The following is a 115,343-nucleotide window of genomic DNA, read 5'->3' as shown; positions in this document are numbered from 1 at the left end:
ACCCCTTGTCGAGGTCGGCGATGATGTCCTCGACGTTCTCGAGTCCCACCGAGAGCCGGACGAGGCCCGGCTCGACGCCGGTGGAGACCTGCTCGACCTCGGTGAGCTGGGAGTGGGTGGTGCTGGCCGGGTGGATGGCCAGGCTGCGCACGTCGCCGATGTTGGCGACGTGGCTGTGCAGCTCGAGCGCCTCGACGAACTTCTGGCCGGCCTCCTTGCCGCCGGCGATCACGAAGGCCGGCACCGAGCCGTAGCCCCTGCCGCCGGTGTAGCGGGTGGCCAGCTCGTGCCAGGGGGAGCTCGCCAGCCCGGCGTACTGCACCGACTCGACCTGGGCGTGTCCGGCGAGGTGGTCGGCGACGGCCCGGGCGTTGGCGTTGTGCCGCTCCATCCGCAGGCTCAGCGTCTCGAGGCCCTGGAGGAACAGGAACGAGTTGAACGGCGTGATGGCCGCCCCCATGTCGCGCAGCAGCTGCACCCGTGCCTTGATGACGTAGGACCCGGGTCCGAGCGCCGGCCAGTAGGTGAGGCCGTGGTAGCTCGGGTCGGGCTCGGTGAACATCGGGAACTTGTCGTTCGCGGAGAAGTCGAAGCTCCCCCCGTCGACGATGACCCCGCCGATCGACGTGCCGTGGCCGCCGATGAACTTCGTGGCGGAGTGCACGACGATGTCGGCGCCCCACTCCAGCGGGCGGATCAGCCACGGGGAGGCGACGGTGTTGTCGACGATGAGCGGCACCCCGACCTCGTGGGCCACGCCGGCGACGCCCTCGATGTCGAGGACGTCGTTGCGGGGGTTGCCGATGGTCTCGCCGTAGAAGGCCTTCGTGTTGGGCTGGACGGCCTTGCGCCAGGCATCGAGGTCGTCCGGGTCGTCGAGGAAGGTGACGTCGATGCCGAACTTGGGCAGCGTGTAGTGCAGGAGGTTGTAGGTGCCGCCGTACAGGGCGGCAGAGGCCACGACGTGGCTGCCCGCCTCGGCGAGGTTCATGATGGCCATGGTCTCGGCCGCCTGGCCCGAGGCCACCGCCAGTGCGCCGGGGATGCCGACGGCGGTCTGGGTCGCCCCCTCGAGGCTGGCGATCCGCGCCTCGAAGACCCCCTGCGTGGGGTTCATGATGCGGGTGTAGATGTTGCCCATCTCCGCCAGCGCGAAGAGGTTGGCGGCGTGGGTCGTGTCACGGAACTGGTACGAGGTCGTCTGGTAGATCGGTACCGCCCGCGCGCCCGTGGTGGGGTCGGGCTCCTGCCCGGCGTGGATCTGACGGGTGTCGAAGCCCCACTGGTCGCTCATCGGTTCTCCTCACTGGTCACGACGACGGTCGTGTGACGGCGGTCGCCGAGCCTAGGGCGCCGAATCCCGACCTGCCAAGTCGACTTTAGGGCCGGAGGGGGCGCCGCCGCTCCCGGGGGTCGGCCACCATCGGGGGCGTGTAGCCGGCGTCGGCCCATGTGAAGTTCGTGGCCGGCGGCACGATCTCGTCGATCCGGTCGAGCACATCGGCGGTGAGCTGCACGTCGGCGGCCCCCAGCTGGCTGCTGAGCTGCTCCATCGTGCGGGGCCCGATGATGGCCGAGGTCACGGCCGGGTTCCCGATGACCCAGGCCACGGCGAGGTGCACGAGCGAGAGGCCGGCCTCCTCGGCGAGGTCGGCCAGCGCGTCGGCGGCGTCGAGCTTGGCCTGGTTGCCGGGCACCGAGAGGTCGTAGCGGTCGGGCACACGGCTGGCCCGACGGCTCTCGGGGTCGACACCGCCCTTGCGCCAGCGACCGGAGAGCCATCCTCCGGCGAGGGGGCTCCACGGGATGACCCCCATCCCGTGGCGCCGGCAGGTCGGCAGCACGTCGGCCTCGATGCCCCGCACGAGGATCGAGTAGGGCGGCTGCTCGCAGACGAAGCGCTCCAGGTTGCGGCGCTCGGCGGCCCACTGGGCCTCGACGATCTCCGACGCCGGGAAGGTCGAGCTGCCGATGTAGCGCACCTTGCCCTGGCGGACGAGGTCGGTGAGGGCGCCCAGCGTCTCCTCGACGTCGAGGCGCGGGTCGGGGCGGTGGACCTGGTACAGGTCGATGTGGTCGGTGCCGAGCCTGCGCAACGAGCTCTCGACCTCCTTCATGATCCAGTACCGCGAGGCCCCGCTGCGGTTCGGCCCCTCCCCCATCGGCGCGTAGAACTTGGTGGCCAGCACCACCTCGTCGCGTCGACCGGCGATGGCCCGACCGACGATCTCCTCGCTCTCGCCGGCCGAGTACACGTCGGCGGTGTCGATGAAGTTGATGCCGGCATCGAGGGCCGCGTGGACGACGGCGATCGAGTCGTCGTGGTCGGGGTTGCCCCACGCCCCGAACATCATGGCGCCCAGGCAGAGCGGGCTGACCTCCAGGCCGGTTCGGCCGAGCCTCCGGTAGTGCACGTTCGTTCCCCCTCGTCGACGACCGGGCCACCGTACCGGCGGCGGGGTCGGCCGGCTCAGGCCGGCGTCTGGCCGTCGAGGAGGGGGACGGTGCCCGTGGCCGGGTCGAAGTGGCGCAACCATGTGACCAGCCACTCGGGGTCGACGAGGTCGTCGGGGTGGTGGCCGGGCATGGCCGAGACGACCATGTCGGGCAGCGTGACGAAGGCGATGCTGAACGCCGCGACCACCAGGCGGCACCACGCCACCGGCGACCGCCAGCGCCCGGAGCCGAACATGAGCGTGAGCACCGACAGGACCGTGAACCACGCCAGGATGGCGAAGGTCAGCGTGGTGGCGACGGCGTAGCGCAGCCGGGACCCGTCGACGGCCTGGTACACGTCGAAGGCCACGCTCTTGTGCTCGACCTCCTCGGCGAGGTGCCACAGGAACAGCGCGCCGACCTGGGGATCGGCGCCGCCGAAGAGGGTCTCGTGGTGGCGCTCGGACCACCGGGCGATGGAGAAGGCGATCGTCTCCGACCCGGCGGCGAAGGCCAGGTTGAAGCGCGGGCTGCGGGTGCGGGCCAGCCAGGCGTAGGTCCGGGCCATCCACCCCTCCAGGCGTCGGATGCCCGGGGCCCGAGCCGCGATGAGGTCGTTGAAGCGGCGGTGCTGGGCGTGGTGGCGGGCCTCCTGGTGGCAGAACGCTCGGGTCGTGGCGGCCAGCTCCGGGTCCAGATCGGGAACGGCGGCGCGCACGGTGGCCACGAAGTACGGCTCGGCGTAGGGCATGAGCAGCGACACGGCGTCCATGGCGTAGGACAGCTCGGGCCTCGTGGGGTTCCAGCCCGGCTCGAGATCGGCAGGGAGGTCGAACCGCACGCGCCGTTCGACGAGGAGCGGCGCACTGGACACCTCACCTTCGTCGGCAGGTCCGGGCCCCTTCTGAACCGATGGTGGGCGACGGTCGCGCCTCACCCCTAGCGTGAGGCAGGTGGGCACGTGGGCGGAGGACGTGGTCGAGCGGTCCGACGCCGCGTTGCGCCGCGTCGCCGATCCGAGCCGGGCACCGCAGATGCAGGCCTACATGAAGGACGTCGCCCCGTTCCTCGGGGTGGCGGCGGGACCCCGGCGCATCGCCCTGCGGCACGCCTGGGAGGGACTCGCGGACCCGACCAGCGACGAGCTCGGTGACGCGTCGCTCGGCCTGATGGCGCTCCCCGAACGGGAGCTGCACCACGCCGCCTGCGACCTGATCGACCACTACCGGCGCCGCGCCGACGACCAGTTCTGCGACCGGTACGTCGAGGAGCTGCTGACGACGAAGCCGTGGTGGGACACCGTCGACGGCCTGGTGCACGCCGCCGTCAGCCCGTTGTGCCGTCGGTACCCACTCGACCCGCTCGTCGACCGCTGGTCGGGTTCCGGTGACCGCTGGCTGATCCGTGCCGCCATCGGCCACCAGCGGGGCTGGAAGCAGGACACCGACGTCGCCCGCGTGCTGGCGCTCTGCGGGGAGCACTGGTCCGACCGGGAGTTCTTCGTGGCCAAGGCCATCGGTTGGGCGCTCCGGGACCTCTGCCGGATCGACCCGGAGGCGGTGCGGGCATTCCTCGCCGACCACCCGATCCGCAACGCCGTCGCCGAACGCGAGGCCTGGCGAGGGCTGCAGCGGGCTGGGGGCTGAAGGACCTCAGGCGGCGAGGGTGAGGGCTGCGGCCCGGCGGCGGGCCATCGCCGCGGTGGCCTGCTCCTCGTCGATCGACTCGGCCGAGAGGGACAAGTGCCATCGGTGCCCGGCGTGCACGCCGGTCCGGTGCAGAGGATCGAGCTCGGACTCCCCCTGCAGGGCGTCGGCGTCGACGGGATCGGGCAGGAGCTCGTCGAGTCCGGGCAGGCGCAGGGGCAATGGAGGTGGGCGCCGTCGTCGGGGCGGTGTACTGGTGAGCGTCTCGCCATCGGGGCGACCGAAGGTCAACGTGCCGTCGCGGGCGGCGGTGACCGACCAGCCGTCACGGTGCACCACCCCGTGGTGCGAGGCGCACAACCCGGCCAAGTTGGCCAGCGCCGTGGGGCCACCGGCCGACCAGTGCTCGACGTGGTGGGCGTCGACCCACTCGGCCTTGGCGTCGCAACCGGGGAACCGGCAGCCCTGGTCGCGCACGAGCAGGGCGTCGCGCAGGGGCGCGTCGGCGAGGCGGACGGCCCGGCCGTGGTCGAGGACCCGCCCTTCGGCGGTGAGCAACCGTTCGATCGTGGTGCCCGTGCCGAAGATCTCGCGCACCGCAGCGGCGGGGAGGCGGTGGCCGTCGAAGGTCGTGGCGGCGCCGGTGGCCTCGGCCAACGCGTGGCGCAGCAGCCCTTCCTCGACCACCGACGTCGGGCGCAGGGCGCAGAACAGCTCCAGGTCGGCGGCGGTGTGGATGCCGAGGCCTCGCAGCATCGCCGCGTAGAGGTCGGGAAGGTCCATGACGGCCAGCAGGTGGGGGTGCTGGCGCCCGGGCCGATCGCCCTTCGCGGCGTAGTGGTCGAGGGTGAACCGGGCCATGCGGCGCAGGCTCTCGGCCCGCCGCTCGGCGGCGGTGCGGAACTCGCCCGGCGCGTCGGGCCGCTCGACCACCCGCAACGCCGTCTCCAGCAGTTCGGCGGTGAGCGCGTCGAGGTCGCCGTCGAGCACCCCACGACCGGCGAGCGTCCGCGAGAGGTGCACGTACGCGTCGACCTCGGGTGGCCCATCGAGCTCAGCGGGATCGGGGGCGGCCACCGCCTCGGCCCGCAGCACCCACTCGCGGAGCGCGCTCCGGGTGTCGGCCACGCCGAGGCCCACCAGGTGGGGCGAGACCTCGGCGTCGTGCTCGGCGTAGAGGCCGACCAGCGTGCGGGGCACCACAGCGGTGACGACCTCGATCTGGGCGCCGGTCAGCGCACCACCGAACCAGAGGTCGGCGAGCGTCGGCCACTGGCGGAGGCGCTCGACCCGCACCACGAGACGCTTGGCGTCGCGATCGGTGAGGGCGGCGTTGGCCTTCAACCACCCGACCGGGGAGCGCCACCCCTCGACGTCGTGGGTGCCGGCGGCGAGGAACCGCACCAACGACTCGCACAGCCGGGCCTCGAGCCGATCCCGTGCGACGAGCAGATGACGGACCGACTCGCCGTCGCCCCGCGGGTCCACGGTCTCGATGCCCTCCATCACCCGCCCGACGATCCCCGGAACCATGCCCGAACCCTATCGAACATGTGCGCGGAATGCAACGAGAAATATCAGAAAATCATTGAGCTTCTCGTTCCGAGTTCGCCCGACCACCCACCGCGCCGGACGCCGGGACGGGGCCGACGCCCGGCGCCGGCGTCCGCTCAGCCCTGGGCACCGCCGGACGTCTCGGCCACACTCTTCCGGCCGGCGGAGATCCACGGCATCATCGCCCGGAGCTCCTTGCCGGTCGTCTCGATCGGGTGGGCGGCGCCCGCCTCACGGAGGGCGTTGAAGTTCGCCCGGCCGGACTCGGACTCGGCCACCCACTCGTCGGCGAACTTCCCGGAGGTGATCTCCTCGAGGATCCGCTTCATCTCGGCCTTGGTCTCGGCGGTGATCACCCGGGGACCGCGGGTGACGTCGCCGTACTCGGCGGTGTCGGAGATGGAGTAGCGCATCCCGGCGATGCCCTCTTCGTACATGAGGTCGACGATGAGCTTCACCTCGTGGAGGCATTCGAAGTAGGCCATCTCGGGCTGGTACCCGGCCTCGGTGAGCGTCTCGAACCCGGCCTGGACGAGGGCGGTGAGCCCGCCGCAGAGCACGGCCTGCTCGCCGAAGAGGTCGGTCTCGGTCTCCTCGGTGAAGGTGGTCTCGATGACGCCGGCCCGGGTGCCGCCGATGGCGTCGGCATAGGCGAGCGCGAGGTCGCGGGCGTGGCCGGTGGCGTCCTGCTCGACGGCGATGAGGCAGGGCACGCCGCCGCCCTCGGTGTACGTCCGTCGCACCAGGTGGCCCGGGCCCTTGGGGGCGGCCATGGCCACGTCGACCCCCGCCGGCGGCACGATGCGCCCGAAGCGGATGTTGAACCCGTGGGCGAAGAACAGGGCGTCGCCCTCGGAGAGATTGGGGGCGATCTCGGCGTCGTACACGGCCTTCTGCTCGGTGTCGGGCAGGAGGATCATGATGACGTCGGCCCACGCGGCGGCCTCGCCGATGGGCAGCACCTTCAGGCCCTCGGCCTCGGCCTTGGCCTTCGACGACGAACCCTCGCGCAGGCCGACGACGACGTCGACACCGGACTCCTTGAGGTTGAGGGCGTGGGCGTGGCCCTGCGAGCCGTACCCGATCACCGCCACCTTGCGGTCGGCGATGAAGGAACGGTCGGCATCGGCTTCGTAGTACACGGTGGCCACGGGGACTCCAGTCGGGGTGTTCGTCGTCGGTGGGAGAGCGGGTCGAGCGGGAACTCGAACCGGGAGAGGTTAGGACGCGTCGTCGACGGCGGAAAGCTGCGCCGAACGCCGTTCGATGCGGGGCAGCGCCACCCGGCCGGTGCGCTGCATGGCCACCACGCCGTAGTTGGCGATGAGCTCGGCGAAGTCGTCGAGCTTCTGCGGGGCCCCTTCGAGCACCAGGGTGAGCTCGTCGAAGCCCACGCCCACCACGCGTCCCTCGAACACCCCGGCCAGCTCGATGACCTGCCCGCGGGCCTCGGGCGGGGCCGACACGGTGACGAGGAGGAGCTCGCGCTCGACGGCGTCGCCGGGCGCCAGGTCGTCGATCCGGACGACGTTGATGAGCTTGTCGAGCTGCTTGACGATCTGTTCGAGCGGGGCCCGCTCGACGTCGACGACGACGGTGATGCGGCTGAAGCGCTCGTCGTCGGTGGGGGCGACGGCGAGGGAGTGGATGTTGTAGCCGCGGCGGGCGAACAACCCCGCGACGCGGGCCAGCACACCGGGCTTGTCCTCGACGAGGACCGACAGGATGTGCTGACGGCGGGTGGTGGGCATCGTCATGCCTCCGGGCCGATCTGGATGTCGGAGTTGGACGCCCCGGAGGCCACCATCGGGAAGACCTTCTCCCGGGCGTCGGTGCGGAAGTCGATGACGACGGGCCGGTCGTCGATGCTGTTGGCCTTCTCGATGGCGGGCAGCACCTCTTCCGGCGACTCGACCCGCATGCCGACGCAGCCCATGGCCTCGGCCCACATCTTGTAGTCGGGCAGGTCGGGCGAGAGGTACACCTCGCTGTAGCGCTCCTCGTAGAACATCTCCTGCCACTGGCGCACCATGCCCAGGTAGGCGTTGTTGAGGATGGCGATCTTCACCGGGATGCGCTCGGCGGCCGCCGTGACGAGCTCCTGGGCGGTCATCTGGAAGCACCCGTCCCCGTCGACGGCCCACACCATCTTGTCGGGGCGGCCGACCTTGGCGCCGATGGCGGCGGGCACGGCGAAGCCCATGGTGCCGAGGCCACCGGAGTTCACCCAGGTGTAGGGGTGGTTGAACGTCCAGTACTGCGAGGTCCACATCTGGTGCTGGCCGACGCCGGAAGCGACGATGCAGTCGTCGGGGGTGTTGTCGCGCAGCTGCTCGAGCACGTACTGGGGCTTCAGCAGCTCGCCCGGCTCGGACTGGGTGTAGGTCAGCGGGTAGCGCTCCTGCCACCCGCTGATCGTCGACTTCCACTCCGAGCGGTCGGGCTGGTTGGCGGGGGCGCCGAGGTCGCGAAGGGCGGTGATGAGCTCCTCGATGACGAGCCGGGCGTCACCGGTGATGCCGACGTCGGGCCGGCGCACCTTGCCCAGCTCGGCGGGGTCGATGTCGACGTGGATGATCTTGGCGTGGGGGGCGAAGGCGTCGATCTTGCCGGTGACGCGGTCGTCGAAGCGCGACCCGAGGGCCACCAACAGGTCGGACTCCTGCATGGCGGTGACGGCCGTGTAGTTGCCGTGCATGCCCGGCATGCCGAGGCAGAGCGGGTGGTCGTCGGGGATCGCCCCCCGACCCATCAGGGTGGTGACGACGGGGAGATCGAGGAGCTCGGCCAGGGCGGTGAGAGCCTCGGCGCCGCGGGCCTTGAGGATGCCGCCACCGGCGTACAGGACCGGTCGCTGCGCCTGACCGATGAGCTCGGCGGCCGCCCGGACGAGGGCGGGGTCGCCCTCGAGGCGGGGCGAGTAGCCGGGGAGGTCGACCGACTCCGGCCAGTACCAGTCCATCGCCGAGTTCGGGTTGGTCGGATCGACGATGTCCTTCGGGATGTCGATCAGCACCGGGCCGGGACGCCCGGTGGTGGCGATGTGGAACGCCTCCCGGACCGCCCGGGGGATGTCCTCGGCCCGGGTCACCAGCTCGTTGTGCTTGGTGATCGAGCGCGTCATGCCGACCGTGTCGACCTCCTGGAAGGCGTCGGTGCCGATGGCCCTCGTGCCCACCTGGCCGGTGATCACGACGAGGGGCACCGAGTCCATGTAGGCGTCGGCCAGGGGGGTGACGATGTTGGTGGCCGCCGGACCCGAGGTCACCATGGCCACTCCGGGGCGGCCGGTGACCTGGGCGTAGCCCTCGGCCATGTGCCCGGCGCCCTGCTCGTGGCGCACGAGGATGTGACGGATCGGCGAGTCGATGATCGGGTCGTACACCGGCAGGATGGCCCCGCCGGGCAGGCCGAAGATCACGTCGACGCCCTCCATCTCGAGGGACTTGATGAGGGCGGCGCCGCCGTTGGTGTTCATGGTGTGGTCCTCTGGGAGCTGAGCGGTTCGTGGGGGACGGGGACGGGCCGACGGTGGGCCCCGGGGGCGAAAACGGGACCGACCTCCCACAGGCGGGAGGTCGGGGAGCGCACGCGGCGAGGAGGGCCGGCGAGCGCTAGCGGAGTACTACGAGCGAGGAGACGGTGGTGTCCGTGGGCCTCATAGGCCAACAAGTGTGCCCCCGGCGAGGCGCGGATGGCAACTCGTGGCCCACGAGGGACACGGATGCCCGTCAGCGACGGAAGAGGTCGAGCAACCAGCGCAGGAGCGTGACCAGCTTCGCCAGCGGGCTGGGACGCTCGACGACGTAGGGGCAGGCCACCGTCGCCGAGTTCCCCGCCAGATCGGTGCCCTCGAGCGTGACCGTCCGGGACCCCACCGTCGACGTGTCGGCCGGGGTGCTGACGGTGGGCGACGTCGGACCCGAGCCGGTGTCGGTGACCGTGCCGGTGACCAGCGCCGGCGTCTGCCCGACGGTGAACCGGGGGGTGGCCCCGCAGGTCACGGTGGGAGCGGTGCGATCGACGAGGGCGGGCCCCGATGGATCGCGGATCACCCCCGGGGCGGGATCGTCGTCGCCGAAGGCGTCGTCGGTGAGCGTGAGCACCACCGGGTTGGCGGCCACGTCGGCGGCGAGGGAGGTGGCGTCGACCCATGCGCCGCCCACGAACTTGAGCCAGGCGTTGGGCGTGGCGCCCGCCGCGCTCCGGTAGACCTGCACCGTGACGCTGCCACCGGGGGCCACACCGCTGACGGTGAAGTCCACGAGACCGAAGGGCACCGTCGCTCCGGGGGGCAGCGGCGTGCCGAGCGTGGCCGGGTCGACGGCGGCGACACCCTGCAACGTGAGGCCGGCCGGCACGGCCACGGTGACGTAGCCCCCGCCGACGGCCGCGGGGAGCGAGGACACCTCGGGCTGCGCAGAGTCGAGGATGCCGTCGAGGTTCCCGTCGCCACCGTTGGGCCCGGCGTCCTCGACGGCCGCGGGTACGCCGTCGGCGTCGTCGGGAGGCGCCACCGCGCAGCCCGCCGCGCCCGGGGTGGCGAGCGGGGCGAGCAGGAACGAGCACGCCGCCGTCTCCCCCGCCCCGACCGTGACGGTGACGGACTGGCTGCGCAAGGGATAGCCCGCGGCGAAACCCCCACCGAGGGCGGCGAGGGAGTAGGTGCCGGCCGGTCGGCCGGTGAGATCGAAGGCGCCCGCCGTGCTCGGCACGACGGAGAAGCCCGGGCAGAACCCGAGGGGCGGGGTGAACACCGACGCATCGGTGGCGCCCGGGCACAGGATCACCCCGTCGTCGATGCCGCCGGCCAACGGGAGCCCGTCGGCCCTGGAGTAGACCCCGGTGATGCGGGCGGCGGCCGGAAGGGTGAGGTCGAGGACGGACGCGACGCCTTCGGCGATGGTGACCTGACCGGCCGGGCTCAACGGCGACCCGGGCCCGGCGCCGACGGCGACCGACCGCAGGCCCGGCTCGAGCGACGGGAACGAGTACGCGCCCCCGGTCACGGTCTGGGCGCTCGTCACCGAGAGCGCGGTGGAGCCGGAGAGTTGGACCACGGCTCCGTCGACGGCGTTGCCGTTGGCGTCGCGCACCGTGCCCGAGAGCGAACCGGCGGCGCGAAGGCGCAGGGACCCGACCGGGGTCGCGGTGCCGGCGACCACCACCGCGGGTGCGACGACGGAGGGGTACACGGTCGGCACGGGCTCGAACCCGCCGGGCGATGCCACGACGGTCACCGGACCAGGGGCGACCGCAGTGGTCTCGAAGGTGCCGTCCGAGCCGGAGAAGGCGGTCGCGCACGCACCGGCGGCGACGCACGCACTCACCACCGCGCCGGCGCGGCCCGAGCCGCCCGGGTCGGTCACGGTGCCGGAGATCCGGCCGCCCAGCGGCAACGTGACGTCGCGTGCGTTGGCACCCGACACGAGCACGACGGGACCGAGGACCGTGGAGTAGAAGTCGACGCTCGACGAGGCGGCGACGCGCAGCTCGTAGGCCCCCGGCGCCACACCGGTGAAGCCGTAGCTCCCGGCGTTGATCGCGGAGGTCTCGCAGTCCGCGCCCTGGCAGAGCTGGACGAACACCGAGTCGGTGGGGCGACCGCCGCTGTCCACGGTGCCGGAGAGGTCCGCATCCCCGGGTGTCAGGGCACCCGCGCCGAGCGGGAGGGCGGCCACGGCGAACGACGAGACGACCGCCGCCACCAGGGCCCGACGCCAACCATGCATGGACGACCTCATCGTGCACCCCTCTCGCCCTACCCGGATCGCTCCTGACCTCACGTTCGTCGGTCGGTCTACCAGACGGTCGATGGGCCGATCGGCCCTTCTCGCACCGGGCCACGATGTCCCGACCCCGGACCGTGCCGGCCCCGTGATCGCCGCCCCGCCCGCGCCCACGGCCACCGTGGCTCCTCGGCCGGTACGTCGCTCGTGCCGGACGCCCGGAAGGGCCGTCAGCCGGTGAAGCGTGGGGTGACGGCTGCCGAGCGGGCGGCCGCCGAACGCACCGCCGGCGAGGTGGCGCTCGCATCGACCGACGCCATCGCGGTCGAGGTCGACGTGGGAATGGGCGCCTCGAGCGGTACCGACGTGGTCGACGTGGTCGACGTGGTCGCGTCGGGTCCGCAGTCGGCGGGCTGATCGGCGGGGTCGTAGGTGATCACCACCGCGCCGTCGCCCTCGTTGAACCCGGTCTCGAACACCGTGCCGGCCGGACCGAAGCTCGAGCCACCGCCACCGCCGCCACCCGTGCCGTAGGAATCGGTGGCCGCGCCACCACCGCCGCCGCCGAAGTACCCGCCGCCACCGCCACCGCCACCGGCGACCCAGAGACCCTCGCCCTTGAGCTGCGGCACGCCCGACCCGCCCCCGCCGTCGCCACCCTGGAGCGCAAGGCCGGGCGTGGCGGTGACGTCGCCGGCGACGTCGGCGCCGGCGGCGCCGCCGACCGTGTCGGTGCCGCCGCCTCCTCCGGCGGTCAGGCCTCTCGGACTGCCGGGGCCGCCGGCGGAGCCGGTCAGACCGCCGTCGCCGCCGAACGCCTGGTCGGGGTCACCCGGACCGCCGAAGGCACCGACCCCTCCGCCCCCACCCGCGACGACCAGCGGCGAGGCCCCGGCCAGGATGCCCGAGAAGCCACCACCACCCCCGCCACCCTCTGGACGGATCACGTCGAAGGTGGCGGTGATGCCGCCGTTCCCGCCGCCGCCGAAGCCACCGGCTCCCGGAACGTCCCGAAAGGGAGCACGACCGCGACCACCGACCACGACGCCCGTCAGGGCGCCCGGTGTGACCGCCAGCGGAGCCACGACGCGAGCGCCGAGCCCAGCCAGGGCGGTCAGGTCCGGGCCCAGCGGAGGCCGTTCGCCGCGCCCCCCGGAGGCGCCCCAGGCCTCGACGGTGACGGCGCAGATCCCCGCCGGAACGGTCCACTCGACGGCGCCGGGCTCGGTGAACGACACGACCACCTCGGTCGTCCCCTCGCCCCCGGCGACCATCGGAACGCCCAGGACGGAGGCGACAGCCAGAACGCCCGCGATGAGCCCAGCTCTCATGATCCGTGACATGCCTCGTGCCCTTCCGGCCGTGTGGCTCCGGCAAAAAGTACCAACAGCGGAGGCGGGAGGCGGGGGCGCCTACCTGGGCAGGGTGATGGCGCCGCGCTCGGCGCCCTGGGCCAGGCTGGCGTACTTGGCCAGCACACCGCTGGTGTAGCGGGGCTCGGGCAGCTTCCACTCGGCCCGACGACGGTCGAGCTCGGCGTCGTCGACCACCAGGTCGATGGTGTGGGTGACGGTGTCGATGACGATGCGGTCGCCGTCACGCACCAGGGCGATGGGACCGCCGTCGACGGCCTCGGGCGCCACGTGGCCGATGCAGAAGCCACGCGTGCCCCCGGAGAAGCGACCGTCGGTGACGAGGGCCGTGTCGCCACCCCGACCGGCTCCCTTCACCGCACTGGTGACGGCGAGCATCTCGCGCATCCCCGGCCCCCCCTTCGGACCCTCGTAGCGGATCACGATGACGTCACCGGGCTCGATGCCGCCCGCCAGGACGACGTCCATGGCGTCGGCCTCACCGTCGAACACACGGGCCACGCCCTCGAAGCGGTCGAAGTCGATACCCGCCACCTTCACGACGGAGCCCTTCGGGGCCAGGGAACCGGTCAGGACGGCGATCCCGCCGACGGCGTGGATGGGATCGGACACCGGGTGGACCACCGCGCCGTCCGGTCGAGGCGGAGCGATGTCGGCCAGGTTCTCGGCCATCGTCCGGCCGGTGACGGTGAGGCAGTCGCCGTGGAGCACGCCCGCCTCGAGGAGCTCGGCCATGACGGTCGGGATCCCGCCGATGCGGTCGACGTCGACCATGTGGTACGCCCCGTTGGGCTTCGTGTCGGCGATGTGGGGCACCCGTGCCGCCACCTTGTTGAAGTCGTCGAGGTGCAGGTCCACGTGGGCCTCGGCGGCGATGGCCAGCAGGTGCAGCACGGCGTTGGTGGAACCTCCGAGGGCCATGAGGACGGCGATGGCGTTCTCGAAGGCCTGCTTCGTGAGGATCTGGCGGGGACGGATGTTGCTGCGCAGGAGCTCCATGACCGCGGCGCCGGAGGCCTTGGCGAAGTCCTCTCGGCGCCGGTCGACCGCCGCCGGCGATGCCGACCCGGGCAGCGACATGCCGAGGGCCTCCCCGATGGCCGCCATGGTGTTGGCCGTGAACATCCCGGCGCAGCTCCCCTCGGTGGGGCAGGCGTTGCGCTCGATGGCGTCGAGCTCCGCCCGGTCGATCGTCCCGGCCGCTTCGGCCCCGACGGCCTCGAACACCGACACGATGTCGAGCACCTGGCCGTTGTGGTTCCCCGGCAGGATCGACCCGCCGTAGACGAAGACCGAAGGCAGGTTGAGGCGGGCCGACGCCATGAGCATCCCCGGAAGGCTCTTGTCGCACCCCGCGAAGCTGACCAGCGCGTCGAGGCGCTCGGCGTGCATCACCGTCTCCACCGAGTCGGCGATGACCTCCCGGCTCACGAGCGAAGCGCGCATCCCCTCGTGGCCCATGGAGATGCCGTCGGAGATGGCGATGGTGACGAACTCGATGGGGAACCCTCCCCCGTCGCGCACACCCTCCTTGGCCGACTGCGCGAGCCGGGCCAGCGGCATGTTGCAGGGCGTGACCTCGTTCCACGAGGTGCAGACACCCACCTGTGACTTGTCGAAGTCGTCGTCACCCATGCCGATGGCCCGCAGCATCGCCCGGGCCGGGGCGCGCTCGACGCCGGAGGTGACCTCGTGGGAACGGGGCTTCATGGGGTCGGTCATGGCGCAAGGTTAGGCTCGCCGCGCATGGGCCGATCGCCGGGTTCCGGCCAGCCGAGCGACCGGTCCGACGTGGTCGTGGACGCCACCGCCGTGAGCCGGCGCTACGGCTCGGTCACCGCGCTCGACGGAGCGACGTTCCGCATCGGTCCGGGGATCACGGGCCTCCTCGGCGCGAACGGGGCCGGCAAGACGACACTCCTCGGCCTGCTCCTCGGCCTGCACCGCCCCGACGACGGACGGCTGCGAGTGCTCGGCCTCGACCCGTTCACCGCCGGTCCGGAGGTCCGCAGCCGGGTCGGCTACTCCCCCGAGCACCACCTCCTCCCCCCCGACACGCGGGCCCACGACCTCGTCCGCCACCTCGCCGAGATCCACGGCCTGCCCCGGCGTGAGGCGACGGCCCGGGCCAGCGACGCGCTCTGGCAGGTGGGCCTCGGGGAGGAGCGCTACCGCCCGGTCGGGACCATGTCGACCGGCCAACGCCAACGGGTCAAGCTCGCCCAGGCCATCGCCCACGACCCCGCGCTCGTGCTCCTCGACGAGCCCACCGACGGCCTCGACCCCGTCCAACGCGACGAGATGCTCTCGCTCATCCGCCGGGTCGGCACCGAGTTCGGCATCCACGTCGTCATCTCGTCGCACCTGCTCGACGAGGTGGAGCGCACCTGCGACGCCGCCGTGATCCTGCGCGAGGGCGCCGTGGTGGCCGCCGGCCCGCTCAGCGAGCTCACCGGGGCGGGGGCCGGACTGGTCGTCGAGGTCGACGACCGACCCGACGCGGTGGCCGCCATCCTGCGCGACCTCGGTCTCGACGTCACCCACGACGGGCTGCGCCTGCTCGTCGCAGCGAGAACCGCCGACGGCGACGGGGACGCCGGGGTCGACCCCCGCGACGCCGTCCGCGACGCCGTCGTCGAGGCCGGGGTGGGCGTTCGCCGCCTCGGCGACCGAACCGTGAGCCTGGAGGACGTGTTCCTCGAGGTGGGCGCGTGACCGTGCCGAGCGGACCCGCTCCCCCCGACGCCCGCATCCTGGACCGGGGCTACCGCGCCTACGCCGGGCCCCGCCTCGGCGTCGGCGGGGCGATGCGGTCGCTGGTCCTGCACTCCGTCCAGCGGGCCCTCGGGCTCAAACGGCCGTTCTGGCAGAAGATCCTCCCCGCCCTGGCCGTCCTGATCGCCTACGTGCCCGCCGTGGTGTTCATCGGGCTGGCCGTCTTCCTGAGCGACACGCTGCTCGAGGACACCGACCTGCTCCCCACCTACGCCGACTACTACGGCTTCATCTCGGCCGCCATCGTGGTGTTCACCGCCTTCGTGGCCCCCGAGCTGCTCTGCACGGATCGGCGCACCGGGATGCTCGGGTTGTACCTCGCGTCGCCCCTCACCCGTGACACCTACCTCCTGGCCAAGGCCGTCGCCACGGTCGCCCTCCTGGCGCTCGTCACGCTCGGCCCGCCGCTGCTCCTCCTGATCGGCCTCACCATCGTCGGCCAGGGTCCCGACGGTCCGCTCGACCTGCTCGTCCTCCTCGGCCGGATGGTGGTCGGGGGTCTGGCGGTGGCGGTGCTCCCCGCTTCGCTGTCCCTCGCCGTGTCGGCCACGACCTCGCGCAAGGCCGCCGCGTCGGCCGCCATCATCCTGATCCTCCTGGCCAGCAGCACCGTGAGCGGTGCCCTGGTCGAGGGCGCCGACGCCTCGCCCTACTTCTTCCTGCTCGACCTGCTCGGCCTGCCCTTCGAGCTGGTGCAACGCATCTACGACTCCCCCGTCGGCGTGGATGCGGCGTTCACCCTCACCGACGGGACGATCGTGGCCGCCTACCTGGCCTGGACCGCCGGGTTCTCCCTGTTCACCTGGCTCCGGTACCGCCGTCTCACGGTGACGCGATGACCGGGCTCCCCCCTCCCCCCGCGGCCCACCCACCGCGACCGGACCTGCCGTTGCCGCCGATGACCGTGCCACCCGACGCACGAGTCGTGGTGCGCAGGGTGACGAAGTGGTTCGGCGACGTCGTCGCCGTGTCCGACGTCTCGTTCGCCATCGGTCCGGGGGTCACCGCACTCCTCGGCCCCAACGGCGCAGGGAAGTCGACCATGCTGCGGCTGCTGTGCGGGCTCACCCCGCCGTCACAGGGCAGCGTCGAGATCCTCGGGGGGAACCCGCGGGACGACATCTCCCTCACCCGACGCCTCGGCCTCGTGCCGCAACAGGAGACGCTGTTCGAGGACCTGTCGGCCCTCGGGTTCGTCCGCCTGGCGGCGGTGCTGCAGGGTCTCGACGATCCCGACGTCGCGGCTCGGGCCGCCCTCGCGGTGGTGGAGCTCGACCCCGACGAACCCCGTCCCATCGCCGGCTTCTCCAAGGGGATGCGCCAGCGGGCCAAGGTCGCCCAGGCCATCGTCCACGACCCCGAGGTCGTCGTCCTCGACGAGCCGCTGACCGGCCTCGACCCCCGCCAGCGCCTGCACCTCATCGCGCTGTTCCAGCGCCTCGGGACCGAGGGGCGGACGGTCATCGTCTCGAGCCACGTCCTCGACGAGGTCGAGCGGTTCGGGAGCCGGGTCCTCGTGCTGGCCCAGGGCCGCCTGGCCGCGGAGGGCGACTACCGCGGGATCCGCGACCTCATGGACGATCGACCGCACCGGGTCCGCATCCGGGCCGACCGGGCCCGGACGCTCGCCACCGGGCTGCTCGACCGGGGGGTCGTGGTGGCGGTGCGGATGCTCGACGAGGACGCCGTCGTGGTCGACACCGTCGACGCCGCCGGCTTGCGCAGAGCCGTGGTGGTGGTGGCCGCCGAGCTCGACATCAGGTTGCACGAGGTGTCGCCCCTCGACGACGACCTCGAGAGCGTGTTCCGCTACCTGGTCGGGTCGTGACGATGCCCCTGCTCGCTCCCGACCGCCTCCCTCTCTACCGGCTCCTGTTGCGCAGCCAGGTCACCCGGGCCCGGGTGATCTCGCTGCTGGCCATCGGGGTCGTCGGCATCGTGGTGGGCTTCGCCATCGGTGCCTCGGGCAGTCTCGACGAGGCCCAGGCCGGGGCTCGCTTCGTCAACGGGTTCGGTCTCTCCCTGCTCGTCCCGGTCACCGCGCTCGTGTTCGCGTCGGCCGCCCTCGGCGATCCGACCGAGGACGGCACGCTCGTCTACCTCTGGCTGCGCCCCGTCCGCCGGTCCCGGATCGTCGTGGCGGCGGCGGCGTCGTCGTTCACGATCGCCTGGCCCCTGGTCGTCGGCCCCCTCGCCGTCACGGCGGCCGCGACCGGTGGTGGCGGCGACCTCGTGGTCGCCACGGTCGTGGCGGCGACGCTGGCGCTGGTGGCCTACACCGGGTTGTTCTGCGCGCTCGGCCTGCGAGTGAAGCGGGCGTTGGTGTGGGGGCTGCTCTACATCTTCATCTGGGAGGGCTTCATCGCCACCGCCAACGACACCGCCGCCCGGCTGGCGGTGCGCAGCTACAGCCGGTCGATCCTCACCGAGCTCGCCGACGTGAGCCTCCGCCAGGCCGCCATCGCCTCGCCGTACCGGTGGATCGTCCCGTTCCTGGTCGCCGCGGCGGCCCTGACCTACGCCACGCGACGGCTGCAGCGCCAGGACGTGGCGTGAGCGGGACGGGTCCAGTCGACGTGCGGTGAGGGACCTCGACCGCCAGATCCTGCGCCTCGCCGTCCCGGCGCTCGGGGCGCTCGTCGCCGAGCCGCTCTACATCCTCGCCGACACCGCCGTCGTGGGCCGGGCCCTGGGTACCGACTCGCTGGCCGGCCTGGCGGTGGCGAGCAGCGTCCTCCTGCTCGGCTACTCGTTGTTCGTCTTCCTCGCGTACGGGACCACGGCGGCCGTGGCCCGCCTCATGGGGGCCGGCGACGAGCGCGAGGCGGCCCACCAGGCGGTCCAGGGACTGTGGCTGGCGTTGGCCCTGGGGATCGTCGTCGCGGCGATCACCGCCGTCCTCGCCCAGCCCCTGCTGCGGATGCTCGGTGCGGAGGGCACCGTCCTGACCGAGGCCACCGTCTACCTGCGCATCAGCCTCCTCGGCGTGCCGGCGATGATGATCGTCCTCGCCGGCACCGGCTACCTCAGGGGGCTCCAGGACACCCGCACCCCCCTGCTCGTCGCGGTGGGCTCCTCGGTGCTGAACCTCCTCCTGGGCGTCTGGTGGATCGTCGGCCTCGACTTCGGGATCGGTGCGTCGGCGGCATCGACGGTGGTGGCCCAGTGGGCTTCCGCCGCGGTGTACGTCGGCTGGGTCGTCGTGGCCGTCCGTCGCCACACCGTCCCGCTCGCCCCCCGACCCCGGACCCTCTCCCGTCTGGCGGTGGTGGGCAGGGACCTCTTCCTGCGCACGGCGGCGTTGCGGCTGTCATTCCTCCTCGCCGTCGCCGTGGCCACCCGCATCGGCACCGAGGACGTCGCCGCGCACCAGGTCGCCTTCGAGATCTGGAACCTGCTGGCCCTCACGCTCGACGCCCTGGCCATCGCCGGCCAGTCGATGATCGGGCACCACCTGGGGGCCGGCTCGGCCCCCGACGCCCGAACGGTGGGCCGACGCCTGCTCGAGCTCGGCGTCGCCGCCGGTGCACTGCTCGGCTTGGTCGTGCTCGCCGCGCGCCCCTGGTTGCCGTCGCTCTTCACGACCGACGAGTCGGTGGCGACCCTCGCCGGGTTCGTGCTGCTGTTCGTCGCCGCCATGCAGCCCGTCAACGGCGCGGTGTTCGTGCTCGACGGCCTGCTGATCGGCGCCGGCGACATGGGCTTCCTCGGTCGAGCGATGTGGATCGCGCTGGCCGTGTTCGCCCCGCTGGCCATCGCGGTCGCCGTCCTCGGACTGGGCCTGGGGTGGCTGTGGGCCGCACTGACCGTCTTCATGATCGCCCGGCTCGTCGTGCTCGCCCTCCGGTGGCGCACCGACCGCTGGGCCGTCACCGGCGCCGTCCGCTGAGCCCGGTGGGCCTCAGCCCGCGTTGAACCCGCTGTCCGGGCACTCCCGGTCGAGATAGGCCTCGATCTCGGCCTGGGCCGCCTTGACCTCGGGGGTCTCCATCGCCGCGGCGGCCTCCTCCATCGCCTGCTGGTTCGCGGGATCGAGGATGTTGCCGCCGGCGGCGGTCATGGCGTTGCCGAACTCGGCGATGGCCTCGCCCACCACCTGGAAGTCGTCACGGATCTCGGCGGGGAGCTTCGCCTCGAGGTCCTCGAGCTCGCTGTTCATCTGCTCGAGGTCACTGGCGCTCGCCCCGAAGGCGCCGCCGAGCATCCCCAGGCTGAGGCTGGCGTACGCGAGCCCGATCTCGATGCACTCCTCGGCGCCGTCGGGGAGGACGCCGGGGGCGAGGTCGTCGATGGACCCGAAGTCGGTGGTGTCGTCGGTCTCTGTGGTGGTGCCGTCGGTGGTGGTGCCGCCGTCGGTCGTCGACGGGGCCTGGGACACCACCTCGGGGGCGTCACCGCCGCCGCACGCCGCGACGCCCACCACCAGCACCACAGCCAGGACCACCGCCTGCACCCGCACCCGCACGTCGTCCATGACCACTCCCCTGGCTCGCCGATCAGGTGCTCATGCTACGCAGCCCGCCCGCCGCCGGTAAGGGCCCATCGGCTCATCGCCGCGGAGCGGCTCGCACCCGACCCCGGCACGGCTCGACCAGGACCTCGTCGACGGGCAGCGCCGCCACATCGGCCTCGAGGCGTGCCAGGGCCACCTCGAGCGACCTGAGGTCGGGCGGCCATCCGCCGAGCGCCACGCGTTCCCGTTTCGCGGTGATGATGGTGGCGTGGCGCTCGACGACGCGGTCGAGCTCACCGACCAGCGCTCCGATCTCGACCGGGAGCGACGCCCGGGCCTCCTCGGCGACGGCGTCGAGCTCGTCGAGGAGCGCCCGGTCGGCCCCCTCTGCCTCGAGGCGAGGGCGTTCGATCACTGCGCCGACCGCCACCATGGCCGCCTCGCACCCGGCATCGTCGAGCACCGCTCCGGCGGCGGAGCGGTCGGGTGGGGTGGGGACCGCCTGCGTGTCGGCCCGCACCAGCTCGTCGGCGCCGCCGGTGCATCCGGCGATCGCGACGAGCAGCACGACCACCATCGCCGAACGCGCCGCCACCGTCGGACGCGGGCCTTCCCGCCGCACTGGTCCCATCTCGCTCCCGCCGTCCCTCGTCGTCACCGAGGACCCCGGGGGGTCGAGACCGCCGACGGTAGCGACCACGGCAGGCGTTGTCACCCCCGGCGGGCTCATCCGAGAGTTGTGACCGCCGTTGATGTTCAGGTCAGGAGGTGCCCACCCGGCGCTGCTCGAGCAGTGCAGTGACGATCTTGCCGTCGGCCTGACCCTTCGTCGCCTTCATCACTTTGCCGACGAAGAAACCCTGGAGCTTCCCCCTGCGCTTGTCGTCGCCCTCGCAGTAGCCCACCCACTCCTCGGGGCTCGCCGTCACGATCTCGTCGAGGACGGCCTCGAGGTCGGCGGTGTCCATCGCCTCGAAGCCCCTCGCCTTGGCGATCGCCTCGGGGTGCTCACCGGTGGTGACCATCTCGGCGAGCACGGCCTTGGCCTGCGTGGCGGTGAGCTTGCCGTCGATCTCCAGACCGACCAGCGCGGCGAGGTGAGCCCCGTCGAGGCCCTCGGCCCCCTCGACGGCCAGGTTGTGCTCGACGTGGGTCAGCACTCGCCCGGGATCGCCACCGGCGTCGATGGCCGTCGCGGCCAGCGCGTCGAGGTCCCTGCTGACGGCGATCGCCGCGGCCGTCGGGCTCACGCCTGCCACCTCGGCGAGGCGGGCCCGGCGCTGCGCCGGCAGCACGGGCAGGGCGGCGTCCACCGCCGCCACCCAGGCGGCCCCCGGATCGAGAGGCACCAGATCGGGCTCCTGGAAGTAGCGGTAGTCCTCGGCCTCCTCCTTGGACCGGCCCGGCCGGGTGCGTCCGGCCCCCTCGTCCCAGTGACGGGTCTCCTGGTGCACCCGGTCGCCCGCCTCCAACAGATCGACCTGGCGGCGAGCCTCGTACTCGATCGCCCGACCGAGGGAGCGCAGGGAGTTCAGGTTCTTGATCTCGCAACGCGTGCCGAGCGCCGAGTCGCCGACCGTGCGAACCGACACGTTGGCGTCGACGCGCAGCGAACCCTCCTCCATCTTGGCGTCCGAGGCGCCGGTGGCCAGCAGGATCGCCCTGAGCTCGTCGATGTAGGCCTTGGCCTGCTCGGGGTGGCGGATGTGGGGCCGGCCCACGATCTCGACGAGGGGCACGCCGGCCCGGTTGTAGTCGACGAGGGAGTAGTCGGCGCCGTGGATCCGTCCGCTGCCCCCGGCGTGGGTGTTCTTGCCGGTGTCCTCCTCGATGTGGGCGCGCTCGATGCCCACCCGCGTGCCGTCGGGGAGGTCGAGCCAGCCGTCGACGTTGATGGGCCGGTCGTACTGGCTGACCTGGTAGTCCTTCGGCATGTCCGGGTAGAAGTAGTTCTTCCGGGCGAACACCGACGGTTCGACCGTGCAGTGCAGGGCGCGACCGAGGCGCATGGCCAGCTCGACGACCTGACGGTTGAGCACCGGCAGCGAACCGGGCAGGCCGAGGCACACCGGGCAGACGTTGGTGTTGGGCTCGGACCCGAAGTGGTTGGGGCAGCTGCAGAAGAGCTTCGTCCGGGTGGCGAGCTCGCAGTGCACCTCGAGGCCCACGACGATCTCCCACTCGGCGCCGGTGGCCGAACTGGTGATACGGAAGTGCTCGCCCTCCACCGGCGTGCGACTGAGGTCCTCGGTGCTCATCGGGTCGCCTCCGTCAGCGCAGGAGCGGCCGCCTCGACGACCGCCGCGGCCCGGAACATGGTCGCCTCGCCGAGCGCCGGTGCGAGGAGCTGGACACCGACGGGCAGTCCGTCGTCGCCGGTGCCGAACGGCACGCTGATCGCCGGGTGCCCGGCCAGGTTGCTCGAGATCGTGCACACGTCGTTCAGGTACATCGAGAGGGGGTCGTCGGTCTTGTCGCCGAAGCGGAAGGCCGTCGTGGGGGACGTGGGCGCGAGGAGCAGGTCGAAGCGCTCGTAGGCGGCTGCGAAGTCGCGGAGGATGAGGGTGCGCACCTTGAGGGCCTTGCCGTAGTAGGCGTCGTAGTAGCCCGCCGACAGGGCGTAGGTGCCGAGCATGATGCGGCGCTTCACCTCGTCGCCGAACCCGGCGGTGCGGGTGGCCTCGTTCATCTCGGCGGTGGTCGGGGCGTCGACGCGCAGGCCGAAGCGCACCCCGTCGTAGCGGGCCAGGTTGCTCGAGGCCTCCGCCGGGGCGATGAGGTAGTACGCCGACAGCCCGTAGCCGGCGGCGGGCACGGCGACCTCGCCGATCTCGGCGCCGGCGTCACGCAGCGCGTCGGCGGCCTCGTGGACCCGCCGCAGGACGTCGGGGGCGATGCCGTCGCCGGTCAGCTCGGCGACGAGGCCGATCCGCAGACCGGCGACCCCCCCCTCGAGCCCCTCGCCGAGGCCGACGATCGGGCGGTCGATGGAGGTCGAGTCGCGGGGGTCGTGCCCGCCGACCACCTCGAGCACGAGCGCCGAGTCGGCCACCGTCGTGGAGAACGGGCCGATCTGGTCGAGCGACGAGGCGAAGGCCATCAGCCCGTAGCGGCTGACCAGGCCGTAGGTGGGCTTCACCCCCACCACCCCGCAGAGGGCGGCGGGCTGGCGGATCGACCCGCCGGTGTCCGAACCGATCGAGACGGGGGCGAAGCCGGCCGCCACGGCGGCTGCCGATCCCCCCGAGGATCCCCCCGGGACCCGGCTGGGGTCGCGGGGGTTGCGGGTGGGCCCGAAGGCGGAGTTCTCGGTCGACGAACCCATGGCGAACTCGTCGAGGTTGGTCTTGCCGACCGCGACCGCACCGGCTGCGGCCAGTCTGGTGACCACGGTGGCGTCGTATGGAGGGCACCACCCGTCGAGGATCCGGCTCGAGCAGGTGGTGGGGATGCCCCGGGTGCAGAGGTTGTCCTTCAGGGCCACCGGCACCCCGGCGAGGGGGCCGGGGTCCTCCCCGGCGACCACCCGCGCGTCGACGGCCGCGGCCGCAGCTCGTGCCTCGTCGACCGTCACGAGGTTGAAGGCGTGGATCTCGCCCTCGCGGGCGTCGATCGACGCCAGGTGGGCGTCGAGGACCTCCCGCGCCGACAGCTCACCGGTTCGGACGGCGGAGGCGATGGCGACCGCGGTGGTGGGGACGCCGGTCACGGCTCCTCGCCCAGGATGGCCGGCACCCGGAAGCGCCCGTCCTCCACGGCGGGGGCCTGGGCGAGCACCTCGTCACGGTCGAGGCACGGCCCCACCTCGTCGGGGCGCAACACGTTCACGAGCTCGATCGGATGGGCGGTCGGCTCCACGTCGTCGAGGTCGAGAGCCGCCACGTCCTCGGCATGGTCGAGCACGGCCCCGAGCTGCTCGGTGTAGAGGTCGAGCTCGGTCTCGCCGAGGGTGAGGCGGGCGAGGCGGGCCACGTGGGCCACGTCCTCGCGTGTGAGGCGGTTCGACATAGACCGCCATGCTAGGTGGGGCGTCGGGCCGCCCCGATAGGGTCGGCGTCGTTCGTCGTGGTTCGAGGAGGGTCCGGTGTCCGAGCAGTACGAGTTCCTCAGCCCGGAGTGGCTCGAGGCGGTGCGTCGCATCCGTGACGAGATGCCCCAACCGGCCGGTGAGCCGCCGCTCACGATGAAGATGAACGTGGTGGTGATCGAGACGCCCTTCGACGGCGGGGACATGAAGGGCCACGTCGACACCTCCAACGGCGAGCTGCTCGTGGAGGAGGGCCACCTCGAGGGCCCGGACCTCACCGTGACCGTCGAGTACGCCACCGCGAAGTCGATCTTCGTCGACCAGGACCTGAACGTCGCCATGCAGGCGTTCATGGCCGGGCGCATCAAGGTGCAGGGGGACATCACGAAGTTGATGGCGCTGCAGGCCCAGTCGATCACCCCCGACCCCGACGCCATCGCCATCGCCCAGGCGGTGAAGGACCTCACCGCCTCCTGAGGGACTCCTCCGGGGCACCTCGCCGGTTGGCCGAGCAGCGGCGGCGGCCCGCCGACCCCCACGTTCGGCCCGGCGCGCCTCAGGCCGTCGCGACCGCCGTCGGTGCCCGGGACGAGCGGCGGGAGCTGCGCACCATCGCCGCAGCCGCCGCCGCGGCCAGCGCCGCCGCCGTGCCCACGTGGTACGCGATGCCGTACGAGGCGTCCCCGCGGGAGGCCACGAACGCCACCTGCACGGTGAGCAGGATCTGCATGCCGGCCACGACGCCGATCTGGCTCATCGTCTGCGCCGCCGCGCTGGCCACCCCGAGATCCCTCTGGTCGACCGCGTTGGCGATGCTGGCGATCATCGAGGGGGCCGCAGCACCCATGCCGACCCCGGACAGGATCAACGACAGCTCGATCCAGAGCAGGCTGCTGTCGGCGGTGATCGCCGCGAGCCCCATGGTGGAGGCGGCGAGGCACAGGGAGCCCGCCACACCGATGGTCCGCTCACCCAGCTTCACGGCCAGATAGCCGGCCACCGGACCGGCGATGGAGAACGCCAGCGGGCGGGCGATCGACACCAGACCGGTCTTGGTGGTGCTGTAGCCCAACACCTCGGTGAGCAGCAACGGCGTGAGGATGAAGCCGCCCATGTAGGCGAAGTTGGCGAAGAACTGGTTGACCATCGGGAACGTGAAGTTGCGCTGGCGGAACCACCGCATCGGCAGCAGCGGATGGGCCGTGCGGTTCTCGACGCGTACGAACCAGGCCAGCAGCAGCGGACCCACCAGGAAGCCCCCGACGACCAGCGGGCTCGACCATCCCATCTCGGGCCCGCGGTTGAGGGCCACGAGGAGAGACCCCACACCGGTGGCGAGCAGCGCCGAGCCGGCCACGTCGAACGGCACTCGGGGCCCACGCGGCGCGAAGGGGAGCACCAGGAACCCGACCACCAGCGCCGCGAGGGCGATCGGGGTCTGGATCACGAAGATCCACCGCCAGCCGTAGGCGTCGACCAACGGCCCTCCGATCACCACACCCAGCACCGGCGCTCCCGCCCCGACGAGCGACCAGTACCCCAGGGCCTGCGCCCGGCGCTCGGGCGGGAAGCTCCGGTTGATCATCGACAACGCCGAGGGGCCGGCGGCGGCACCGAACACCGCGCCGAGGAACCGGAACCCGATGAGCGAGGCCGCGTCCCACGCCACCACCGCCGCCGCCGAGAAGACGGTGACGCCGACCAGGCTCCAGAGGTAGACGCGTCGCGCCCCGAGGCGGTCCGACAGCTTCCCCGCGATCGGGCCGAGGACCGCCATGGCCAGACTGGGGGCGACGATGGCCCAGGTCAGCACGCTCGTGGAGCTGCCGAGATCGCGGGCGATGTCCGCGAGGGAGACGGCGAGCACGGTGATCGTGAAGCTGGCCGTGAAGACGCCGAGCAGGGCGGCGGCGAGGACGATCCACGGACCGCGCGGGCTGGCCGAGAGCCGTCCCTCCACCCGTCGGCGCAGGAGGAGGCTCCACGGCACCACCACGACCTCGTCGACACCGGGAGGCTCGATGCCGACCTCGAGCTCGTCGGCATCGCGGTACTCGCCCACCGCGGTCACCGGATCCCCTGCTCCTCCGCCGTCCGAGCCCGCCGGCGGGCGCGGCGGTCGGGGATCGGTCGGGGCCACGGCGCTCAGGGTACCGGCACGGCCCGCACGCTCCGGAGGGGCCCGGCGGGCGCTCAGCCGGTGATGAGGGTGACCGCCGTGCCCTTGCGGACCGACTGGCCGGTGGCGGGATTCGTCGCGGTGACGGTGTTCAGCGGTGACCCCTGGATGCCGCTGACCGACAGACCCAGGTCCTGCAGCGTCGTGGTGGCCTCGGTCACCGACCGTCCGATGATCGAGGCCGGGATGGCGACGGTCTCGGGCCCGATGGAGACGACCAGCGTGACGGTGCTGTCGCGGGGCACCGTGGCGCCCTCACCGGGGTTGGTGTCCATCACGGTGCCGACGGGCACCGTGTCGGAGAAGGCGTCCTGCCGCTCGGCCCGGAGACCGACGGCCCGCAGCGCGGTGGTGGCCGCCTCGAGGTCCGATCCGATGAGGCCCGCGGGGATCTGGCGGGGCGTGGGTCCGTCGCTCACGACGAGGCCGACCGGCGAGCCCTTGGGCAACTCAACAGGCGTACCCGGGGCCAGGCTGAGCACCGCGTCCTTCGGCCAGTTCTCGTCGTAGACGGCCTTCACCTCGCCGACGGCGAGTCCGACGGCGGCGAGCTCGTCGGTGACCTGGTCGAGCGGCTTGCCCCCGAGATCGGTGGGAACGGTGACCGGCGGCGGGCCGAGCGACACGGTCAGGCGGACGATGGAGCCTTCGTCGAGGGTGACGCCGGCGCCCGGGTCCTGGGCGAGCACGATGCCCGCCTCGACCGTCTCGTCGAACACGTCCGTGCGCTCGACGACCATCTCGTCGGCGGCCAGCTCGGCCTCGGCGGCGGCGACCGGCCCGCCCACGAAGTCGGCCACGACGTGGGTGGGTGTTCGCGTGAGGTACCAGACGCCGGCACCGGCGCCGGCGACCAGCACCACCGCCAGGAGCACCCACAGCGCGACCCGTCCACGGCGCCGGCCCTTCGACGGCGGCTCGCCCCCGTCGAGGACCTCGGCGGGGATCGGGTCGGCGCCGAGCGCCTCGGCGGACGCCCCGACCGCCAACAGCCGGGCGTTCTGCTTCTCCTCCCTGCGGCGGCGTCGGCGCTCGGTCCGGGTGAGCGGTTCGGGGTCGTCGCCGAGGGAGGCCCGGTCGATCCGGACGGTCTCGGGCTGGATCGCCTCGTCGACGGCGGCGGCACCGCCGACGATGGTGAGGCCGTTCGTGGTGGTGCCGGGGGGCGCCCCCATGATCTCCGGCTCGAGCTCGGCGCGGAGGCGACGCTCGGCCACGTAGAGCGTCGTCGGTTCCCGGGGCTCGAACTGGTCCGGGTCGATCATCGCCGTGCCGGCGAGCGGCAGGGCGGCCACCGGGCCGAGGTCGCCGGCGGCCATCAGGAGGGTGGCGAACGTGGCGGCGTCGGGGCGGTCGGCGGGATCGGGGCGGCCGGCGGCCTCGAGGGCGGGGGCCAACGGCCCGACCGCTTCGGGGACCGGGAGGGGGCGGTCGACCCGGGCCATGAGCGTGCCCAACGTGGTGTCGGCGGTGAAGGGCACCTCGCCGGTGATCGCCTCGACCAGGACGAGCGCCAGCGAGTACACGTCGCTGCGGCCGTCGAGCGGGCGCCCCTGGGCCTGCTCGGGTGACGCGTAGCGGGCCGTGCCGAGGATGGCGCCCATGGGCTCGGTCCAGGCCGCCTCGGCGAGCGCCCGGGCCAACCCGAAATCGGCGATGCGGAGCCGGCCGTCCTCGTCGAAGAGCAGGTTGGCGGGCTTGATGTCGCGGTGGACGAAGCCGCGCCGGTGGGCGTAATCGAGGCCCCGCGCCGCCTCGAGCCCGACGAGGTGGGCCTGCCCGGTGTCGAGCCGAGCGCCACCGTCGAGCAGGGCGCGCAACGAACCTCCGCCGAGGAGCTCGGTCACCAGGTAGGGCACGTCGCCCTGTCCCCAGTCGTGCACGGCCATGACGTGGGGATGGTTGAGGGCGGCGGCGGCCTGGGCCTCGGCCTGGAAGCGCTTGAGGAAGGCGGCGTCGTCGGCGAGCGCCGCGTGGAGGACCTTCACCGCCACGCGGCGCCGAAGCACCACGTCGTCGGCCATGTAGACGGTGGCCGAGGCACCGGTGCCGATGGGGCCGAGCAGCCGGTAGCGGCCACCGAGCACCTGACCGACTCGGTCGCTCACCCGGGAGATTGCCACGCGTGGAGGATAGTGGTTACACGCGTGTGATTCGGCGACCCCTCGCGCCTCCCGGATCCGCCCGAGTGGGCGGTCACGCGCCGGGGCCGGGCACACTGATCCGATGACCGACGCCGCCCCCCCGGCCCCCGAGGCCTCGCCCGACCGCCCGACCCGACGCCTCCAGCCTCGCCACGCCGGCTACGCAGTGCTCGTGGCCATCGTGGTCGTCGCCGTCTACCTGCTGGTGCAGCTGGCCGGCGATCCGTCGACGAACCTCGCCGGCGGCTCCATCGAACGGCTGATCCCGGCCCCGGACTCGAAGATCCTCCAACAGGACCAGATCGGGATCGACCTCGCTCCGGGCTACGAGGCCGAGCTCGCCGTCAACGGCACGCCGCTCCCCCTCGACGAGGTGCTGGCCGTCCCCCAGCTGAGCCAGGTGTTCTTCCAGCCCGGACCGGGCAAGGCCATCGAGTTCTGGCCGGCGGGGCGGAACTGCATCGTGGCCACCTTCTGGCGCACCGAGACCGGTCCTGCGCAGTCGTCGAACACCTCGTGGTGCTTCTCCGTGGTCTGAGATCGGTCGCCTGCGCCCCGCCGACCAGCGCCACGTTTCGGGACGCGGCGTTCAGGACGCCGCGACGAGCTCCACGCGCTCGATCCGGCGCACGACCATCCACCCGGTGCTGTTGCACGCGGGACAGCGGATCTCGGCCTCGGTGTCGCACACCGGACAGGGCTCGACGACGGTGTGGTCGAAGGTGGGAAGAGCGGGGGCGGACGGCATGGTCACCTCGAGGTCGGTGGCTGCGACCGGGCCATCATACGGAAATAGATATCAGGAAGTCAAGTTCTTGTTTTGGAGCCCTTCGTCGTCGAGGAGTCGGCGCAGCGCCGCGAACGCCGGGCCGTGGTCGTCCTCGACGAGGATCGCCCGCATGCCGAGCGCCTCGGCCGCCCTGACGTTGCCCGGCGCGTCGTCGAGGAACACCGCTTCGTGCGGCGCCAGCCCGAGCTGGTCGAGGGTCGCACGAAAGATGGCCGGATCGGGCTTGCGCATCCCGACCGCGGAGGAGTCGACCACGACCTCGAAGAGGTCCTCGACGGGGATCATCGCGCGCCAGCCGTCGGCGAACTCGGCCACGTTGTTGGTGATCAGCGCCGTGCGATACCCCTCGGCGCGCAGCGCGAGGGTCAGGTCCACGACGTCGCTGCGGGCCCCTCCTTCGCCCCCCATCGCCGAGAAGAGCTCGAACAGGTCGAGCTCGAGGCCCTCCTCGGCGGCGATCGCCTTGATCTGCTCGGCGGCCGCAGCGATGGCCAGCTCGCCCCGTTCGACCCGGTGCCACGGATGGTCGGTGTCCTGGTCGTACGGGCCGAACACGATGCGCAGCCCCACCGCGGCATCGAGGCCCCGCTCCTCGTGCCAGCTCCGCAGACCGGTGAAGGGCGACGCGGTGTACACGCCCCCGAAGTCGAGGACCACGGCCTTGATCGTCACCTTCGCACTCCCTCGCCGGCGACCCTCGTCGCCACGCCCGACGTTCTAGTCGGTCGCCGCGTCCGGCTCGCCACCGGTGGGTGACGGGACGGCGCCCGTGGCCAGCAGCCGTACGAAGCCGTCCTCGTCGAGGACCGGGATCCCGAGCTCCTCGGCCTTGGCCAGCTTTGAGGCGCCGGGGTCGTCGCCCACCACCACTGCGGTCGTCCGCTTCGACACCGAGCCGGGCGACTTCCCACCTCGGGCCTTGACGGCCGCTTCGGCCTCGTCGCGGGTGAAGCCCGAGAGGGTGCCGGTCACGACCACCGACGACCCGACGAGGGTCTGCTCGACCTCCGCGGGGGCCGGACCCTCGAGGTTGACGCCCGCGGCACGCAGCTTCTCGACGACGCCCCGGTTGGGCTCGTCGTCGAACCACTCGCGGACCGCCTCCGCGATGACCGGACCGACCCCTTCGACGGCGGCCAGCTCCTCGGTCGACGCCGCGCCGATCCGATCGAGGTGGCCGAAGTGGACGGCCAGGGCCTGGGCGCCGGCCGGGCCGAGGTGGCGGATGTTCAGCCCGACGAGGAGGTTCGCCAGCGGGCGCTGCGTGGATGTCCGGACGGCCCCGAGGAGGTTGTCGATCGACTGGTCGCCGAAGCCCTCGATCCCCGAGAGCCGATCGGCGTCGAGGGTGTAGAGATCGGCGACGTCGGCGACCAGCCCGAGCTGGAGGAAGAGCCGCACCCGCTGCTCGCCCAGCCCCTCGATGTCCATCGCCCCCCGGGACGCGAAGTGCTCGATGGTGCCGGCGACGCGGGCCGGGCACGAGATGTTGACGCACCGGGTGTCGGCCTCGTCGTCGGGCCGCACCAGGGGCTGGCCGCACACCGGGCACTCGGTGGGGAAGACCCACGGCTCGAGGCCTTCCGGTCGCTCGGCCAGCACCGGACCGACGACCTCGGGGATGACATCCCCCGCCTTGCGCACGATCACGGTGTCGCCGGGGCGCACGTCCTTGGCCGCCACCTGGTCCTGGTTGTGGAGTGTCGCCATGCCCACCGTCGACCCGCCCACCACCACCGGCTCGAGCTCGGCGAACGGCGTGGCCCGTCCCGTGCGCCCGATCGACACCATGATGCGGCGCAGCTTCGTGGTGCGCTCCTCGGGCGGGTACTTGAAGGCGATCGCCCAGCGCGGCGCCCTCGACGTGGAGCCGAGCTCGCGCTGGAGGGCGAGCTCGTCGACCTTCACCACCAACCCGTCGATCTCGTAGTCGAGGTCGTGGCGGTGCTCCTGCCAGTGCCGGGCTTGGGCGTACACCTCGTCGAGGGTGGCGAGCACGCGGACCTCGGGGTTGACCGGGAAGCCGAGAGCACGGAGCCAGTCGAGCGACTCGTGGTGGCTCGCGAGCTCGGGACCGCCCACGACCTCGCCGAGCTGGTAGCTCCAGAACGCCAGGGACCGGGAGGCGGTGACGGTGGGGTCCTTCTGGCGGAGCGACCCCGCGGCGGTGTTGCGGGGGTTGGCGTAGGTGCGCTCGCCGGCGGCGAGCTGTGCGGCGTTCAGCGCCTCGAACACCGAGACCGGCATGTAGATCTCGCCGCGCACCTCGAGCACCTCCGGCCCGCCGTCGGGCAGGACCGGAGGGATGACGGCGATGGTGCGGACGTTGGCGGTGACGTCCTCGCCGGTGCGGCCGTCGCCCCGGGTGGCGGCCTGGACGAAGCGGCCCTGCTCGTAGCGCAACGAGATGGCCAGGCCGTCGATCTTCAGCTCGGTGACCAGCCCCGCGGCCCGGGTGGTCTCGCCGAGGTCGGCCAACCGCCGCTCCAGCCGTCCGCCCCAGGACCGGAGCTCCTCGGCCGAGAAGGCGTTGTCGAGGCTCATCATCGGTGCCCGGTGCTCGACGGCCGCGAAGGTGGCGCTCGGGGCTGCGCCGACGGTACGGGTCGGGGAGTCGGGCGTGACGAGGTCGGGGAAGCGCTCCTCGAGGCCGGCCAGCTCGCGAACCAGCGCGTCGTAGTCGGCGTCGGGGATCTCGGGCGCGTCGTGGACGTGGTAGCGCTCGTCGTGGTGCCGTATCGCGGCGCGGAGCTCCTCGACCCGGCCGGCGGGATCGGCCTCGTTCACGCCGCGCAGACTACCGACGGGGGGCGACGGTCGATCCGGACCCGCCCGCGTCAGGAGCCGACCGACGCCGTGCTCCCCCCGACCTGGGCCGCCAGGCGGCGGGCGACCCCTGTCGTGAGCGTCATCACGTTCTCGGCCTGCGTGATCCCGTGGTGGGGCAGGCCGCACACCGGCGTCACCATCGCATTCGTGCGCAGGAGGGCGGGGTCGCAGCCCGCATCGGCGAGGGCCCCGAGCTCCTCGGTGAGGCGCCGCCACAGGCGGTCGACGGTCGGCCCGACCGGGCCGTCGACCGGCACGGCCCCCCAAGCCAGCCAGCCGCCCGTGTCGAGGAAGTCCCCGACCAGCCCGGCGTGGCGCTCGACCCCGGCACCGACCGGCAGCGAGAGGATGCGCGGCCCCGAGGCCAGCGCCAGTCGCCAGTCGGCCGGGGCGCAGCAGTGCAGGCCGGTGATGGCCATCGGTTCGAGGGCGGCGAGCGCACCCGAGACCAGGTCGACGCCGTCGTTGGGACCCACCGGGAACCCGGGCTCCGTCAGTCCGGCCAGCGCCGGCTCGTCGACGAACGCGACGAGCTGGGCCTGCGGCACGCGCCGCAGCACGAGATCCACCAGGGCCCGTGCCCGGGCCCGGACCGCCCGGCCCGCGATCCGGAAGGCCAGCTCGTCGTCGATCCCGGCGGCGTGGAGGGCGACCCCCAGCGTCACCGGCCCGGTCAGCGAGACCTTGATCGGCCCGGTGCGGTCGGCGATGGCGGTGAGGAAGGCGCGCTGACCGAGGTAGGCGTCGGTGTCGAAGGACGGGTCGAGCGGTGCGTCGGGATCCAGGCGGGCATGGTCGAGGTGGAGGCTGCCGTCGGCGGCCACCGTGATCCCGGCGATGCCGGTCGCCGCCCGGGCCACCATCCCCTCGCGGGGCGACCGGCCCGGGAGCGCGGGCGCCGACGGCAGCGCCGGCGAGTGGCGCAGCACGAACTCGACCGCCTCGCCGGGATCGTGGTGGGGAAGACAGCCGATCCCGGTGGCCAGCCCGGTGGGCAGCCGCACGGTGGGGTCGGGCGCGACGCTCACGGCCGGCGCCGCCCGGTCGGGGACGCCCGCCGGGCGCGCCCCACGACGGGACGCACCGTCGGGTCGTGCTCGGCCATCGACCATCCCTCCTCGGCGGCCCCCCGGCACGCCGCTGGCCGCGGGCGAACCCGCGACATCGACATGGAATAGCCACCGGGCACCCGCATCGGCAAATCTCGACGCCGATGAGCCGCTTCGCCTCTCTCTCCCGCCGTTGGGGGTTCGCGCTCGTGTGGGTGACGCTCCCCTTCGCCGCCGGGCCCTCCTTCGCCGAGGCGCTCGACCCGCGGAGCCGCCCCGTGCAGCTCGTGGCCAGCATCGGCCTCTGGGCGCTGTGGGCCCTCACCCTCGCCGCCGGGCTGGTGCCCCGGCCCGTGTCGTTGACCACCATCCGGATCGTCGCCCCGGCCGCCGTCCTCGGCGCCATGTGGGCGGCCGTCGCCGGCCCCGACGGCGTGGCGCTGACGGCGTCGCTCGCCCTGGCGGTGACCAGCCTCGCTGCGGTCGTGTCGATGTTCGCCCCTGTCGGCGACGAGTTCGTGAACGGCTCGTCCTACGGCGACGAGCGGCGAATGCTCCTGCGACCCCCCGGGGTCGTGATCCTCGGTCCCATGGAGTCGGTGTGGTTGCTCGTCGTGACGGGGGCCGTCGCGGGGCCGCTGCTGTTGGCGGCCGAGCAGTGGATCGCCGGGGGGATCGTCCTCGTCGTCGGCTGGGCCGTGGCCGCCGTCGGGGCCCGGAACCTCCACCAGCTGGTCCTGCGCTGGATCGTCTTCGTCCCCGCCGGCTTCGTGCTCGTCGACCGCACCGTCCTGCACGACGCCTTCCTGGTGCAGCGCTCGCACCTGCGCTCGCTCGCCCCGGCACCCGCCGACACCGCGTCGAGGGACCTCACCGCCGGCGCGCTCGGTCTCGCCCTCGAAGCGGTCTTCGTCGAGTCCGAGACCATCGTCCCGGCCGGCACCCGACGCCTGCGCGGCGAACCCGACCCGATCACGGTCGAGGGCGTCGCCGGTGTCCTGTTCACCCCGAGTCGTCCGGGCGCCGTCCTGGCCGAGGCCGCCCGGCGACGGCTCCCGGGCACCTGAACTGTTGAGTGTTCAGCTCGCCGCGGCGAGCTGAACACTCAACAGTTCGAGGAAGACGCGCTGTCGGCGGCGATACCGCCGCCGACAGCGATGCCGCCGCCGAGGACGACGTCGCCGTCGTAGAGCACGACGCTCTGACCCGGCGCCACCCGGGGGACCGGATCGACCCACGACACCTGCACGCCACCCACGCCCGCGTCGGATCCGAGCGGTTCCACCGAGGCCACGGGCGCCGGGTGGCCGTGGGCGCTGAGCTGTGCAGTCAGCCGCAGGAGCCTCCCGTGGACGACGTCGCGTCGAGCCGCCTCGTCGACCCAGGACATCGCCGCGACCGTGACCCCCGGCGAGAGCAGGTCCGCGGCCGTGCCCACGACGACGGTGCGCGCCGACACGTCGACAGCCAGGGCGTAGCGCGGGGAACCGTCGCCCGCCGGTCCGAGACCCCGACGCTGGCCCACCGTCACGAGCTCGACGGCGTCGACGTGCCCCACGTCCGCTCCGTCCGCGTCGACCAGTCGCCCCGGACCGACGTCGATCCGCGAGCCCAGGAACGTGCGGCGTCCGCCGCCGGCGCGCGTGATGAAGCAGACGTCCTGGCTCTCGCGCTTGTGCGCGGTGCGCAGGCCGAGGGCCTCAGCCCGGTCGCGGACCTCCGCCTTCGTCATCGCGCCGATCGGGAGCACCAGGCGCTCGAGCTGCTCGGCCCGCAGCATGTGCAGCACGTAGCTCTGGTCCTTGGCCCCGTCGACCGCCCGGGCCAGGCGGGGGCGACCACCGGGGCCGGTCGCGGCCACCCGGGCGTGGTGGCCGGTGGCGAGGGCGTCGAAGCCCAGCGCGCCGGCTCGGTGCAGGAGCCGGTCGAACTTCAGGTGGCGGTTGCACTCGATGCACGGGTTCGGGGTGACCCCCGAGGCGTGGTCGCGGACGTACGGGTCGACGACGAGACGGTCGAAGTCGTCGGCGAAGTTGAACACCAGGTGCTCGACCCCCAACTGGTCGGCCACCCGGCGGGCGTCGTCCACGTCGCTGACCGAGCAGCACCCCGAGTCGCTCTCGCCGCCCCACAGCTTGAGCGTGACCCCGACGACCTCGTGGCCCTCGTCGCGCAGGATCGCCGCGGCCAGCGACGAATCGACCCCACCGGACATCGCGACCAGGACCTGCACGACCTCGACCCCCGTCCCTAGAGCGCGAAGCGGCGGAGCTGCTCCACCGCGGCGGGGACGGCGGCGAGGGCGTGGTCGACGTCGGCCTCGGTGCTCGACCACCCGAGCGACAGGCGGAGCGCGCCGCCGGCCGCCCGCGGCTCGACACCCATGGCGGCGAGGACGTGGGACGGCTGGGCCGCGCCACTCGAGCACGACGACGCCGCCGACGCGAACACGCCGGCCCGCTCGAGGAGGAAGATCAGCGACTCGCTCTCCACACCGCCGATGCACACGTGGGCGATGCCGGGCGCGCGCCCGGAGCGATCGGGCGCGCCGTCCGACGTGGGCACACCGGTCTCCACCACGTCCGGGACGCTCGCCAGCAGGCCCTCGACCAGGCGATCGCGGAGCTCGGCGAGCCGGTCGACCTCGGCGGTGCGGTCGGCGACGGTGGCACGGGCGGCCACGCCGGCCGCCACGATCCCCGCGACGTCGGGGGTACCCGGCCGGTGGCCACGTTCCTGGCCGCCACCCACCTGCCGGGCGGTGAGCTCGACCCCGGGGCGCACGACCAGCACGCCGATGCCCTTCGGCCCACCGAACTTGTGGGCGGACACGGTGACGAGGTCGGCCACCGACGCCACCGCGGCCACGTCGAGGGCGCAGAAGCCCTGGACGGCGTCGGTGTGCAGGAGCGCGTCGGGGGCGTGGCGCCGGACGACCTCGGCCACCTCGGGGAGGGGCTGGACGGTGCCGACCTCGTTGTTGACCGCCATCACCGACACGAGGCGAACCGCCGGCCCGGTGCCGGCCCGGTGGCGGGCGGCGGCTGCGTCGAGCTCCTCGGCGAGGGCGGCCAGGTCGACGGTCCCGGTCCGGTCGACGTCCACCGTGCGCCCCCCCAGGGCGGCGACGGCGTCGAGCACGGCGTGGTGCTCGATCGCCGAGCACACGGCCAGCCCGTCGGGCCCCACCTCCCCGCTGCGGCGGCGGGCGCCGAACACGGCGAGGTTGTCGGACTCGGTGCCACCGCTGGTGAAGACCACCTCGCCGGGCGTGCAGCCGAGCGCGGCGGCGAACTGGTCACGGGCGTCGTCGAGGGCGCGATTGGCGTCGCGGGCCATGCGGTGCGCGCCGGAGGGGTTGGCGTAGCGCTCCGTGAGGAACGGCAGCATCGCCTCGACCGCCTCGGGTCGCATCGGCGTGGTCGCCGCATGGTCGAGGTACGTCACGGGCGGGTCGGCGGAGGAGCGCGAGGCGTCGGCGGACATGGCCCTTCCAGGCTAGGGGGGAGCCGAGCGCGGACGGCCACGACGGAGATCCCCGGCCGGGTCGGCAGGGCGGTCAGACTGTCCGCCGTGCACGACCCCGCTCGCTACGGCGACGCCTTCGCCGACGTCTACGACGAGTGGTACGGCGCGCTGTTCGACACCGATGCCGCGGTCGAGGCGCTCGCCGCGCTCGCCGGCGCCGGCCCCGTGGTGGAGCTCGGCGTGGGAACGGGTCGCCTCGCCGTCCCCCTGGCCGCCCGGGGCCTCACGGTCATCGGCGTCGACGCCTCGGCGGCCATGCTCGAGCGCCTCGCCGCGAAGCCCGGCGGCGGGCGGGTCCACCCACTGCTGGCGGACATGTCCGACCTCTTCGGCGAGACCGCACCGGCGGCACGCGACGCCCGTCTCGGCCCCGACGCCGTCGGCGCCTTCCGCCTCGTGTTCGCCGCCTACAACACGTTCTTCAACCTCGACAGCGAGGAGGCCCAGCGGCGCTGCCTCGACCAGTGCGCCCGGCTCCTCGCACCCGGGGGCGGCCTGGCCATCGAGGCCTTCGTCCCCGCCGACGGCGACGTGCCCCGCACCTCCCTCGACGTGCGATCGGTCACCGCGGACGGCGTGGTCCTGACGGCCACCGAGCACACCGCCGACACGCAGACCATCACCGGCCAGCACGTCGAGATCACCGCCGCCGGTGTCCGGCTGCGCCCGTGGAGCGTCCGCTACCTCACGCCCGCCCAGCTCGACGCGTTGGCCGGCGAGGCCGGGCTCGCCCGGGCCGAACGGTGGGGTGGCTGGGACGGACGGCCCTTCGACGAGGACAGCGACACCCACGTCACCGTGTACCGACCGGCGGCGACGTGAGCCAACTGCGGCTCAACCCTCTCACCGACCGGTGGGTGGCGATCGCCGTCGAACGCGCCGCTCGTCCGGGCGACTTCGCGCCCCGGTCACAGCCCTTCGGGGCCGAGACCCGCCCGTGCCCGTTCTGCCCCGGCCACGAGGAGGAGACCCCGCCGGCGCTGGAGACCTACGCCCGCGACGGCCGCTGGTTGGTGCGGGTGGTCCCCAACCTGTACCCGGCGTTCGAGGGCCGTGAGCCCTTCACGGTCACCGACCTCGGGCCGCTCTTCGCCCAGGCCCCGGCCACGGGGATCCACGAGGTGCTGGTGTTCTCGCCGGACCACGACGCCAGCTGGGCCGATCTCGACGACAGGCAGGTCGGCCTCACCATGGCCGCGGTGCGTGACCGGATGGAGGAGCACGCCCACCAGGCCGGGGTCCGCTACACCCAGGTCATCGTCAACCACGGCCGGGAGGCGGGCGCCTCGCTGGAGCACCCCCACGGGCAGCTGCTCGGCATCCCCTTCGTCCCTGAGGAGCTGGCCGCCGAGAGTCGCGGGTTCGCTTCTCACGACCACCGCCACGGGGCGTGCGTGCTGTGCGCAACCGTGACCGCCGAGCTCGACGCCGGGGTACGGGTGGTGGGCTTCGACGACCGGGTCGTCGTCCTGTGCCCGTACTGGAGCGCCACGCCCTACGAGCTGCTGGTGATCCCCCGCACCCACGAGACCCACCTCGCGGAGGCTGCACCGGGCGACCTCGTCGCCGTCGGCCGTGCCCTCCGCGACGCGCTCGCGACGCTCACCGCGCTGGTCGGCGACGTCGCGTACAACCTCGTCGCCCACTCGGCCCCCCATCACGCCGACGGGCCCTTCCACTGGCACGTGCACGCCCTTCCCCGCCTCACCAGCGTCGCCGGCTTCGAGGCGGGGACCGGTGTGCTGATCAACATCGTCGCCCCCGAGCAGGCCGCCACCCAGCTCCGCGGAGCCGCAGCCTCCCGACCGCCGGAGGACGCACCCGACTCCGTACGCTGAACCCATGTCGGGCATCCGTGTGAGCACCGTGATCGACGCCGCTCCGAGCGACGTGTGGGCGGTCGTGAAGGACGTCGGCCACCACGTCGAGTGGATGGAGGACGCGGTCGCCATCCGCTTCACGTCGGCGAGCACATCGGGAGTGGGCACGACGTTCGACTGCGACACGAAGGTGGGCCCGTTCCGGCTCACCGACCGCATGGAGATCACCCGGTGGGAACCCCGCCGGGCCATGGGGGTGCGCCACGTCGGCATGGTGACCGGGACCGGGGTCTTCACCCTCAAGCGGGCCCGGGGCGGGCGCACCCGCTTCACCTGGACCGAGAGGTTGACCTTCCCCTGGTGGATGGGGGGGCCGTTCGGCGCCGCGGTCGGCGGCGAGGTGCTGCGGCTCATCTGGAAGAAGAACCTGCGCAACCTGAAGCGGATCGTCGAAGGGGCCTGACCCCGATCGGCCGGCCCGCCGGGCGCTCAGAGGTCGAGCAACGGGCTGGCCCACTGTCCGGCGGCCCACAGGCACCCGGCGTAGAGGACCACCGTGATGGCCACCGTGACCGCGGCACCCACCCACGGCGCGGCGGTCGCCCGGTCGAGAGCGAAGACGACGGCGCCGATCACCACACCACCGACGAGCCCGCCGACGTGGCCGCCGACGCTGATGCCCGGCACGAGGAACGTGAGCATCAGGTTGACCACGACCAGGCCCCCGATGCCGTTGCGCCACACGTTGATCCCCTCGCGCCGCTGCGCGACCACGGCCGCCCCCATCAGGCCGAACACCGCGCCCGAGGCACCGATGGTCGGGGAGTTCGGCGAGACCAGCAGCACCCCGAAGCTTCCGGCGACGAGGCAGGCCATGTACAGCGTGGCGAAGCGCAGTCGCCCGAGCATCGGCTCGAGCATCTGACCGAGGAGCCACAGCAGCAGCATGTTCATGCCGAGGTGGAAGAGCCCGGCGTGCAGGAACCCGCCGGTGACGACCCGGTACCAGTCGCCCTGGTCGACGAGGGGCCCGAAGAGCGCGCCGTCGGTGTAGACCCGACCGCCGGCCGACATGAACGAGCGCCCGACGACGGACATGGCCACGAAGGCGGCGACGTTGATGCCGATGAGCACCATGGTGACGACCGGTCGGCTGGGCCCGAGGTCGCGCATGCGGATCGATCGCGACCGCTTGGCCCCCTCGTGGGTGCACTCCGGGCAGTGGAACCCCACCGACGCCTGGTTCATGCAGCTCGGGCAGATCGGACGCCCACAGCGCTGGCACGAGACCCCGGCCCGACGGTCGTCGTGGCGGTAGCAGGTCGTGATCGGGGTCGGGGCGGTCACGGCCCGACGCTACCGAGACGGCGCCGGATCGCGACCGCGCGACCCCGAGGGGGACCGGGCCGGCGACCTGCTCAGCGACCGGTGAAAGCCGCCTGTCCCGGGCCGTGCTCGAGGAACGACGCCACACCGACGGCCGCGTCCTCGGTGCCGAACGCCTCGACGAACGCGGCCTGCTCGAGACGTAGGCCCTCGGCCAACGACGTGTCGAGTCCCGCGTCGATCACCCGCTTGGCGATGGCCTGCACGGCGAGCGGACCTCGGGCGTAGGTGGCGGCGAGGTCGAGCGCCCGTCCGAGGACGTCCTCGGACGCCACCACCTCGTCGACGAGGCCGATGGCGAGCGCCTCGTCGGCACGGACCTGACGTCCGGACAGGACCAGGTCCTTGGCGCGGGCCGACCCGAGCAGGCGGGCCAGGCGCTGGGTGCCGCCCCCACCGGGGATGATGCCGAGGAGGATCTCGGGCTGGCCGAGCTTGGCCCGCTCGGACGCGATCCGGAAGTCGCAGGCCAGCGCCAGCTCGCACCCGCCGCCGAGGGCCGGACCGGCGATGGCGGCGATGGTCACCCGCGGGATGGCGGCGATCGCCTCCAGGGTCTCGAGCCAACGGGCGCCGATCCGGCGGGCCTCGTCGGGTCCGCCGAACTCGGCGATGTCGGCCCCGGCGGCGAAGATCCGATCGCTCCCGGTGAGGACGATCGCACCAGGCGGGTCCACCGTCATGTCCCCGGCCACCTCGAGGAGGCGCCCGAGCACGGCGGTCGAGATCGAGTTGACCTTGCCGTTGCGGAGCTGCACCAGCGCGACCCCGTCGTCGCGTCGCTCGACGGACACCAGTTCCTCGGACATGGCGTGCGACAGTACCCGGCGGTGACCGGTCGCCGAGCGGGCGCCGGGACCCGTAGCAGACTCCTTGATGAGCCCCGGGCACCCGGCTCGGGGTCGGACGTTCGCCGGGAGGCCACCATGTTGAAGGAGTTCAAGGAGTTCATCCTGAGGGGCAACGTCATGGACCTCGCCGTCGCCGTGATCATCGGCGCCGCGTTCGGGGCCGTGGTGAGCGCCTTCGCCAACGGCATCCTCATGAACCTCGTCGCTGCGCTGTTCGGCCAGCCGAACTTCGACAGCCTGACGTTCTCGCTCGGCAAGGGCCAGATCCAGTACGGCCTCTTCCTCACCGCCCTGGTCAACTTCCTGATCATCGCCGCGGCGATGTTCCTGGTGATCAAGGCGGCCAACGCGGCGATGGCCTACCGGAAGGGCCGCGAGGCCGAGGCTGAGGAGGCCGAGGCCACCGAGCTCGAGTTGTTGACCCAGATCCGCGACGCGCTGGTGGCCCGCAACGGCGACTGAGCCGGCTCAGCGGATGACGGCCTGGGCCTGCTGGACGACGACGGGGAGGGCCAGCTCGGTGGTGAGCGTGCCGAGCGGCCCGCCCGCGCCGGTGCTGGCCGCCCACTCGACGGCGTGGGTGACCGTCACGCGGACGGTGTAGACGCCGCCGGGAGCGCCCCGGCTGGCGCGGATGAAGAGGTGGGTGCAGTCGCTCGACTGCACCCCCAGGTCCAGCGCGGGGTCGAAGGGGACCCCGGGGCCGCACTCGACGACGGTGCCGTCGCCCATGTCCCACGTGGCCCGCACGGGCCGGGCGGTGACCGTGGAGGCGACCGCCCCGATCGCGGCCGTGGCCGACGCCGGGGCCCAGGGGCCCTCGAGCCAGAGCCAGGTCGGCAGGCCGACCAGCTGGGGGCCGGGCGGGTTCAGGGCCGGGCGGGGCGCGGGCAGCACCAACCGACGCCGGGCCTCCTCGCGGGCCCGCTCGGCGGCCGCCACCCCGGCGAGGGGATCACCCGGGTCGAACACCACAAGCCGCGCGTCGACGACCTCACCACCGGCGTCGGTGCAGGTGAAGAGGTAGAGCCGCCCGCCGCGGGGGTCGGCGGGCGCGTCCCCGACGACCGGGATCGGGGCACCGTCGAGCCACTCGTGGTACCGGCACGTCCAGATCCGCCCGCCCGTCGACGTGCCCCACGACGCCACGACCCCCGAGCCGCCGACCACCACCACCGCCTCGGGACTCCCCCCGACGATCCCCGCCCCAGGGCCCAGCGACCCCCCTTGCAGCGCGGTGAGCGGCCCCGGATGGAGGTTCGCCCCGACGACGCCCAGGCAGACTGCGAGCGAGGCGAGCGATCGACGGATCATGGGGCGCACCCTCCCGTTCCGAACTCCTGGACGGGCTGGGTGCTGCGCTCGATCCTCCAACCGTCCTCCGTTCGACGGGCAACGGCCTCCACGGGGCCCGAGGCCACCTGATCGTTCAGGGTGCGGCCGTTGACCCGATCGAAGACGATCGCGTCGTCGACGACGCACGCGTCGATGGTGGCGACGTCACCCGAGACGGTGACGACGAGGTCGAAGACCCCCGAGACGGAGGGTTGGGGTAGGCGGAGCGAACGTCCGGTCTCCGCGAAGTTCTGGAGTCCGGCCCGGAACCCGTCGAGCGCCGCGCCGGTGGCGATCGCCGGGATCACGGGCGAGGACGGGTCCGCCGGGTTCCCTGCATCGATCGCGACCATCCAGAACCGGCGGTAGAGCTCGGCGACCTGGTCCTCGTCGGACAGGGGCGGCGGGCTCGTCGTGGTCGTGGCCGGCGCGCTCGTCGGGGGCGCAGCGGTCGAGACGGCCTCGTCGGCCATCGGCGGCAGGGGGGCCGTCGACCCTGTGCCACAGGCGGCCGCCACGAGGCCGGCCGCGACGATCACGACGCCGACCGAGACCGGCCCACCTCCCCGCCGTCGCGACCGCCCCGACCGCCACCGACCGGACGTCTCGGTCGCGCCCCCTCGACGGGCGCGTCGACGCGCGTGATCACCCATTGTTCTCCTCGCCTTCCCGCTCGTGGATCAGGAGCCGCCGCGCCCGAACCGCCGGGGCCGACCGTAGACAACGACCGACCCTCCGACAAGGGCACCGCAGCCGCGACCCACGAATCGGTCCGTTCGGCCCAGCCCCGCACCACGGCGCGCGGTCGGCGCGGCCGGATCAGAGGTCGTCGAGCAGCCGATCGGCCGCCGACCACGGGTCGAGGCGGTGGGCGATCACGTCGTCGAGCAGCTCCACGAACGACGCGCCGGACCCGAGCTCGGTGGCCCGGGCCATGAGCCGGGCGGCGAGGATGCGGTGCAGCTCCGCGGTGAGGCGTTGCCCCCGACGCGCCTGGCGCGCCCCCGACGCGGCGGCCCACTCCTGGTGGCGGCGGACCGTCGCCCAGAGCTCCGCCGCTCCTTGGCCGACCGTCGCCACCGTCTCCACGATCGGAGGCCGCCACCCCGGCGCCGCGCCGGCCCGCCCACCGTCGGTCAACGAGAGCATCGACTCGAGATCGCGGCGGGTGTCGGCGGCACCGGGACGGTCGGCCTTGTTGATCACGAAGACGTCGGCGATCTCCAGGAGGCCGGCCTTGTTGGCCTGCACGGCGTCACCCCACCCCGGGTTCACCACGACGACGGTCGTGTCGGCCTCGCCGGCCACCTCGACCTCCACCTGGCCGACCCCGACGGTCTCGAGCACGATCCACGGCCAACCGGCGGCGTCGAGCACCCGGATCGCCTCGGGCGCGGCCAGCGACAGCCCACCCAGGTGCCCACGGGTCGCCATCGACCGGATGTACACGCCCGGATCGAGGGCGTGGGCGTCCATCCGCACCCGGTCACCGAGGATCGCCCCACCGGTGAACGGCGATGACGGATCGACGGCCAGGACCGCCACCCGCTCCCCCGCGGCCCGTGCCTCGGCCAGCAGCGCGGCGGTCAGCGTCGACTTCCCGGCACCCGGGGAACCGGTGAGCCCGATGGTGGTCGCCGCACCGCCCTCGGCGTGCACGACCCGGCCGACGGCGTGGGCGGACTCACCACCTTGTTCGACCATGGAGAGCAGCCGGGCCAACGATCCCCGGTTCCCCGACCGGGCGCTGGCCAGCAGCACGGCGGGCTCGTCGGTCCGGGAGGTGGTCACGGCCGGAGCCTAGGAGTGGGCGGCCGAGGCCCGGTGCACCCGGTCGACCTACAGCGTGACGGCGGTCTCGCCGATCTCGTGGGCCGTCTCGCCGGAGTTCACCACCTCGGTCACCCCGGGCACCCGGTCCTTGAGGATCCGCTCGAGCCCCGCCTTCAGGGTCACGGTGGAGGCGGGGCAGGTGACGCAGGCGCCGATCAGCTCGACGGTCACGACACCGGTGGCCTCGTCGACCTCGTGGAGGATGACGTCGCCGTTGTCGGCCTGGATGGCCGGACGGATGACCGTGATGACCTTCTCGACCTGCTCGCGCACGAGCGCAGTCTAGGGACGCCCGCCGACCGAGCCACCCCGCCGGCCACCCGGGTCGGCCGTCAGCCCCGTTCCACCTCGGCACCGATGCCGCGCAACTTGGCGACGAAGTGCTCGTAGCCGCGATCGATGTGGTCGGCACCGGCCACGATCGTCTCCCCCTCGGCGCGCAGGCCCGCGACGACGAGCGCCGCCCCGGCGCGGATGTCGGGCGCCCGGACCGGGGCGCCCGACAGCTCGGGCACCCCCCGGACGACGGCGTGGTGGCCCTCCGTCCGGATGTCGGCACCCATCCGCACCAGCTCGTCGACGTAGCGGAAGCGCCCCGCGAAGAGGTTCTCGGTGACGATCCCGACCCCGTCGGAGGTGGCGAGCACGGCCACGAGGAGCGGCTTGTAGTCGGTGGCCACCCCCGGGTAGGGCAGCGTGGCGACGTCGACGGCCCGGAGCCGGTCGGGGGCCGACGCGCTCAGACCGCCGTCCGTCGGCTCGATCCGCATCCCCATCTCGGCGAGCTTGGCGATCAGCATGTCCATGTGATCGGCCCGGGCACCGGCGAGCGTGATCTCGCCACCGGCGACCCCGACGGCGGCGAGGAACGTGGCGGCCTCGATCCGGTCCGGGACCACGGTGTGGTCGGCGGCGTGCAGCGCGTCGACGCCGTCGATCCGGATCGTCGAGGTCCCGGCACCCTCGATCCGGGCTCCCATGGCCACGAGGAACGTCGCGAGGTCGGCGATCTCGGGCTCGCGCGCCGCGTTGTCGATGACGGTGGTCCCTTCGGCGAGGACCGCGGCCATGAGCGCGTTCTCGGTGGCCCCCACGCTCGGGAACTCGAGGAGCAGACGGGTGCCGACCAGGCACTCGGCCCGGGCCTCGATGTAGCCGTGCGCCGACTCGAAGGTGGCCCCGAGCTGCTCCAGGGCCCGGACGTGCATGTCGATCGGACGGGGGCCGAAGTCGTCCCCGCCCGGCATCGCCACCCGGGCCCGCCCGAAGCGCGCCACCAGCGGCCCCATGACCACGATCGAGGCCCGCATCGCCTCGACCAGCTCGTAGGGGGCCTCGGGAACCAGCCCGGGCCGGTGCTCGATGACCAGCTCGTCGGCGCCCGAACGCCCTGCGTCCATCCCCATCGAGCGCAGCAGGTCGACCATGCAGTCGACGTCGCTGATGGCCGGCACGTTGCGCAGCACGTAGCGGCCCTCGGCCAGCGTCGTGGCCGCCATGAGCTTCAGCACGGAGTTCTTGGCGCCCCCGATGGGCACGGTCCCCGACAGCGGTCCGCTGCGATGCACGATGATGCGGTCCACGACGGCCCAGTATGGCCGTCTCCCGTCCCCGCCTCGCTGCCGGCCCCGCCGGCGCCGCGGTCGGGAGCCACCGAGCCAGAGTGGAGAGCGAAGCCCGTGACCGTCGTGGTGAACCGCTTCCCGGTCGACCCCGACGGCGTGGCGGACTGGCAACAGCCCCGCGGCGACGTGGTGGACGAGGTGCTCGACCACGTCGACGAGGACGGGACCCGGCACTTCACGCTCGGCACCGGGCCGTTCCACGAGTGGGAGCGCTCGGTGGCCGTGGAGGCCGACAGCGACCGCGTCGGCCGCGGGCCGACGGTCGTGGAGACCGTGCGCTACCGCCTCGCCGTCCCCGTCTGGGGGGCGGCGTTCTCCTGGGCGCTGCGGGGACGCCTCCGGCGAGGGGCGACGCCCCCGGGTTCGCCGCCCTGGTGGGCGCCCCCCGAGGTGCTCGATGCCCGGGCCTCGACGGTGCTGGCCATCCTCGGTGTGCTCGCCCTGGTGGCGGGCTACCTCGGCACCGTGATCACCCAGACCATCACCTACGCCGCTGCGCAGTTCGACGCCACGACGGTCCAGCAGGGCACGCTCCTCGCCGGGGTCCGCATCGGCGTGCTGCTCTCCCTCGTCATCGTGTCGATCGCCGACCGTCGCGGTCGCCGCGTGGTGCTCCTCGCCGCCGTCATCGGCGGGTGCGTGGTCACCGCCACCGGTGCCGTCGCCCCCGGGATGGTGTGGCTCGGGACGACCCAGACCGTCGCCCGGGCCCTCTCGACGGTGGCCGCGATCCTCATCGCCGTGATCGCCGTCGAGGAGATGCCCTCGGGAGCGAGGGCCTTCGCCGTCTCGGTGCTGGCGATGGCCGCGGCGCTCGGCGCGGGGATCTGCGTGGGGAACCTCGTGTACGTCGACGTCAGCCCGGGGGCCTGGCGAGGCATCTACCTGGTGCCGCTGCTCGCCCTGGTTCCCGTCGTGCGGGTGGGACGACTGCTGCCCGAGACCCGGCGGTTCGAGCTCCACCACATCGGACCCCGCCCGGCCGCGCCGGGCGACGCCTCCGCCGTCACCCATCCTCCGGTGCCGGCGACGCCGGGCTTCGACTGGTCGCGCTTCGCGCTCCTCGCCGTCGCCGGGTTCTGCTGGAGCCTCTTCATCGCCCCCGCCTCGCAGTTCCTGAACGAGTACCTGCGCACCGAGCGCGACTTCTCCGGGATCCAGATCACGTTGTTCGTGCTGCTCACCAACACCCCCGGCGGCATCGGCGTCGTCGCCGGCGGCCGGGTCGCCGAACGCCGCGGTCGACGGCTCATCGGGATCATCGGCGTCACCGGGGGTGTGGCGTTCACCGTCCTCACCTACCTGGTCTGGGGGTGGCCCCTGTGGGCGGCGTCGGTGCTCGGCTCGGTGGTGGGGGCGATGGCCATCCCCGCGCTGGGCGTCTACGGCCCGGAGCTCTTCCCGACCTCCCAACGCGGGCGGGCCAACGGTGGCCTCCAGGTCGTCGCCGTCGCCGGGAGCAGCGTCGGCCTGCTCGCCGCCGGGTGGCTGGCCGACGCCATGGGATCCCTCGGTCCGGCCATCGCCCTGCTCGCCCTCGGGCCGCTGGTCCTCGTCGTCCTCGTCGCGACGCTCTACCCGGAGACGGCCCATCGCGAGCTCGAGGACATCAATCCGGGCGATCGTCTCTGACGTCGTGGCCCGGCCCGCACCGGCCCCGCGCGCGCCCCGGAGCGTCCGTTCCGGCCGGTAGCGTTCACCCCCATGCGCATCCGTGTCACCGCCCTCGCCGTGGCGACGGCCCTCGTGCTCGCCGCCTGCGGCGGGTCGAGCGCCAGCACCGCTCCGGTCACGACGACCGCCGCCTCGACCCCGACGACGGTCGCCACCACCACCACGCTCCCGCCGGGGTGTGGGGTCCCGACGACCGAGGCCCAGAGCTTCACCGCCACCGCCGCGAACCCCGGCGAGCTCCCGATCTACGACAGCCCGGGCGCCCCCGAGCCCACCCGGACCATGACCAACCCGCGGCTCATCAACGACGACCCGAACGCGGCTGTCGACCTCGTCTTCCTCGTCAAGGACGCCCCCGTCGCCGAGGACTGCGAGTGGGTCGAGGTGTACCTGCCCATGCGTCCCAACGGCTCCTCCGGCTGGGTGCGGCGAGCCGACGTGACCCTCCTCTCGAACCCCTACCGCATCAAGGCGGACCTCGGGAACTTCCAGCTCACCGTCCTCAAGGACGGAGAGGTGATGAAGGAGATCCCCATCGCGGTGGCCGCCGACAACACGCCCACCCCGGGCGGGCTCTACTACATCACCGAGCTCGTCCAGACCCCGGACCCGGGCGGCGTCTACGGACCCTACGCCTACGGGCTCTCGGGGTTCTCCGAGGTCCACCAGACCTTCAACGGCGGTCCCGGCCAGCTGGGCATCCACGGCACCAACCAACCCCAGTTCATCGGCCAGCAGGTCAGCAACGGGTGCATCCGGATGAGCAACGCCGACATCACCGAGCTGTCGAAGATCCTCCCGCTCGGCGTGCCCGTCGAGGTGATCGCCTGAAGCGGTTGGCGGTCCCCGCCCTCCTCGTGGCCGGGCTGGCGCTCGGCGCCTGCACCAGCTCGGGCGACGACGCCGCGCCCGCCACCACGCTCACCGGGCCGGCGGCCACCATCGCCGCCGCCGCCGAGCTGCTCCCCCCCATCGCTGCCGACCAGGAGCTGCCCCCCCAGGACCTCTCGTCGATCCGCGAGGTCTACGACGAGGCGTTGGCCACGATGGGGCTCACCCTGACGCGGGGGGCCCTGATCGACCTCAGCGGAGGGCGCTACGAGCCCTCGCCCGACGGGCGCCACCTCGCCCTCTACGTCGAACCGATCGCCGGTCGCACCGCCGAGGAGTACGCCGAGGCGGCGTGGACGCTGTCGGCGCTGGTGACGCCCGACGTGTTCGCCCGATGGTCGGGGCTCGACTCCTACGACATCTGCCAGGAACCGCTACCCGAGGTCGACCCGTCGCCCGAGCCCAGCCCGGTGACCCAGCTCAACCTCACGCGTGAGGCGGCGTCGCGGGTCGACTGGACGAACGGCGACCTGACCAGCCTGCTCGTGGCGGCTCGCCAGAGCGACGACCTGCGCATGTACGTCAACCGGGAGATGCGCGAGACGGCGACCTACTCGGCTGCCAACGACGAGGCGAGGGCGCTCACCGGGGCCGGCCCCGTGCTCACCACCCCCCCGGGCTGACCGACCTCCTCCCCTGCGCCAGGCGCGTCGCGACGCCGGTCAGGGCCAGTCGACCGCGATCCGCGTCCGGTCGGCCGGGTCGACGCGCACCGGGAGCTCGCGGCCGGCGGTCATGAGCACCAGGTGCTGGTACGGCACCACCACGGTCGCCGCCAAACGGTACGGCTCGGCGCCGGGGAGGCGGATCTCGAGGTCGAGGACGCTCACGGGCTGGAAGCCGACCATCCCGGCCGTCGCCCGGTGACCGTGGAGGACGGCCACCCCGGGTGTGCCCCCGACGAGGTCGTCCCCGCTGCCCTCGGCGGCCTGCTGCTGTTGGGTGCGAGCCCACTCGGCCTGGTCGGCCGCGTTGCGGAGGTCGTCCGGGAGTTGCCCGAGCTTGCCGGTGAACGTCGTCGGACGGCCCGACGCCGCGGCGAGGTCGTCGCTCTGCTTCTTCAGCCGGTTCATGTCGTCGAAGATGCCCACCCTGACCCCTTGCCCCTCGGGCCGACCGTCCTTAGCCTGGCCGCGTCGACGGTCGGCGAACCGAGGGGGAGTCTCATGGGGTTGTTCAAGAAGGTCAAGGACGGGATGGACCAGGCCGAAGCGGGGCTCGGGCAGGCCGCGGCGGCTCAGCAGTTCGCCCAGCAGCACGCCACCCAGGCCCCGGCCGAGGGCCAGATCGGCATCGCCGGGCTGCCCGTCGACCCTGCGGCGATGGGCGGACCGTCCTCGGCGCCGCTCGACGCCGACGACCCGATGCTCCAGCCCGTCAACGGCATCGGCATCGCCGAGTACGCCGCCGTGGCCAAGATCGCCCAGGAGCGCGGCGTGACCACCGAGGAGGGCATGGCCGAGATCGCCGGGGAGCAGGGCTTCGACCCGGCGACGTTCGCCGCCGCGGTGAAGGAGTGGGTGAGCCGGATGGGCCAGTCGATGGTCGTCGGCCAGGAGTTCCGCAAGCACATGGGCTACTGAGGAGCCCACCCCACCGGCGCCGCGGGCTCAGGCCCACGCGCCCAGCCAGTCGGCCACGACAGCCACGATCGCCTCGTCGGCGTTGCGCGGGTCGTGGCCCCCGGGGAGCCACGCGAAGGTGACCGGACCGGGCACGGCCGCGGCGGCGGCCTCGAGCTCGTCCGGCGAACCGAACGGGTCCTTCTCCCCGCTCACGAACAGGCACGGGAGGTGGAGGCCCCCGAAGTGCTCCACGCGGAGCTTGTCGGGCTTGCCCGGCGGGTGGAGCGGGTAGCTCAACAGCACCAGCCCCGCCGCCGGCAGGCCCTCGGCGACCGCCATCGAGCACATGCGTCCACCGAAGGACCGACCGCCGAGGACGAGCCGGGCGGGATCGACGCCGGCGTCGCCGACGGCACGGGCGGCCTCCTCCACGACCGCCGCCACCGCCACCGGCGCGCGGTCGGGGGCCTTGCGCCCGGCCTTGCGGTACGGGAAGTCCATCCGTCGGACGGGGAGCGGCACCAGGCCCTCCTCGAGGGCGACGAGGGTGTGGTGATCGCGATCCGCGCCCGCGCCGGGGGCCAGCAGCATGGCCCCGGGCGCCACCCCCGGGGTCACGGGCTCACCGCCTCGGCGGCGGCGCGGCGCTCGGCGTCGACCCGCAGCTCCCCCTTCGCGACCTTGCCCCCCGACGAGCGGGGGAGCTCGTCGACCACGACGAGCCGTTCGGGCCACCACTCCCGCGACACACCCCGCCGGCGCAGGTGATCGGTGATCCCGTCGAGCTCGACGGCGTGCCCGGGCCGTACCTCCACGTACGCGCACACCCGCTCGCCGAACACCGGGTCCGGCCAGGCCACCACCGCGACCATCGCCACCGCCGGGTGGGTCCCGATCTCGGCCTCCACCGCCGGTGCACTGATGTTCTTGCCGCCGCGGATCACGAAGTCCGAGGTGCGCCCCACCACGGTGAGCACGCCCTCCGGGTCGATCTCCACGATGTCGCCCATCAGCATCCACCCGTCGTCGGTGAACAGCGCGGCGTTCGCCTCGTCGTCCGCCCAGTACCCGAGGCACGTGACGGGCCCCCGACACCCCGGTCGCCCCGGTCGGCCCGATCCGGTGATGTCGGAGCCGTCGTCGGGGTCGAAGAGCCGGACGTGCATCTCGTCGATGATCCGCCCGGCGGTGCGCAGACGAACGTCACGATCGTCGGCGACGGTCGTGCCGCTCAGCGCACCGGTCTCGTTGGAGCCGTAGAACTGCAACACCGCGGCGCCGGTCTCGCGCTCGAACTCGGCGGCCCGCTCGAAGGGCACGGCCTCGCCACCGGTGAACATCGACCGCAACGAGGAGAGGTCGCGGGGACGCTCGGCCTGGGCGTTGAGCAGCATGATGAACTGCGTGCTGACGCAGCACAGCACGGTGACCCGCTCCCGCTCGACGAGATCGAGGGCGAGGTCGGCGTCGAAGCGCTCCATCACGACCGTCGGGCTGGCCAGCAGCGTCGGCGTGAAGTGGGAGGTCCAGAGCCCGAACCCGAACGGCGCCGGGAGGAGGCTCATGAACACCTCGTCGTCCCCGAAGCCGCCGGCGCGCACGGCCAGGCGGTGGTAGGCGATCCACCGGTTCTGGGTGTGCATCACGCACTTCGGCAGACCGGTCGTCCCCGAGGTCGAGTTGAGCAGGAACAGCTCGTCGGGGCCGAGCTCGAGACCCGGGTCGAGCACGCCGACGGGGCCGGGACGTCCGTCGACGAGGACCTGATCGCCGACCACACACGGCTCGTCGGGGATCACCACGAGGTGCTCGACGCGGTGGCCGAGCGCAGCGACGGCGTCGACCAGGTCGTCGGCGGGACGCCCCCGCAGGGCGGCCGTCGTCACCAGCGCCCGCGCCCCGGAACGGGCCGCCAGGTGAGCCACCTCGGCGTCGCCGGCCCGGGTGCCGATCCCCATGGCCACGAGCCCGGCGCGGGGAAGGGCGTGCAGCGCCACGTGGACCAGGTCGGTGTCGGGGAGGACGACGGCGACCCGGTCGCCGCGGTCGAGACCGAGTCCGGCCAGCACCTCGGCCAGCACCGTCACGGACCGCTCGAGCTCACCCCACGAGACGGAGCGGTCGACGGTGACGAACGCCCGGTCGTGCGGCCGACCGACGGCGTTGGCGGCCAACGCGTCCCCGAGGGTGGCGTCGCCCCACCACCCCGAGGCACGGTGCTCGGCCACCACCGCGGGAGCGGCCCGGGGCACGTCGCCGAGGCGGGGACGATCGAGCGAGGGCATCGTCGCGCACCGTACCGGACGGGTCGGTGGGGCGACGCCGGGCACGAGGACGGCCGGGCACTCGGCGTGGCGATCAGCGACCGGTGAGGATGCGCCGCGCCTCGGCGAGGTCGGCGATGCGCTGGGCCGCGCCGTCGTTCTCCGCGCCGTGGTCGGGATGGGCCTCGCGCAGCAGTGCCCGGTAGCGACGGATCACGTCGCCCACCGGCGGCGCCGCCACGGCGGTGGCGATGCCTCCTGCCTCGAAGCCCATGACGCTCATCGCCCACGCCGTGGGGTTCTCCACCGCGGCGCGACCGAACGACACCCCCCGCTTCCCGCCCGCGACGACGGCGATGAAGTCGTCGCCGACGGGTCCGACCCACTTGGTGGCCCGACGCAGCGACGCCATCACACTCGGGAGGACGTGGGCGTCGAGCGTCCCGGCGGCGTAGATCGCGCCGAGCACCTGTTGCTCCGGTGCGCCGCTGTCGCCGAAGTCGAACCAGAGCCGCTCGCCGTCGCCCATGAGGCGGTGGCGCACGGACGACAGGCCGACCGTGTCGACCTGCAACCGGTGGCGCAACCGCGGCTGCGGGATCGGCCGACCCTGCTCCAGCTCGAGGGTGAGGCGCTTGATGTCGGGGATGTGGTCGGGATCGATGCCCGGCACGTGCTCGGCCACCACCCCGGCCAGGAGCACGCCACCGAACCCGGGCGCCGGCTCGCACGGGAGATCCATCTCGCCCAGCGCCACTCGACGGGTGGGCGCGTGGGGACGCGAGCAGTAGATCTCGAAGTCGGCCAGGACCACCACGGGCCCGAGGCTACCGGCGCTCAGACGAGCGGCCTCAGCCGGGCCCGGAGCTCGTCGGCGAGCTCTTCGACCCGCTCGTCGCCGACGTCACCGTCGCTGCCCGGTTCAGCGGTGAGCGCCGCGGCGAGCCCCGTCGCCGCCCGGACCAGGTCGTCCCAGACGACGGGGTCGAAGCCGAAGGGCAGGCGCATCGACGCCATCGTCGCCGAGAGGTCGACGAGGGCGAGCACGCCCTCCGGGTCCGAGGCCCGGCGTCGGAGCCGATCGGCGGCGAGGAACACGCCCCCGAGGAGCTCCTGGGCGTCGACGTCGTCGTCGAGCCCGTCCCACTCGGGATCGTCCTCGCCCTCGTCGGCGGCGGGGAAGAGCGACGGATCGGCCACCGCGCCGGACTCGACGGCATCGATGAGCTCGTCGACCACGAACTGCGCGCCGGCCGGAACCACGATCGTCGCGCCCTGCCACACGTGGGCGATCCCCTCACCGACGACGAGCCGATCGAGCAGCTCGCGGTCCTCGACCGACCACTCGTCGAGGGCGAACTCCGTTCGGTCCTCGCCGACCTCGGCGGCGTCGCGCCGTTCGGTCCCGTCGCCCCGTCCGTCGGCGGGATCGTCGTGGTCGGCGGGATCGTCGCGGTCGTCGTCCATCGCCGCAGTCTCGCGTCGGCGTGACGGCCGGCGCCGACCAGGGGCCGGAACGGATCGGCCCCGCCGGCCCAGAAGTAGTCTGGAGGAATGACTGACGAGCGAGAGACGCCGGACCGCAACGTCGCCCTCGACCTGGTGAGGGTCACGGAGGCCGCGGCGCTCGCCGCCGCCCGCTGGATGGGGCGGGGCGACAAGGAGGGCGCCGACGGTGCGGCGGTCGACGCCATGCGCCTGGTGCTCGGGACCGTGCCGATGGACGGTGTCGTCGTCATCGGCGAAGGCGAGAAGGACGAGGCCCCGATGCTCTACAACGGCGAGCGGATCGGCGACGGATCGCCGCCGTCGGTCGACATCGCCGTCGACCCCATCGACGGAACGACGCTGACGGCCAAGGGCCGCGGCAACGCGCTGGCCGTCATCGCCCTCTCCGAGCAGGGCACGATGTTCGACCCCGGACCGTGCGTCTACATGGAGAAGATCGCCGTCGGGCCCAGCCTCGTCGGGGTGGTCGACATCTCACTCAGCCCCTCCGAGAACCTCCGGGCGGTGGCGCGCACCAAACGGGTCGACGTCTCCGAGGTCACCGTCGTGATCCTCGAACGCGATCGCCACGACGACCTGATCGCCGAGGTCCGTGACGCGGGCGCGCGGATCCGGCTCATCCCCGACGGCGACGTCGCCGGGGCCATCTCCACCGCATGGCTCGACTCGGGCGCCGACATCCTGTTCGGCATCGGCGGCACGCCCGAGGGCGTCATCGCCGCCGCCGCCCTCAAGTGCATGGGCGGCGAGCTCCAAGGTCGGCTGTGGCCGCGTGACGACACCGAGCGCGCCGCCGCCGTCGCCGCCGGCTACGACCTCGACCGGGTCCTCGGTACCGACGACCTCGTGGCCGGCGACAACTGCTTCTTCGCGGCCACGGGGATCACCGACGGGGAGCTGTTGAAGGGCGTCCACGTCGACGCCCGGGGCGCGACCACCCAGTCCCTCGTGATGCGGTCGAAGTCCGGGACGGTCCGCCTCGTCAACGCGGTGCACCAGCTCGACAAGCTGCGGTTCCACGGCGCGCTGCTCTGACGAGGCGGACCCGGGACCCTCAGCCGATGATCGACCGGAGCATCCCGACGGCCCGGCGACGAACCGTCCGGGGGACCGGCGCGATCGCTGCGGTCGCCACCCGGTAGCCGACACCGGGGACCACCAGCGCCTGACCCCGCTGGGCGCCGTCGACGGCGTCACGGGCCACGTCCTCGGGCGTCATCCAGACGAAGCCGGGGAGCCCGTCGGCTCCGGAGCCCTCCGGGAGGTGCCCGGCGAACTCCGTGCGGGTGAACCCGACGAGGGCCGCCGACACCGAGACCCCGGTCCCCCGGGTCTCCTCGTGGAGGGACTCGCTGAAGCTGGCCACGAAGGCCTTCGTGGCCGCGTAGGTGGCCATGGTCGGCATGGGGACGAGGCTGGCGATCGAGGCGATGTTGAGCACCGAGCCCCTCCCCCGCTCGAGCATGCCCGGGAGCGCGGCCCGGGTGAGCTGCTGGAGGGCCACGACGTTCACCGCCACCATGCGCTCCTCGGCCTCGGGATCGAGCTCGGCGAAGGGGCCGGAGGTGCCGAACCCGGCGTTGTTGACGAGGAGGTCGACCGGTACGTCGGTGGCGGCGAGTCGCTCGGCGACGGCGGCGCGGCCCGCGGCGTCGGCGAGGTCCGCCGCCACCACGTCCACCTTCGTGCCGTGGGCGGCGGCGAGCTCGTCGGCGAGACGGGCGAGAGGATCGGCTCTTCGGGCGGTCACGACCAGCGTGGGCACCCGCCGTGCGGCGAGCTCGCGGGCGACCGCTTCACCGATGCCGCTCGACGCCCCGGTCACGAGAGCGACGCTCCAGGGTTGGTCCATGAGGGGAACCTAGGCCAGGTGACCGCGCCCCGTGCCGGGACGCGGTCAGGTGGAGGTGAGCGCGAGCGCTCCGCCGACGAGGGGCAGGGCCAGCACCAGGTACCAGAGGCCGGCCAGTGCCGAGGCCAGCGACAGGAGGAGGAAGGTGGGGCTGACGAGGGTGAGCGCCGCGCCGTAGCCCGGCAGGTCGCGGCGGGCGGCGAGCATGAGCCGACCGGCGCGCCAGGCATCCCCCGGCCGAACGCGGGTGGGGCCGCCCCGGAGCTGCGCCGCCCGGGCGACCTCGACGAGATCCGTGCCGTGCCGCCGGGCCAACTCGGGCACCGACCCGATGCGCCCCGGGAGCTCGACCACCTCGCGCAGCGCGGAGCCGAAGAGCCAGAGCACCATCACCGGTGCCGCGACGACGCCCGCGACGACGAGCCCGGCCAGCGCGTCGACGAGGGAGGAGGGCCGGACGACGAGCCCGATGGCGGCGACGACGACGACCGCGGCGAGCGCCACCGCCACGGTGTAGATGCGCACGACTCGGACCGCCCCCACCGCGATCGGCAACAGCCTGCCCAGGACCACGTAGGCGCGATCGGCCCTCACACGGGCGGCGTCACCGCCGGTGACGTCGGATCGCATCGGTGCGCCGGACATGGAGAGCACCGTACCCAGCCCGGGGCCGATCGAGTCGTCGCGCTAGCGACGTCCGGCCGGGAAGGTCTGCTGGCTGCGTCGGGTCACGCCGGCGAGCGCCTCGGCGTCGGCCACCGCGGCGTGCAGGTCGCGGTCCACGGCCACCTTCTCGGTCTCGAGCGCGAGCTCGAGCGCGTCGCGCTGTCCGGTCAGCTCCGCATCGGTGGCCGTGGCGGCCGCGTCGATCCGGTCGTCCACCCGCACCCTGGCCACCTCCGCCTGGGCGCGGGCCCAGTGGTACTTGAACATGCCGACGTCGAAGTTGCCGTTGGCGATCCGGTCGGACGCGAGCACCTGGCCGCTGGGCACCTTGAGGTCCCGGACGATGCCGACCCAGCTGAGGGCCTTCAGGATGTACCAGGTGACGTCGAGCTCCCACCAGAAGAAGCCGTTGCGGGCCGACGCCTGGTAGTGGTGGTGGTTGTTGTGCCATCCCTCGCCGAGGGTGAGCACCGAGATGAACCAGTTGTTGCGGCTGGTGTCGTCGGTGACGAACCGGCGACGTCCCATCACGTGGGCGAGGCTGTTCACCAGGAACGTCGAGTGCCAGAGCACCACCGTGCCGAGCATGAAGGAGAAGAAGAGCCCGGACCAGCCGGCGACGAGCGTGCAGGTGATGGCGAGCAGCCAGGGGAACAGCCCGTTCCACTTGTCGACGAAGCGCAGCTCGGGGTACTTGGCGAAGTCGCGGATCCGCTCGTGGGGGATGTCGTCGTAGCGGTCGCACAGTATCCAGCCCACGTGGCTCCACCAGAAGCCCCGCAACGGCGAGTGGATGTCGAGCTCGGTGTCGCTGTAACGGTGGTGGTTGCGGTGGTGCCCCGCCCACCACAGCGGCCCCTTCTGCGCCGAGGTGGCCCCCCCGACGGCGAGGACGAGCTGGAAGGCCCGACTGGTGCGGTAGGTGCGGTGGGCGAAGTACCGGTGGTAGCCGCCGGTGATGAAGAACATGCGACCCCAGACCACCACGACGAAGAGCACCAGCGCCTCGGGGGTGACCCCGAACCAGACGGTGCCGGCGACGGCGAGGACGTGGACGAGCAGGAACGGGATCGACGAGCGCCAGTTGACGTGCTCCTCGGGGGTGCGCTCGAACGGTGCGGTGACCTTGGGCAGGACGGTGGCGCCCTGGGCCGGGTCGTCGATCAGCGAGAGGGGGGGAGACTCCACACGATGCCTTTCTGGGCGATACCTCTCTGGGAGATGCCCTTCTGGACCTGCGTCGGGATGATCGAAACGTAGCCTACCTACCGGTCGGTAGGGAGCGGTGGTCGGGCCCCGCGAAACGAAACAGTCCCGAACGAATACCGCCCGCCGATCCGTACCCCGCGGTCGCTCCGTACCATCCACCGAGGCCCGCAACGACACGTGCGGGCCCGACCACCGTCACCGGAGATCCCGTTGGACCACGCCCCACGACCCTCGCCGTGGCTGCCCCGCCTCGCCGGAGCGGTCGCCGCCGCGGTGTCGCTCGCAGTCGCCGAGATCGTCACCGGCCTGACCGGCGCCGAGTCGCTCGTCGCCTCGGTGGGCACGCAGGTCGTCGACCGGGCCTCCGGCGGCATCGTCAAAGCCGCCATCGAGGCCTTCGGGACCAACGACAAGGCCGTGCTCCTGACCAGCATCGTCGTCGTCGTCCTCGCCGTCGGCGCCGTGGTGGGTGGCGCGTCCGTCCGCCGGCCCTGGATCGCCGCCGCCGCGTTCGCCGCCGCCGGCCTCCTCGGTGCCCTGGCCGGAATGGCCGACCCCGGGTCGTCGGGGGGTGGCGCGCTCGCGGCGGCCACCGTGGCGGCGGTCGCCGGATGGGCGACCCTGCGCCTGCTCCTCGGCGTGCTGACATCGGGCGGCCCGCTCCCGATGGCGACGACGGCCGCGACGGTCCGGCGACCCGCGGCCGGTCCCCCGGTCGGCGGCGACGACGGAACCGTCGTCGAGGTCCCGGGAAGGGCGAGCGGCGACCGCCGCGCCTTCTTCGCATGGACGGGCGCCGCGGCCGCGTTCGCAGGGCTCACGGCGATCGGGACCCGGTCCTGGGCGGGGTCCTCGAGCGCCGAGCTGGCCCGCTCGACCGTGACGCTGCCCCCCGTGACGCCACCGCCCTCGGCCGCCCCGACGACCGTCGGCCCTGCGGCCGCGCCCGCGGCCGGCTCCCTCTCCGTGGAGGGCCTCACCCCCCTGATCACCCCCAACGACCGCTTCTACCGCATCGACACCGCCCTGGTCGTGCCCCAGGTCGACCCGTCGGGGTGGGCGCTCGAGATCAAGGGCGACGACGTCGACCCGTACCGCCTCACCTTCGACGAGCTCCTCGCCCTGCCGATGGTCGAGGCCCCCGTGACCATCGCCTGCGTCAGCAACGAGGTCGGCGGGGACCTGGTGGGGACGGCGGTCTGGCAAGGGGTCCCTCTGACGACGATCCTCGAGCGCGCCGGGCTTCGGCCCGGCGCCGTCCCCGAGGGCGCCGCGCAACTCGTCGGGCGCTCGGTCGACGGGTTCACGGTGGGCTTCCCGACCGAGGTCGCCCTCGACGGCCGCCAGGCGATGGTGGCCGTGGGCATGAACGGCGAGCCGCTCCCCGTCCGCCACGGTTTCCCGGCGCGCCTCGTGGTGGCGGGCCTCTATGGCTATGTCTCGGCCACCAAGTGGCTGACGACCATCGAGCTCACCGGATGGGACGACTTCGACGCGTACTGGATCCCCAGGGGCTGGGCCAAGGAGGCCCCCGTGAAGACCCAGTCGCGCATCGACGTCCCCCGGCCCGGCGGCGACCCGCCGGCCGGCCCCGTGGCCCTGGCCGGCGTGGCGTGGGCCCCCACCCGCGGCATCCGCAGGGTCGAGGTCCAGATCGACGACGGCGCCTGGATCGAGGCCGAGCTCGGCCCGGGCGGGAACGACGACGTCTGGCGGCAGTGGGTCCACGTCTGGGACGCCGCGCCCGGACGGCACACCGTCAGGGTGCGGGCCACCGACGGCACCGGCGAGACCCAGCCCGGTGAGCGCAGCCGCGTCGATCCCGACGGCGCCACCGGGTGGCACACCCGCACCGTGAACGTGTCGGCCTGAGCCCTGGCGCCGTCAGCCCGGCGCGGCGCTCGCCCGCCGAAGCCGGTCGATGACGGCCACACCGATCCCGACGTCGGGAGGCGGCACGCAGACCAGGACCTGGACACCCAGCCGGTCGGCCTGGCGCATCCGTCCGTAGAGGAGCCGGGCGTACTCCTCCGGAGCACCGGCGGGCTCGAGCACGACGACCTCGGCGGGGACGCCGTCGACGGCGCGAGGGGCCAGCAGCCCGACGATGGGCGGACGACCCCCTGGCCCCGTCCCGGCGAGGTGCTCGGTGAGCACGGCCACGACCGCATCGACATCGGCGAGCACGACCCGGGCGCGAGGCGCATAGTGGGCGGGCAGCATCCCCGGAGCGCGGGCCTCCACGGTCCCGACGCGCGCCGCCGCCGCCCGCTCCGGCTCACGCCCGAGCACGTCGCCCAGGCGTTCACCGCTCACACCGCCGGGACGGAGCACGAGCGGCTCATCACCGGTGAGATCGACGATCGTCGACTCCACGCCGACCGCGCACGGGCCGCCGTCGAGCACCAGGTCGACACCGTCCCCGAGCTCGGCGACCACGTCTGCCGCCGTCGTGGGGCTCACCCGCCCGAACCGGTTGGCCGAGGGCGCGGCCACGCCGCCACCGAACTCCTCCAGCAGGAGCCGCGCCACCGGGTGGTCGGGCACCCGCAACCCGACCGTGGGTCGCCCGCCGGTCACGGCGTCGACCACCTTCGGGCTCCGCCACAACAGGAGGGTGAGAGGCCCCGGCCAGAACGCGTCGGCCAGCAGGCGCGCCGCCGGCGGCACGTGCTCCGCGTAGGCGTCGAGGAGGTCGGCGTCGCCGAGGTGGACGATGAGGGGGTGGTCCACCGGACGACCCTTCACCTCGTAGATGCGGGCGACCGCGGCGGGGGCCGCCGCGTCCGCTCCCAGCCCGTAGACGGTCTCGGTGGGGAACGCGACCAAGCCGCCGGCCCGCAGAGCCGACGCCGCCCGGGCCACACCCTCGAGGCCCGCCACCACCTCCGGCCCGGTCGGCTCCGACGACGTCATCGGCGGATCCTACCGAGCCTCCGGCACCGGTTCCCCCGGCGGGCGACCTCGACCGCGTCGCCGCTCAGCCGACGAAGCGACCCACCGAGACACGACCGATGAAGGCGTAGGCGGTCAGCGTTCCGGCCACGACGATCGCCACCCACGCGATGATCCGCAACCACCGCGGCAACCGGCCGAGCATCGCCGCGTAGGCGGGGTAGAGGACCCAGTCGGCCATCGCGAACCGGTTGAAGCTGGCCAGGACGCTCGACGCGAACGGCAGTGCGATCATGGCCACCCCGAGCATCCACGCCTCCATCGGGAAGCGGTGACGAGCGGTGCGCCCCTCTCGACCGAGCCGACCGGCCACCGCCAGGTAGACGAGCCCCACGAGCACGATCCCGACCGCCCAGAGGTCGAAGGCGCGGGCCACCAGCGCCGGGACCATCACCGTGCGCCGGTCGGGCGTCAGGTTGTCGATGCCCTGGAGCACCGAGTTCCACGGCGCCGACACCGTGCGACCCCAGTCGTCCTGCACGCCGAGGAAGGCGAACGCATCGCCGAGCTGGACCTGCATGGTCACGAGCACGGCGCCGAGGCCCACCAGACCCGCCCCGGCGTAGACGACCGCCCAGCGGTCGACGCGACGGGTCCGGATCACGCGGGCGAGGATCAGCACCGCGGGGACGAGGATGCCGACCGACCGTGTGGTCGCCACGCCGAGCAGGAGGGCTGCGGCCAGGCCCCGCCGACCCCGACGGTCCGCCCAGACGGCTCCGGCCCCGAGGGCGATGAACAGGGCCTCGGAGTAGAACATCCAGAGGAACAGCGACGAGGGGAAGACGGCCAGCAGCACCACCGCCCGTCGGGCCGCCACCTCGTGCACCCACTCCCGGGTGACCCCCCACACGGCGACGAAGGCCCCGAGCGCGGTGATCGACGCCACCGCGTGGGCGGTGACGGCGTCCGAGCCGGTGAGCCACCAGATCGGCGTGCCCAGCCATGCCACACCCGGGAAGAAGGCGTGCGACGGCATGAAGGGTCGCGGGTCCCAGTACCCGTGGTGGAGGATGCGCAGGTAGTGCGCCCCGTCGTAGGAGTAGGCGGACTCGACCCCCTTGCCGCCGAGCCAGAGGGTGACGGCCAGTGACGCCAGACGCCAGAGGGCCCACACCGCGACGGGGAAACACAGGCCGGGCAGCATCGGCGTGGAGCGCAGGCGGCTCCAGATGCTCGTTGCCTCGGGCGACGGACGCGACGGCGACGCCGGCCGGGTCTCCTCGTCCTCCGCAAAGAGCGCCGGGGGGGCGGCGTCGTCGGGAAGCGTCGTGGTCACGGAGCCCCGATGTTATGCCGCCCCCGCGGCACGGTCGTCGACGGCCACCGACCGGACCCCGGACCCGATCTGGCCGGCGGCGCCCCGCCGTGCGAGGGTGGACGGGTGCCCGTGCTCGCGACGACGGTCGACTGGCCGGTGGTGGCCGCCGGCGTGGTGGTGGTCACCGCCGTGGCCCTCTGGGGGCTGTTCCGCCGGGGCTCGATCGCCGACCGCGCCCGGACGGACTACGACGACACCGACGCGGACGACGGCCCGGCCTGATCCGGCGCGGGCGGCGTCCGCCCGGTGACGGTGGTGTAGAGGACACGGGCCATGGAACGTCGCAGGTCGTCCCGCGGGGCACCCCACTGCTCCAGGCCTTCGTGGTGGGCGGCCACGTGGGCGAGCATCGAGATCACGACCCCGGCCTCGGCTCGCGGGTCGGGTCGGTCGCCGTCCTCGTGCGCGAGGAGCTCCACCAGCGCCTCGGAGGGCTCGCGGAGGAACCGCGTGCGCAGGTCACGGAACCGCCGGTCCCCCTCGTCGGTGGCCAGGTCGACGACCCGCAGCACCGCCCGGTGGCGGTCCCACACCCCGAGGAACCCGTCGGCCACCCCCAACGCCGAGTCCCACGCCGACGGACCCCGCCACGGCCGGTCACGGACGAGGTCGGCCAACTCGGGCCCGCACGTCGAGGCCATCTCCTCGGCCAGGGCCAACACCGCTTCCTCGACGTCGCCGAAGTACTGGTAGAAGGCGGCCGGCGACATCTCGGCGGCGCGGGCGATGTCGACGACCCGGACCTCCCGGTAGGTCGCGGTGTCGAGGAGTTCGGCCGTGCTCTCCAACAGGCGTTGGCGGGTGCGCTGCCCGCGACGACCGACCGACCGGGCCGCCGGTGGGGTGGGGTCCCCGGCGCCGGAGGCATCGGGGCGGGCGACGCTGGGCACGAGGCGAGGGTAGCGAGCGAACGGCGCACCGACCCTCGCCGGCGCTGTGCCGGCGGGCGGGAGCTACCCCCAGGCGTCCAGCACCTCGTCGGTGGTGACCACCGTGGCGACCAGCGCGTAGGAGTTGGCGAGGAGGGCCCGGGCGTAGTCGTCGGGCACTCCGGCGACGGCGTCACGGGGCACCACCACCTGGTACCCGGCGTTGACCAGCCCGATGGACAGGCCCATCAGCGCGACGTTGAGCGAGACGCCGACGACGACGACCGTGCGTACCCCGAGGTTGCGCAGGATGGGGTCGAGGTCGGTGCCGCCGACGGGGTCGAGGCCGTGGTAGCGGCCGAGAACCAGGTCGTCGGGCGACAACCCGAACTCCGGGATCGGCAGTGCCGCCTCGCTACCCGGGAGCATCGGTGGCGAGACCTTGTTCATCGCCACGAACATGCGACCGTTGGTGTTGGCGCCCCGGTTGTCGAGCCGCCGCCAGAAGACGGCGTGGAGGACCTGCACCCCCGCCGTGCGGGCGCCGTGCACGAGGCGGCTCCCGTTGGGGACGACCGTGTCACGGGCGGCCGCGGCGAGCTCGGGGAGGGCCGAGTCCGGGCCGAGCACCCCGTTCTGGCACTCGGAGGTCACCACCGCCGTGGTGGTGGGGGCGAGCAGGGCGCTGAGGTCGACCGCCATCAGGCCGCGGCGCGGATGCGGGGCAGGACCTTGTCGACGTAGAGCTCGAGGCTGGCCCAACCGTGCTCGGGTGCGGTGCCGCCCACCATCGGCATCAGGACCAGACCACCGAAGGGCCCCAGCTCCTCGGCGAAGGCCACCGCTTCGTCCGGGGTGAGCACCTTGTAGACGTGGCCGGCACGCAGCGCCTCGATCGTGTCGGCGTCGGTGCTGACCGCGGAGCGGATGTCAGGGGTCTGCCAGGACTTGTAGACCATGGCGTCGTGGAGCATGTGGGGGCCCACCTCGGCCCACGTGCGCTCCGGGTCCTCGCTGATGAACAGGCAGCCCGTGGTCTCGGCCGCGGGCATGAGGCACATGCCCGGTGTCGTACCGAGGCGTTCGCACTCGGCCTGGTAGTGCTCGGCCAACGCGGGGTCGTTGGCGGCCAGCTGGGCGCTGAGCCCGAAGCGGGCGGCGCGCTCGACGGCGGCCTTGCCAGAACCACCGACGAAGAACATGGGGTGGGGCTCGGTGAACGGTGGCGGCGTGACCTGCACCGTCTCCCCCCGGAGCTCGAAGGGCTCCCCGGTCCAGGCCTTGAGCATCGTGTCGAGGGCCTCGTCGAGGAGCTTGCCCCGCCGCTTCCACTCCTTGCCGAGCAGGTGGTACTCGATCGGCCGGTACCCGAGCCCGGTGGTGAAGGTGATGCGCCCCTTCGACAGGTGGTCGAGGGCGGCGATGTCCTCAGCCAGGCGGACCGGGTCGTGCTCGGGGACGAGCAGCGCCTGGATGCTCATCATGATGCTCTTCGTGCGACCGGCGATGGCGGCGGCCATGATCAGCGGGGACGACATGTAGTTGTCCGGGCTGGCGTGGTGCTCGGACAGCACGCAGATCTCGAACCCGTTGGCATCGGCGTACTCGGCCATGTCGAGGGCGGCGGCGTACATCCCCTGGATCTCGGTCCGGGACCGGCCCGGGGCCCGCATGTCGAAGCGCAGGATGGACATGGCCATGGGTGTCTCCCCCTCGTGGTCGGAGCGCCCGTTCTACCGCACCCGCCCCGGGCGTGGTGCACCGGACGCCCCGCCCCGGCGAAGCCACCGATCGGTTACCGGTTCCGGACCGATCGCGATAGACAGACACGATCCGTCCGGTGCGTGCAGGCGCATGCGCCCTCCCGCCAGGAGTTCCCCATGCCCGAAGCCGTGATCGTCGCCACCGCCCGCAGCGCCATCGGTCGGGCCAACAAGGGCTCGCTGACCAAGGTGCGCCCCGACGACCTCGCCGCGACCATCATGCGCGCCGCCCTCGACAAGGTGCCGGCGCTCGACCCCTCCACCGTCGAGGACGTGATCCTCGGGTGCGCCCAGCCGGCCGGCATGCAGGGCTACAACATGGCTCGCGTCGTGTCGGACCTCGCCGGCATGGGCCACGTCCCGGGCGTCACGGTGAACCGCTACTGCTCGTCGTCGCTGCAGTCGATCCGCATGGCGGCCCACGCCATCAAGGCCGGCGAGGGCGATGTCTTCATGGCGGCGGGCGTCGAGACGGTGAGCCAGTTCGGGTCGGGCATGGCCGACGGCCTCCCCGGCACGCACAACGAGCGGATGGCCGCCGCGGAGGCGCGCACCGCCGAGCGGTCCCAGGGCGGGGCACCGACCTGGACGCCCTTCGACGGTGGCATCGCCGACTACTACCTGGGCATGGGTCAGACCGCCGAGAACGTCGCCCAGTACGAGGGCGTGTCCCGCGAGGACCAGGACGAGTTCGCGGCCCTCTCCCAGCAACGGGCCACCGCGGCCCTCGAGCGGGGCTTCTTCGAACGGGAGATCACCCCGGTCGAGACCGTCGACGCCGACGGCAACCCGGTGACGGTGACCCGCGACGACGGCATCCGGGCCGGCACCACCAAGGAGAAGCTCGCCGAGCTGAAGCCGGTCTTCCGCCCCGACGGGACCGTGACGGCCGGCAACGCCTGCCCCCTGAACGACGGGGCGGCCGCCGTGATCGTGATGAGCGACGCCCGGGCCCGCGAGCTGGGCCTCACGCCGCTGGCCCGCGTGATCTCGTCGGGGGTGAGCGCCCTCGACCCGGAGATCATGGGGCTCGGCCCGATCGAGGCGTGCCGCCAGGCCATGGCCCGCGCCGGGATGACCATCGACGACATCGACCTGGTGGAGATCAACGAGGCGTTCGCGGCCCAGGTCGTGCCGTCGGCCCGCCACCTCGGCATCAGCTACGACAAGCTCAACGTCAACGGCGGCGCCATCGCCCTCGGCCACCCGTTCGGGATGACCGGCGCCCGCATCATGACGACGCTGCTGAACGGGCTCGAGGACACGGGCGGCACCATCGGCATGGAGTCGATGTGCGTCGGTGGCGGCCAGGGCATGGCGATGATCGTGGAGCGCCTGGCCTGAGCGCCGTCAGGTGAAGATGATCTCGCCTCCGGCGGCGATCTCGTAGAACTCGCCGACGGTGATGATGCCGCCGAGATCGTCGAAGAAGTCCTCCCTCGACATGCCGAAGAGGTCCACCGACGCCAGGCAGGCGTACATGCCGGCACCGGTGTCGGAGATGAGTTCGATGAACTCGGGCACCGACGGGATGTCGAACTGCTCCATCTTCTTGTTGAGCATGTGGGTGGCGATACCCGACATGCCGGGGAGCCCACCGAGCAGGGTGTTCATGTGCATGCCCGGGTTACCCACCGTGGCGATCTTGATGTGCTCCATGCGCTTCTTGTGGATGGCGTCCAGGCCGAAGAAGGTGAAGAACAGATTGGCCTCGATCCCCTCGGCGCGGGCCCCGTTGGCCATGATGAGCCCGGGATAGATCCCGTCGAGGGACCCCTTGGAGATGATGATCGAGACCTTCTCGATGGTGTCGGACACGGTGACTCCTTGTTCGTGCCGCGAGGCGGCGGGGGGACGGGCGATCTCGGTGGGTCAGATGCAGCCGCGCGGCTTGGGGATGCCGGCGATCTTGGCGGCCACCTTGGCGGGCCCCTTCGGGAAGAGCTGGTAGAGCTCCTTGACGCTGACCCCGGAGGTCTTCCCGAGCATCCGCACGGTCGGCCCCGTGCCCTTCTCGAAGTACTCCTTGCGCATGAAGTCGATGACCTGCCAGTGCCGGTCGGTCAGGTCGTCGATGCCTTCGTCCCGGGCGATCTCGACGGCGATGTCGCGGTCCCACTGGTCGGGCTGCTCGAAGAAGCCCTCATCGTTCACTTCGACGTCACGGCCGGCGAGCGTGCGGGTCGTCATGGTGGTGCTCCTTGGGTGCGGGGTCCGGGGACCCGGGTCAACGGTCGCTGAGAGCCTTGCCGGAGGTCGGCATGTCGGGGCCGATCCCGGGGATGTCGCGCCCCGGCAGGAGTGCGTGCCAGTAGAACCACTGGAACATCAGCTTGCCGAGGTGGTTGAGGCGGGAGTCCTTGAGCAGCGGGGCGCCCACGGCGCTCGGGAAGTGACCGCCGACCGGCTCGGTGTCGTAGTTGAAGTCGATGAGCATGGCCTTGTGGAAGCCGGTCTCGATGAAGCAGTTGGCGTGGCCGTCGTAGGAGGCGTCGAGCGGTTCGCCGGCGAGGAAGCGGATGATGTTGTCGACCATCACCTCGCCCTCGAAGTGGGTCACGGAGCCCGCCTTCGACGCGGGGACGTCGGTGGCGTCGCCGATCGCGAAGATGTTGGGCTTCACCTTGGACTGCAGCGTGCGGGGATCGGTCGGCACGAAGCCCAACGCGTCCCCCAGTTCCGGCGAGCGCTCGACGTAGTCCGCCCCGCCGTGGACGGGGATCATGACGGCGAGGTCGAAGGGCACCTCCCGCTCGTCCCACGCCACCAGGCGACCCCCGACCCCGTCCACCTCGCCGGTGTTGAACTCGGTGACGAGGTGGACGCCCTTCTCCTCCAGCATCCCCGAGAGCGCCGCCGACGCAGTGGGCTTGGTGAACGCCCCGTCGAGCGGGGTCACGTAGGTGAGCTCCACGTCCTGGCGGATGCCACGCTCGCGGAGGTACCAGTCGGCGAGGAAGCAGAACTCGAGGGGCGCCACCGGGCACTTGATGGGCATGTCGACGACGTTCACCACGAGACGGCCGCCCTCGAAGCTCTCGAGGGCGCCGTGCAACGCGGTGGCGCCGGGAAGGTCGTAGAAGGTGAAGACCCGCTCGTTCCACCCCGGGCCGGTCAGCCCCTCGGTCTCCTCGGGGACGAGGCGGGCGCCGGTGGCCACGAGCAACAGGTCGTAGTCGAGCACTGCGCCGTCGACGAGGTGGACCCGATCGGCCTCGACGTCGACCCGTTCGACGGCGGTCCGGCGGAACTCGACGCTCTTGTGGAGCTGGCGGTGCCGGGGTCGCACGATGTGGTCGGGATCGGCCAGGCCGAAGGGCACGAAGAGCAGTCCGGGCTGGTAGACGTGGTCGTCGTCCTGGTCGACGACGGTGATCGTGGCGTCACGCCCGTAGTGGCGGCGCAGGCGGTTGGCGGTGAGCGTCCCTCCCGTCCCACCGCCGAGGATCACGATGTGCGGGCCCATGGGCTGCCTTTCCGGTCGTGGACACCTCCATGATGGGGCATCCCGTCCGATCCGCGCCAGGGCCGGAGGTCATACCCCTGGAGGTATGGTCCCACGGTCCCGGAGCGCACGCGGGGAAGGCCCGGCCGGAGCCGGGCCTTCCCCGTCGGTCACCACGTGCCGGCGGTGGAGGTGAGGAGAATCGAACTCCCGACCTCTACGTTGCGAACGTAGCGCTCTAGCCAACTGAGCTACACCCCCGCAGGGGTCGTCACGATACCCGACGCCGGAGCGGGCTCGGTCAACCCGGTGTCGCCGCGCACACCCTGGGCCGAACGACCCAACGACGCATCGCGGTCGCAAACGCGCTCAAGGTGAAACTCCCAGGGGCCGACAACCACCTCATGTCACTCCAGGAAACGATGAACGAGACCACTCGGGTGACGGCGCCTCGTCGCCGGGGCCGCCGTCGGGCGGCTGTCGTCGCCGCCCTCGCCCTCACCGTGGGCCTGATGGTCGGCGCGTGCACCCCCGAGGCCTACCGCCAGGCCGACCTGATCAACCAGGCCCGCGGGGCCAACGGCCTGGCGCCCCTCCAGTTCAACAGCATGCTCCACTTCAAGGCCCAGGCGTGGGCGGAGCAGCTCTCCCGCCAGGGCTACCTCTCGCACTCCCGATTGACGGACGGGAACTGGTCGACGACGTGGACCGCACTCGGCGAGAACGTGGGCATGGCGTGGTCCCAGGAGCAGGCGATGGACGCCTTCATGCGCTCCCCCGCCCACCGGGCGAACATCCTCAGCCGGGTCTACAACAAGGTCGGCACCGGCGTGGCCCAGAGCCCCGACGGCCGCATCTGGTTCGTGCAGGAGTTCATGCACGAGTGGTTCGTGGGCTGATCCCCGATCGAGGGCCCACCCCCCGGGGCCCCTCCCCCTCGCGGGACAGCGGCCCGCTCCTGCGCAGACGCGACGATGGCGCCCCGATGGGGCGCCATCGTCGCGTCCGGGTGCTCCACGCCGGGGTGCGGGGAACCGCCACGGCGTCCGTCCGTCGCCCGAGGGAACGGTGAGAGGGACCGTCCGCCCCGAGTCGAGGGAGGACGACGACGACGAGTCGACCCGACCGCATCGTCGCGACGCGTCCGCGGCCGGCGCCGGACCCAACGCCGACACAAGGGCCGGTAGGGGGGCCGGCACAGGGCCGGGTCGGACGCAACCGAGCGGGGGCCCGGATCGGATGGTCGGGAGGGGAAGAGAGGCCGGGAGCCGGACCGGGGGCGTCCCCCCGATCAGTGCGGGACGGATCAGTGCGGGACGGATCAGTGCGGGACGGCGACGTAGCGCACGCCGGCGTCACCCGGCAGCGCCCGGCCTGCGCCGTACGTGCCGTCCTGCGGGACCTCGTCCCACGCCTGGTCTCCCCACGCCTCGTCCTCCCCGGCCCGGTCCTGCCAGCTCGGGGCTCGGGCCGGCGGCACCGGCGCATGGGCCAGGTAGCGCACCTTCTCACGCTGCTCGCGCATCCGCTTCTGGGTCTGGACCAGCAGCGCCACGTAGGCGCCGAGCAACACGGCCGCCAGCACGAACAAGAGGCGGAACACGCCGCCCATGACCAGCGCGGCGACCGCCGTGGTGCCGACCGCCACCATCAGGCCGGTGAGGATGTCCTTGCGGCGCTTCTTGGCCGGCGACAGCACCGGCCGGCGCACCACGTCGCCACCGGTCGACGGGGCCAGTCCCACCCGGGCCCGAGCGGCCCCGAGGTCGTGGCGCGCCATGCCGCCCGGGGTGGTGCGCTCGAGCACGGAGAGATGACGGTTGAACGACGAGATCGAGTCGACGCGACGGGTCTCGGTGCGTGACCTGAGCCAGGAGGCCAGGTACAGCGCCCACACCACCGCGAGGATCACCAGCACCACGAATGTCACGCTCCGGGCCTGCGCTTTCGGTGTTCGGGACCGTACCGGGGGCGGCGCTCCACCTGGTGGATGCCCGCCGCCCGCGCCGGCGGTCGGTTCGGATTCGGAAACATTACGGTTCTACTACGACGCCACCGGATCGCGCCACTGCCGACACCTGGCGTTCACCTTCGCCGGGACCCCGGATCACACGTCGTCGAGGTCCAGGCCGAGGCCGAGGTCGTCGTCGCTGCCCGACAGCCCCCCGAGGCCCTCGACCCCGCCACCGTCGACCTCGGCGAGCGGATCGCGCCGATAGGTGCCCGAACGACCGCCGGTCTTCTCCCAGAGCGTGACGTCGCCGATGACCATCGACCGATCGGCGGACTTGCACATGTCGTAGATGGTGAGTGCCGCCACGGTGCACGCCGTCAGCGCCTCCATCTCCACCCCGGTGCGGTCCACGGTCTCGACCTGCGCCTCGACCTCGATGTACCGGTCCTCGATCCGGAAGTTGATGAACACGGACCCGACCAGCAGCGGGTGGCACAGGGGGATGAGGTCGGGAGCCCGCTTGGCGGCCTGGATCCCGGCCACCCGGGCCACCGCCAGCACGTCGCCCTTGCTGATCGAGCCCCGAGCGATCAGCGAGGTCGTGTCGGGCTGCATGAAGACCTTGCCCCTGGCGATGGCCCGCCGGTGGCTGACCTCCTTGGGGGTCACGTCGACCATCCGGGCCCGACCCAGTGGGTCGAGGTGGGTGAGACCGCGATCGGACATGAGAGGCGAGTCTAGGCGGGGCAGCCGACGGCGGCTCCCACCGGATCCGCCCGGGCGGCGGCCTCAGCCGCCGATCTGGCTCATCGACCTCGACGGGCGGATGAAGTGCACCTGGTTGATCTGGTGCCCGGCCCACTTGGCCCCGACCTCGACACGGATGGCATCCGCGAGGTCGTCGTCGGAGGCCCCCGACCGCAGCAGGGTGCGCAGATCCAGCTCTCGGGTCGCGAAGAGGCAGTGACGCAACATCCCCTCGGCGGTGAGGCGGACCCGATCGCACGAGTCGCAGAAGGCCTGGGTGACGCTCGCGATCACGCCGATCTCGCCGGCGCCGTCGAGGTAGCGCCACCGGTCGGCCGGCGCCGATCCACGCGCCTCGGGGCCGACCGGCTCGAGGGGGAAGACCGCGTCGACGGCGGCGACGATCTCGGACTGTCCGACGACCTGGTCGTTGGTCCACTCCCCCTGGGCGTCGAGCGGCATGAACTCGATGAAGCGGACCGTCACACCCGTCTCCCGCCCGTAGGCCGCGAAGTCCACGATCTCGTCGTCGTTCACGCCCCGCATGACCACCACGTTGAGCTTGACCGGCGCCAAACCGGCCTCCAGGGCCGCCTGCACCCCGTCGAGCACCCGCGCCAGCTCGTCGCGCTTGGTGATGTCGGCGAAGCGCTCGGGGCGCAACGAGTCGCAGGAGACGTTGATGCGCCGCAGACCGGCAGCCGCGAGGTCGTGGGCCACCAGGCGCAACGTCGAGCCGTTGGTGGTGAGCGCCAGGTCGACGTCGAGCGCCGCCAGCTTCTCGACGAGCACCGGCAGGTGGGCCCGCACCGTCGGCTCCCCGCCGGTCAGGCGGATGCCGTCGAACCCGAACCGCTCCACGCAGACCCGCGCCACTCGCGCCAGCTCCTCGTAGGTGAGGAGGTCCTGGCGCGGGAGCCACGGCATGCCCTCGGCGGGCATGCAGTAGGTGCAGCGGAAGTTGCACCTGTCGGTCACCGAGATGCGCAGGTCGCGGTGGACGCGCCCGAAGGTGTCGGTCAGCGCGTCCGCGTGCGGGGCCATGGGCGGGGAGGGTAGCGGTCGCGACCCCCGGGAGCCGGTGGCCGATCTCAGAAGCCCAGCGCGGCGTCGAGCAGGTGCACGGTCACCGGCTCCCCCGCGGCGACTCCCGGACCGTCGGGCAGCTCGGCCAGCCCGTCGGCACCGGCCATGGCGGTGAGCTGGTGGGAGCCCTGGGCGCCGGCGGACCGGACGTGCATGCGCCCGTCGACGGCGTCGCGACGACAGGTGACCCGGGCGAAGTGCACCTTGCCGTCGGGGCGGCGGCCCAGGTCCTCGCCGGCGAGCGCCACCACGCTCGGCCGGAACCGGTCGGCCCCGACCCGCCCTGCCATCTGGCGCAGGGCGGGGCGGCAGAACAGCTCGAAGCTCACCATCGAGGAGACCGGGTTCCCCGGGAGGCCGAAGACCGGGACCGTGGTCCCGTCGGCACGCCGCACGGTGCCGAAGGCCAACGGCTTGGCGGGGCGGATGGCGACCTGCATCCAGCGCATGTCCCCGATGCGGTCGAGCACCACCTTCACGTAGTCGAAGTCGCCCATGCTCACCCCACCGCTGGTGACGAGCGCGTCGCACCGCTCGACGCCGTGGCGCAGGGCGACGTCGATCGCCGCCTCGTCGTCGGGGACGAGCCCCAGGTCGACGACGTCGAACCCGGCCAGCCCGATCAGGGCGCGGAGCGCGAGCCGGTTGGAGTCGCGGATCTGGCCGGGGCCGAGGGGGCGTCCGTCGCCGACGAGCTCGTCACCGGTCGAGAGCACCCCGACCACCGGTCGGTGCACGACGGCGACGTCGGTGACGCCCACCGTGGCGAGGACCCCCAGGTGGCCGGCGGTGAGCACCGTGCCTGCCGCCACGACCTCGTCGCCGACGCCGACGTCGTCGCCGACCGGTCGGATGTGCCGGCCCGGCTCCACCTCGAGCGAGACGGCCACCGTGCCCCGCTCGTCGTCCGCCTCGGTGCGCTCGACCATGACCACGGCGTCGGCGCCCGGGGGCATCGGGGCCCCGGTCATGATGCGGGCCGCCTCGCCGGCCCCCACGGCCACGTCGGCGCCGGACGTGCCCGCTCGGACGGTGCCGACCACCCGCAGCTCGATCGGCGCATCGACGTCGGCCCCGACGGTGTCGGCGGCGCGGACCGCGAACCCGTCCATGGCGGTGTTCGCGAACGGCGGCACGGCCTCGCCGGCCACGATCGGCTGGACGGTGACCCCGCCGAGAGCAGAAGGGAGCTCCACGGTGACCGCCGTGCCCGGCCGGCACCCGTCGAGGACGTACGACCGGGCCTCGTCGAGGGGGATCACCGCAGGTCGCGCTTGTCGACCAGGTCGACCAGGAACCGCCGGAACTCGGGCCCCAGGTCGTCCCGATCGAGGGCCAGCTCGACGGTGGCCCTCAGGTAGTCGAGCTTCTTGCCGATGTCGTAGCGACCGTCGCGGAAGACCCAGCCGTAGACGGTCTGGCTGTCGAGGAGGAGGGCGATGGCGTCGGTGAGCTGGATCTCGCCGCCCACGCCGGGTCGGACGTGTGCGAGCGCGTCGAAGATCTCGGGGGTGAAGACGTAGCGACCCATGACGGCGAGGTTGGACGGGGCGTCCTGGGGGGCCGGCTTCTCGACGATCCCCCGGAGCCGGACGAGGTCGTCGCTCAGGATCTCGGGATCGACGCAGCCGTACGACGAGATCTCGTCGGTGGGGAACTCCGAGAGCGCCACGACCGACCGGCCGTACTTCTCGTAGGTGTCGATCATGTCGGAGAGCACGGCCGACTCGCCGACCATGATGTCGTCGCCGAGCATGACGACGAAAGGGTTCTCGCCGACGTGCTTGCGGGCCACCGACACGGCGTGGCCGAGCCCGAGCGGCTCGCCCTGGCGGACGTAGTGGATGTCGGCCATCTCCGCGAGGGCCTGGATCTCCTCGAGGTCGGCCGTCTTGCCCCGCTGCTCGAGGTAGTACTCGAGCTCGAAGTTCCGGTCGAAGTGGTCCTCGAGCGTGCGCTTCCCCCGCCCGGTGATGATCAGGATGTCGTCGATGCCGGCCCGGACGGCCTCCTCCACCACGTACTGGATCGCCGGCTTGTCGACGATCGGCAGCATCTCCTTGGGCTGGGCCTTGGTCGCCGGGAGGAACCGGGTGCCGAGACCGGCGGCGGGGATGACGGCCTTGGTGACTCGGGAGGTGGGCACGGGGGCTCCTCTGTTCGGGGACCCTCGCATGGTAGGGGCCGTCGAGCCGGGGCCGGGGGACGAGGATGCGACCGGCACGGGGTGCCGGGTAGGCTGGCACTCGCACTTGGAGAGTGCCAGCACCGCGTCGGCGGCGCGGGACGATCGGCTGGACCCGGAGGACCACGGATGCCCACCTACGAGTACCGCTGCAAGGACTGCGGACACGAGCTCGAGGCCCAGCAGGCCTTCACCGACGACCCCCTGACCGAGTGCCCCTCCTGCGGGGGACTGCTGAAGAAGCGCTTCGGCTCGGTGGGCATCTCGTTCAAGGGCAGCGGCTTCTACAAGAACGACGCCCGCGGCTCGTCCACCACGACCTCGTCGAGCCCGGGCGACACGGGCGGCACCTCGTCGAAGGACACCGCCACCGCCTCCTCCTCCTCGACCGATGGTGGGAGCACGAAGGCCGACACCCCCTCGGCACCTCCCGCCCCCACCGGCGGCGGATCGTCGAGCTCGAGCGCCGCCTGAGCGGCGATCAGGGCGACGGGCCGACGAGAGCCAACGCCACCGCCCCGTCGAGCACGGCCCGGGCCACCCCGGGCGCCTCAGCGGCCGACACCCCGAGCGTGACCGAACCCTCGTCGACAGCGAGCACGTCCGCGGCTCGCGCGACGCGCCGGGCACCCCCGGCGCCCCGGTCGTCGGGCGCGAGCACCTCGACGAGGTCGCCGACGGCCAGCGCCAGGCCGTCGGGCGACCGGGGCACGGCCAGCGCCCTCGCGTCGGGGTCGAGGAGGGCCGCCGGACCCTCTCCCGAGCCGCCCAGGCGGACCTCGGCCAGCACCTCGCCGACGACGAGCGGCGAGCGGACCACCCGGCCGACCGGATCGACGGCCACGCCGTCGGGCACCGCCACCAGCGGCCGGTCGAGCATGGCGACGTCGCCCGGGCCGATGACCGCGCCGGCGGCCAGCGACCGCGTCACGACCGGCACCGTGCGGTGCTCGCCGTAGGCCGACCGCACGGCGTCGGCCCGCTCCACCAGGGATGCGGCCGCCACCCCGGCGACCACCGCCAACGTCGCGCCGAGCGCCCACCGGCCGGGGAACCGCCGCCACCGCCGGGGGGCCCGGAGCCCTCTGCGCACTGCTCCCACTCGTGTGACCTCCGCTGACCGACGCAGAGGGGGAAGGGCCCAACCCTAGAACGGGGGCCGGGGCGCGGGGAAGGGCCGCGTCGCGGTGGTCGGGATGCCCCGACCACCGGCGGACGCAGGGGTAGCGTCCCCGATCGTGCCCGGACTCCCCTGCCCGCCCCCCGGTCGGCGGGCGGGCCTCCGCAGGGCCCGACGGGCACCAGCTCCCGCCTCGGTCGTCGTCGCCGCCGCCGTGCTCCTCGCGCTGGTGGCAGCCACGTCCTGGACGGGCACGACGAGCCTGGCCCAACCCGCCCCCCCGGCCTCCGCCACCGACCTCACCGGGGGGGAGTCACCTACGCCGGTCACCGCCCGTCCCGACGACGACCCTGCGGTCGACCGGGTGGTGGACACCGACGCCGCCGACTCGGAGATGACGACCTGGAAGGCCGCGGTCCTCGGCATCGTCGAGGGGGTGACGGAGTACCTCCCGATCAGCTCGACCGGCCACCTCCTCGTGACCCAACGCATCCTCGGGATCGGCGAGGACCCGTCGACCAAGGACGCGGCCGACAGCTACGCCATCGCCATCCAGTTCGGCGCCATCCTCGCCGTCCTCGTGCTCTACCGACGGCGGATCGCCACGATCGTGGCCGGGCTCCTCGGCCGCGACGCCGAGGGCCGACGGCTGCTCGTGGCGTTGGTGCTCGCCACCGCGCCGGCGGTCGTCATCGGCCTCGTGTTCGAGCGACCGATCAAGGACAACCTGCTCGGCCCGTGGCCGGTGGTGGCCGCCTGGGCGATCGGCGGCGTGGTGGTGCTGGCCGTGGCCGACAAGGTGCGCGCCCACCGACCGGGGTTCGCGCTCACCGCCATGGGCCCTCGACAGGCGCTCGTCATCGGTGGGGCCCAGGTGCTCGCGATGTGGCCGGGCACGAGCCGGAGCCTGGTGACGATCCTGGCTGCCCTGGCGGTGGGCGCCACGCTGGTCGCCGCCGTGGAGTTCAGCTTCCTGCTCGGTCTCGTGACCCTCGCCGGAGCGACGCTCTACGAAGCCACCACGAACGGGTCGATGATGGTCGACGCCTACGGCTGGGTCGATCCGATGGTCGGGCTGCTGTTCGCGTTCGTCTCGGCCGCGCTGGCCATCAGATGGATGCTGAACTGGTTGCAGACCCGGAGCCTCGCCGTCTTCGGTTGGGAACGCCTCGCCGCCGCCGCGCTCACGGTCGGCCTGCTCGCCACCGGGGTGATCTGAGCGATCGTCCCGGTGGTTCTGGCGAGCGAGGAGCCCTACGTACCGCTGAGGCTGACGTCGCCGAACACGATCGTCGGACAGCCCGTGCCGCTCGGCAGCCACTCGACGTCGTCACCGACCGCCACCACGCCGAGCAGGAGCTTCTGGAGCGTCGAGGCGATCGTCACCTCGCGCACCGGCTCGGCCAGCTGCCCGTCCCGGATCATGAGCCCCTCCACCCCGACCGAGACGTCGCCGCTGACCGGGTTGACGCCGGAGTGCCAGCCGGTCATCGACTGGACGTGGAGTCCGGTCTCGACGCCGGCGACGAGCTCGTCCTGGGAGCCGGCGCCGGGGGACACCGCGAGGGCATGGCACCCGACCGACGGGGTCGACGACACGCCCCGGACCGCGGAACCGGTGGACGCCACTCCGGCGCGGCGAGCCGTCGCCGAGTCGTACAGGAACGCCTGGAGCACGCCGTCGGCCACGAGGACGTTGCGGCGACAGGCCAGACCCTCACCGTCGAGCGTCTCGGCACCGTAGGACCGGTGATCGGTGGGATCGTCGACGAGGGTGAGCAGCGGCGACGCCATCTGGTCCCCCAGCCGGTCGGCGAAGGGCGAACGGCCGCGCAGCACCCGGTCGCCGCCGAGAGTGGACCCGAGGAGGCCGACCACGGCGGCGGCGATCCGGGGCTCGAGCACCACGGCGAGGCGTTGCGAGGCGACCGGGCGGGCGCCGAACAGGCGGACGGCGCGTCGGACGGCGTCCCCGGCGGCCTCGTCCAGGTCGAGCTCGTCGGGTGAGAACGCGACGGTGGATCCCGCCCCGGTGTAGGTCTCGGTCCCGTCGCCGGCCAGGGCCAGCGCGCCCATCGAGCACCACGCCGAGCGACCCGATCCGGCGATGCCGGTGCTCGTCGCCACGGCGACGTGGCTGCTGGAGTCGGAGAACGACGCCACCCGGACGCCGGTGATGCGAGGATCGCCGGCCCGGACGCGGGCCTCGAGGTCGAGGGCCAGGGCCACCTTGCGCTCGGTGGGGAGGGCCGCGACCGCGGGATCGAACGGGTCGAACGGAACGGGGGCCACCCCGTCCGGCTCGGCCAGGCCCACCCACTCGTCGGGCTCCGCGAACGAGGCGTTGTCGCGGGCGTCGGCGAGCGTCTCGGCGACGACCCCGGGATCGAGGGTGCCCGCCCACGCGAAGCCCTGGCGGTGGTCGCGCACCACCCGGATGCCGATCCCCGCGGTGGTGGCCGACGAGAACGACTCGATCTCGCCACCGTGGGCCTTCACGCTCGTGTAGGAGGAGCGGGCCACGAAGGCCTCCACCTGCTCGCCGGACGCGGCCCGGGCCGCGATGGCCGTGGCCGCCGCGAGGAGATCGGCGCACTGCTGGTCGGGGGCGTCCATTCCGGTCGGGCCGGCCGTCACGCGCCGGAGACGGTGACGTCGCGGATCACCAGGCTGACCCCGGCGGCGTTCATCGGCAGCCACTCCAGATCGCCGCCGACGGCGGTCACGTCGAGCAGCATCCGCTGCAGGGTGGACGCGATCGTGAACTCCCGGACCGGATCGGCCAGCTCGCCGCCCCGGATGCGCAGTCCCTCGGCCCCCGTCGAGAAGTCGCCGCTCACCGGGTTGACGCCGGAGTGCAGTCCCGACACGTCCTGGACGAGGACGCCCTCGCCCACCTGCGCGACGAGCTCGGCCTGGTCGGCGGTGCCGGGGAGCACGGTGACGGCCATGCACCCCACCGAGGGGGTCGACGAGTAGCCGCGGACGGCGTTGCCGGTGCTGGTCGTCCCCGCCCGGCGGGCGGAGTACGCGTTGTGGACGAACCGATCGAGCACCCCGTCCGCGATGAGCACGTTGCGGCGGGTGGCGAGACCCTCCCCGTCGGTGTCGGTGGCGGTGAAGGCGCGGGGGTCGGTCGGGTCGTCGACCAGGGTGAGCAGCGGCGACGCCACCTGCTCGCCGAGCCGATCGGCGAACAGCGAGCGCCCCTTGGCCACGGCCTCGCCGTTGAGGGTGTGCCCCAACAGCCCGAGGAACTGCGCGGTGACCCACGGGTCGAGCACCACGGTGACCCGCTCGCTCGGCGGCTTGCCGGCGCCGAGGAGCCGGGTGGCGCGCTCGGCGGCGTCGGCCGCGGCGCGGGCCACGTCGAGGTCGTCGATCTCCCGGCCGACCGAGAACCCGAAGCCGGTCTGGGTGTCGGGGCCGTCGCTGGCCATGGCGTAGGTCGCCACGTAGCAGCTCGAGTCCCGGCTGAGGCTCCGCAGTCCCGTGGTGGTCACGATGGCGGCCTCGGACAGCGAGTCGACGTACTCGGCGGATTCGATGCCCGAGATCCGCGGGTCGGCGGCACGCACCGCCCGCTCGAGCTCGACGGCGAGGGCGACCTTGTCGTCGGTGGGCCGCTCGGCCAACGACGCCCGGTACAGGTCGAGCTCCGCGGGGGCGACCCCGTCGGGCTCGGCCAGCCCGGCATGGTCGTCGACGGTGGCGAAGCGGGCGTTGTCACGCGCTTCGGCGAGGGTCTCCCCGAGCACGTCGGCGTCGAGGCTGCCGGCGTAGGCGAAGCCCTGGCGACCCCCTACGACGACCCGCACGCCCAGGCCCTCGGACTGGGCGGAGCTGAGCGACTCGACCTCACCCTCGAAGACCTTGATCTCGGTGTCGAGCCCTCGCACCACGACGGCCTCCACCTGCTCGTCGCCCGCGGCCATGGCGACGAGGCGGTCGGCGATGTCGAGCAGGTCGCTCACGCCGCGGTGCCGCCGATCGTCAGGCTCGACACGCGGAGGGTGGGTACGCCGTCGCCGACGGGAACGCCCTGGCCGTCCTTGCCGCAGGTGCCGGGCGGGCCCATGGCGAAGTCGTTGCCGAGGGCGTCGATGCGCTGCAGCACCTCGGGGCCGTTGCCGATGAGGTTCCCCTCCCGGAGCGGCTCGGTGATGCGGCCCCCCTCGATGAGGTACGCCTCGGTCATCCCGAACACGAAGTCGCCGGTGGCGGTGTTGACCTGCCCGCCGCCGAGGTGCTGGACGAGCACACCCTTGTCGGTGGAGGCGATGATGGCATCGGGATCCTCGCCGCCGGCGAGCAGGTAGGTGTTGGTCATCCGCACCATCGGGAGGTGCTGGTAGCTCTGACGGCGCCCGTTGCCGGAGCTGGGGCGACCCTCCTTGCGGGCCCGCAGCAGATCCCACATGTAGTCGCTGAGGTAGCCGTCCTCGATCAGCACGTTGCGTTGGGCGGGGTTGCCCTCGTCGTCGATGGCGAGGTTCCCCCACTCGCGTTGCATCGTGCCGTCGTCGACCACGGTCACCCCGGGGCTCGCCACACGCTCGCCGACGCGTCCCTTGAACACCGACGCGCCCTTGCCGACGAGGTCGGCCTCGAGTCCGTGGCCACAGGCCTCGTGGAAGAGCACGCCGCCGCCACCGCTGGCGATCACGACGGGCATCTGACCGCTCGGGGCGGGCCGGGCGCGGAGCTTCGTGACCGCCCGGGCCGCAGCCCGGGCGGCGAGCTCGTCGACGTCGTACATGTCGAAGAGCTCGAAGCCCACGGTGTGTCCGATGCTCTCCCGGCCGGTCTGCATGCCGGCGTCGCCGGTCGCGACGCAGTTCACCGAGAAGAAGGTGCGCACCGTGTCGTCGCCGGCGAGGACACCGTCGGAGTTGGCCACCAGGATCCGCCGGCGACTGTCGCCGTAGCTCACCGACACCTGGCTGATGGCCGGGTCGGAGGAGCGGGCCACCTCGTCGGCCCGGGAGAGCAGCTCGACCTTGCGGGCCTTGGCGACGTCGGCGGGATCGACCTCGATCGAATAGCCGCGGTCGGCTTCACGGCGCGTCAGTGCGACCGTGCGGGTGCCCCCTCCCCCACCTCGTGCGGCCGCCGCCGCGGCCTCCGCCGCCGCCGACAGGCCGGCCTCGGTGAGGTCGGCGGTGTGGGCGAACCCGGTGGTCTCCCCCACGACGACGCGGATGCCCGCCCCACGGTCGCGGCCCGAGGTGAGCTCTTCGACCCGCCCGTCGTCGAAGAGCGCCGAGGACGACCGCTTGTCCTCGGCGAACACCTCGGCGAACTCGCCGCCGGTGCGAAGCGCAGTGGCCAGCACCCGGTCGATGACAGCTTCGTCGATCACGCCGTGGTCCTCTCCGTTCGCCGCCGGCACGGGGGCATCCGACAGCATCGTTGTCGTGGGGTAAGTGAAACTGTCGGCCAAGCCGGTCCGGAGGTCGGCGCTGCGGCCGGCTGGCCCACAGGTGGTGAGCGACGTAGCGTACCGGCGATGCCCGTGGAAGTCGGCCAGTCAGCCAGCATCGGACTGCTCGTCACCGATGCCGACACCGCGATCGCGCTGCGCTCCGGTGAGGTCGCGGTGCTCGCCACCCCCCGGCTGATCGCCCTCTGCGAGGAGGCGGCGATGCTCGCCGTGGCGGGCGAGCTGGGCACCGGCGAGACGACGGTGAGCATGAAGGTGCAGATCGATCACGTCGCCCCTTCGGCGGTCGGCCACCGGGTCACCGCTGACGCCACCGTCGAGAAGGTCGTCGGCCGACGCGTGGCGTTCACGGTCTCGGTCAGCGACGAACGGGGGCTCGTCGCCGCGGGACGGGTGACCCGGGTGATCGTCGACGCCGAGCACTTCGTCGCGAAGACGCGCTGAGGCGCCCGGCGGCCGCCGGGCTCAGTTGCCGAGGTCGGGCAGGAGGGGCGACACCGCCGACCCGGGCCCGTCGAGCGACTCGACCGGTGTCACCTGCTCGGCGGGCGGCACCGCGATGACCACGGGCTGGTCGGGTGCGAGGAGATCGGCGCGGACGACGACCGTCCCCTGCCCCGGCCCGCCCGACCCGTCACCGAGCGTGACACCCTCGAGGGCGAACTGCACCCTGCGCACGAGCCCTGCTCCGTCGATCCAGACCACGAACGGGACCTGGCGCACGGTGATCGCGTCCAGACCCTCCGTCGCTCGGGCCTGCTCGTCGGCGGGCAGCTCGGCGACGAGGCGCTCGAGATCGATCGTCCCCTCGTAGCGGGTGGCCTCGACACCGTCGATCTGCTCGCCCCCCGCCGCCGTCACCTCGTCACCGACCCCCTCCAGGTAGGCGATGAAGCCCCGGGCCTGGTCGAGGCGGTCCAGCCGGAGCGGGTCGGCGAAGCCGCCGGCAGGATTGCCCACCGCACCGTCGAGGGTGGTCGACACCCATGGTGTCGGGCTGTCGACCAGCTCCAACACCGGCGAGCGGAGGTAGAGCTCGGTGCCGTCGACCACGGCGACCGAGGGCTCGTCGAAGAGCCCTGGGAGCAGGGCCGCACCCAGACGACCGACGCCGCCCCCGAGCACCCCGGCCACCTCGGTGAGGTCGACCGAGACGGTGGCGCGATCGGCGGCGACGTCGAACGAGCCGTCCACCGTGACCTCGGCACCGTCCTGCGGCGCGAGGACGCCGTCGAAACCTTCGAACGAGGTCGTGACGACGGTGCGGCCGGACGTGACCTGCCCGGTGCGCTCGGCCGCCTCGCGCACGACCGCACCGGAGACCTGGCGCGCCTCGGCGTCGGACGTGACCGACCCGCATGCGGCTGCGGTCATCACCAGCGCGGCGGCCACCGCCGCCACCGCCGTCCGTCGCCGACCTCTGGTCATGGGATCCTCCGTCCGTCGCAGCGTGGGTACGCCGTCACGACCGGTGAGGGTACCGGCGGCCCGGTCCGTACGGACCGCGGCGACCGGCCGGTCCCGGCGACTCGAAGGGCGCGGCGCCGGCCGAGTTCGTACACTGAAATGCCATGTCCGCTGCGTCGCGCCCGATCGAGGACCGACCCTCGGACCAGCCGCGCCGTGGCGAGCCCGAGCGCGACCCGGGCGCCGAGCTCGTCGACCTCTCCGAGCGCACCGTGGCCGAGCTCCTCACCGCCGAGGCCGACGCCACCCTTCCCGACCCCGCCCGCCCGTCGCGTCCGCCCGCCCGTCGCCGGGCCGTGCTCGCCGCCCGACTGGCCGCCAGCCTCGCGATGCTCGGGATCCTCTACTGGCGGATGCCCGACTTCGACCCCGGCGAGCTCGTCCCGGAGTGGACCTCCCGCAGCGGCGTGCTGATGGTCGGGGCCTTCGCGCTCACCGCGATCGCCATCGTCCTGTCCGCCCTGCGCTGGCAGAAGGTCCTCGAGGCCCTCGACATGCCCACCGCTCTCCGCCGCCTGGTGCCGCTCTACTTCGCCGGCCAGTTCGTCTCCAACGTCCTGCCCACCACCGTCGGCGGCGACGTCCTGCGGGTCTCCCGACTCAGCAAGGACAACGGCGACGCCCCCGACACCTTCGCCTCGGTCGTGCTCGAACGGCTCAGCGGGTGGCTCGTCCTCCCCCTCATCACCTTCATCGGGTTGACGATCAACCCCGGTCTCTGGGAGTTCGGCCGGACAGCGGCACTCGCCGCATTCATCGCCCTGGGCACGCTCGCGGCGCTGGTCGCGATCCTCGTCCTCGCCGACCACCGGAGCTTCGGGGGCCGCTACACCACCGCGCAGGGGTGGCGCCGTTTCGTCGGTGCGGTCCACCTCGGCGTGGGCGGCCTGCGCCACCACCCGTGGGCCACGACCTGGGTGATCGTCGTCGGCATCGCCTATCAGTTCGTCCTCTGCCTCGCGGCGCTCCTGGTGGCCGAGGCCCTCGGCATCAACGACATGGGCCTCACCCCGCTCCTCGCCTACTTCCCCGCCGTGCTCATCGCCCAGGTCCTCCCGATCGGCATCGCCGGGCTGGGCATCCGCGAAGCAGCGTTCGTCATCTTCCTCACCCCGCTCGGCGTCCCCGCCGAGCAGGCCGTGGCGCTCGGCCTGGTGCTCTACCTCGTGAACGTGGCCGTCAGCCTGCTCGGGGTTCCGTTCTTCGCCGTCGGCGGACGAGGTGCCGCCACGGCGCGATGAGCACTCCCTCCGACCATCGGGCCGGCGCGGGGCCGGCCGCCGTCCCCACCGCGCCGGACGAAGGAGCGGCGCCGAGGCGTCGTGTCCGCCTCTGGCGGGAGGTGGCCTACATCCTCGGCTTCTACGCCCTCTACTCGTTCGTCCGCAACCAGTTCGGCTCGGCGTCGACGGACCCTGCGGAGGCCTACGCCAACGCGGTGCGGGTCATCGACGTCCAGCGAGCGCTCGGGATCTTCAACGAAGCAGTCGTCCAGTCGTGGTTCACCAGCTGGGACGGACTGCTCTGGGTCGTGAACGTCTACTACGGCACGCTGCACTTCCTCGTCCCGATCGGCGTGCTCGTCTTCCTCGCCCGCCGCCACGCCCAGGCCTATCCGCTGTGGCGCAACACCATCCTCGCCACGACGGGTCTGGCGCTCGTCAGCTTCGCCCTGTTCCCGCTGATGCCGCCCCGCCTGCTGTGCGACTGCCCGTACGGTGCCGGCCCCGCCGCCGTCGCCGACGGCCTGCCCGCCTTCGTCGACACGCTCGCCGTCCACGGCGGGCTCTGGTCGTTCGACTCCGAAGCCATGCAATCGGTGTCCAACCAGTACGCGGCCATGCCGAGCCTGCACGTCGCATGGGCACTGTGGTGCGCGCTGGCCCTGCTCCCCTTCCTGCGCAGCCCGTGGGCGAAGGCCCTGGCCCTGCTCTACCCCGTGGCGACCATCTCGGCGGTCGTCATCACGGGCAACCACTACTGGCTCGACGCCGCGGGGGGCGCGGTGGTGCTGGCCGCCGGCTACGGCGTCGCCCGGTTCGTCCAGGCCGTGATGGTGAACCGTAGAGATGATGCCGATACCGTGACGGTCGACTTCGCCGCCGCAGGTCGCACCGGCCCCTCGGAGCCGACGACGCCCGACCGCTGACGGCCGCTCGACCACCCAGGACACCCACGCTTCCATGATCCTCGAGACCATCTCGTCGCCCGCCGACCTCAGAGCGCTCTCCCACGAGCAACTCGAGGTGCTCGCCGCCGAGATGCGCACGCTCATCGTCGAGGCGGTCACCGCCAACGGCGGTCACCTCGGGTCGAACCTCGGCGTCGTCGAACTCACCCTCGCGCTGCACCGGGTGTTCGACTCGCCCCGCGACATCATCCTCTGGGACACCGGCCACCAGACCTACCCCCACAAGATGGTCACCGGCCGGGCCAAGGGCTTCGAGAACCTGCGGCGGGCCGGGGGGATGTCCGGGTACCCGTCCCGCGACGAGTCCGAGCACGACTGGATCGAGAACAGCCACGCCTCCACCGTGCTCTCCTACGCCTACGGCCTCGCCACGGCGGAGGCGTCGAGCCAGGGCAGCGGCCGCCGGGTCGTGGCGGTCATCGGCGACGGCTCGATGACCGGCGGCATGGCCTTCGAAGGGCTCAACAACCTCGGCCACTCCGGCCGTGACTGCATCATCATCCTCAACGACAACGGGCGCTCCTACGCCCCGACGATCTCGAAGCTCGGCGAGAGCCTGGTCAAGATCCGCAACAACCCGGTGTACATGCGACGCCAGGCCCGGCTCGAGAAGGCGTTGGCCGAGATGCCGGTGGTGGGCGGTCTGGCCGAGCGGGGCATGGAGGCCACCAAGGCGGCGATCCGGGAGCTGTGGGAGCCCCACGCCTTCTTCGAGACGCTCGGGGTCCGCTACGCCGGGCCGTTCGACGGACACGACATCGCCGCCCTCGAGGAGGCACTGCGCAACGCCTGCGAGATGAGCGGCCCGCAGGTCCTGCACGTGCTCACGCAGAAGGGTCGGGGGTACGGACCGGCCGAGAACGATCCGATCAAGCGCCTGCACGACATCGGCCAGCCCAAGACCGGCAGCTACACCGCCGCCTTCACCGAGGCGCTCATCGCCGAGGCCGAGGCGCACCCCGAGATCGTCGCCATCACCGCGGCGATGCCCGACTCCACCGGCCTGCTGCCCTTCGGCGAGCGGTTCCCCGACCGGGTGTTCGACGTGGGGATCGCGGAGCAGCACGCCGTCACGTCGGCGGCGGGCATGGCCATGGGCGGGCTGCGACCCGTCGTGGCGGTCTACTCGACCTTCCTGACCCGGGCCATCGACCAGGTGAACCTCGACGTCGGGCTGCACCGCCAACCGGTCATCTTCTGCCTCGACCGGGCCGGGGTCACCGGCGACGACGGCCCTTCGCACCACGGCATCCTCGACATGGTGCTGCTCACCAAGGTCCCCGGGATGACGGTGTTCGCACCGTCCTCGTACCAGGAGCTCGGCCAGATGCTCCACGACGCCATCGCCATCACCGACGGCCCGGTGGCCATCCGGTGGCCCAAGACCGCGGCCCGTCAGGTGGGGCCCGGTGAGGTCGGCTCGGGGCTGAGGGCCCGACGCCTGCGCCGGGGCGACGACCTGTGCATCATCTCGGTGGGCAAGATGCTCGACGCCGCCGAGGCCGCCGCCGACCTCCTCGAGGCCGACGGCGTCTCGGTCACCCTCTGGGACACCCGGGTCGTGAAGCCCCTCGACCAGGCGATGCTCGACGACGCCGGCCGGCACCCCTACGTCGTGACCTGCGAGGACGGGCTGCGCCAGGGCGGCATCGGCATGACCATCACCGACCGCCTCGCCGAGCTGACCGTGGGGCGACCCGAGCCGCGGGTCCGGGTGCTCGGCGTCCCGTCGCAGTTCCTGTCCCACGCCAAGCCCGACGCCATCCTGGCCGACCTCGGTCTCGATACCGCCGGGATCGTCGCCTCGGCGGTGTCGCTCATGGCCGCTGATCACCCCGAAGGGGCCTCCGCCCCCGTCTGAGGCCGCGGACCGGGGTCGGGCCCCCGGCCCGTCCATCCTCGGTCCGGGCGGCGCGATCGCCGAAACTGTCCGGGCCGTCGGCCCGTGACCGGAGGGGAGGGACATGGCCGCCACGGAGCACCACGACGTCATCGTGTCGCGCGCCGGTCGCGCCTGGCTCGGATCGGTGTTCGGCACCGTCCCCGTCGACCCGACCCGACGGGCGGCGGGCGACGTCGGGCGGCTCGTGCTGGCGGGGTTCGGGATCTGGCTCTGCCTACGGACGAGCCCCGAGCTGTCGACCCTCGACGACGTCGGCCTCACCGTCGCGAGCGAGATCGGCGACCTCGCCGACGGGCTCCTGGTCGGCCTCTACTGGCTCGGCGTGATCGTCCCGGGCCTCGCCGTCGTCGTGGCCAGCCTGGTCACCCGTCGCAGGCGTCTCCTCCTGGCCGCCCTCGGATCGGTGGCGGTGGCGCTGGCCGGCGGGTTCGCTCTCGGCACCGCCGTCGACCTCCCGTCCGCGACCACGATCACGGGCGCGGGGCTGACGTGGGAGGGCGGCGAACCGACCCTCCCGGTCCTCGCCGTGGCCCTGGCCGCGGCGGTCGTCTTCGGAGCCCTCCCCTTCCTGATGCGCCCCACGAGGTTCATCGCCCTCGGCGCCCTCCTGGTCGCCGTGGCGTGCGGGGCGCTGTCCGGGGAAGCCCTGACGTCCGTCGTGCTGGCCAGCACCCTCCTCGGCTGGGGGGCGGCGGCGCTGGTCCACCTCGCCCTCGGCGCCCCCGAGGGCGGGCCGGGGATCGCCGACGTCACCATCGCCCTCGCCGAGATCGGCGTACCCGTGACGTCACTCGTGGCGGCCCCCGACGACGAGCCGACGCACCGCCAGTTCCGGGCGACGTCGGCCGACGGTGAGGAGCTGTCGGTGGTGGTCGTCGGCCGCGACGCGACCCGCTACCGCACCTCCCGGGCCCTCGTCCGCCGCCTCTGGTACAAGGAGAGCGGACCCGCCGTCGGGACCACCCGCCTGGCCATGGTCGAGCGCCGTGCCCTGTTGATGCTGTTGGCGGAGCGCAACGGCGTGGCCGTCCCCCGTCTCGTGGCGATCGGCACGGCGGGACCGAACGACGACGCGCTGGGGGTCACCCTCACCCCCACGGGCACGCCGCTCGACGAGCTCCCCGGGGAGCTCGTCACCGACGGGGTCCTCGACGACCTCTGGGGCAACGTGAAGCGCCTGCACAGGGCAGGCATCGTGCACGGTGACCTTCGCGCCCACGACATCGTGGTCGACGCGGACGGCGCGACCGTGCTCGTCGGCTTCGGCTCGGCCGCACCGGCCGGCCGCGGCGCCAGGATCGACATCGACGACGCCGCCCTGCTGGTCACCACCGCCTCGGTGGCCGGGGCGGACAGGGCGCTGGCCGCGTACCAGCGCGTGTGCGGGGCCGACGCGCTCGCCTCGCTCCTCCCCGTGCTCGAGGCGGCCGCGTTGCCACCGGGGGTCCGCCGTTCGACGGGCGGGGCCCGCAAGGCGATGAAGCGGCTGCGCGAGGAGGCCGCCGACATGTTGGGGGTCGAGCCTCCCGCCCTCGAGGAGCTGCGCCGCGTGGCACCGGCCAGCCTGGCCATGGCTGTCGGCGGCCTGCTCGGCGTGTACCTCGTCGCCGGGGAGCTCTCGGACGCCGGGGGCATGCGGTCGATCCTGGCGGGGGCCGAACCGTGGTGGGTGCTGGTGGTGGCCCTCGTGTCCCAGACCCCGCAGCTCGCGCAGGCCGTCGCCATGCTCGGCTCCGTGGTGCAGCAGATCCCCCTCGGATCGGCCACCGCCGTCCAGTTCGCCAACCAGTTCATGGGACTGGTCGGGGGCACCGTCGCCACCACCGCCCTCGTCATCCGGTACTTCCAACGCCTCGGCCTGGGTGCCGCGGTGGCGATCAGCTCCGGCGTCCTCAACACCGTGGCGACCATGGTGACCCAGGTCGTGTTGGTGGCCGCCGGGCTGTGGCTGTCCCGCGGCGACTGGCAACGCACCGGCGTGCTCTCCGGGGGAACCGGGTCGAGCTCGGGCAGCGACATCATGTCGATCGTCGTCATCGTCGCCTTCCTGGTCGCCGTCGTGCTCGTGCTCCCCCGGCTGCGCCACCGCGTCGGCACCATGCTCCGCCCGCACGTCAAGGTCGCCACCGACAACCTCCGGGAGGTGCGCCACCAGCCCGGCAAGGCGCTCCAGCTCTTCGGGGGCAACGCCGCGTCACAGATCCTGTTCGCCATGACCCTCGGCGCCGCGCTGCTGGCCTACGGCGAGTCGCTCCCCCTCATGCAGCTCGTGGTGATCAACTCGTTCGCGTCCCTGCTCGGCGGCATCCTCCCCGTGCCCGGTGGCCTCGGGGTCATCGAGGCCGGTCTGATCGCCGGGTTCGTGGCCGCCGGGATCCCCCAGGACCAGGCCACCGCCGCCACCTTCACCGCCCGGCTCTTCACCGCCTACCTCCCCCCGCTGTGGGGGTGGGTGTCCCTGCGGTGGTTGCGCGGCCACGACTACGTCTGAGCCCGACGGCCTGATCGACCGGGTGCCGATCGCCCCAGTGGTGCGGTCAGCCGTCGGTGCCGGTCCGACGGGGGCGCTGCGTCCGCGTCCCCGGCACGGCGCGGAGGTCGCTCACCAGCCGGTCCAGCTGGTCCACGAGGTCCCCGAGTTGCGCCGGTGACCAGTCCGCCAGCTGCTCGGCCATGAGCGCATCGTTGGCGGCATCCACCCGACGGTGGGCGGCCCTCCCCGCCGGGGTGACGGCGATGACGCTCGCCCTCCCGTCGGCCGGATCGGCCCGGCGGACGACGTAGCCCTCGGCCTCGAGCGCCTGGACCTGGCGGGTGAGCGCGGCCGGCTGCATCCGTCCGGCATCGGCCAGCTCGCTCATCCGAACCGGTCCGGAGTCGATCACCCGGCCGAGCACGCTGAAGGCCGCGAAACCGATCGACACCCCGGACCGGGCGGCGTTGAGACGGTCCAGACGGGAGCTGCCGGTGATGCGGTGCAGCGACTGGAGTGCGTCGCGGAGACGACGTCGGGCCTCGACGACCTCGGCATCGTCATGGAAGCGACCCGCAGGGGGTCCTCCGCTCACCCCCACACCTCGGCGACGGCTCGGGCCACCGCCGGGCCCTGGGCCCGGCCGGCCCGAGCCGACGGTTCGCGCGTGGCGGGGTGCAACGGGTTGGTGCCGAACGCCGCCACGCTTGCCTCGTCGGCCACGACGACGGCCACGTCCGAGCCCTCGGCCTCCAGCGCCTCGATCTCGTGGTGGATGCTCCCGGCCAGTCCCATGGCGATCGGGGCGACGACGACCACCCGCTCGTGGCCGGTGGCGAGGTCGGCGTTCACCGTCGACCTCACACCCCCGTCGATGTAGCGCCGGTCCCCGATGGTCACGGGTGGCCAGACGCCCGGCACGGCGCAACTCGCCCCCACGGCGTCGACGAGGCTGACGCCCGACGTCCGGTCGAACGGGACGAAGTCGCCGTTGGCGGCGTCGACGGCGGTGATGACCAGGGCCCGGTCGGGCCACTCCTGCACCGGGAGGCGGGCCTCGATGATCGCCCGACGCTCGGCTTCCGGCACGGTCTCGGCGGCGAGCGCCAGCGCCCCGAGACGCCGACGCAGCTCGTGGGGCTCGGGCCGGTCGGCGAAGAGCTCCATCATCGTGACGACGAAGGCCTCGGTGTCGAAGTCGACCGCCTTCTCCGCCGACTCCGACAGGGGACGGAGCTGACGCGCCTGGAGGTCGACCAGCGCGAGCCCGGTGGTGACCTGGGCCGCCACCACGGATCCCGCCGAGGTGCCCACGACCAGGTCGGCGTCGGTCAGGTCCACCCCCGCCTCGGACAGCCCCAGGAGGAGCCCCGTCTCCCAGGCGACGCCGGCCACGCCTCCGCCGCCCAGCACCAGTGCCTTGCCCATGCCAACCTCCGGGGATGGCGGGGCCGGCCGCGTCACGCGACCGGCCCCGGTCCAGACTGCGCCGCCGAGCTAGCCCAACGGGTCGAGGGAGCTCCCGACCGCCCACATGGCGTAGAACTGGGCGTTGGCCCCGTACGCCTGGGCGAGCGCCAGCTTGGCGCCCCCCACCTGGTGCTCCCCGGCCTGGCCGCGCACCTGCAGCGCGGCCTCGGAGAAGCGCAACAGGCCCGAGGCGCCGATCGGGTTCGACGAGAGCACCCCGCCCGACATGTTCACGGGGAACGATCCCGTGAGCTCGGTGTCGCCGTTGGCCGTCATCTGCCATCCCTCACCGGGGGCGGCGATGTCGTGGGCCTCGAGCCACATCGGCTCGTACCACGAGAAGGGCACATAGAGCTCGGCGCAGTCGATCTGCTCTCGCGGGTTGGTGATGCCGACCGCCTTGTAGATCTCGTCCGAGCACATGTGGGCCCCCTTGGGGCTGACCGGATCCCGGCCCGCGAACGTGGACGGCTCGGACTTCATGGCGGTGGCCAGCACCCACGCGGGCGGCTTCGACGCTGCCTTGCCCCCGGCTTCGTCGGTGAACACCACCGCGCACGCGCCGTCGGAGGAGGGGCACGACTCCAGGAAGTGGAGGGGGTCCCACATCATCGGGGACTCCTTGACCTTCTCGATGGTGATGTCGGCCAGCTTGAGGTGGGCGTAGGGGTTCTTGGCCCCGTTCAGGCGGTCCTTGACGGCCACCTTCCAGCCCACGTCCTCGGGTGCGCCCGAGCGGCGGATGTAGGCCCGGATGAACGGTGCGAACGCACCACCGGCGCCGATCGAGCCGCCCTTGCCGCCCCCGAGGGCGAACTGGGCGTTGCCCTCGGACTGCTTCTCGAAAGCCACCGACAGGACGCGCTTGTGCCGACCGCTCGACACGAGGTGCGCCCCGACGATGCCCGTCGAGCCGCCCACCGATCCGGCGGTGTGCACCCGGAACATGGGCTTGCCGTTGGCGCCGAGGGCGTCGGCGAGGAACATCTCGGGCTTCATGACGCCCTCGAAGAGGTCGGGGGCCTTGCCGAGGACCACGGCGTCGATGTCGCCCCAGTCCATGTTGGCGTCCTCGAGGGCGCGGACGGCCGCCTCGCGGACGAGGCCGGCGATGGAGACGTCGCCCCGCCGCTTCTTGTGGTGGGTCTGACCGATGCCGACGACGGCTACGGGCTGGTGGCTCATTCGTCACCCTCCAGGATCGCAACGAGGTTCTGTTGGAGGCAGGGACCGGACGTGGCGTGGGCCAGGGTGCGGTGCTTGCCGTTCTCCGTGATCTGCTTGGCGGCTTCGATCATGCGGATGAGCCCGGTGACCATCACCGGGTTGGCCCCGAGGGCACCCCCGGAGGGGTTGACCTCGGTGGCGTCGCCCAGGCCGAGGGCCTCGGTGAGGATCAGCTCCTGGTAGCTCACCGGGGCGGAGAGCTCGGCCACCTCGACCGGCCCGGCGGCGAGGCCGGCGCCTGCGGCGGCCTGCTCGGTCGAGACCGACCGGGTGAGGTCGTGGCGCAGCGTGGGCAGGTGGGGCTCGATGCGGTGGTCGATGCCCGTGATCCAGGCCGGGCGCTCGCACAGCTCGTAGGCCCGCTGACCCCTCGCCAGCACCACCGCGGCACAGCCGTCCGTGGTGGTCCAGAGGTCGTGGCGGCGCAGCGGGTTTCGCACGTACGGCTCGGCGAGCAGCTCCTCCACCGAGTGCTGACCGGACACGAGGGCGTGCTCGTTGGTCTCGGCGGCGGCGAGGTTGCGCGACACCACCTCGGCGAAGTCGGCCTCGGTGGCCTTGCCCGACTCGAGCAGCGCCCGGGCCTGCAGCGCGGCGAGGGAGTAGGGGTCGGCGCCGAGCGGCGTCAGGTAGTAGGGGTCCATCTCGATCGTGTAGAGCGTCTCGGGGTCGGAGTTGGAGTTCTTCCCCACCCCGGCGGCGACGGCGGTGTCGATGTCGCCCTGGAGGAGGCGGACGTAGGCCTCGTAGAGCGCCCAGGCCCCGTCCATCTCCACGTGGGACTCGTTGATGGGTGGCCACGCGCCGTAGGCGTCGACGTTGGACACGAAGGAGAAGGCCTGCCCCGACAGGTAGTCGCAGGATCCCGACACGGTGAACCCGATGTCGTCCTTGGTGAGGCCGGCGCTCTTGATCGCGCCGGCGACCACCGGGAGCATCATCGAGGTCTCGGTCTGGTCGGTCCGTGCCAGCAACGGCGAGATGGCGTAGCCGACGATGGCGATGTCGTTCTCGGTCCTGGGCATCACATCATCCGTTCCACGTAGTTCTCGGCCGGTTCGTCGGGCTGGCCAGTCGACTGCCAGCCCCGGATGCAGTCACCGCCGACACCCCACCCCCGGTTGCCGACGTCGTCGACGTTGCGCTCCTCGGGCGGCGCCCACACGCACTCGACGTGCATGCCGACCCGGACCTCGGAGGCGGGGATGCCGAGCACGGACTGCTGGCTGAGCACGGCGTCGGTGCCGTCGAGCAGGATCGAGCAGCGCACGAACGGCTCCGTCTCGGTCTGGCCCGGGTACGGCGTCGGGGTGATGATCGTGAAGTTGGTGACGACGCCCTTGTCGGGCACGTCGATCAGGTGGGACTCGTCGAGCTCGATGGCGTCGACGCAGCACAGGCCACGAGGCCCCACGTAGATCCGGTTGCACATCGGGCACTGCTGGCCGATGAGCTTGCCGTCGAGCAGCGAGCGCATCCAGATCAGCGTGGCCGGCGCGGTGTTGTCGACGTAGGTGAGGTCGCAGTCCATCTCCATGTGGTCGACGGGCAGCTCGTCGGGGACGGCCCACGGTTCGCCGGCGCCCTCGCTGAGGCTGTCGTCGGCGGCGGGGACGAACGCCTCGAGGTCGTCGATGCGACCCTCTCGCTCCGCTCGCCAGCGGGGCTCCACCCGCATCCCGATCGACACGGCGTCGGGCGACCCGACGTCGACGGCGTGGAACATCGGGGTGTCGGCCCCGTCGAGCTGGACGAACGCGAACGCGAACGGGTGGTCGAGGGGGTGCAGGTGCGTGGGCCGGTCCACCCACGTCCAGTTGACGACGGTCCCCTTCGGCCCGACCTTCACGAAGTCGGAGCCGGCGGCGGCGCCGTTCTCGGGGTCGTACTCGAGCGGCGGCGCGATGACCCGGTCACCGACCCTGACCCCGATGAGGGTCTGGTCGGCCAGCGCCGACGCGAAGGCCCCGATGGTGGGGCCCAGCGTGCGCTGGAAGGGGAACTGGAGCCGGAAGACCGACTCGTGGACGACATCTGCCATGGACGTAGCTCCTCGTGGTCGACCAGAGGTCTCAACTCCGGCAACGTACCGATAGTTCGCATCGTGAAGCAAGTTTGTGCCGACCACCCCGCACGGCGGACCGCGCTCCGACCCCCGGCCATGAGAGCATGGGGGGATGAGCCGGGAGCCCGAGCACCCTGACGGCGGGTACACGGGGTGGACCGAGGCCGAGGAAGCCCACTTCTGGACGGTCGGGGGCGGCTCGGTCCTCCCGAGCGGCTTCGACGAGATCGCTCGCCCGCCCTACCGGCCGTACCCATCCGCGACCTACGCCTGGCTCGGCAGGTTGCTCGGCGCGTTCCTGCTCATCCCGTCGGTCATCGGTCTCGCCGTCGGCGTGCGCGCCGCGCTGAAGGGCAACCGGTGGGGCTGGGCGGCCTCGGTCTTCTGCGTGCTCACGGCCGTGTTCTGGGTGTGGGTGATCACCGGCGGGCTGTCGTCGCCGCCCGACGGACCCTGACCCGGACCTCGCGCCGCCAGCCAGGACGCGCCGGACCGCCGGGCTGATCCATCATGGCGAGGTGCGGTTCGTCCACGACCCCGGCGGGACGAACCTCCGCAAGGGTCTCCGCGCCGCGATCATCGTCCCGGTCGTCTACGGCGCCACGGGAGCGGCGGTCGGGTCCACCGCCGCCCTGTACGCAGCCTTCGCGTCGTTCGCGTCGCTCGTGTTCGCCGACTTCCAGGGGACGGCGCGCCGCAAGGTCGAGGGCTACGCGACCCTCGCCGTGATCGGCGCCGTGCTCGTGCTGGTCGGGAGCGCCTCGGCCGGCCGGGCGGCGGTCGCGGTGGCGGCGATCGCCACGGTCACCTTCGTCATCCGCTTCGTGGGCTGCCTGGGCGGCTACGCCATCGCCGCCGGGACCACGCTGATGCTCGCCTTCGCCCTCTCGGTGATGACCCGTCCGGTCGTGGAGCTCGACCAGCGGGTCGGAGGTTGGGTGCTGGGGTGCATCGTCGCCGGGCTGGGCGCGCTGGTCGCGCCCCTCCACCGCCCGCCCGTGGCCCGCGACCGTCTCGCCGCCCAGAGCCGAGCGCTGGCCGCACGACTCCGGGCGCTCGCCGAGGACGCCGACCTCCCCGACCTCGACATCACGCTCGCCCGCCAGGTGCGCGAGGACCTCGCCCGGGCCCCCGGCCGCCCGCTGGTCGCGACCGTGGGCCAGACCGCCCTCACCGGATTGCTCGACGCCATCGGCCGGGCGACGTTGATCCTCGAGCACATGAGCCCGGGCCCCTCCCCGTTCGACGACGTCGAACGTCGGCTGGCCCGTACCGCCGCGTCGACGTTCGACGCGGCCGCCGAGGCCCTCGCCGGGGGTCCGCCGGCCGACCTCGTGCCCGCCCGCGACGCCCTGGTCGAGCACCGCGACGCCGTGGTGGCCGGTCTGCGCGGCGACGACCCGGCGGCGCGGCGCAGCATCGAGGACGGCGCGGTGCGGGCGACCCGGCTGCGCCTGGTGACCTCCCTCGCCGCCGTCGCCGCGGCCGACGCCTCCATCTGGGCCGGCCACCGGCCCCCCGACACCATCCAGCTCGACGTCGAGGTGGAGGTGCCCAAGAGCGGGACCGCGGCGTTCCTGGCCCGCGCCCGGAGGACGCTCGGCTTCCACCTGCGATGGCAGAGCACCCGGTTCCGCAACAGCCTCCGCGCCGCCGCCGCCCTCGCGCTCTCGTTGGCGGTGGCCCGAGCCGTCGACTTCGACCACGGCTTCTGGGTGGTCCTCGGCACCCTCATGGTGCTGCGTAGCGGCGTGAACGACACCGCCGTGACGGCGGTGCAAGCGTTGCGGGGCACGGTGATCGGCTTCGCCCTCGCCGCCCCGATCGCCTTCGCGGCGAACGGCCAGGACGGGCTGTTGTGGGTGCTCCTCCCGGCGGCCACCTTCCTCGCCGCCTGGGCACCCGGGGCCGTGGGCCTGGGCAGCGGCCAGGCGGCGTTCACGGTGTTCGTCGTCGTCCTGTTCAACCTCGCCGAGCCGTCGGGAGCCCAGACCGCCGTGCTGCGCCTCGAGACCGTCGCCACCGGGATCGCCGTCGCCGTGGTCGCGGGGTTCGTCTTCTGGCCACGCGGCCCCGAGGGCAGCCTGGCCCCCATGGCCGCCCGGCTCTACCGCGCCTCGGCCGCCACCGTGCGGGCGGTGAGCGCCGAGGTGCTCGGGCTCTCCGGGGGACCGGAGGGCCTGCGACGGGCGAGGACGGACCTGATCGCCACCCGCGAGGAGCTCGAGGAGACGCTGCAGGAGCTGACCAACGACCGCCGGGCGTCGGTCCTGCTCGCCGACCGGGTGGCGATGATGACGCCGCCGGCGCTCGTCATCTCCGGGGACTGGACCCGCCGGAACTTCGGTCTCGGCCCCACCGCGCCCGACGAGGGCCGGCGACCGCCCGTCGCGCTCGAGGCGCGGGCCTTCGAGACCGAGGCGGGGTTCACCGCCGTGGCCTCCTGGCTCGACGACGCGTCCGCACCGACCCGCCCGCTCCCCCGGCCCGAGGGCGAGCCCCCTCCGTCCGACGGCGTGGACCCCGAGGACTACCTGCGGATGATCTGGCTGTGGGCCTGGCTCAGCACGCTCGAGCGGTCGCTGGCCCACACCTCCGACGCCACCGTCGCCGCCGTCCGCAGCCTCCCGACGCAGTGGTGGCGCTGACCGTCGGCGGCGTGCGTCAGGTGTAGAAGGGGTTGTCGCCGGCGTTGTGGTCGGTCACATCCACGACCTCGGTGATCGCCGGGATCGCCTCGAGGATCGCCACCTGGATGCCTTCACGCAGCGTGGCGGCGCTCATTGCACAACCCTGGCAGCCGCCCCCCATCGTGAGGAAGGCCGTGGCGCCCTCCACGCCCACGAGCTCGGCGTAGCCGCCGTGGGAGGCCAGGCTCGGGTTGATGGACTCGTCGAGGAGCTGGCGGACCTGGTCGGGGACGTCGCCGGTGAGCACGATGTCCTTGCCGGCCAACGGGTTCGGTCGGTTGGGGTTCCGGATCACGAGGCCGGCCTGGCCCGGGTTGCGCGGCACGTCGAGGGTGGAGCCGGCCATGCGCTCGACGCTGTCGGCGGCCACCACGACGCTGAGGCCGCCCTGCACGGACAGGTCGTCCTCCGGGTCGGCGTCGGACACCGCCTCGAAGGCCAGGTCGTAGGTGTAGTCCGGCCCGGCGACGCCGGTGATCTCGACACGCAGGCAGAGGCTGCCCGGATCGTCCTCGCCGTTGCGGATCTCGAGCACCCGCTCCAGCGCCTCGGGGGTCACCGCCAGGACCACGGCGGGCCCGGCCTCGGCGTCAGCAGTGGTGTCGGCATCGATGCTCATCGCGGTGGCCCTTCGGGAGAAAACTCGGTCGTGTCCGTGGAAATGAGCGTACCGCGCTGGCCGAACCTCGCCACGGGCGTCACGACACGTACTGGCCCCGGGCGAACAGCGCGGCGAGCACCAGCGCCGAGCACCCCGAGTCGGCGAGGACACCCGCCCGGGCCGGCGGGGACCGTCGCCTGCCACCGCGGCGTGGCGACGTCGACGTCCACGGGCGGGGGCAGGGATCTGGTCGAAGCCGGACGCTCGGGCACGGTCGTCGGGGCGGGACGAGGCGACGGGGCGGGCCCTCGTTAGCCTCGCGGCGTGATCCTCGTGGACCTCGACGAGGTGACGATGAGCCGGCCGGGGCGGCCGCTGTTCTCCCGGCTCTCCCTCACCGTCGCCACCGGTGACCGTCTCGGCGTCGTCGGCCTGAACGGGTGCGGGAAGTCCACCCTGCTCTCCGTCATGACCGGCGAGGCCGACCCGGAGGCCGGTGTCGTGCGTCGCGGCCGGGGCGTCCGCGTCGCGGCGCTGGTCCAGCGTCCGGTGCTGCCACCGGGCCCGGTGCTCGCCGCGGTGGAGGAGGTCGCCGAGCAGGCGTGGGAGGCCGCCGCCGTCCTCGACCACCTCGGGATGACCCCGCTGGCCGGGGCCGACACCGCCGCGCTCTCCGGAGGGCAGGCCAAGCGGGTGGCCCTCGCCCGCACCCTGGTCGCCGAGAGCGACCTCTTGGTGCTCGACGAGCCGACCAACCACCTCGACATCGACGCCGTGGCATGGCTCGAGGAACGCCTCGCCGCCCACCGCGGCGGGCTCGTGCTCGTCACCCACGACCGCCACGTGCTCGATCGGGTGACCACCCAGGTCCTCGAGCTCGACCGGGGACGCGGCCACCTCCACGACGGCGGCTACGGCGCCTACCTCGAGGGTCGGGCCGAGCGGGAGGAGAAGGCCGCCTCGGACGAGTCGACCCGGCGGGTGCTCGCTCGCAAGGAGCTGGCCTGGCTGCGGCGGGGCGCCCCGGCGCGCACCCGCAAGCCCAAGGCGCGGATCGAGTCCGCCACCGCGATCGTGGAGGGTCGCGCCGAGGCCCCGGCCCGCGTCGGGATCCCCGACCTGCACCTGGGGACGCCCCGGCTCGGCGACAAGGTCGTCGAGCTCCACGACGCCGGCTTCGCCCACGACGCGCCGGCGCCGCTCTTCGCCGGCCTCGACCTGGCGCTGGACCCCCGGGAGCGGCTCGGCATCGTGGGCCCGAACGGTGTCGGCAAGTCCACCCTGCTCGACCTCGTCGCCGGCCGCCGCTCCCCCACCACGGGACGGGTGGTGCACGGACCGACGGTGCGGCTCGGGTACTACGACCAGAACGGCGTGGAGCTCGACCCGGGCCGACGCGTGCGCGACGCCCTGGTCGGAGAGCACCGGGTGCCCGACTGGCGTGACGCCGCGCTGCTCGAATCGTTCTGGTTCGACGCCGACGCCCAATGGGCCCCCGTCGGCCTGCTCTCCGGCGGGGAACGCCGACGTCTCCAACTCCTGATCGTGCTCGCCGCGCAGCCCAACGTCCTCCTGCTCGACGAGCCCACCAACGACCTCGACCTCGACACGCTGCGCGTCCTCGAGGAGTTCCTCGACGAATGGCCCGGCGCGCTCGTCGTGGTGTCCCACGACCGTGCGTTCCTCGAGCGGACCGTCACGGACGTGCTCGTCATGGACGGCGCCGGTACCCCCGCCCGCCGCCCGGGCGGTTACGCGGCGTGGGAGGAGGAGCGCCGGGCCCGGCGGGCGCCGGGTCGCGCCACGGCGGCGCCCCCGACCCCCCGGGCGGCCCCCACCCCCCGAACCGCCGACGCGCGGACGCCGACGGCTCCGACCCGGAGCGCGAGCACGCTGCGACGCCTCCTCAAGGACGCCGAGAAGGACGTGGGACGGCTGGCCCGTGAGCGGCACCGGATCGAGGGGGAGCTCGCCACGCGCGCCGGCACCGCCGGGCACGCCGAGCTGCGCGCCCTCGGCGACGAGCTGGCCGACGTGCGGGGCCGGCTCGAGGTCGCCGAGGAGCGCTGGCTGGCCGTCGCCGAGGAGGCCGAGGAGGCCGCGCGGCGTTCGTGACCGACGCGGGATCCCGGCACCGACGGCCACAAGTAGCGTGTCCGGACGTGATCGCCGTCGAGGAACCCGAGGTCGCCCTCGTCGACCTTCGGAAGACCCGACGGTCGAACCGGCTCGCCCACGTCCACTGGATCGACGCCCTCTACCGCGTCTACATCGTGGGCTTCCTGGGCGTCATCGCCGTCGCCCTCGGCGCCGACCAGCTCCCCGGCGAGTCGGTCACCCCCACCGACGCCGTCACGTTCGCCCGCGTCGCTCCCGCCTGGCTGGGCCTCGGCATCGCCGTCGCCGTCGCCGTCGGGATCCGATCCGGTTCGCGCGGCGGACCGCTCGTCCTCGAGGCCCCGGTGGTCGTCCACGAGCTCAACGCCCCGGTCGACCGCGCCGCCGTCCTCCGCGGCCCTGCGGTGAAGCAGCTCCGCTTCCTGGCCTTCAGCGGGGCGGTGGTGGGGGCCATCACCGGCGAGCTGGCCTCCCAGCGCCTGCCCGTGAACGTCGTGGCCGCGGTCGTCGCCTGCGCCGTGACCTTCGCCCTCGCCGGCGTGCTCGCCTCCGGAACAGCCATGGTGGTCTCCACCCGGCGGATCCGGTGGTGGCCGGCCAACGCCATCGCGGCCCTCGTCATCGGATGGTCGGCGCTCGACATCGTCCTCGAGATCCGGACCTCGCCGCTCACCTGGCTCGCCGCCGTGGCGTTCTGGCCGATCACGTTCACCGCCCTCGCGCTCGTGGGTGTCGCAGTGGCCGTCGCGATCCCGCTCCTCGGGGTGGCGAGGATCGGCAACCTCTCCACCGAGGCCGCGCTGCGGCGAGCCGGGCTGGTGGCGCAGCTCCGCTTCGCCGTCACCCTGCAGGACGTGCGCACGGTCGTGCTCCTGCGCCGGCAGCTCTCCCAGGAGAAGCCCCGCCTCCGGCCCTGGATCCGCATCCGACGGGCGGCGACGAAGAGCCGGGTGCCCCCCATCTGGAAGCGGGACTGGCAGAGCTACTTCCGCTTCCCGCTCGTCCGCCTCGTCCGCATGGTGTTCGTCGCCGGCATCGCCGGGCTGGCCCTCGGCGTCGCCTGGCGGGGCACGCCGGCGGCGATCATCGTCGCCGGGATCGCCCTCTTCGTCGCCGCCTACGACGCCGCCGAACCCGTCGCCCAGGAGGTGGACCACCCGACTCGCTGGGACAGCTACCCGGAGGATCCCGGACGCTTCCTGCTCAACCACCTCCCGGCCTCCTTCGTCGTGATGGTCGTGCTGTGCCTGGTCGCCGCAGCCACCGCCATGATCCTCGCCCCGGCCGAGGTCGTGCTGCGCCTCACGGGGGTCCTGGTCGTCCCGGTCGCCCTGGCTGCGGCCATCGCCGCCACGATCTCCACCGCCCAGGGCGCCCCCGACAGCGCCACGCTGTCGAACCTCGGCCCCGACGTCATGGGGTGGGTGATGCTGGCCCGTGTCATCATCCCCCCCGCCATCGTGGTCGTGTCCCTGCTACCGCTGCTCTCGGCGGGCTCCGACCCGGCCACCCTCGACCCCGCCCGCGTCGCCAACAACACCACCTGGGTGCTGTTCCTCGTGGCCGGGGCCTTCCTGTACCTGCGAACCCGGAAGCCGAAGCACCTGTGAGCTTTCTCGACATCAGGCCACCTCGGAACGACGACGTCGACGCCTCGCTGGCGCTGCACACCTTCGAGCTCGGCAAGGACTACGGCGACGGCATGGGCCTCACCGAGCTCGACCTGCGGGTCCCCTCCGGTGAGCTGGTGATGCTGGTCGGGCCCAACGGTGCCGGGAAGTCGACCTTCCTCGGACTGGCCTCGGGCATGCTCGAGCCGACCACCGGCGCGGCGTACGTGCACGGCGGAACGGCGGGGAGCGTCGAGGCCCGGGCCGCGTTGTCCTACCTCCCGGACAGCCCGGTGCTCTACGACGACCTCAGCCTCATGGAGCACATCGAGTTCGTCGCCCGTCTCCACCGCACCGTGGAGTGGGAGGACTACGCCGACGACCTCCTCGACATGTTCGGTCTCACCGAGCGCGCCGACGACCTGCCGTCCCGGTTCAGCCGTGGTCTCAAGCAGAAGACGGGCCTGATCCTGGGGCTCATACGGCCGTTCCGGCTCATGTTGATCGACGAGCCCTTCGTGGGCCTCGACACCCCGGGCCAGGAGACGCTCGTCGAGATCCTGAGCGACGTCGTCGAGCAGGGCGCCACGGTGATCTGCTCGACGCACCAACTCGACCTGGTGCCGGCGGCGACGCGGTGCGTGGGGCTACGCGACGGCGAGCTGGCCTACGACGGACCCGCCACAGCGGAGAAGATCCGAGAGCTCGTCGGCGGCTGAGGCGGTGGGGGCACGCGACGAGCCCTACATGCGGGGCATCCTCTCGGAACCGCTCGACCTCGACGGAGGCGCTCCCCGGGTGCGACGGGCGCCCCGCCGGGTCGAGGCGGTGCCCGGGCTGCGGGTGACCGTGCGCGCCGACCGACGCGACGGCGTGGTGGTCGCCTGCACGAAGCAGGTCGTCGTCCTGCGAGGCGACGACGGTCGGGATCGACCGGTGCGGCTGGTGGACGGCGCCTTCGCCGTCGCCGGCGACCGCGTCACGCTGGTCCCTCCGAGGGCCCGGCGCGACGAGCGTTCCCGCATCACGGCCTCGGGTTCGGTGGCCGTGCCCGGGGCGCCGGCGAGGACGGCCCGGGCCGGCCGCATCCTTGTCGAGGGCCGCCACGACGCCGAGCTCGTCGAGAAGGTCTGGGGCGACGACCTGCGCCTCGAAGGCGTCGTCGTCGAGGTGCTCGCCGGGGCCGATCACCTCGACGAGGTCGTGCGGGGCTTCGGTCCGGGGCCGGGGCGGCGACTCGGGGTCCTGCTCGACCACCTCGTGGCCGACTCGAAGGAGAGCCGCCTCGCCGAGGGCATCGACCACCCCGACGTCCTGATCACCGGCCACCCGTTCGTCGACGTGTGGGCGGCCGTCAAGCCCTCCGTGGTCGGCATCGACGCCTGGCCCGAGGTGGCGAAGGGTCGGCCCTGGAAGGAGGGGGTGTGCGCGTCGCTCGGCGTCGACGATCCCCGAGCGTTCTGGGCCCGGGTGCTCGGGTCGGTGACGAGCTACGCCGACCTCCACGCCTCCCTCGTCGGCGCCGTCGAGCGTCTGATCGACTTCGTCACCGAGCCCGGCTGACCGGGGTGCGGCCGGGGCTGCGCCACCTCACGCGGATGCGGCCGCCGCGACGCGCAGGGCCCGGAGGAGCACGTCGGGGTCGCCGAGACGGTGACGGAGGAGGCGCTCGAGGCCACCGATCGGGACGAGGTTCTGCGGCGCACGCGGGTCCTTCTGGGGCACGGAGGCGAAACGGGGAAGGGTGGCGCTGACCCGATCGGCGAGGGCGACGGCCTCGGCGACGGACGTGTCGGCCACCGCCTCGAGGCGGACGATCCCCGCCCACCCGTGGTGCACCTCACCGGGGAGGCGCAGATACCACGACCAGCGCGGCCACGGTGCGCCGAGCAGCAGCAGCGGGGTGCGCTCGCCGGGAGCGAGGGCGGCGACCACCTCGCGGACGAGCGCCGGACCGTAGGTGGCGTGGTGGGTCTTGACGTAGCCGACGAAGCCCGGGGCGTGCAGTCCTCCGCGCAACGGGCCATCGGCGACCACGACGTCGACGTCGTCGGCCCACCTTGCCACCTCCGCCTCGAGGTCGCCCATGGCCCGCTGGAGCCGCAACGAGACGACGTCGGGCTCGTCCGACGTGGTGGGGAACGGATCGAAGCGACCGTGGCGGGTCGTGAGGGCCTCGGCGCCCTCGACGGGCACGAACAGCGCCCGCCGCACCTCGGCGACCACGACCTCGGCGGTCGCCGCGCAGCGCACCACGCCGGCGGCGAACGACGCGCAGATCCCACGATGCACGTCGCCGGCGTCAGAGGTGACGATCACGTTGGCGTCGATTCGGCGGACCCCGTCGACGAACGCCACGGCGTCGAACGGGGCGGTGGCCCGGGGGCGACGCGGGGCCCACTCCCCGACCGCAGCCTCGGCCCAGGGATCGACGGCCGTCGAACCCTCGACGAGGCCCATGGCCCCGGTCGGGCTGCCGTAGTCGGGCGCCCACGACTCGACGGCGAAGCGCACGCCCGGCCCTACCGGTCGATCCGCTCGACCACGGCCCCGGTGGGGGTCTTGGTGACCGAGTAGCGGACGGGCAGGCGCTCGGCGAGCTCGGCGACATGGGTCACGATCCCCACCGTCCGCCCCTGGGCCCCCAGGTCCTCGAGCGCCCCGGCGACGGTGTCGAGGGTGTCGGCGTCGAGGGTGCCGAAGCCCTCGTCGAGGAACATCGACTCGAGTCGGGTGGCGCCGCCCGCGCCGAGGTGGGCGACCTCGTCGGCGAGGGCCAGCGCGAGGGCGAGCGACGCGAGGAAGGTCTCCCCCCCGGAGAGCGTGCGCGCCGAGCGCACCGCGTCGGCGTTGGCGTGGTCGATCACGCAGAAGTTCGACGTCCGCGGCTCGAGGGTGAGCGAGTAGGTGCCGCTGGACAGCGAGTGCAGGACACCGGTGGCACCGGCCACGAGGTGGCGCAGCGCCGCGTCGAGCACCCACTTCTCGAACCCGGTGGCGGACAGGTGCCGGGCCAGCTCCCGGGCCACCTGCTGGTCGCGGACGTACCCCGCATGGGCCTCCTCCAACGCGACGAGGGTCGCCGCCGCCGCCCGGCGGCGGTCGCGCTCGGCGGCGAGGCCGGCCCGGTGGTCGACCAACGCGTCGCGGGCGACCCGCTCGCCGAGCTCGACCCCGACGTCACGGCAGGCGTCGACGACGGCGTCGTGGAGCGCCGCAGCTTCCGCGGCCGCGCCGGCGGCGGCCGCGTCGGCGAGCTCGGCTCGCTGGCGGCGGGCCGGTTGCTCGCGGTCCGCCCAGGCGACGAGCGCGTCCCAGTCGGCGGCGAGGTCGGCCCGGCCGGGCGACGGCGGGCCCAACCCCGCCACGGTGTCGCGGGCCAGGTCGAACGCGGCGCGGGCGTGCTGCTCGGCTTCGACGGCCGTCCGCTCGGCGAGCTCGGCGGCGCGACGGCGGGCGCGACCGTCCTTCACGGACTGCTTGGCCACCCCGACCGCGGCGGTGGCGGCGGCGACCTCGGCTCTCACGGTCTCGACCGCCTCGAGCGACGGCAGCTCCTCGAGCGCCCCGCTCAGCCGGGCGATGCTCTCGTCGACCTCGGCGAGCTTCGCGCGGAGCCGGTCGAGCTCGGCGGCGGTGGCGGCCAGCTCCCGGTGCCGGTCGTCCCGGACCGACCGGGCTTCGTCGAGGTGCACCCGTGCCTCGATCAACGCCTCGGCGTCCGGATGGGCGGGGAGCTCGTCGACCGGCGCGCCGCAGACGGGACACGGGTCACCGGGGTGGAGCCCGGCACCGACCTCGGCCACGAGCGACGCCCGCTGGGCCGCGTCCCTCGTCTCCTCGGCCGCCCGGAAGGCGGCATCGGCCTGCTCGACCGCCGCCCGCGCCCCCTCGACCGCCTCGGACGTCTCCGCGACCAGGATCTCGCCGCGCGAGCGGCGCTGACGCTGCTGGGCGAGGTCGGCGTGGGCGGTCGCCGCGGCGTCGAGGCGATCGAGGGAGGGCAGCGCCGCACAGGCCGTCTCCGCCGCCTCGAGCGCCGCGGCCGCGGCGTCCTCGGCGTCGCCGGCGGCGAGGAGCTCGGCCCGGGCGGCGCCGACGGCATCGCTGGTGGCACCGACGCCCTCGGGGCGCACGACCGCGGCCAGCCGCTCGGCGTCGGCGCGGGCCGTGACACCGACGGCCGTCTCGGCCTGGACCACCCGACGCAGCTCGTCGAGGCGGGCCTGGTCGACGTCGATCCTCTCGATCAGCTCGTCGAGCACGGAGATCCTGGCCTCGACCTCGACCAGCGCGTCGGGGTCGGCGAGGTCGCGGGCAGCGGCGACGCGGTGCTCGACCTCGGCACGGGAACCGTCGGCCGCCGCCTCACGGATCCGGGCCAGGCTCCGCATCCGCTCGTAGAGGCCGAGGTCGAGCAGCTCGACCAGCAGCTTCTGGCGCTCCTTGGGCTTGGCGTGGAGGAACTGGGCGAAGTCGCCCTGGGGAAGCACGACGCACGTGGTGAAGTGCTCGAAGGTGAGCCCGAGCAGGCGGGTGACCGCCTCCGTGAGCTCGTCGGCGGTCCCGGCGAGCACCTCGTCGCCGTCCGGCAGCCGGCGGACGAGGCGCGCTTCCTTGGTGGTGGCGCCGTTGGCGGTGGCCCGCACGACCCGCACGGCCGAGTAGTGCGCCTCGCCCACGGAGAAGTGCAGCGCCACCCGCGCCTCGAGCCGACCCTGGCTGATGACCGGGGCCACGAGGCGCCGATCGCCGTAGCGGGGCACGACGCCGTAGAGCGCGAAGCAGACGGCGTCGATGACGCTCGACTTGCCTGCGCCGGTGGGGCCCGAGAGCGCGAAGAGGTCGGCGCCGGTGAAGTCGATCTCGACCGGCTCGCGGAACGCCGTGAAACCGTGGAGCTCGAGTCGCTCAGGGCGCATCGGCGTCACCGGCCTCGGCCTGGACCGCTTCGTCGTGCAACTCGTCGAAGAGCGCCACCAGCCGCTCGTCGTCGATCTCTCGATCACGCAGATAGCCGGCGAACTGGTCGCGCGGTTCGAGACGGTCGGTTGGGGTGTCGGCGGCGGGGTCGAAGGGGCGCTCCGGGGCGTCCACCCGTATGTCGACGGCATCGGGGAAGAGCTCACGGACCTCGTCGGCGAGGCCCACCCGCGTCCGCTCGTGGACCACGACCCGCACGTACGCGTCGTCGCCGGGCCGCACCTGCTCGCCGAGCTGGCCGAGGGTGCCCGCGACGGTGCGGAAGGCGCGGCCTCCCGAGAGCTCGACCGGTTCGACCTTCGCCGGGGTGCGGGGCAGGGCCTCCACCAGCAGCGCACCCTTCACGTCGTGCTGCTCGCCGAAGTCGAGGGCCAGGGGCGAGCCGGGGTACCAGATGGGGCAGGGACCGGCGATGCGCTGACCCCTGTGCAGGTGGCCGAGGGCCACGTAGTGGGCCGAGCCCGGGAACGCCGTGGCCGGCACGGCGTACTCGAACACGGTGTGGGCGCCGCGTTCGCCGCCCCCCATCACCCCGCCGACGACCATGGCGTGCGCCACCACGATGTTGACGGTGTGGTCCTCGAAGCCCGTGGCCAGGACGGCGACGATCCGGGCGAGTCGGTCGGCGTACTGCATCGAGTGCTGGTCGGCCCCTGCACCCATGAGCTCGTCGACCCCGATCACGTGGCGCTGCGACACGAACGGCACGAGGGCCAGGCGCACCGGCACCCCGCCGGCCTCGAGCGCCACGACCCCGCCGGCGGCGGGCGGGACCACGGCGGTGCGGACGTGGACGGCCGCCTGCTCGAGGAGCGGGGCCACGGCGGCCAGGCGGCGGGGGTTGTCGTGGTTGCCGGAGACCACCACGACGGGGCGACCGCCACGGCCGAGGTCGAGGAGGGTGCGGTACACGATGCGCTCGGCGTCGGGGGTGGGAGCGGCGGTGTCGAACAGGTCGCCGACGACCAGCACGAGGTCGACCGCCTCCTCGTCGGCGACGCGCACCAGGTCGGCCAGGACCGCCTCGTGCTCGGGGATCCGTGAGCGACCCCGCACCGTCCGACCCACGTGCCAGTCGGCGGTGTGCAGGAGCCTCACCGTGCCCTCACGACGGCAGCCCGGCGAACGGGTCCTCCGGCTGGTCGCCCGCCGCCGGGTTGGCGCCCGCCTCGCTGGCCCGCGTGGCCCACGCCGGAAAGGGGAACTGCACCATGAGCGGGACGGGGAGCTCGGGCTGGGCGACGATCATCGTGCCGGGCTTGATGATGGTGGCCCGTTGGCGCTGGGCCGGCGGGAGGAAGCCGTACTCCCCCCGGGCCGCTTCGGCGGGGTCGAGCCGGCCCACCACCCGCACCGCCGAGTTGGCCACGATGCGGCGCTCGACCTCGCTGGCCGTCTGCTGCGCGCCGATGAGCACGATGCCGAGGGAGCGACCGCGCTCCGCGACGTCGAGGAGGATCTCCTTGATGGGGCTCCAGCCCTCGCGGGGGGCGTACTTGTTGAGCTCGTCGAGGACGACGAACTGGAGCGGCCTCGCCACCCCGCTGCGCTCCTTGGCGAGGAACTGCTTGCGCAGCGTGACCCCGACGACGAAGCGCTTGGCCCGGTCGTTGAGGTTGTGGAGGTCGACCACGGTGACCTGGGCGTCGTCGCGGATGCGGTGCCGGACCGGGTCGGGCACGTCGCCCCGGACGAGGTGGTCGACGTGACGGACCGATCCGGCGAGACGGCGGATGAAGGCGTTGACCGTCCCCTGCCCGACCGCACGTCCGGCCCAGCGCTCCCGCTCGTGGTCGTCGTCGCCGTCGATCTTGTCGTGGATCACCTCGACGAGCTCGCGGAAGGTGCGGACCGTGCGACCGTCGACGCTGACGGCGCCCTCGCCGCTGGGGCGGGCATCGGCGGCGAGGCGGGCGGTGACGTTGTGGACGACCAGCGTGTACTGGGCGCGGTCGTCCTCGGTGTCGGCGAAGAGGAACGGCAACAGCTCCTCGGCGCAGAACTCCTCGAGCGTCCAGAAGAACGAGGTGACGCCCAGGGTGCGGCTGGCCACGTCCGGGGCGGCGTCCGGGGCGCCCCGGCGGGGAGGGGCGAAGACGGCCACGCTCGGGAAGGCGCCGGGGCTCAGCCCGACGGCGCGGTAGCGGGCGGCCTGGTCGTCGGAGAGCCGCGTGTTCGGGTGGTCGAGGAAGAGGAGGTCCTCGCCCTTGACGTTGAAGACCAACGCCTTGGTGTTGACGGCCTCGGCCCCCAGCACTCCCGAGGTGAACAGGCCGTAGAGCAGGAACGTGGCGTAGGTGGTCTTGGTGGCCACGCCGGACACCCCGCTGATGTTGACGTGGGCGCCCCGGGTGCCGTCGAGGAACTCGAGGTTCAGGTACATCGGCTCGTCGTCGCGAGACAGCCCCGCGGGCAGCAGGTGCTCCATGCCGTCGAAGAAGAGGGCGTGGTCGCGGGCCGCGCCGGTGGCCCGGTGGACCGGCGCGCCGGGGAGCGGGGGCACGAAGATCTCGGGCTCGAAGCGGGTGGCCTGGACCATCGCCGCCTCGCTCACCTCGGCGGGCAGCACCCCGTCGGCCACCAGGAACACGTCGGAGTCGAACCGGGCCCCCTCGTGGCGGGCCCGGACCTGACCGACCACCCCCGAGATCCGGACGGTCCGGCCGTCGGGGAGGGGCCGCTCGCAGGTGACGACGTCGTCGAGCTGGAGGAACGCGCCCTCCCCGACCGCCGCCCAGAACTCGAGGGGTGTGGCGTCCTCGGTGCCGATGACCCGGCCCTCGGGTCGCGATGGGTCTGCCGCGTCGTCCACGGCGCCCACCCTAGGCAGCGGCTGCGACAGGGCTCCGGACCCACCCGCCGGCGCGACGGTCCGCTCCGGCGACGCCGTCGCGCCGGTACGGTGACCGGCCATGGGTCGCTTGAAGAACAGCTGGGACCTCACCAAGCAGAGCGCGTCGGTGCTGCGCAAGGACAAGGAGCTGGCCGTCATCCCGGTCGTGTCGGCCGCCGCCTGCGCCGCCATCGCCCTCCTCTTCGGGGGCGCGGTCTACACGACGCTCACCATCGTCTCGGATCCCGCCCCCGGGCAGGACGGCGTCCAGGCCTCCCCCGTGAGCTACGCCGTCGGGCTGGTCGGGCTGTTCTTCATCGGGATCGTCGCCCAGTTCTTCACCGCCGTGCTCATCGCGGGCGCCAACGAGCGCCTCGCCGGGGGGAGCCCCACCCTGTCGAGCGCCGCCGCGAAGGCCTGGGAGCACTTCACCCCGGTGGTGGCGTGGGCGGCCATCAACGTCACCGTCGGCCTCGTCCTGTCGGCGATCGCCGACCGTACCGGTCCGCTCGGGGACGTGGTCCTGCGCCTCGTCGGCGCCGCCTGGAACGTGGTGACGTGGCTCGCGCTCCCCGCCATCGTCATCGAGGGGACGGGGCCCGTCGAGGGGATCAAGCGGTCGGTGCACCTGCTCAAGACCACCTGGGGGGAGAACCTCATCGCCCAGGGCGGCCTCGGCATCATCACCTTCCTGGTCACCCTCGTCGGCGTCGTCGTCCTGGGCGCGCTGAGCGCCGTCGTGCCGATCGTGGGCATCCCGCTCCTCGTCGTCTACATCGGGGTCACCAGCGCCGTGCTCTCGGCGCTCGGCGGCATCTACCGCGCCGCCCTCTACCGCTACGCCGTCGGGCTGCCCAACGGCGAGGCATTCTCCGACGCCACCCTCGCCGGCGCCTTCCGGGCCCGCTGAGCGCCGGCGCCGAGCGGTCCACGGCGGGCCGGCGTCCCGGCCCTGCCATGCTGGGTCGATGACCGACACCGTGACCTCCACCCTCGACGGCCAGGTCGCCGTCGTCACCGTCGACGACGGCAAGGCCAACGCGCTCAGCCACGACGTCATCGCCGCCGTCCACGACGCCCTCGGGGAGGCCCGCACCACCGCCGGAGCCGTCGCCCTGGTGGGGCGCCCGGGCCGCTTCTCCGCCGGGTTCGACCTCACCGTGATGCGCGGTCCGGTCGACGGTGCCCGTGACCTGCTGAAGGCCGGCGCCGAGCTGGCCATCGAGATCTACGAGTACCCCCTGCCCGTGGTCATCGGGGCCACCGGTCACTCCCTGGCCATGGGCGCCATCCTCCTCCTCGCCGCCGACACCCGCATCGGCGCCGAGGGCGACTTCAAGATCGGCATGCCCGAGGTGGCCATCGGCATGCCCCTCCCCCGCTTCGCCGTCGAACTGGCCCGCGACCGCCTGTCCCGCCGCTGGTTCACCTCGGCCTCGGCCCACGCCGAGGTGTTCGACCCGGCCGGCGCGGTGGCGGCGGGCTACCTCGATCGACTGGTCCCGGCCGACGACGTGATCGCCGCGACCACCGAGCACGCGGCCCACCTGGCGTCGACCCTGCGGCGGGGCGCCTTCGTGGCCACGCGAGCCAACGCACGGGGCGAGCTCGCCGCCCGCCTCCGTCACGATCTCGCCACCGACGTGGCCGAGTTCGTGGTGGAGCTCCCGTCGGACTGAGCTCCGAAGCGGCCCCTCGGCGCCGGAGGGGGATCCCGACCGTCAGGGGGCCATTCGGCCCAATTGACCGACGCAGGCAGTTTTCGCTGTGGCCGTCGACGATCGGCGCCGATCACTCCAGTGGTCGGGTCGCGCCGTCGGCGCGGGCGCGGCCGGAGCGACGATGGCGACGAACAACGCGGAGGACGTGGAGTGGCATCCCGGCGGGGGGGACCGCCCCGCGCCCTCGCGACTCTCCGCGCTGGTCGACAACTCGGCGGCGCTCATCAGCCTGAAGGACCCGTTCGGTCGCTACCAGTTCGTCAACCGCGCCTTCGCCGACCTGCTGGGTGTCGAGGCCGAGCGGCTCGTGGGCACCAACGACTTCGACCACTGGCCCGACGCCGCCCCCACCCTGCGGGGCAACGACCAACGGGTGCTCACCGCCCGGGAGGCCGCTCAGTTCGAGGAGGTCGTCGACCTCGCCGACGGACCCCGCACATGGCTGGCGCAGAAGTTCCCGGTCCTCGATCCCGACGGCGTGCCGACCGCGGTGGGCAGCGTCGCCACCGACATCACCGAGCTCACGAGGGCCAACGCCACCCTCGCGGCGCGCGAGCGGGTGCTGTCCACCGTGATCGGGGCCTCTCCCGACGTCATCACGATCGCCGAGCTCGACGGCACGATCCGCAGCACCAGCGTGGCCTTCGAACGGGTCTTCGGCCACCCGACCCGGGCGATCGTCGACCAGTGCCTCTTCGACATCGTCCACCCCCGGGACGTCGGTGCGTTGCGCCACGGCTTCGGGGCGCTCGTCGACGCCAGCGACCGGCGGTCGACGTTGCGTTTCCGGGTCCGACGCCCCGACGGGCGGTGGGTGACGATCGAGGCGCACGCCCAACTGATGCTCGACGAGCACGGCGCCCACGACGGCGTGGTGATGGTGAGCCGTGACGTCTCCGATCGCATCGCCCTCGAGGCCGAGCTGCGGTCGGCGAAGGAGGAGGCCGAGCGGGCGAGCCTCGCCAAGAGCGAGTTCCTCTCGCGGATGAGCCACGAGCTGCGCACCCCGCTCAATGCCATCCTGGGCTTCGCGCAGCTCCTCGAGGTCGAGGGCCTCGACGCCCCGCTCACCGGCCACGTCGACCAGATCCTGCGGGCCGGCGACCACCTGCTGCGACTGATCAACGAGGTGCTCGACGTCGGCCGGGTGGAGTCACCCCACCTCTCCCTCCACCCCGAGCTCGTCGACGCCGTCGAGGTGCTCGCCGGCGCGGTGGGACTGGTGGGCCCGCTGGCCGACCGGGCCCGGGTCGACCTGGTCGGCCCTCCGCCGCACCCGGGAGGCGTCGTCGTCCATGCCGACCGGCAGCGGCTGACCCAGGTCCTGTTGAACCTCGTGTCCAACGCCATCAAGTACAACCACCCGGGTGGGCGGGTCGAGGTCGGCGTCGATGCCGCACCACCCGACGAGGGACCCTTCACCCGCATCTGGGTGACCGACACCGGGCCGGGGCTCAGCCCCGACCAGGTGGCGCGCCTCTTCGTCCCGTTCGACCGCCTCGGCCTCGAGCACGCCGGCATCGAGGGCACGGGCGTGGGCCTGTCGCTGTCACGGAGCCTGGCCGAACGGATGGGCGGGGCGCTCGGCGTGCGCTCCACTCCCGGCGGGGGCTCCACGTTCTGGATCGACCTCCCGACGACCGGCGCCGGTGTGACCGCGCCCGATCGCCAGGAGGTGACGGCATGACCGTCCCGGCTCCCGTGACCGGTGCCGCCCGACCGGGCAGCCAGGTCCGGATCCTCATCGTCGACGACGAGCCGACGAACCTGACGGTGCTGCGCCACATGCTCGAGAAGGCCGGCTACGCCAACCTCCTGACGATCGACGACCCGACGGTCGCCGTCGAACGGTTCTGCAGCTTCGAACCGGACCTCGTGCTGCTCGACCTGCACATGCCCGGTCTCGACGGCTTCGGCGTCATGAGCCGCCTCGCCCCCCTGATCCCCCCCAACGGCTTCATCCCCATCGTGGTGCTGACGGCCGACATCACCGACGCCACCCGGGAGCGGGCGCTCGCCCTCGGGGCCCACGACTTCCTCACCAAGCCCTTCCGCTACACCGAGCTGCTGCTCCGCCTCGCCAACCTCCTCGAGACCCGCGCCCTCACGCTCCAGCTCCAACGCGACAACGCCCTGCTGGAGGCCCGCGTCGCCGCGCAGGCGTCCCACGACCGGGCCGACGACGAACGACGTCGTTCGGCCAGCCTCCGGATCCAGGCCCTGCTGGACGCCGACGAGGCCGGCACGGCCACGCCGGCCGGGCACCAGCTGACGATGGTGTACCAACCGGTCGTCGACCTCGAGGACGGGCGCATCCAGGGGGCCGAGGCGTTGGCCCGCTTCGGCGTCGACGCCGACGTCAGCCCGGCCACCTGGTTCGCCGACGCCGCGGCGGTCGGCCTCGGGACCCACCTGGAGCTGGCGGCCATCCGACGCGCCGTCGCCGGGCTCCACATGCTCCCCCCCGACACCTTCCTGTCGGTGAACGCCTCGGCGGCGACCATCACCTCGCCGGCGCTCGGCCCGGCCCTCGCCGGCGTGCCGACCGACCGTCTCGTCGTCGAGCTCACCGAGCACGATTTCGGCATCGACCCGCGAACCCTTCTCGAGCCGGTGCAGCGCCTCCGCGCCCTGGGGAGTCGCCTCGCCATCGACGACGCCGGCGCCGGCGCGACCAACCTCCAACAGATCCTCGACCTCGCCCCGGACGTCATCAAGCTCGACCGACGCTTCCTCGAGGGCCTGGCCGACGACGCCGTGAGCCGTGCGCTGGCCACCGCATTGGTGAGCTTCGCCGCCGAGACAGGGGCGACCCTCGTCGCCGAGGGCCTGGCGACGATCGCCGACGTCGACGCGGTGCGGGCCATCGGCATCCGCCTCGGCCAGGGTCACGTCCTGGGCGAGCCCACCACCCTGCCGTTCGACCCGGCCGCACCCGGCGCCCTCGTCCACCGGTCCCACGCCTGAACCCACCCGGACCACTCGGCCGGGTCCGCCCACCCGGTAGCGTCGAGACATGGTCGGGGTGGTGCGAAGGGTGCACGAGCTGGACGGGACCCGACCCGACCCCCTCGACCCGGTGGTGGCCCTCACCTTCGACGACGGACCGGGGCCGTCCACCGCCCCGGTGCTCGACGCCCTCGCCGCCACCGGGACCCCCGCGACCTTCTTCGTGCTCGGGGCGAACGCCGACGCCGATCCGACGATGGTGGCCAGGACCGCCGCCGACGGCCACACGATCGGGACCCACACGTGGAGCCACTCACGGCCCGACGAGCTCGGCGACGAAGGCATCGTCGCGGAGACCCTCCGAGCCAACGCGCTGGTCGAGGAGTTGACCGGTCGACCCGTGCGCCTCATGCGCCCCCCCTACCGCACCTCCTACGCACCGCAGTGCGCCGCCGCCTTGGCGCCGTTCGGCCTCACCACCGTCATCTGGAGCGTCGACCCGCGCGACTGGGACCACGACGACCCCGACGACATCGTCGAGGGGGTGCTCACCCACCTCCACCCCGGGGCGATCGTGGTGCTGCACGACGGCGGCCGGGAACGCCCCGCCACGGTGGCTGCCCTGCCGGGCGTGGTGGCGGGCGCCACTGCGCTCGGGTACCGGTTCGTGGCGCTCTGAGGGCCCGGGCGATCAGCCCGGCCCGGACCAGCGCCCGGCGAGGCGTTGCCGCTCGAGCTCCGCGGTGAGGTCGCCGGCCGCCGCGAGGTCCGCGTCGAAGCGCTCGCGGGCCCGCCGGTACAGGACGAGGTCGAGGGCGTTGCGGTCGCGGATCATCGCCACCACGGACTCGGGCAGCTCGTCGCGGGGTGCCGCACCGCTCCTGTTCTCCCGCCGGTACGCCGGGTAGCCCCATCCGAGGGCGCGGCGGAAGAGCAGGAGCGACTCGTCGAACCGATCCTGCAGACCCACCAGGACATCCGGTCGCCCGACGGCGTCGAGGGCCCGCTCGAGCGTGGCCTCGTCGGCGGGGCGCCCCGGATCGAGCACGTCGCCGCCGAGCAGCCTCGCCTGACCGTTGTTGATCAGGGGAGCCCACGGCGAGGCCATCACGTAGTCCTCCAGGGACCGCACCCCCTCGAGGGCCCGCGTCCGCTTCGCCAGGTGCGGCCGGGCCCTGAGGAACTCGTAGTGCGACACGATGCGCTCGACGGGGTCTCGCAGCATCGTCAGGTAGACGTTGCGGCCCGGGAGGTACCGGTCGATCCCGATCGCCATGTGACCGGCCACCGCGGCGATGGCGGCCCGATCGGCGGCGTCGGACTCGACCACCTCGGCGATCGACGTCCCGTCCTCGTCGTAGACCCGCACCACCGTCCGGGGGGCGATCTCGCGCTCCAGGATCCTGAGCAGGGTGGTGCCGGCCGTCTTCGGCAGGTGGAGGAAGATCGGGCGGGCCTCGGACCACGGGGCCACCGACCCGGAGCGCACCCGCAGCGGGGCCAGGAGCGCGGACCGGGATCCACCGGTGACGTCGCCGGAGGCACGACCCGTCCGGGTCGTCGGCCTGCGCTGCTCCGCCCGGCCACCCAGCCAGGCCGCGGCGATGCCGAGCCGGACGAGGGGCCGGGCCCGCCGGTACTCCTCCCGCAGCTCGCCGCCCCACCGGTCGACGTTGGCGTCGATGCGGGCCAGGCGACGGGACCGATAGCCAGCGAAGTAGGCGCGGACCCGCTGCTCCTCGGCCGGACCTGGTTCGAGGCCCCGGAGGAACTGGGTCTGGGCACGGCCCCGGGCGAAGTGGCGTCGGGCCAGCTGCCACGGCCACCGGGACCGGTTGTGGTGCACGAGGGGGACGTCGGCGGCGCGGTAGGCCGAGGCGCCGCTCCGGAAGAGCCGTTCGTTGACCCAGGTGTCCTCGCCGGCCCGGATGTCCTCCGGGAACCCGCCGATGGCGACCAGCCGGTGGCGCTCGTAGGAGCAGTGCGCGGGCGGTGCGGACAGCGGTTGGGAGGGTCGGCCGGGGAGCACGGTGGAGTGGTCGAGGAAGTACGCCGCCCACCCGGCACGACTGTCCGTGCCGTTGCGGGTCGTACCGGTGACCATGGACCACCCGTCGTCATGGGCCCGCACCCGCGCCGCGAGGCTGCCCGGGGGGAGCTCGACATGTGATCCGGGGAACGACACGTAGTGGCCGCGGGCCAGCCGGAGGCCGGCGTTGCGCGCTTCCCCGGGCAGCGCCGGGTGGTCGAGCTCGAGGACCGTCACGCCGGGGAAGCGGTCGCGCACGATCGATGCCGTGCGGTCCGTCCCGCTCGTGACGACGATCACCTCGAACGGCTCGTGGCAGTCCTGGGCGACGACCGAGCGGACCGTGCGCTCGATGCGGTCCTCGTCGTCACGGCTGATGACGACGGCGCTGAGCGCCGGCGCCTCCGGGTCATACGCCTCGATCGCGGCGTCGGCGTCAGGTCCGGAGGCCCGTTCGGTGGCGGGGAGGACGACGGGGAGGTCGGTGGGGCGCGGGGCGAAGACCCGGAGCTCGCCGGGCTCGTCGAGCAGGTGGTCGTAGCCCGCCTGGAACTCGGTGTCCCGATCGGCCTCCCGGTACTTGGCGTGGCGGGCCCGGCGTCGGGGCCCGTCGAGGCCGGCGAGGTGCTGGATGCGCAGCGTCGTCCGCACCCACCGATCACGGGGGATGGAGGTCGGGACCGGCACGAAGTGCAACCGTTCGGCCGGCAGTTCGAGCCCCGGAGCGAACGCGAAGAGCCGGTAGACCCAGAGGCCGTCACGGTCGTAGTGGTCGAGGCCCCCGATCATGCGCAGGCAGCGCATCCCGTAGGCCAGGCCGGGCAGCGCGTCGGCGTCGAGGAAGTCGCGCAGTGCGGCGGCGTCGTCGGGAGAGATCCGCTCGTCGGCGTCGAGGAAGAGCACCCAGTCCGGGTCCACGTCGGCTGCAGCGTCGAGCAGGCGCGCCCGGTTCTCCCGGTCGTCCCATCCCTCGTAGGTCTCGCGACGCGGGTTGCGCAGCACCACCTCCACGAGCGGGTGAGCGGCGAGGAGGGCACCGGTGGCGTCGGTGCTGCCGTCGTCGAGCGCCACCACGGCGTCGGCGAAGCGCTCCACGCTCTCGAACCACCCCGGCAGGTCCTCGGCGGCGTTGC

Annotated in this window: 107 protein-coding genes and 1 tRNA gene (1 of these 108 running past the window's edge); 40 read left to right on the top strand and 68 right to left on the bottom strand. The window is 73.1% G+C overall.

Annotated elements, in window-relative coordinates; genetic code table 11:
- The 3 genes from MUE36_06740 to MUE36_06730 form a co-directional block, all read right to left on the bottom strand.
- Positions 1–1,294, bottom strand: partial view of a bifunctional o-acetylhomoserine/o-acetylserine sulfhydrylase gene (locus MUE36_06740; GenBank protein ID MCU0310622.1) — the 5' portion only. Its footprint begins 20 nt before the window's first position; 1,294 of the gene's 1,314 nt are visible here — the first part of the coding sequence; it begins with the start codon at positions 1,292–1,294; its stop codon lies beyond the left edge, outside the window.
- Between the two features lie 85 nt (positions 1,295–1,379).
- The gene (locus MUE36_06735) at positions 1,380–2,414 is read right to left on the bottom strand and encodes an aldo/keto reductase (protein ID MCU0310621.1); all 1,035 of its coding nucleotides are present in this window, start codon (positions 2,412–2,414) and stop codon (positions 1,380–1,382) included.
- A gap of 56 nt (positions 2,415–2,470) precedes the next feature.
- Entirely contained in the window at positions 2,471–3,310 is an 840-nt protein-coding gene (locus tag MUE36_06730) for a metal-dependent hydrolase (GenBank protein ID MCU0310620.1), read from the bottom strand.
- 79 nt (positions 3,311–3,389) lie between these two features.
- Between MUE36_06730 and MUE36_06725 the strand changes: the two genes are divergently transcribed.
- Entirely contained in the window at positions 3,390–4,082 is a 693-nt protein-coding gene (locus tag MUE36_06725) for a DNA alkylation repair protein (GenBank protein MCU0310619.1), read from the top strand.
- Between the two features lie 6 nt (positions 4,083–4,088).
- On the opposite strand, the gene MUE36_06720 is transcribed toward MUE36_06725, so the two are convergent.
- The 7 genes from MUE36_06720 to ilvD all read right to left on the bottom strand — a co-directional run bounded on the left by MUE36_06720 (position 4,089) and on the right by ilvD (position 14,460).
- A complete protein-coding gene (locus tag MUE36_06720; protein MCU0310618.1) occupies positions 4,089–5,615 on the bottom strand; it encodes an HNH endonuclease in 1,527 nt (508 codons plus the stop codon).
- A gap of 137 nt (positions 5,616–5,752) precedes the next feature.
- Entirely contained in the window at positions 5,753–6,787 is a 1,035-nt protein-coding gene (ilvC, locus tag MUE36_06715) for a ketol-acid reductoisomerase (GenBank protein ID MCU0310617.1), read from the bottom strand.
- Between the two features lie 69 nt (positions 6,788–6,856).
- The gene (ilvN, locus tag MUE36_06710) at positions 6,857–7,387 is read right to left on the bottom strand and encodes an acetolactate synthase small subunit (GenBank protein ID MCU0310616.1); all 531 of its coding nucleotides are present in this window, start codon (positions 7,385–7,387) and stop codon (positions 6,857–6,859) included.
- A 2-nt stretch (positions 7,388–7,389) separates the two neighbouring features.
- Positions 7,390–9,114 carry a biosynthetic-type acetolactate synthase large subunit gene (gene ilvB / locus MUE36_06705; GenBank protein MCU0310615.1) on the bottom strand — a complete coding sequence of 575 codons (1,725 nt, stop codon included), beginning with the start codon at positions 9,112–9,114 and terminating at the stop codon, positions 7,390–7,392.
- A 253-nt stretch (positions 9,115–9,367) separates the two neighbouring features.
- Positions 9,368–11,380 (bottom strand): carboxypeptidase regulatory-like domain-containing protein, encoded by a 2,013-nt coding sequence (locus MUE36_06700; protein MCU0310614.1) that lies wholly within the window; start codon positions 11,378–11,380, stop codon positions 9,368–9,370.
- Between the two features lie 215 nt (positions 11,381–11,595).
- Positions 11,596–12,639, bottom strand: a complete 1,044-nt coding sequence (locus tag MUE36_06695; protein MCU0310613.1) for a hypothetical protein — start codon at positions 12,637–12,639, stop codon at positions 11,596–11,598.
- Between the two features lie 138 nt (positions 12,640–12,777).
- Positions 12,778–14,460, bottom strand: a complete 1,683-nt coding sequence (gene ilvD, locus MUE36_06690; protein ID MCU0310612.1) for a dihydroxy-acid dehydratase — start codon at positions 14,458–14,460, stop codon at positions 12,778–12,780.
- A 24-nt stretch (positions 14,461–14,484) separates the two neighbouring features.
- Between ilvD and MUE36_06685 the strand changes: the two genes are divergently transcribed.
- Genes MUE36_06685 through MUE36_06665 form a run of 5 tightly spaced genes read left to right on the top strand, consistent with a single transcriptional unit; the run spans position 14,485 to position 19,402 of the window.
- Positions 14,485–15,453, top strand: coding sequence for an ABC transporter ATP-binding protein (locus MUE36_06685; GenBank protein MCU0310611.1), 969 nt, complete (start codon positions 14,485–14,487; stop codon positions 15,451–15,453).
- Positions 15,450–16,352, top strand: a complete 903-nt coding sequence (locus MUE36_06680) for an ABC transporter permease subunit (protein ID MCU0310610.1) — start codon at positions 15,450–15,452, stop codon at positions 16,350–16,352. The genes MUE36_06685 and MUE36_06680 overlap by 4 nt, the downstream gene beginning before the upstream one ends.
- 59 nt (positions 16,353–16,411) lie before the next feature.
- Positions 16,412–17,341, top strand: coding sequence for an ABC transporter ATP-binding protein (locus MUE36_06675; protein ID MCU0310609.1), 930 nt, complete (start codon positions 16,412–16,414; stop codon positions 17,339–17,341).
- The gene (locus tag MUE36_06670) at positions 17,338–18,069 is read left to right on the top strand and encodes an ABC transporter permease (GenBank protein MCU0310608.1); all 732 of its coding nucleotides are present in this window, start codon (positions 17,338–17,340) and stop codon (positions 18,067–18,069) included. Before MUE36_06675 ends, MUE36_06670 begins: the two co-directional genes overlap by 4 nt.
- 25 nt (positions 18,070–18,094) lie before the next feature.
- Complete coding sequence (locus MUE36_06665) at positions 18,095–19,402, top strand: MATE family efflux transporter (GenBank protein ID MCU0310607.1); 1,308 nt, start codon at positions 18,095–18,097, stop codon at positions 19,400–19,402.
- 12 nt (positions 19,403–19,414) lie between these two features.
- On the opposite strand, the gene MUE36_06660 is transcribed toward MUE36_06665, so the two are convergent.
- From MUE36_06660 to gatC, 5 genes are all read right to left on the bottom strand, one after another.
- The gene (locus MUE36_06660; GenBank protein ID MCU0310606.1) at positions 19,415–19,987 is read right to left on the bottom strand and encodes a hypothetical protein; all 573 of its coding nucleotides are present in this window, start codon (positions 19,985–19,987) and stop codon (positions 19,415–19,417) included.
- A gap of 73 nt (positions 19,988–20,060) precedes the next feature.
- Entirely contained in the window at positions 20,061–20,561 is a 501-nt protein-coding gene (locus tag MUE36_06655; protein ID MCU0310605.1) for a hypothetical protein, read from the bottom strand.
- A 166-nt stretch (positions 20,562–20,727) separates the two neighbouring features.
- A complete protein-coding gene (gatB, locus tag MUE36_06650; GenBank protein ID MCU0310604.1) occupies positions 20,728–22,224 on the bottom strand; it encodes an Asp-tRNA(Asn)/Glu-tRNA(Gln) amidotransferase subunit GatB in 1,497 nt (498 codons plus the stop codon).
- Positions 22,221–23,675 (bottom strand): Asp-tRNA(Asn)/Glu-tRNA(Gln) amidotransferase subunit GatA, encoded by a 1,455-nt coding sequence (gene gatA / locus MUE36_06645; GenBank protein ID MCU0310603.1) that lies wholly within the window; start codon positions 23,673–23,675, stop codon positions 22,221–22,223. The genes gatB and gatA overlap by 4 nt, the downstream gene beginning before the upstream one ends.
- Positions 23,672–23,974 (bottom strand): Asp-tRNA(Asn)/Glu-tRNA(Gln) amidotransferase subunit GatC, encoded by a 303-nt coding sequence (gatC, locus tag MUE36_06640; GenBank protein ID MCU0310602.1) that lies wholly within the window; start codon positions 23,972–23,974, stop codon positions 23,672–23,674. Before gatC ends, gatA begins: the two co-directional genes overlap by 4 nt.
- Before the next feature lie 76 nt (positions 23,975–24,050).
- Between gatC and MUE36_06635 the strand changes: the two genes are divergently transcribed.
- On the top strand, positions 24,051–24,470 hold the full coding sequence (locus MUE36_06635; protein MCU0310601.1) for an SCP2 sterol-binding domain-containing protein: 420 nt from the start codon (positions 24,051–24,053) through the stop codon (positions 24,468–24,470).
- Between the two features lie 79 nt (positions 24,471–24,549).
- Here the strand turns inward: MUE36_06635 and MUE36_06630 are convergent, their stop codons facing one another.
- On the bottom strand, positions 24,550–26,064 hold the full coding sequence (locus tag MUE36_06630; GenBank protein ID MCU0310600.1) for a DHA2 family efflux MFS transporter permease subunit: 1,515 nt from the start codon (positions 26,062–26,064) through the stop codon (positions 24,550–24,552).
- A 122-nt stretch (positions 26,065–26,186) separates the two neighbouring features.
- The gene (locus tag MUE36_06625; protein MCU0310599.1) at positions 26,187–28,295 is read right to left on the bottom strand and encodes a PASTA domain-containing protein; all 2,109 of its coding nucleotides are present in this window, start codon (positions 28,293–28,295) and stop codon (positions 26,187–26,189) included.
- A gap of 103 nt (positions 28,296–28,398) precedes the next feature.
- Between MUE36_06625 and MUE36_06620 the strand changes: the two genes are divergently transcribed.
- Entirely contained in the window at positions 28,399–28,854 is a 456-nt protein-coding gene (locus MUE36_06620) for a hypothetical protein (protein MCU0310598.1), read from the top strand.
- Positions 28,855–28,905: 51 nt separating this feature from the next.
- Here MUE36_06620 and MUE36_06615 read toward each other — a convergent pair whose 3' ends face one another.
- Genes MUE36_06615 through MUE36_06600 form a run of 4 tightly spaced genes read right to left on the bottom strand, consistent with a single transcriptional unit; the run spans position 28,906 to position 32,963 of the window.
- Positions 28,906–29,070 carry a hypothetical protein gene (locus MUE36_06615; protein ID MCU0310597.1) on the bottom strand — a complete coding sequence of 55 codons (165 nt, stop codon included), beginning with the start codon at positions 29,068–29,070 and terminating at the stop codon, positions 28,906–28,908.
- Between the two features lie 45 nt (positions 29,071–29,115).
- Entirely contained in the window at positions 29,116–29,778 is a 663-nt protein-coding gene (locus MUE36_06610; protein ID MCU0310596.1) for an HAD family phosphatase, read from the bottom strand.
- Positions 29,779–29,823: 45 nt separating this feature from the next.
- Positions 29,824–31,893, bottom strand: a complete 2,070-nt coding sequence (gene ligA, locus MUE36_06605; GenBank protein MCU0310595.1) for an NAD-dependent DNA ligase LigA — start codon at positions 31,891–31,893, stop codon at positions 29,824–29,826.
- Between the two features lie 50 nt (positions 31,894–31,943).
- Entirely contained in the window at positions 31,944–32,963 is a 1,020-nt protein-coding gene (locus MUE36_06600) for a hypothetical protein (GenBank protein MCU0310594.1), read from the bottom strand.
- Positions 32,964–33,148: 185 nt separating this feature from the next.
- Here MUE36_06600 and MUE36_06595 point away from each other — a divergent pair, with 185 nt between their 5' ends.
- Positions 33,149–34,051 (top strand): hypothetical protein, encoded by a 903-nt coding sequence (locus MUE36_06595; GenBank protein ID MCU0310593.1) that lies wholly within the window; start codon positions 33,149–33,151, stop codon positions 34,049–34,051.
- 38 nt (positions 34,052–34,089) lie between these two features.
- Here MUE36_06595 and mnmA read toward each other — a convergent pair whose 3' ends face one another.
- Both mnmA and MUE36_06585 read right to left on the bottom strand, forming a co-directional pair.
- Complete coding sequence (gene mnmA / locus MUE36_06590; GenBank protein MCU0310592.1) at positions 34,090–35,217, bottom strand: tRNA 2-thiouridine(34) synthase MnmA; 1,128 nt, start codon at positions 35,215–35,217, stop codon at positions 34,090–34,092.
- 17 nt (positions 35,218–35,234) lie between these two features.
- Positions 35,235–36,470, bottom strand: coding sequence for a cysteine desulfurase (locus tag MUE36_06585; protein MCU0310591.1), 1,236 nt, complete (start codon positions 36,468–36,470; stop codon positions 35,235–35,237).
- Positions 36,471–36,557: 87 nt separating this feature from the next.
- On the opposite strand from MUE36_06585, the gene MUE36_06580 reads away from it, so the two are divergent.
- Genes MUE36_06580 through MUE36_06570 form a run of 3 tightly spaced genes read left to right on the top strand, consistent with a single transcriptional unit; the run spans position 36,558 to position 38,795 of the window.
- A complete protein-coding gene (locus MUE36_06580; GenBank protein MCU0310590.1) occupies positions 36,558–37,334 on the top strand; it encodes a class I SAM-dependent methyltransferase in 777 nt (258 codons plus the stop codon).
- A complete protein-coding gene (gene galT / locus MUE36_06575; GenBank protein MCU0310589.1) occupies positions 37,331–38,350 on the top strand; it encodes a galactose-1-phosphate uridylyltransferase in 1,020 nt (339 codons plus the stop codon). Before MUE36_06580 ends, galT begins: the two co-directional genes overlap by 4 nt.
- Before the next feature lie 4 nt (positions 38,351–38,354).
- Positions 38,355–38,795 carry an SRPBCC family protein gene (locus MUE36_06570; protein MCU0310588.1) on the top strand — a complete coding sequence of 147 codons (441 nt, stop codon included), beginning with the start codon at positions 38,355–38,357 and terminating at the stop codon, positions 38,793–38,795.
- A 26-nt stretch (positions 38,796–38,821) separates the two neighbouring features.
- Here MUE36_06570 and MUE36_06565 read toward each other — a convergent pair whose 3' ends face one another.
- Both MUE36_06565 and MUE36_06560 read right to left on the bottom strand, forming a co-directional pair.
- A complete protein-coding gene (locus MUE36_06565) occupies positions 38,822–39,679 on the bottom strand; it encodes a rhomboid family intramembrane serine protease (GenBank protein ID MCU0310587.1) in 858 nt (285 codons plus the stop codon).
- A 71-nt stretch (positions 39,680–39,750) separates the two neighbouring features.
- Positions 39,751–40,527: an enoyl-CoA hydratase-related protein gene (locus tag MUE36_06560; protein ID MCU0310586.1), complete on the bottom strand. Its 777-nt coding sequence runs from the start codon at positions 40,525–40,527 to the stop codon at positions 39,751–39,753.
- Positions 40,528–40,644: 117 nt separating this feature from the next.
- On the opposite strand from MUE36_06560, the gene mscL reads away from it, so the two are divergent.
- Positions 40,645–41,031 (top strand): large conductance mechanosensitive channel protein MscL, encoded by a 387-nt coding sequence (mscL, locus tag MUE36_06555; protein ID MCU0310585.1) that lies wholly within the window; start codon positions 40,645–40,647, stop codon positions 41,029–41,031.
- A gap of 6 nt (positions 41,032–41,037) precedes the next feature.
- Here the strand turns inward: mscL and MUE36_06550 are convergent, their stop codons facing one another.
- The 5 genes from MUE36_06550 to murA form a co-directional block, all read right to left on the bottom strand.
- Complete coding sequence (locus MUE36_06550) at positions 41,038–41,883, bottom strand: hypothetical protein (protein ID MCU0310584.1); 846 nt, start codon at positions 41,881–41,883, stop codon at positions 41,038–41,040.
- Positions 41,880–42,377, bottom strand: coding sequence for a nuclear transport factor 2 family protein (locus MUE36_06545; protein MCU0310583.1), 498 nt, complete (start codon positions 42,375–42,377; stop codon positions 41,880–41,882). The genes MUE36_06550 and MUE36_06545 overlap by 4 nt, the downstream gene beginning before the upstream one ends.
- 346 nt (positions 42,378–42,723) lie before the next feature.
- Complete coding sequence (gene meaB, locus MUE36_06540; GenBank protein MCU0310582.1) at positions 42,724–43,695, bottom strand: methylmalonyl Co-A mutase-associated GTPase MeaB; 972 nt, start codon at positions 43,693–43,695, stop codon at positions 42,724–42,726.
- A 48-nt stretch (positions 43,696–43,743) separates the two neighbouring features.
- Positions 43,744–44,010 carry a NifU family protein gene (locus tag MUE36_06535; protein ID MCU0310581.1) on the bottom strand — a complete coding sequence of 89 codons (267 nt, stop codon included), beginning with the start codon at positions 44,008–44,010 and terminating at the stop codon, positions 43,744–43,746.
- 59 nt (positions 44,011–44,069) lie between these two features.
- Positions 44,070–45,320 carry a UDP-N-acetylglucosamine 1-carboxyvinyltransferase gene (gene murA, locus MUE36_06530; GenBank protein ID MCU0310580.1) on the bottom strand — a complete coding sequence of 417 codons (1,251 nt, stop codon included), beginning with the start codon at positions 45,318–45,320 and terminating at the stop codon, positions 44,070–44,072.
- A 96-nt stretch (positions 45,321–45,416) separates the two neighbouring features.
- On the opposite strand from murA, the gene MUE36_06525 reads away from it, so the two are divergent.
- The 3 genes from MUE36_06525 to MUE36_06515 all read left to right on the top strand — a co-directional run bounded on the left by MUE36_06525 (position 45,417) and on the right by MUE36_06515 (position 48,550).
- A complete protein-coding gene (locus MUE36_06525; protein MCU0310579.1) occupies positions 45,417–46,994 on the top strand; it encodes an MFS transporter in 1,578 nt (525 codons plus the stop codon).
- A 72-nt stretch (positions 46,995–47,066) separates the two neighbouring features.
- The gene (locus MUE36_06520) at positions 47,067–47,867 is read left to right on the top strand and encodes a L,D-transpeptidase (GenBank protein ID MCU0310578.1); all 801 of its coding nucleotides are present in this window, start codon (positions 47,067–47,069) and stop codon (positions 47,865–47,867) included.
- Positions 47,868–47,872: 5 nt separating this feature from the next.
- Complete coding sequence (locus tag MUE36_06515) at positions 47,873–48,550, top strand: hypothetical protein (GenBank protein ID MCU0310577.1); 678 nt, start codon at positions 47,873–47,875, stop codon at positions 48,548–48,550.
- A gap of 39 nt (positions 48,551–48,589) precedes the next feature.
- On the opposite strand, the gene MUE36_06510 is transcribed toward MUE36_06515, so the two are convergent.
- A complete protein-coding gene (locus tag MUE36_06510) occupies positions 48,590–49,018 on the bottom strand; it encodes a hypothetical protein (GenBank protein ID MCU0310576.1) in 429 nt (142 codons plus the stop codon).
- Positions 49,019–49,093: 75 nt separating this feature from the next.
- Here MUE36_06510 and MUE36_06505 point away from each other — a divergent pair, with 75 nt between their 5' ends.
- The gene (locus MUE36_06505; protein ID MCU0310575.1) at positions 49,094–49,510 is read left to right on the top strand and encodes a hypothetical protein; all 417 of its coding nucleotides are present in this window, start codon (positions 49,094–49,096) and stop codon (positions 49,508–49,510) included.
- A gap of 27 nt (positions 49,511–49,537) precedes the next feature.
- Here MUE36_06505 and MUE36_06500 read toward each other — a convergent pair whose 3' ends face one another.
- From MUE36_06500 to MUE36_06485, 4 genes are all read right to left on the bottom strand, one after another.
- Positions 49,538–50,110: a dienelactone hydrolase gene (locus MUE36_06500; GenBank protein MCU0310574.1), complete on the bottom strand. Its 573-nt coding sequence runs from the start codon at positions 50,108–50,110 to the stop codon at positions 49,538–49,540.
- On the bottom strand, positions 50,107–51,777 hold the full coding sequence (locus MUE36_06495) for an acyl--CoA ligase (GenBank protein ID MCU0310573.1): 1,671 nt from the start codon (positions 51,775–51,777) through the stop codon (positions 50,107–50,109). Before MUE36_06495 ends, MUE36_06500 begins: the two co-directional genes overlap by 4 nt.
- A gap of 73 nt (positions 51,778–51,850) precedes the next feature.
- Complete coding sequence (locus tag MUE36_06490) at positions 51,851–52,573, bottom strand: hypothetical protein (GenBank protein ID MCU0310572.1); 723 nt, start codon at positions 52,571–52,573, stop codon at positions 51,851–51,853.
- A 20-nt stretch (positions 52,574–52,593) separates the two neighbouring features.
- Positions 52,594–53,223, bottom strand: a complete 630-nt coding sequence (locus tag MUE36_06485) for a hypothetical protein (protein MCU0310571.1) — start codon at positions 53,221–53,223, stop codon at positions 52,594–52,596.
- Between the two features lie 87 nt (positions 53,224–53,310).
- Between MUE36_06485 and glpX the strand changes: the two genes are divergently transcribed.
- The gene (glpX, locus tag MUE36_06480) at positions 53,311–54,300 is read left to right on the top strand and encodes a class II fructose-bisphosphatase (protein MCU0310570.1); all 990 of its coding nucleotides are present in this window, start codon (positions 53,311–53,313) and stop codon (positions 54,298–54,300) included.
- Between the two features lie 19 nt (positions 54,301–54,319).
- Here the strand turns inward: glpX and MUE36_06475 are convergent, their stop codons facing one another.
- From MUE36_06475 to MUE36_06465, 3 genes are read right to left on the bottom strand one after another with little or no spacing between them, the layout of a single operon-like run.
- Positions 54,320–55,117, bottom strand: a complete 798-nt coding sequence (locus MUE36_06475; GenBank protein MCU0310569.1) for an SDR family oxidoreductase — start codon at positions 55,115–55,117, stop codon at positions 54,320–54,322.
- A 45-nt stretch (positions 55,118–55,162) separates the two neighbouring features.
- Positions 55,163–55,762, bottom strand: coding sequence for a hypothetical protein (locus MUE36_06470; protein ID MCU0310568.1), 600 nt, complete (start codon positions 55,760–55,762; stop codon positions 55,163–55,165).
- A 42-nt stretch (positions 55,763–55,804) separates the two neighbouring features.
- Positions 55,805–56,971: an acyl-CoA desaturase gene (locus MUE36_06465; GenBank protein MCU0310567.1), complete on the bottom strand. Its 1,167-nt coding sequence runs from the start codon at positions 56,969–56,971 to the stop codon at positions 55,805–55,807.
- 231 nt (positions 56,972–57,202) lie between these two features.
- Here MUE36_06465 and MUE36_06460 point away from each other — a divergent pair, with 231 nt between their 5' ends.
- Complete coding sequence (locus MUE36_06460) at positions 57,203–58,864, top strand: molybdopterin-dependent oxidoreductase (protein ID MCU0310566.1); 1,662 nt, start codon at positions 57,203–57,205, stop codon at positions 58,862–58,864.
- A gap of 12 nt (positions 58,865–58,876) precedes the next feature.
- Here the strand turns inward: MUE36_06460 and MUE36_06455 are convergent, their stop codons facing one another.
- Together MUE36_06455 and MUE36_06450 are read right to left on the bottom strand one after the other, a co-directional pair.
- A complete protein-coding gene (locus tag MUE36_06455; protein ID MCU0310565.1) occupies positions 58,877–59,908 on the bottom strand; it encodes an L-threonylcarbamoyladenylate synthase in 1,032 nt (343 codons plus the stop codon).
- Positions 59,909–59,972: 64 nt separating this feature from the next.
- The gene (locus MUE36_06450) at positions 59,973–61,226 is read right to left on the bottom strand and encodes a hypothetical protein (GenBank protein ID MCU0310564.1); all 1,254 of its coding nucleotides are present in this window, start codon (positions 61,224–61,226) and stop codon (positions 59,973–59,975) included.
- Between the two features lie 9 nt (positions 61,227–61,235).
- On the opposite strand from MUE36_06450, the gene MUE36_06445 reads away from it, so the two are divergent.
- Entirely contained in the window at positions 61,236–61,490 is a 255-nt protein-coding gene (locus MUE36_06445) for a hypothetical protein (GenBank protein MCU0310563.1), read from the top strand.
- On the opposite strand, the gene MUE36_06440 is transcribed toward MUE36_06445, so the two are convergent.
- The 3 genes from MUE36_06440 to MUE36_06430 form a co-directional block, all read right to left on the bottom strand.
- Positions 61,454–62,158, bottom strand: coding sequence for a TetR/AcrR family transcriptional regulator (locus MUE36_06440; GenBank protein ID MCU0310562.1), 705 nt, complete (start codon positions 62,156–62,158; stop codon positions 61,454–61,456). The genes MUE36_06445 and MUE36_06440 overlap by 37 nt on opposite strands.
- Positions 62,159–62,221: 63 nt before the next feature.
- Positions 62,222–62,839 (bottom strand): cysteine hydrolase, encoded by a 618-nt coding sequence (locus MUE36_06435; GenBank protein MCU0310561.1) that lies wholly within the window; start codon positions 62,837–62,839, stop codon positions 62,222–62,224.
- Complete coding sequence (locus MUE36_06430) at positions 62,839–63,837, bottom strand: LLM class flavin-dependent oxidoreductase (protein MCU0310560.1); 999 nt, start codon at positions 63,835–63,837, stop codon at positions 62,839–62,841. The genes MUE36_06435 and MUE36_06430 overlap by 1 nt, the downstream gene beginning before the upstream one ends.
- 180 nt (positions 63,838–64,017) lie before the next feature.
- On the opposite strand from MUE36_06430, the gene MUE36_06425 reads away from it, so the two are divergent.
- Positions 64,018–65,244 carry an acetyl-CoA C-acetyltransferase gene (locus MUE36_06425; protein MCU0310559.1) on the top strand — a complete coding sequence of 409 codons (1,227 nt, stop codon included), beginning with the start codon at positions 64,018–64,020 and terminating at the stop codon, positions 65,242–65,244.
- Positions 65,245–65,250: 6 nt separating this feature from the next.
- Here MUE36_06425 and MUE36_06420 read toward each other — a convergent pair whose 3' ends face one another.
- The 4 genes from MUE36_06420 to MUE36_06405 all read right to left on the bottom strand — a co-directional run bounded on the left by MUE36_06420 (position 65,251) and on the right by MUE36_06405 (position 67,606).
- Positions 65,251–65,718, bottom strand: coding sequence for a DsrE/DsrF/DrsH-like family protein (locus MUE36_06420; GenBank protein ID MCU0310558.1), 468 nt, complete (start codon positions 65,716–65,718; stop codon positions 65,251–65,253).
- Between the two features lie 54 nt (positions 65,719–65,772).
- Positions 65,773–66,090, bottom strand: coding sequence for a TusE/DsrC/DsvC family sulfur relay protein (locus MUE36_06415; protein ID MCU0310557.1), 318 nt, complete (start codon positions 66,088–66,090; stop codon positions 65,773–65,775).
- A gap of 37 nt (positions 66,091–66,127) precedes the next feature.
- Complete coding sequence (locus MUE36_06410; GenBank protein ID MCU0310556.1) at positions 66,128–67,366, bottom strand: NAD(P)/FAD-dependent oxidoreductase; 1,239 nt, start codon at positions 67,364–67,366, stop codon at positions 66,128–66,130.
- 166 nt (positions 67,367–67,532) lie between these two features.
- A tRNA-Ala gene (locus tag MUE36_06405) sits at positions 67,533–67,606 on the bottom strand.
- Positions 67,607–67,749: 143 nt separating this feature from the next.
- On the opposite strand from MUE36_06405, the gene MUE36_06400 reads away from it, so the two are divergent.
- Complete coding sequence (locus tag MUE36_06400; GenBank protein MCU0310555.1) at positions 67,750–68,244, top strand: CAP domain-containing protein; 495 nt, start codon at positions 67,750–67,752, stop codon at positions 68,242–68,244.
- Positions 68,245–68,666: 422 nt separating this feature from the next.
- On the opposite strand, the gene MUE36_06395 is transcribed toward MUE36_06400, so the two are convergent.
- The 5 genes from MUE36_06395 to galU all read right to left on the bottom strand — a co-directional run bounded on the left by MUE36_06395 (position 68,667) and on the right by galU (position 73,278).
- Positions 68,667–69,266: a hypothetical protein gene (locus tag MUE36_06395; protein MCU0310554.1), complete on the bottom strand. Its 600-nt coding sequence runs from the start codon at positions 69,264–69,266 to the stop codon at positions 68,667–68,669.
- 186 nt (positions 69,267–69,452) lie between these two features.
- Positions 69,453–70,025 carry a cyclic pyranopterin monophosphate synthase MoaC gene (moaC, locus tag MUE36_06390; GenBank protein MCU0310553.1) on the bottom strand — a complete coding sequence of 191 codons (573 nt, stop codon included), beginning with the start codon at positions 70,023–70,025 and terminating at the stop codon, positions 69,453–69,455.
- 63 nt (positions 70,026–70,088) lie between these two features.
- Positions 70,089–71,090, bottom strand: coding sequence for a GTP 3',8-cyclase MoaA (gene moaA / locus MUE36_06385; GenBank protein MCU0310552.1), 1,002 nt, complete (start codon positions 71,088–71,090; stop codon positions 70,089–70,091).
- A gap of 47 nt (positions 71,091–71,137) precedes the next feature.
- Positions 71,138–72,394 carry a molybdopterin molybdotransferase MoeA gene (locus MUE36_06380; GenBank protein ID MCU0310551.1) on the bottom strand — a complete coding sequence of 419 codons (1,257 nt, stop codon included), beginning with the start codon at positions 72,392–72,394 and terminating at the stop codon, positions 71,138–71,140.
- The gene (gene galU, locus MUE36_06375) at positions 72,391–73,278 is read right to left on the bottom strand and encodes a UTP--glucose-1-phosphate uridylyltransferase GalU (GenBank protein ID MCU0310550.1); all 888 of its coding nucleotides are present in this window, start codon (positions 73,276–73,278) and stop codon (positions 72,391–72,393) included. Before galU ends, MUE36_06380 begins: the two co-directional genes overlap by 4 nt.
- Positions 73,279–73,446: 168 nt before the next feature.
- Here galU and MUE36_06370 point away from each other — a divergent pair, with 168 nt between their 5' ends.
- Positions 73,447–73,791 (top strand): FmdB family transcriptional regulator, encoded by a 345-nt coding sequence (locus MUE36_06370; protein ID MCU0310549.1) that lies wholly within the window; start codon positions 73,447–73,449, stop codon positions 73,789–73,791.
- 7 nt (positions 73,792–73,798) lie between these two features.
- Here MUE36_06370 and MUE36_06365 read toward each other — a convergent pair whose 3' ends face one another.
- On the bottom strand, positions 73,799–74,410 hold the full coding sequence (locus MUE36_06365) for an SAF domain-containing protein (protein MCU0310548.1): 612 nt from the start codon (positions 74,408–74,410) through the stop codon (positions 73,799–73,801).
- A 421-nt stretch (positions 74,411–74,831) separates the two neighbouring features.
- On the opposite strand from MUE36_06365, the gene MUE36_06360 reads away from it, so the two are divergent.
- Positions 74,832–75,656: an undecaprenyl-diphosphate phosphatase gene (locus MUE36_06360; GenBank protein MCU0310547.1), complete on the top strand. Its 825-nt coding sequence runs from the start codon at positions 74,832–74,834 to the stop codon at positions 75,654–75,656.
- A 35-nt stretch (positions 75,657–75,691) separates the two neighbouring features.
- Here the strand turns inward: MUE36_06360 and MUE36_06355 are convergent, their stop codons facing one another.
- The 3 genes from MUE36_06355 to MUE36_06345 are packed head-to-tail and all read right to left on the bottom strand — an operon-like array spanning position 75,692 to position 79,799.
- Positions 75,692–77,074: a TldD/PmbA family protein gene (locus tag MUE36_06355; protein MCU0310546.1), complete on the bottom strand. Its 1,383-nt coding sequence runs from the start codon at positions 77,072–77,074 to the stop codon at positions 75,692–75,694.
- Positions 77,071–78,411 carry a TldD/PmbA family protein gene (locus tag MUE36_06350; GenBank protein MCU0310545.1) on the bottom strand — a complete coding sequence of 447 codons (1,341 nt, stop codon included), beginning with the start codon at positions 78,409–78,411 and terminating at the stop codon, positions 77,071–77,073. The genes MUE36_06355 and MUE36_06350 overlap by 4 nt, the downstream gene beginning before the upstream one ends.
- Positions 78,408–79,799 carry a TldD/PmbA family protein gene (locus MUE36_06345; GenBank protein ID MCU0310544.1) on the bottom strand — a complete coding sequence of 464 codons (1,392 nt, stop codon included), beginning with the start codon at positions 79,797–79,799 and terminating at the stop codon, positions 78,408–78,410. Before MUE36_06345 ends, MUE36_06350 begins: the two co-directional genes overlap by 4 nt.
- Before the next feature lie 147 nt (positions 79,800–79,946).
- Here MUE36_06345 and MUE36_06340 point away from each other — a divergent pair, with 147 nt between their 5' ends.
- Positions 79,947–80,324, top strand: a complete 378-nt coding sequence (locus MUE36_06340) for a thioesterase (protein MCU0310543.1) — start codon at positions 79,947–79,949, stop codon at positions 80,322–80,324.
- A 21-nt stretch (positions 80,325–80,345) separates the two neighbouring features.
- On the opposite strand, the gene MUE36_06335 is transcribed toward MUE36_06340, so the two are convergent.
- On the bottom strand, positions 80,346–81,308 hold the full coding sequence (locus MUE36_06335) for a hypothetical protein (GenBank protein ID MCU0310542.1): 963 nt from the start codon (positions 81,306–81,308) through the stop codon (positions 80,346–80,348).
- Between the two features lie 143 nt (positions 81,309–81,451).
- On the opposite strand from MUE36_06335, the gene MUE36_06330 reads away from it, so the two are divergent.
- The 4 genes from MUE36_06330 (at position 81,452) to MUE36_06315 (ending at position 87,932) form a co-directional block, all read left to right on the top strand.
- Entirely contained in the window at positions 81,452–82,588 is a 1,137-nt protein-coding gene (locus MUE36_06330) for a flippase-like domain-containing protein (protein MCU0310541.1), read from the top strand.
- Positions 82,585–83,496, top strand: coding sequence for a phosphatase PAP2 family protein (locus tag MUE36_06325; protein ID MCU0310540.1), 912 nt, complete (start codon positions 82,585–82,587; stop codon positions 83,494–83,496). Before MUE36_06330 ends, MUE36_06325 begins: the two co-directional genes overlap by 4 nt.
- 34 nt (positions 83,497–83,530) lie before the next feature.
- Positions 83,531–85,399 carry a 1-deoxy-D-xylulose-5-phosphate synthase gene (dxs, locus tag MUE36_06320; protein ID MCU0310539.1) on the top strand — a complete coding sequence of 623 codons (1,869 nt, stop codon included), beginning with the start codon at positions 83,531–83,533 and terminating at the stop codon, positions 85,397–85,399.
- Between the two features lie 103 nt (positions 85,400–85,502).
- Positions 85,503–87,932, top strand: coding sequence for a flippase-like domain-containing protein (locus MUE36_06315; GenBank protein ID MCU0310538.1), 2,430 nt, complete (start codon positions 85,503–85,505; stop codon positions 87,930–87,932).
- A gap of 46 nt (positions 87,933–87,978) precedes the next feature.
- On the opposite strand, the gene MUE36_06310 is transcribed toward MUE36_06315, so the two are convergent.
- The 5 genes from MUE36_06310 to MUE36_06290 all read right to left on the bottom strand — a co-directional run bounded on the left by MUE36_06310 (position 87,979) and on the right by MUE36_06290 (position 92,652).
- Positions 87,979–88,509, bottom strand: a complete 531-nt coding sequence (locus tag MUE36_06310) for a MarR family transcriptional regulator (protein ID MCU0310537.1) — start codon at positions 88,507–88,509, stop codon at positions 87,979–87,981.
- Entirely contained in the window at positions 88,506–89,342 is an 837-nt protein-coding gene (locus tag MUE36_06305; protein MCU0310536.1) for a patatin-like phospholipase family protein, read from the bottom strand. The genes MUE36_06310 and MUE36_06305 overlap by 4 nt, the downstream gene beginning before the upstream one ends.
- 69 nt (positions 89,343–89,411) lie before the next feature.
- The gene (locus tag MUE36_06300) at positions 89,412–90,569 is read right to left on the bottom strand and encodes a thiolase domain-containing protein (GenBank protein ID MCU0310535.1); all 1,158 of its coding nucleotides are present in this window, start codon (positions 90,567–90,569) and stop codon (positions 89,412–89,414) included.
- Positions 90,566–91,636 carry a lipid-transfer protein gene (locus tag MUE36_06295; GenBank protein MCU0310534.1) on the bottom strand — a complete coding sequence of 357 codons (1,071 nt, stop codon included), beginning with the start codon at positions 91,634–91,636 and terminating at the stop codon, positions 90,566–90,568. Before MUE36_06295 ends, MUE36_06300 begins: the two co-directional genes overlap by 4 nt.
- A complete protein-coding gene (locus MUE36_06290) occupies positions 91,636–92,652 on the bottom strand; it encodes an OB-fold domain-containing protein (protein ID MCU0310533.1) in 1,017 nt (338 codons plus the stop codon). The genes MUE36_06295 and MUE36_06290 overlap by 1 nt, the downstream gene beginning before the upstream one ends.
- Before the next feature lie 136 nt (positions 92,653–92,788).
- On the opposite strand from MUE36_06290, the gene MUE36_06285 reads away from it, so the two are divergent.
- Together MUE36_06285 and MUE36_06280 are read left to right on the top strand one after the other, a co-directional pair.
- Positions 92,789–93,133, top strand: a complete 345-nt coding sequence (locus tag MUE36_06285; protein MCU0310532.1) for a hypothetical protein — start codon at positions 92,789–92,791, stop codon at positions 93,131–93,133.
- A 61-nt stretch (positions 93,134–93,194) separates the two neighbouring features.
- The gene (locus MUE36_06280) at positions 93,195–95,324 is read left to right on the top strand and encodes an FUSC family protein (GenBank protein MCU0310531.1); all 2,130 of its coding nucleotides are present in this window, start codon (positions 93,195–93,197) and stop codon (positions 95,322–95,324) included.
- A 16-nt stretch (positions 95,325–95,340) separates the two neighbouring features.
- On the opposite strand, the gene MUE36_06275 is transcribed toward MUE36_06280, so the two are convergent.
- Positions 95,341–95,985: a NifU family protein gene (locus MUE36_06275; GenBank protein ID MCU0310530.1), complete on the bottom strand. Its 645-nt coding sequence runs from the start codon at positions 95,983–95,985 to the stop codon at positions 95,341–95,343.
- Positions 95,986–96,291: 306 nt separating this feature from the next.
- Here MUE36_06275 and MUE36_06270 point away from each other — a divergent pair, with 306 nt between their 5' ends.
- From MUE36_06270 to MUE36_06255, 4 genes are read left to right on the top strand one after another with little or no spacing between them, the layout of a single operon-like run.
- Positions 96,292–98,082, top strand: a complete 1,791-nt coding sequence (locus tag MUE36_06270; protein ID MCU0310529.1) for an ABC-F family ATP-binding cassette domain-containing protein — start codon at positions 96,292–96,294, stop codon at positions 98,080–98,082.
- A gap of 47 nt (positions 98,083–98,129) precedes the next feature.
- The gene (locus MUE36_06265; GenBank protein MCU0310528.1) at positions 98,130–99,695 is read left to right on the top strand and encodes a hypothetical protein; all 1,566 of its coding nucleotides are present in this window, start codon (positions 98,130–98,132) and stop codon (positions 99,693–99,695) included.
- Positions 99,692–100,414, top strand: a complete 723-nt coding sequence (locus MUE36_06260; GenBank protein ID MCU0310527.1) for an ABC transporter ATP-binding protein — start codon at positions 99,692–99,694, stop codon at positions 100,412–100,414. The genes MUE36_06265 and MUE36_06260 overlap by 4 nt, the downstream gene beginning before the upstream one ends.
- A 4-nt stretch (positions 100,415–100,418) precedes the next feature.
- Complete coding sequence (locus MUE36_06255; protein MCU0310526.1) at positions 100,419–101,258, top strand: DUF3097 domain-containing protein; 840 nt, start codon at positions 100,419–100,421, stop codon at positions 101,256–101,258.
- 27 nt (positions 101,259–101,285) lie between these two features.
- Here MUE36_06255 and MUE36_06250 read toward each other — a convergent pair whose 3' ends face one another.
- Genes MUE36_06250 through MUE36_06235 form a run of 4 tightly spaced genes read right to left on the bottom strand, consistent with a single transcriptional unit; the run spans position 101,286 to position 107,490 of the window.
- Positions 101,286–102,209, bottom strand: coding sequence for a hypothetical protein (locus tag MUE36_06250; protein ID MCU0310525.1), 924 nt, complete (start codon positions 102,207–102,209; stop codon positions 101,286–101,288).
- An 8-nt stretch (positions 102,210–102,217) separates the two neighbouring features.
- Positions 102,218–104,617 carry an SMC family ATPase gene (locus MUE36_06245; protein ID MCU0310524.1) on the bottom strand — a complete coding sequence of 800 codons (2,400 nt, stop codon included), beginning with the start codon at positions 104,615–104,617 and terminating at the stop codon, positions 102,218–102,220.
- The gene (gene sbcD, locus MUE36_06240; protein MCU0310523.1) at positions 104,607–105,776 is read right to left on the bottom strand and encodes an exonuclease subunit SbcD; all 1,170 of its coding nucleotides are present in this window, start codon (positions 105,774–105,776) and stop codon (positions 104,607–104,609) included. Before sbcD ends, MUE36_06245 begins: the two co-directional genes overlap by 11 nt.
- 7 nt (positions 105,777–105,783) lie before the next feature.
- The gene (locus MUE36_06235) at positions 105,784–107,490 is read right to left on the bottom strand and encodes an ATP-binding protein (GenBank protein MCU0310522.1); all 1,707 of its coding nucleotides are present in this window, start codon (positions 107,488–107,490) and stop codon (positions 105,784–105,786) included.
- A 100-nt stretch (positions 107,491–107,590) separates the two neighbouring features.
- On the opposite strand from MUE36_06235, the gene MUE36_06230 reads away from it, so the two are divergent.
- The 5 genes from MUE36_06230 to MUE36_06210 all read left to right on the top strand — a co-directional run bounded on the left by MUE36_06230 (position 107,591) and on the right by MUE36_06210 (position 112,860).
- Positions 107,591–108,421, top strand: coding sequence for a DUF6159 family protein (locus tag MUE36_06230; protein ID MCU0310521.1), 831 nt, complete (start codon positions 107,591–107,593; stop codon positions 108,419–108,421).
- 58 nt (positions 108,422–108,479) lie between these two features.
- Positions 108,480–109,190, top strand: a complete 711-nt coding sequence (locus MUE36_06225; protein MCU0310520.1) for a crotonase/enoyl-CoA hydratase family protein — start codon at positions 108,480–108,482, stop codon at positions 109,188–109,190.
- Between the two features lie 163 nt (positions 109,191–109,353).
- Positions 109,354–110,919 (top strand): PAS domain-containing protein, encoded by a 1,566-nt coding sequence (locus MUE36_06220; protein MCU0310519.1) that lies wholly within the window; start codon positions 109,354–109,356, stop codon positions 110,917–110,919.
- Complete coding sequence (locus MUE36_06215; protein MCU0310518.1) at positions 110,916–112,199, top strand: EAL domain-containing response regulator; 1,284 nt, start codon at positions 110,916–110,918, stop codon at positions 112,197–112,199. Before MUE36_06220 ends, MUE36_06215 begins: the two co-directional genes overlap by 4 nt.
- 49 nt (positions 112,200–112,248) lie before the next feature.
- Complete coding sequence (locus tag MUE36_06210; GenBank protein MCU0310517.1) at positions 112,249–112,860, top strand: polysaccharide deacetylase family protein; 612 nt, start codon at positions 112,249–112,251, stop codon at positions 112,858–112,860.
- A gap of 12 nt (positions 112,861–112,872) precedes the next feature.
- Here MUE36_06210 and MUE36_06205 read toward each other — a convergent pair.
- Positions 112,873–115,343, bottom strand: a 2,471-nt coding sequence (locus tag MUE36_06205) for a glycosyltransferase (GenBank protein ID MCU0310516.1), incomplete at its 5' end; no start/stop codon positions are given.

Source organism: Acidimicrobiales bacterium (genome assembly GCA_025455885.1).
Classification (GTDB): domain Bacteria; phylum Actinomycetota; class Acidimicrobiia; order Acidimicrobiales; family Acidimicrobilacustridaceae; genus Rhabdothermincola_A.
Note: the sequence above shows the minus strand (reverse complement) of the source record. Positions and strands in the feature narration are given on the sequence as shown.

Coding starts and splice junctions, on each gene's coding strand:
- MUE36_06720 (MCU0310618.1), bottom strand. CDS start 5,615: ATGGTTCCGGGGATCGTCGGGCGGGTGATGGAGGGCATCGAGACCGTG.
- ilvN (MCU0310616.1), bottom strand. CDS start 7,387: ATGCCCACCACCCGCCGTCAGCACATCCTGTCGGTCCTCGTCGAGGAC.
- ilvB (MCU0310615.1), bottom strand. CDS start 9,114: ATGAACACCAACGGCGGCGCCGCCCTCATCAAGTCCCTCGAGATGGAG.
- MUE36_06700 (MCU0310614.1), bottom strand. CDS start 11,380: ATGAGGTCGTCCATGCATGGTTGGCGTCGGGCCCTGGTGGCGGCGGTC.
- MUE36_06695 (MCU0310613.1), bottom strand. CDS start 12,639: ATGGTCGCCGGGGGCGAGGGGACGACCGAGGTGGTCGTGTCGTTCACC.
- ilvD (MCU0310612.1), bottom strand. CDS start 14,460: ATGACCGACCCCATGAAGCCCCGTTCCCACGAGGTCACCTCCGGCGTC.
- MUE36_06685 (MCU0310611.1), top strand. CDS start 14,485: ATGGGCCGATCGCCGGGTTCCGGCCAGCCGAGCGACCGGTCCGACGTG.
- MUE36_06675 (MCU0310609.1), top strand. CDS start 16,412: ATGACCGTGCCACCCGACGCACGAGTCGTGGTGCGCAGGGTGACGAAG.
- MUE36_06660 (MCU0310606.1), bottom strand. CDS start 19,987: ATGGACGACGTGCGGGTGCGGGTGCAGGCGGTGGTCCTGGCTGTGGTG.
- gatB (MCU0310604.1), bottom strand. CDS start 22,224: ATGAGCACCGAGGACCTCAGTCGCACGCCGGTGGAGGGCGAGCACTTC.
- gatC (MCU0310602.1), bottom strand. CDS start 23,974: ATGTCGAACCGCCTCACACGCGAGGACGTGGCCCACGTGGCCCGCCTC.
- MUE36_06620 (MCU0310598.1), top strand. CDS start 28,399: ATGACCGACGCCGCCCCCCCGGCCCCCGAGGCCTCGCCCGACCGCCCG.
- MUE36_06595 (MCU0310593.1), top strand. CDS start 33,149: ATGAGCCGCTTCGCCTCTCTCTCCCGCCGTTGGGGGTTCGCGCTCGTG.
- MUE36_06585 (MCU0310591.1), bottom strand. CDS start 36,470: ATGTCCGCCGACGCCTCGCGCTCCTCCGCCGACCCGCCCGTGACGTAC.
- MUE36_06570 (MCU0310588.1), top strand. CDS start 38,355: ATGTCGGGCATCCGTGTGAGCACCGTGATCGACGCCGCTCCGAGCGAC.
- MUE36_06560 (MCU0310586.1), bottom strand. CDS start 40,527: ATGTCCGAGGAACTGGTGTCCGTCGAGCGACGCGACGACGGGGTCGCG.
- mscL (MCU0310585.1), top strand. CDS start 40,645: ATGTTGAAGGAGTTCAAGGAGTTCATCCTGAGGGGCAACGTCATGGAC.
- MUE36_06550 (MCU0310584.1), bottom strand. CDS start 41,883: ATGATCCGTCGATCGCTCGCCTCGCTCGCAGTCTGCCTGGGCGTCGTC.
- MUE36_06545 (MCU0310583.1), bottom strand. CDS start 42,377: ATGGCCGACGAGGCCGTCTCGACCGCTGCGCCCCCGACGAGCGCGCCG.
- MUE36_06520 (MCU0310578.1), top strand. CDS start 47,067: ATGCGCATCCGTGTCACCGCCCTCGCCGTGGCGACGGCCCTCGTGCTC.
- MUE36_06505 (MCU0310575.1), top strand. CDS start 49,094: ATGGGGTTGTTCAAGAAGGTCAAGGACGGGATGGACCAGGCCGAAGCG.
- MUE36_06495 (MCU0310573.1), bottom strand. CDS start 51,777: ATGCCCTCGCTCGATCGTCCCCGCCTCGGCGACGTGCCCCGGGCCGCT.
- MUE36_06485 (MCU0310571.1), bottom strand. CDS start 53,223: ATGGACGACGACCGCGACGATCCCGCCGACCACGACGATCCCGCCGAC.
- glpX (MCU0310570.1), top strand. CDS start 53,311: ATGACTGACGAGCGAGAGACGCCGGACCGCAACGTCGCCCTCGACCTG.
- MUE36_06475 (MCU0310569.1), bottom strand. CDS start 55,117: ATGGACCAACCCTGGAGCGTCGCTCTCGTGACCGGGGCGTCGAGCGGC.
- MUE36_06470 (MCU0310568.1), bottom strand. CDS start 55,762: ATGTCCGGCGCACCGATGCGATCCGACGTCACCGGCGGTGACGCCGCC.
- MUE36_06455 (MCU0310565.1), bottom strand. CDS start 59,908: ATGACGTCGTCGGAGCCGACCGGGCCGGAGGTGGTGGCGGGCCTCGAG.
- MUE36_06445 (MCU0310563.1), top strand. CDS start 61,236: ATGTTATGCCGCCCCCGCGGCACGGTCGTCGACGGCCACCGACCGGAC.
- MUE36_06435 (MCU0310561.1), bottom strand. CDS start 62,839: ATGGCGGTCGACCTCAGCGCCCTGCTCGCCCCCACCACCACGGCGGTG.
- MUE36_06430 (MCU0310560.1), bottom strand. CDS start 63,837: ATGGCCATGTCCATCCTGCGCTTCGACATGCGGGCCCCGGGCCGGTCC.
- MUE36_06425 (MCU0310559.1), top strand. CDS start 64,018: ATGCCCGAAGCCGTGATCGTCGCCACCGCCCGCAGCGCCATCGGTCGG.
- MUE36_06415 (MCU0310557.1), bottom strand. CDS start 66,090: ATGACGACCCGCACGCTCGCCGGCCGTGACGTCGAAGTGAACGATGAG.
- MUE36_06410 (MCU0310556.1), bottom strand. CDS start 67,366: ATGGGCCCGCACATCGTGATCCTCGGCGGTGGGACGGGAGGGACGCTC.
- MUE36_06400 (MCU0310555.1), top strand. CDS start 67,750: ATGTCACTCCAGGAAACGATGAACGAGACCACTCGGGTGACGGCGCCT.
- moaC (MCU0310553.1), bottom strand. CDS start 70,025: ATGTCCGATCGCGGTCTCACCCACCTCGACCCACTGGGTCGGGCCCGG.
- moaA (MCU0310552.1), bottom strand. CDS start 71,090: ATGGCCCCGCACGCGGACGCGCTGACCGACACCTTCGGGCGCGTCCAC.
- MUE36_06370 (MCU0310549.1), top strand. CDS start 73,447: ATGCCCACCTACGAGTACCGCTGCAAGGACTGCGGACACGAGCTCGAG.
- MUE36_06360 (MCU0310547.1), top strand. CDS start 74,832: ATGACGACCTGGAAGGCCGCGGTCCTCGGCATCGTCGAGGGGGTGACG.
- MUE36_06340 (MCU0310543.1), top strand. CDS start 79,947: ATGCCCGTGGAAGTCGGCCAGTCAGCCAGCATCGGACTGCTCGTCACC.
- MUE36_06335 (MCU0310542.1), bottom strand. CDS start 81,308: ATGACCAGAGGTCGGCGACGGACGGCGGTGGCGGCGGTGGCCGCCGCG.
- MUE36_06330 (MCU0310541.1), top strand. CDS start 81,452: ATGTCCGCTGCGTCGCGCCCGATCGAGGACCGACCCTCGGACCAGCCG.
- MUE36_06325 (MCU0310540.1), top strand. CDS start 82,585: ATGAGCACTCCCTCCGACCATCGGGCCGGCGCGGGGCCGGCCGCCGTC.
- dxs (MCU0310539.1), top strand. CDS start 83,531: ATGATCCTCGAGACCATCTCGTCGCCCGCCGACCTCAGAGCGCTCTCC.
- MUE36_06315 (MCU0310538.1), top strand. CDS start 85,503: ATGGCCGCCACGGAGCACCACGACGTCATCGTGTCGCGCGCCGGTCGC.
- MUE36_06305 (MCU0310536.1), bottom strand. CDS start 89,342: ATGGGCAAGGCACTGGTGCTGGGCGGCGGAGGCGTGGCCGGCGTCGCC.
- MUE36_06300 (MCU0310535.1), bottom strand. CDS start 90,569: ATGAGCCACCAGCCCGTAGCCGTCGTCGGCATCGGTCAGACCCACCAC.
- MUE36_06295 (MCU0310534.1), bottom strand. CDS start 91,636: ATGCCCAGGACCGAGAACGACATCGCCATCGTCGGCTACGCCATCTCG.
- MUE36_06290 (MCU0310533.1), bottom strand. CDS start 92,652: ATGGCAGATGTCGTCCACGAGTCGGTCTTCCGGCTCCAGTTCCCCTTC.
- MUE36_06285 (MCU0310532.1), top strand. CDS start 92,789: ATGAGCCGGGAGCCCGAGCACCCTGACGGCGGGTACACGGGGTGGACC.
- MUE36_06275 (MCU0310530.1), bottom strand. CDS start 95,985: ATGAGCATCGATGCCGACACCACTGCTGACGCCGAGGCCGGGCCCGCC.
- MUE36_06245 (MCU0310524.1), bottom strand. CDS start 104,617: ATGCGCCCTGAGCGACTCGAGCTCCACGGTTTCACGGCGTTCCGCGAG.
- MUE36_06230 (MCU0310521.1), top strand. CDS start 107,591: ATGGGTCGCTTGAAGAACAGCTGGGACCTCACCAAGCAGAGCGCGTCG.
- MUE36_06225 (MCU0310520.1), top strand. CDS start 108,480: ATGACCGACACCGTGACCTCCACCCTCGACGGCCAGGTCGCCGTCGTC.
- MUE36_06220 (MCU0310519.1), top strand. CDS start 109,354: ATGGCGACGAACAACGCGGAGGACGTGGAGTGGCATCCCGGCGGGGGG.
- MUE36_06215 (MCU0310518.1), top strand. CDS start 110,916: ATGACCGTCCCGGCTCCCGTGACCGGTGCCGCCCGACCGGGCAGCCAG.
- MUE36_06210 (MCU0310517.1), top strand. CDS start 112,249: ATGGTCGGGGTGGTGCGAAGGGTGCACGAGCTGGACGGGACCCGACCC.